The following is a 115011-nucleotide window of genomic DNA, read 5'->3' as shown; positions in this document are numbered from 1 at the left end:
GTGGATCCGGCCCACCGCGAAGCAGGTGATGATCACCTGGGTGCGGTCGCCCTCGCCGCGCAGCCGGATGGAGGCGAAGCTGCCCTCCTTCGGGCAGTGCAGTTCGAAGCGCTCGTACCAGCGCACCACGAGGGGCTGCACCTCGACGGTGCGGATGCCCGCGGCGAGGGAGCCGATCCGGAAGCGCACCAGCGGGCGGCCGTCGACCGGTGCGAGCGGCTCGCAGGCCCCCACCCCCAACAGAATCCGCGGATAGTTCTGCGGATCTACCAACAGTTCAAAGAACGCGCGGCGCGAGACCGGAACATCCGCGACCACTTCCACAACATCGGTAATCAAGCTAGGTTCAACTTCTCTGACGACCGGCGCCCGCGGCGGGCCCGGTAGCCCGGCTACAACGGATAAGACTGCGCTTGCGCGGTTTTCGGTTCTGGTCGCCTTTCGCTCTCGCTTCTCTGCCGCGAGGATAACCCTCAGCAAACCCCGATCGGGGCGGTTTCGCGGACTAGAGGACAGTTCACAACGTCCTGACAAACACCCTGTGACCGGAGTCAAAAACCGGTCGGCGCTCCCGGCGCGCTGTTAGCGTCTGGAGGTGGTCAAGTCCGAGGAGTTCGACTACGACGTCGTCGTCGTGGGGTCCGGGTTCGGTGGCAGCGTGACGGCGCTGCGGCTGTCCGAGAAGGGGTATCGGGTAGGGGTTTTCGAGGCGGGCCGGCACTTCGCCGACGCCGATTTCGCGAAGACGAACTGGGATCTGCGCCGCTACCTGTGGGCGCCGCGACTGGGCTGCTACGGCATCCAGCGCATCCACCGGCTGCGCGACTGCTTCATCCTGGCCGGAGCGGGCGTCGGCGGCGGCTCACTGAACTACGCGAACACGCTGTACAAGCCGGGCGCGGCGTTCTTCGGTGACCCGCAATGGGCGAACATCACCGACTGGGACGCCGAGCTCAGCCCGTACTACGAGCAGGCCCGCACGATGCTGGGCGTGGTGCGCAACCCGCACACAACGCCCGCCGACGTGGTCATCGCGGCGGTCGCCGACGAGATGGGCGTCGGCGACACCTTCGTGCCCACCCCGGTCGGGGTGTATTTCGGGACGCCGGGCCAGACCGTGCCGGACCCGTACTTCGGCGGCGTCGGACCGGAACGGACCGGGTGCGTCGAGTGCGGCGAATGCATGACCGGGTGCCGGCACGGCGCGAAGAACACCCTGGTGAAAAACTATCTCGGCCTCGCGCAGGCGGCGGGCGCGCAGGTGCGCGCGCTGACCACGGTGACCGCGATCCGCCCGCACCCCGACGGCACCTGGACCGTCGAGACCAAACGCACCGACGGCCGGATCCGGCGGCGGCGCACCAGCTTCCGGGCCCGCCAGGTGGTATTGGCGGCGGGGACCTGGGGCACCCAGCACCTGCTGTTCGACATGCGCGACCGAGGCGTCCTGCCCGCGCTCTCACCCCACCTCGGCGTGCTGACCCGCACCAACTCCGAAGCCATTCTCGGGGTCGGCCGCACCACCGTGGATCCGGCGATGGACATCACCAAGGGCGTGGCCATCACCTCGTCGTTCCATCCCACGCCGGACACCCATGTGGAGCCGGTCCGCTACGGCAAGGGCTCCAACGCGATGGGCCTGCTGAACACCTACCTGGTCGACGGAGGGCAGCGAATTCCGCAGTGGCTGCGCGTTTTTCCGATCGCGCTCGCGCATCCGATCCGCACCGTCCGGCTGCTGCGCACCAAGCGGTGGAGCGAGCGCACGCTGATCCTGCTGGTCATGCAGAGCCTGGACAACTCCATCACCACCTACACCCGCCGCGGCCTGTTCGGCCGCCGTTTCACCAGCAAGCAGGGCTACGGGCAGCCGAACCCGACCTGGATTCCGACCGGCCACGAGGCCACCCGCCGGGTCGCGGACAAACTCGGCGCCACCCCGGGCAGCACCTGGCCCGACGTGTTCAACGTGCCGATGACCGCGCACTTCATCGGCGGCTGTGTGATCTCCGACGACCCGGCCCGGGGCGTGATCGACCCGTACCACCGGGTGCACGGCTATCCGACGCTGAGCGTCGTCGACGGCGCGGCGATCTCGGCGAACCTGGGCGTGAACCCGTCGCTGACGATCACCGCGCAGGCCGAACGCGCCGCGGCGCTGTGGCCGAACAAGGATGCCGCGGATCCCCGGCCCGCGATGGGCAGCCCCTATCGGGCGGTCGCGCCGGTGCGGCCGGAGCATCCGGTGATTCCGGCGAACGCGCCCGTGGCACTCGGACTGCCGGCGATGCTGCGGGACAACGGAAACGCCGCCGCCGACGTGGTCTGACGGCGGCGGCCCGGGGCGATCAGGACAGCGTGGTCACCGTCAGCTCGCCGTCGGCGTGCTGCGCGCGCAGCCGCTTCTTGTCGTATTTGCCCACGCTGGTCTTGGGCACCTCGCCGACGAAGGTCCAGTACTCGGGCAGCTGCCACTTCGCGAACTTGCCGGTCAGGAACTCGCGGAGCTCCTCGGCCTCGGCCTTCTGTCCCTCGGCCAGCACCACCGCGACCAGCGGGCGTTCGTCCCACTTCGGATCCGGGATGCCGATGACCGCGGCCTCGGCGACCGCCGGATGCCCGATCACGGCGTTCTCCAGATCCACCGAGGAGATCCACTCGCCGCCGGACTTGATGACGTCCTTGGAGCGGTCCACCAGGGTGAGGAACCCGTTCGGGCTGATCTTGCCGACATCGCCGGTGCGCAGCCAGCCGTCGTCGAACTTGTCGGGTTCGATCTCGGCGCCGTCGGGGGAGTAGTACGCGCCGGTGATCCAGGCGCCGCGCACCTGCACCTCACCCAGCGCCTGCCCGTCGTTGGGCAGCACCGCGCCGGAGTCGTCGACCAGCCGGGCCCGCACGCCCGCCGGGAACCGGCCCTGGGTGTAGCGGTAGGCCCACTGCTCTTCGCCCTCGACGCCCACCGGCGCATGCGCGACCGAGCCGAGCGGCGAGGTCTCGGTCATCCCCCAGGCGTGCAGCAGCTTGACACCGAATTTCTCCTCGAACACGTGCATCATCGCGGGCGGCAGCGCCGAGCCGCCGACCAGGCAGGTGCGCAGGTGCGAGATGTCCTGTGGCGCGGCTTGCAGACCGGCCAGCACGCCGCCCCAGATGGTGGGCACGGCCGCGGCGAAGGTGGGCCGCACGGCGGCCATCATCTCCAGCAGCGGGCCCGGCTGCAGGAAACGGTCCGGCATCAGCACGTTCGCGCCCGACATCAGCGCCGCGTAGGGCAGACCCCAGGCGTTGGCGTGGAACAGCGGGACGATGGCGAGCACCGTGTCCGCGGCGGAGAAGCCCATGCCGTTCGGCGCGCAGACCTGGCTGGCGTGCAGCCAGTTGGAACGGTGCGAATACACCACGCCCTTCGGGTCTCCGGTGGTGCCCGAGGTGTAGCACATGCCGGCGGCCGAGCGCTCGTCGACGATCGGGAATTCGTAGCTGTCCGATTGCGCGGCAAGCAGTTCGGTGTAGGCGTGCACCTGCACGCCCTCCGGCGCCTGCAACGCGGCCGCGTCACCGTTGGCGACGATGACGTGGCGCACCGTCTTCAGGCTGGGCAAGTATTGGGCGAACATCGGCAACAGCGTGCCGTCGACGATGACCACCTGGTCCTCGGCGTGGTTGGCCACATAGACCAGCTGCTCGGGGAAGAACCGGATGTTGAGCGCGTGCAGCACCGCGCCCATGGCGGGCACCGCGGCGTAGGCGACCATGTGCTCGTTGTTGTTCCACATGAAGGTGCCGACCCGGTCGCCCTCGCCGATGCCGAGCCCGCGCAGGGCATTGGCCAGACGCCGTGCCTGCGCGCCCATTTCGCGGTAGGTCATGGTGCGCAGACCGTCACCGGTCCAGGTCGACACCGTGCTGTCGCCCTGGAAGGTGGACGCGTAGTTCAGCAGCGTCGCCAGCGACAACTGCTCGTCCTGCATGGTGCTCAACATCGGAACTGTTCCTCTCGAACTCTCTGAAACATCAGCCGTGCCGGAGCACGGTCAGGGTGGCGAGCAGCTTGTCGACCTTGGCGGTCCGGGCGAACGAGGTCAGCGTCAGCAGCGCCGGAAGGCGTCGGCGCGCAACCGATTTCGCGTAGGTGAATTCCTTGAGGCCGTCCGGGCCGTGGATCCGGCCGAAGCCGGAGTCGCCGACGCCGCCGAAGGGCAGCTCGGGCAGGGCGGCGAACAGGTAGACCAGGTTGACCCCGGTCATGCCGGAGCGGATGCGGCGGGCGAGTTCCTCGCCGCGCCGCTTGGAGAACACCGCCGAGCCGAGGCCGTAGCGGGAATTGTTCGCCAGCCGCACGGCCTCGTCCATCGAGCGCACCTTGTTGACCGCCAGGGTCGGCCCGAACGTCTCCTCGGTCATGGCGAGCGAGTCCTCGGGGACGTCGACGAGCACCGTCGGCTGTACCAGTCGCTCGCCCACGGCCTCCGGCCCGCCGACCACGGCCCGCGCGCCCTTGGCCAGCGCGTCGGCGATGTGGCTCGCCACCACGCCGGGCTGCGAGGGCATCGTCATCGGACCCAGCTTCGCGTCGGGATCATCGCCCGCCCGCAGCGTTTTCGTCAGCGCGGTCAGCTTGGCGAGGAACGTGTCGTAGACCTGCTCGTGCACGTAGACGCGCTCGGTGCCGATGCACGCCTGCCCGGCGTTGGACAGCCCGCCCCACGCCGCCGCCTCGGCCGCGGCGTCCAGGTCGGCGTCGGCGTCGACCAGCAGCACGTCCTTGCCGCCCGCCTCGATCAGCACCGGCGTCAGGGTGTCCGCGCAGGCGCGCATCACCTTCTTGCCGGTCTCGGTCGATCCGGTGAAGGCCAGCTTGTCCACGCCCGAACGGCACAGGGCCGCACCGGTTTCACCGAGCCCGGTGATCAGTTGCAGCACCGGCTGCTCGGGCACCACCTGTGCGAAGGCGTCCACCAGCCACTTGCCGACGCCCGGGGTGAATTCGCTCGGCTTGAACACCACCGCGTTGCCGGCGGCCAGGGCGTAGGCGATCGATCCCATCGGGGTGAACACCGGGAAGTTCCACGGCCCGATCACCCCGATCACGCCCAGCGGCAGGTACTCCACCGAGGCGCCGAGATCGGCGGCCATCAGGCTTGGCGTGATGCTCTTGCGGCCCAGCACCTTTCGCGCGTTCCCGGCCGCCCAGGCGAGATGGTCCAGCATCATGGCGATCTCGAGCTGGGCATCGGCGGCGGGCTTGCCGGTCTCGGCATGCGACAACTCGGCCAGTTGCGCCATCCGGCGCGCGATGACGCCGCCCCACTTGCGCAGGCGCTCGGCGCGCTCGTCGAAGCTCAGCTCCGCCCACCAGCGCGCGGCTTCCCTTGCGCGCTCGACGGTTTCGTTCACCTCGGCCGCGCCGAAGATCGGATGGGTGCCGACGACGTCGCCGGTGGCCGGGTCGAGCGAATCGAAAGTCGCCACGGCGGTGGTGGTTGCGGTCATGTCCTGGATCCCCTCGGTGTCGGTCGACGTCATGCCCGGGCCTCGCGAATCAGATCGGCGGCCTTCTCGCCCACCATGATCGAGGGGGCGTTGGTGTTGCCGCGGGGCACCATCGGCATCACCGAGGCGTCGGCCACGCGCAGGTTCTCGATGCCGTGCACCCGCAGGCGCGGATCCACCACGGCGGTCTCGCCGGTGCCCATCGAGCAGGTGGCCACCGGGTGGTACAGCGTCTGGGTCCAGGCCCGGATGTGCTCGCCCAGATCCTCGTCGGTCAGCCCGGTCATCGCCGCGGGCAGGAACGGGCGATCCAGGTAGCGGGCGATCGGCTTCTCCCGCGCGATCTCGAGCACCCGGCGCGCGCCCGCGACCGAGGCCGCGAGATCGACGGGGTCGCTGAAGTATCCGGGATCGAGTTCCGGCTTCCACGCCGGATCCGCCGAGCGCAACCGGAGCCGGCCGCGGCTGGCGACATTGACCAGCGTCACGCCGGCGGTGATCATCTGGGCGAGCGGTTCCCGTAATCCGTTGTCGTAGAAGCCGGTCGGCGCGGTGATGATCTGGATGTCGGGCGCGGCCAAGCCGTCGCGCGAGGCGAAGAACGCGCCGCCCTCCCCCACATTCGACGACAGCGGCCCGCGCCCGGACAGCTTCCACTGCATGAGCCGGGCCGGATTGGAGAAGTCGGTGAGATCGGAGGTGTCGCGGCTGTGCCAGAGCAGCGGCGTGACCGGATGGTCGTGCAGGTTCTCGCCCACGCCCGGCAGGTCGAGCACCGGCTCGATGCCGTGCTCGCGCAGGTGCGCGGCCGGGCCGATGCCCGAGAGCATGAGCAGCTGCGGCGAGTTGATCGCGCCGCCGGACAGCACCACCTCGCCGTCGGCGTAGACGAGCTGTTCGACGCCCTCGGCGCGGTACGCGACGCCCACGGCCCGTGTGCCCTCGAGCAGCACCCGGGTGACGAAGGCGTGGGTGCGGATCGTCAGATTCGGCCGCTGCGCGGCCGGGCGCAGGTAGCCGTCCGCGGTGGACCAGCGCCGGCCGTCCTTGCAGGTGACCTGATAGCGGCCCGCACCCTCCTGCTCGGCGCCGTTGAAGTCGTCGTTGCGCTTCAGGCCGTGCGCGACCGCCGCCTCGATCCAGGCGTCGGTGGTCTCGTGGGTGAAGCGCCGGTCCTGCACGTGCTGCGGGCCCGTGCTGCCGTGGAACTCGTCGGCGAAGCGCGAATTCGATTCCGCGCGTATGAAATACGGCAGCACATCGGTGTAGCCCCAGCCCTCGGCGCCGAAATCGTCACGCCAGCTGTCGTAGTCGGCCCGATTGCCCCGGATGTAGATCATGGCGTTCATCGAGGAACAGCCGCCGAGCCCCTTCATCCGCGGCCAGAAGGCCCGCCGGCCCGCCATGTGCTTCTGTTCGGCGGTCTCGTAGTTCCAGTCCCACTTGGTCTTGAACAGGTTCGGGAAGGCCGCCGGAATGTGGATCTCGTCGGCGTCGTCGGCGCCGCCGGCCTCGAGCAGCAGCACCGAGACGGCCGGGTTCTCCGACAGCCGGGCCGCCACTACCGCGCCCGCGCTGCCGGCCCCGACGATCACATAATCGAAGCGGTTCTTCGCACCCAAAGCTGTCCTCGCATCCTCGCCGTCCATGGTCGTGACCGGGGTCACGTCTTCGCCTACCGGAAGGCTAGGGCGGCCAACTGGGGATTCCTACGTCCGCCAGGGCCGCATTTTTGATATTTTTGGCCAGTGGTGTCCACAGGAGACGCGGAGGCGAAGGGGCGCAGGAACGCGCTGATCGGGATGCGCGCGCCGACCAGCGCGCTGCTGGTCACGCGCCTGGCCGCCGAACACGGGCTGACCGAAGCCGACTGCCTGCGCGGCACCGGCCTGCGCGGCAGCGATCTGCGCACGCCGGGCACGCTGGTGACCGGAAGCCAGGAGATCGCGATCATCACCAACGTGCTGCGCGCGCTCCCCGACAGTCCGGGGCTCGGGCTGGCCGCGGGCCTGCGCTACCACGCCACCGTGCACGGCATGTGGGGCTACGCGCTCATCGCCAGCCAGTCGATCCGCGACGCCATCGAGGTCGGGCTGCGGTTCCTGGATCTGTCCTACTCCTTCTGCGACATCACCGCCGTGGAGAACGGCACCGAGATCGCGCTGGTCATCGAACCCGCGGTGGCCGACCCGCGGGTCGCCCGGTTCGTCGCCGAACGCGACATCAATGTCATCGCCACCCTGCTCCGCGATATCGCCGGACCGGCCCAGCGCCTGAGCGCGGTCCGGCTGCCCTACCCGGAACCACCGCCCGAGGCCGCGCGCCGCATCGACGCCGCGCTGTCGTTCACCCCCGAATACGAGTGCGCGCACTACGCCACCGTCTTCGACAAGCGCGTCGTCGACGATCCGCTCCCCCAGGCCGACCCGTACACCGCCGACCTGGCCACCCAGCAGTGCCGCGAGCTGGCCGCCCAGCGCCGCGCCCTCACCGGCACCGCCGGCCGGGTCCGCGATCTGCTCTTCGGCCGCACCCGCGGCCCGCTGAGCGAGGCCGAAGTAGCCGCGGCACTGCATCTTTCGGGGCGCACCCTGCGCCGCCAGCTGGCCGCCGAGGGGCACTCCTACCGATCGCTGCTCGACGAGGTGCGCCGCACGCTGGCCTGCGAACTGCTCACCGGCACCGACCTGTCCACCGCGGCCGTCGCCGACCGCCTCGGCTACACCGAAGCCGCCAGCTTCACCCGCGCCTTCCAGCGCTGGACCGGCACCACGCCGCTGCGCTGGCGCCGGACACAGTAGGCGCTCAGCCGGGCGCGAGCAGCGGCAGCGAGATCTCGAACCGCGCGCCGCCGCCGGTGTTGCGCGCCGAGATGTCACCGGCGTGCATGGCGACCAGCCCCGAGGCGATGGCCAAGCCCATTCCGCTGCCGCTGGTCGCACCGGCCGAGGGGGAACGGGCCGCGCTGCCGCGGTACCCCACCTCGAAGACCCGCGGCAGGTCGGCGGGCGCGATTCCCGGCCCGGTGTCGGTGACGCCGAGCAGCGCGCGGCCGTCGGTGACGCCGACGCCCACCTCGACCACGCCGCCGGGCGGGGTGTGCGCGAGTGCGTTGCCGACCAGGTTGGTCAGCACCCGGGCCAGCGATCGGTCGCTGCCGACCACCAGGACCGGCGTATTCGGTTGCCGTGCGCGCAGATCCACACCGGCCCGGCTCGCGGTGGGCTGCTGGGCGGCCAGTACATCGTCGACGATCTCACGCAGGTCCAGCGGTTCCAGCGTGAGCCGCAGGGTGCCGGAACTGATCTTGGACATGTCGAACAGGTCGTCGACCATGGCGGCGAGCCGGTTGGTCTCCCGGACGATCTGCAGCGCATAGCGTTCGATGTCGGCGGGCTCGGCGACGACGCCGTCGGCCAGCGACTCGGCCATGGCGCGGATCCCGGCCAGCGGGGTGCGCAGATCGTGGCTGACCCACGCCACCAGTTCCCGCCGGGATTCCTCGGCCGCGCGCTCCTGCTCGCGAATCTGGCGCTCCCACACCGTGGCTCGTGCCTGCGCGCGGCCCAGCACGATCGCGGCGGGCACCGCGACCGCGAGGACCACCGCGAGCACCACCACCAGCTGGGTGAAGACCTCGTCGAACATCAACCGCGTCACCGCGGTGAATCCGGCCAGCGCGGCCAGCACCGGAATCAGCACCAGGACAACGGTGCTCGTGGTGAGCGACCGCGAGCGGGTGGCCCGCAGCACGACGGCGCCCAGCGCGACCACGGGCACGGTGCCCAGCAGGGCGAGCCCGGCCAGGACGACCACCTCAGGCATGCTCGCCGGCCCCGTTGTCCGGCAGCCGATCCCAGGCGTAGCCGCGCCCCCACACCGTGTCAATCCGGTGCGCCGGGCCGAGTTTCGCGCGCAGGCGTTTGATGTGCACCGTCACCGTGGACTGATCGCCGAAGGTCCAGCCCCAGACCTGCGCCAGCAGCTCGGTCCGGCTGAACACCCGCCCCGGATTGGCGAGCAGAAAGGCGAGCAGATCGAATTCGCGGGCCGTGAGATCGACGGGGGTGCCCGACACGTAGACCAGCTGGGTATCGGGGCGCAGCACCAGCGGGCCGCTGTGCAGCGCCTGCTCGTCCGCGGCCGCGCCGCGCCGGGCGCGCCGCAGCACCGCGCCCACCCGCAGCGCGAGCTCGCGCGGGCTGAACGGTTTGGTGACGTAATCGTCGGCGCCGGCCCGCAATCCGACCACCCGATCGTCCTCCTCGCCCAGCGCGGTCAGCAGGATCACCGGCGTATCCGGCCGCGCGCCGGCCCGGATGCCGCGGCACAGCGCGATGCCGTCCGGCTCGGGCATCATGACATCCAGGATCGCCAGCTCGACACCGGTACCGGCCAGGGCCGCCGCGGCCGCGGCGCCGTCCGCCGATTCGACGACGCTGAACCCGTCACGCTCGAGGTAGCGCCGGACCACTTCGCGGACGACCGGGTCGTCATCGGCTATCAGAATGCTCACGTCGCCCACCAATCCGTCGATACCGCGGCCAACCCTAACGACCGGCCGCCGCCACCGGGCGATCCGCTCCGCTCGTCACACTTTCGTCACCGCCCGCAACCAGGTATTTCGGCCCGCCGGCCCTACGGTCGAGGGTATGACCATCGAGGCAGAACTTCCGGGCGTCACCGTCGTCCTTCCGTGCCGCAACGAGGCCGGCGCGCTGCCCGGCGTGCTCGCCGCGATGCCGTCGGACTACCGAGTCATCGTGGTGGACAACGGTTCCACCGACGGCACCGCCGATGTCGCGCACGCCGGCGGCGCGACGGTGATCGTGGAGTCCACGCCGGGTTACGGTTCCGCCGTGCAGGCCGGGGTCGACGCGTGCAAGACCGAGATCGTGGCGGTGCTGGACGGGGACGGGTCGATGGACCCGGCCGAGTTGCCCAGGCTGGTCGCCGAACTGACCGAGGGGGTGCACCTGGTCGCGGGCCGCCGGCGGCCGGCGCCGGGCGCGTGGCCGTGGCACGCGCGGCTGGGCAACTGGGTGCTGGCGCAGTGGCTGCGCCGCCGCTACGGCGTGCCGGTGTCGGACCTCGCGGCGATGCGGGTGCTGCGGCGGCAGGCTCTGGTCGCGCTGGGTCCGCTGCATCCGCGGTCCGGCTATCCGCTGGCACTGCTCGTCGGCGCCGCGCACGCCGGGTGGGGGATCCGCGAACTGGATGTCGTCTACCGGCCCCGCACACACGGAGTCTCCAAGGTCTCGGGCTCGGTGATCGGCACGGTGCGCGCCGCGCGCGACTTCTGGAGCGTCCGGTGAAGGGCTGAGCGGCACAATCCAGCGGGGGCCGGTCGTCACTCCTGGTCGGCCGGGCGAGCCAGAACGACCGCGTACTCTCCGCTCTCGCCCGGCCAGATCCGATCGAGCGCGAAGCCCGCGGCGACGAGTTCGCCCTCGATGCGCGCGAGGTCGAAGGTGGACAGCACCGCCGTGCGAATCTGCTCCCCCGCCGCCAGTTCGACGGCGGTGCCCAGCCCCGGCACCCGCACCCGCTGGCGCTCGCGCGCACGCAATCGCAGCTCGATCCGCGCCCGGCGCGGGTCCCGGTCGACGACGTGGTCGAACCGGCCGGGCCGGAAATCCGTGCCCAGTTCACGATTGGCCACCTGCAGGATGTTCCGGTTGAACTCGGCCGTCACCTCGGATTCCGCACGCGCCGCGGCGACCGGGCGCCGGGGCTCGCCGACCAGATCCAGGCCGAGCAGCAAACAGTCGTCCCACTCCATCGTGGTCCGCACCTGTGTCAGGAACGCCGCCCGCTCGGCCGGTGGCAGCGCGGCGAAATAGCCGCCGAGCAGGGTGATCAGCCGTCCGCCGCGGGCCGGCAGCCGGTGCAGCTGCCGGGTGAAATCGGCGACCACCGCGCGCACGGCCAGCCGGGGATGGCGGTGCGCGATGGCCGACGCGCCCGCCTGCACCGTCTGCGCGTTCGCCGCCACCAGCACATAACTCAGCAGTGTCGGCGCCAGTCCCTCGATCAGGGCCGAGGCGTGCTCGGGCCGGCCCGCACCGAGTTCCAGCAGGGTGCAGGCGCCGCTGGCGCCGGCGATGGCGCGGGCGTGCGCGGCCAGAATCTCGCCCTCCCCGCGCACCGGGCGGACCGCCCGCCCGGCATGCAGGAGGCGGCAGGGCAGCGCCTTGGGCGCGCCCGTCAGCCAGGACGCGAACTCCGCGCGCAACGCGCCGCTGTAGTCCCCGTCGGTCAGATATCGGTCGATCACAAGCATGCAGCCTCCCTGATCGACTTCAGCGCGAACATCGTGCGCAAGAACGGCATCGGGATATCACCCGCGCCGTGAACCAGGACATCGCGACCGGCGCGCGACCGGAGCGGACCGACTGTCACGGGGCCCGTCCGGCGAGTGGCCCATGCTACAACAGCAGGTCATCGCGGTCGGCACCCCGGGCGATGAGGCGTCAGCGACCGCCGACCGGCACGCCCGGCGGCACCGGGCCGAGGACGTCGCTGATCTCGGCGCAGGCCGCGATGATCCGCTCGACCTGCTCGTCGGTCAGCGCCGAATGCAGGGAAAACCGGATCAGGGTGCGATCGGGCGGTGTCGCGGGCGCGCAGAACATCGCGCCGAGCACACCGTGGCGTTCCAGGACGTCGCGGACCGCCAGGCCGTGCGTCGCCGGGCCCGTCTGCAGGGCGACGATCTGACCGTCGCCGCCGCCTAGGTCGAAGCCCTTGTCACACAGCGCTTTCCGTACGGTAGTGGCCACCTCCCGCAACCGGCGGCGGCGATCGTCGCAGGCCCGGACGACATCGAGGGTGGCGGCGAGACCGGCCAGGTCGGGCGAACGCAAGCCGGAGGAGAACACCGCCGGATAGGACTCACCGCGGAAGTAGTCGACGAACCCGGGGTGCGGCGCCGCGATGAATCCGGCCCGCCCGGCGAACGCCTTGGCCAGGCTCGCCGTCCGAAACGGCACGCGCGCAACGAGATCCGCGCCGACCACGGCCCCCGCGCCCCGTGGGCCGTCGATACCCAGCGTGTGCGATTCGTCCACCACCAGCAGGCTGCCGGTGTTATCGGCCACGTCGCAGAGCTCACGCAGCGGGCTCCGCTCACCGTCGGTGCTGGACACCGCGTCGACCGCGATGATGCCGGGACCGTGCGCGTGAATCCGCTCGGCCAGGTCGGTGGCGGAGTTGTGCCGGAACAGCTGGATCGGCGCACCGGCCAGCCGCGCGCCCTGCCGCAGCGACATGTGACCGTGCTCGTCCAGATACACCGGCGTCGCCGGGTCCGCGATCGCTTGCAGCAGACCGAGGTTGGCGTCCCACCCGGACTGGCAGACAATTCCGGCGCCGGCCCGCAGATACTCCGCCATGCGATAGGCCAGCGCGCCCTCGCACGCGTCCGGCAGCGCCGCCGCGGAATCGGGCGACAGGACGGCGGTGATCGGCTCGGCGATCCGGCGATCACCGGTCAGCGCGAGGTAGTCGTTGCCGGTGAGCACGATGTCACCGGGCTCGGCCGCCCGCCCGCGCAGGAAATCCCGCCCGCCCCACTCCCCGATCACCCGGTCGACATGGTGGCGGTCGATCCGGGCCTGTACGCGTCCGGCAATTGTCGCCATGTCTGGCCCTCCTGCTCGTGTGGCTGCGCAACGATCATGACCCGGAATCGAACATGCGGATGGTGCTCGACCGATGACGAAACCGTGACGTCGACGCGCCGACGGGGAGTATGACGAAAGTCTGACGGTCGGTGCGCCGCGCCGCACTCACGGCTCGAAAACACCCGTGCGCGGTGAGAATCGCGGGATGACGACACTGCCAACCGCGAAGGCCAGGTGACCCGTGCGCGTGCTCTTGACCGGCGCGGCCGGATTCATCGGTTCCCATATCCAGCAGGCGCTCGAGCGCGCGGGCCACGAGGTCGTCGCGATCGATCTGATGCTCGCCGCCGCCCACGGACCGGAGGCGCCCGCCCCACTGGGCACCCACCACCTCGACGTGCGTGACCCCGAAGCGCTGGATTCGGTCCTGCCGGGCATCGATGCCGTGTGCCATCAGGCCGCGGTCGTCGGGGCCGGCGTGAACGCCCAGGACGCACCCGCGTACGCCAGTCACAACGATCTCGGCACCGCCGTGCTGCTGGCCGCGATGGACCGCGCGGGCTGCCGCCGCCTGGTGCTGGCGTCCTCGATGGTGGTCTACGGCGAAGGCTGTTATCGCGCAGGCGGTTCCGTGGTCGCGCCGCCCGGACGGACCACCGCGGACCTGCGCGCCGGGCGTTTCGAGCACCGGGACCCGGCGACCGGTGGCGAACTGGAGTGGGCCACGGTCGAGGAGAACGCGCCCCTGCACCCGCGCAGCCTCTACGCCGCCAGCAAACTCGCCCAGGAGCACTACGCCGCGGCCTGGGCCACGGCGACCGACTCCACCGTCACCGCGCTGCGCTATCACAACGTCTACGGCGACGGAATGCCCAGGGACACACCATATTCCGGGGTCGCGGCGATCTTCCGTTCGGCGCTGGCCGCGGGCGCGGCGCCCCGGGTATTCGAAGACGGCAGGCAGATGCGCGATTTCGTGCACGTCCGCGATATCGCGGCCGCCAACCTCGCCGCCCTCGAACAGCCCCTGGATCGGTTCACCGCGCTGAACGTCGCTTCCGGGCACCCGGTGAGCATCGGCGCGGTGGCGGGCATCCTGAGCGCGGCGCACGGCGGGCCGGATCCGGTGGTCACCGGCGAGTTCCGGTCCGGGGACGTGCGCCACATCGTCGCCAGCCCGGCGCGGGCCCGGCAGTTGCTGGGCTTCGCCGCCGCCGTCACCCCCGAGCAGGGCCTGGCCGAATTCGCCACCGCCCCACTGCGCGAGCTCGTCGCCGTGGGCGCGCCGGCCTGGCGCTGACCGGTCGCGGGCTCACCAGTTCGTCATCAGGAGGTGGGCCAGTACCAGTGCGCCGCCCGCCTGCACCGCCAGCCAGCCGCGGGCCGAGCCGCGCGGCAGGAGGGCGGTGCCGGCCAGCACCCAGATCTCGAAGGGCAGCCAGATCCGTTCGGTCTCGGCCTTGCTCAAGCCGCTGAGGTCCGCGGCGAGCAGTGCGACCAGGCCGCCCACCGCCAGCACCGCCGCCGGATCCAGCCGGGTGCGCCACACTCGCAGGGCCGCGGTCGAATTCGCGAGCACAGCGGCCGCGCCACGCCCGTCGGCCAGCGCGCGCGGGTCGGGCAGCCGCAGACCACGGAACACCAGGGGCAGCGCCGCGACAGCGGCCAGGCCCACGGCGCAGACCGTGGCGGCGAGATTGCCCCAGACCCAGTAGGTCCAGGGGCGCGTGGTGGCGATGCCCTGGTAATAGCGTTCCACCACCAGGTGATAGCCGTCGACCCACCAGAAGCCGGCGACCGCGAACGCCGCGACCACCGTTACGACGGCGGCCAGCGCCGGCAACGCCGCGCGGACGCCGGGCAGGCCGCGGACCGCGAGCACGAACAGCGCCGGAATCGCCATGAGGACCAGGCCGTAGTTGAGGAAGAGGCCGAATCCGAACAGGAGACCGGACAGCGCAGCGAGCCCCGGGCGGGTCCGGCGCGGGTCGGTCGCGACGGCGAGCAGGGCTACGGCCCAGGCGGTCACACCGGCGAACAGCGCGTCGGCGGACACCGCGATCCAGATCGCCGCGGGCGCGAGCGCCAGATACGGTGCGGCGGCGCGCGCCCGCCCCGGTGCGCCGAGCGCGCGAATCGCGACCAGCACGGCCGCGGTGGCGGAGGTGCCCGCCAGCACACACACCAGCGCCGCCCACGCGCCGCCGCCCAGCCCGATCCGGTCCAGCCAGACGAACACCAGCAGCGCGCCGGGCGGATGCCCGGAGACGTGGGTGGTCCACGAATCCGGTTGGTAATCCAGGATGCGACCCGCGAAACCGCGCACCATGGCCGGAATGTCGTGCACACCCGGCACTTCGTACAGATACTCGTGCCCGGAGGTCAGCCGCCGGGTGAAGCCGCGTTTCCAGCCGTCCACCATGGCCAGCGCGAACGCCCACGCGAACGCCGTCCCCCAGGTCGCCAGCAGCAGCCGCGGCCAGGACAACCGCGCCGCCAGCGCCGGCCCGTACAGCACGACCGCCGCGGCGATCGCCAGCGCCGGGACCGTCCCCCACCCGACATGCGGGTACCAGTGCCCGAAAATGGGTGCGGCCGCGGCGTAGATCGAGTCCCGCCAGCGCTCGGTCGCCAACCGCGGCACCACGAACGCGGCCGAAACCAGCAGCACCGCCGCCGCGCACGCCACCCGACCGACCCGGCCGACGCCGCCGTCCGGCTCCGCGCCGCCGCCGTCCAGTTCCGCGCCACCATCGCGCGGCTCCGCGCCAACGCCGTCCAGTTCGGCGCGCCCGTCCGCCGAACCCGCCCCGGCGGCATCGTCCGCCCGCACCTGTCGATCAGTCGAATTACGCACCCGCTCACCGTAGGAGCCCCGGCCCGCGCGGACCGGCCGCAACCTGCCTCGTCACACTTTTGTCACCGGCGCCAACGGCAAATCCGGGGTGGCGGAACTTAGCGTCGATACCGTGACGCAACCCGAACTGCAGCCGACCCCAGCGATCCTCGAGGCGACCGTGCTGGTCGTCGCCAAGGCACCCGTCCCCGGGTTCGCCAAGACCCGGCTGACCCCGCCGCTACGGGCCGCCGACGCGGCCGCGCTGGCCGCCGCGGCACTGCTGGACACCCTGGCGGCGGTCCGGGCCAGCCGGGTGCGCCACCGGGTGGTCGCGTGGACCGGCGAGCTCGCGCTGGCCGCGAACGCGGCGGAAATCGCCGGTGCCCTCGATGATTTCGAGGTCATCCCGCAGCGCGGCGCGAACTTCGGCGACCGGCTGGCGAACGCGCACGCCGACGCCGCCCGGCCCGGCCTGCCGGTCCTGCAGATCGGCATGGACACCCCGCAGGCCGGTGCGGAACTGTTGACCGACTCGGCGGCCCGGCTCCTGGCCGACGGCGACGCGGCACTCGGCCTGGCCACCGACGGCGGCTGGTGGGCGCTGGGCCTCACCGATCCCGGAGCGGCCCGGTTGCTCACCGAGGTGCCGATGTCCACCGATCGCACCGGCGAACTGACCCGGGACACGCTGCTGCGCAACGGAAATCGTGTCACCGAGCTGGCGGTGCTGACCGATGTCGACCACTACTCCGATATCGGTCCGGTCGCCGCCGGGTGTACCGGGCGCTTCGCCGCGACCGCCGCCCGCCTGGCCGCCGATCTCGCCGAGGCGAACCCGTGACCACCGCACCACCCGAGCGTCCCGAGAACGAATTCCTGCTACCCCCGGCGATCAGCGCGCGGATCTCCCCCGACCGGTCACCGGCGGTGGCCGCCCGGATCGGAATCGCCCTGGGCATCGCGGTGACGATCTGCTTCGTCACCGGTCTGCTCAGCCACTGGATCCAGCAGCCGCCCGGCTGGTTCCGGTGGCCGGCGAACCCGCCGTGGCTCTACCGGGTCACGCAGGGCGGGCACGTGCTCTCCGGGGTGATGGCCATACCGCTGCTGCTGATCAAGCTGTGGTCGGTCTACCCGCGCCTGTTCGCCCGCCCCCTGCTCGGCAACCCGCTGCACCTGCTGGAACGCGGCTCCATCGCCCTGCTGGTCGGTTCGATGATCTTCGAGCTGGCCACGGGCCTGGCCAACATCGCCCAGTTTTACCCGTGGCGGTTCTTCTTCCCGGCCGCGCACTACGCGATGGCCTTCGTCGCCTTCGGCGCGCTCGCGGTGCACCTCGCGGTGAAGCTCCCGATCGTGCGGGACGCCCTGTCGCGGCCGGTCGGCGAACCCGCCGCGGACCAGCCGCCGACGACCGGTCTTTCCCGGCGTGGACTGCTCGGCGCCGCCGTCGCCGCGACGACGGTCGCGGGTCTGGCGGTCGCCGGGCAATCGGTGCCGTGGCTGCGCTGGATCGCGGTGCTCGCGCCGCGCAGCGGCGAAGGGCCGCAGGGACTTCCGGTCAACCGGACGGCCGGACAGGCCGGCGTCACGGACACCGCCCGCGCCGCCGACTACCGGCTCGTGGTCCGCGCCGGAACGAACGAACGCGCCTTCACCCGGGCCGAACTCGAAGCGCTCCCGCAGACCGCGGCCATCCTGCCGATCGCGTGCGTCGAAGGCTGGAGCGCGTCGGCGCACTGGTCCGGCGTCCGGCTGCGGGACCTGCTCGCCACCGTCGGCGCGACCGGCCGACACGACGTCACGGTGCGTTCGCTCGAACAGAGCGGGCTCTACCGGATCACACAGTTGCCGGCAACCCATGTCGTCGACGATCAGACCTTGATCGCGCTGCGGCTCAACGACGCGGAACTGTCGCTCGATCACGGCTATCCGTGCCGCCTGATCGCACCGAACCGACCCGGTGTGCTGCAGACCAAATGGCTGTCCGAGATCGAGGTGCGGGCATGATCGTGATCCGAATCCTGCTGGTGCTCGGCGGAATCTGGCTGGGCTGGTACGGCATCGACCTGCTGCTCGCGCAGAACAGCACCGATCTGCTGTCGACGGGCCGGTGGTTCCTGGGCGGCATCATCGTGCACGACGCGGTACTCGCTCCCCTGTGCGCTGTTGTCGCGGTGGCGGCCCGCCGCCTGCTGCCGCCCCGGTTCTGGCCGACGGTGGCGTGGGCCGCGATCTGCACGCTCACCCTGACCCTGGTCGCGCTTCCCGTACTGGGCCGTTCCGGAGCCGTCGCGATGAATCCCACCGTGCTCGACCGCGCCTACCCGCTCGGGTTTCTACTCGCGGTCGCGGTGGTCTGGCTGGTGGCCGGGCTCGATCTCGTGCGCCGGGCCCGACGGAAAAGCCGCGCCGAATAAGAGCATTCGGCGCGGCTTCCCTGGTTGATCGAGCGGATCAGCCGGCCAGGCCGGCCTCGATCGCCGCGATGATGCGCGGGCGCAGCTCCTCGGTGCTGATCACCGCGTCCACCGAACCGACCTCGACCGCACGCCGGATGTTGTGCACCCGATCGAACTCGGCCGCGACCTCGCCCAGCTTCTCGGCGCGGACCGAGGACCGGACCTCGCCGAGTTCCGCGGTGAGCGCCGCGCGATCGGTGCCGGTCGCGTTCGCGGCGCGGGCGCCCAGATCGCGCACCCGCGGGTCGGCGGCGGTGCGGGTGTCGACCTCACCGGAGAACACCACCGCGGCGGCGGGCGCGCCGCCGAGCACCGAGGCGAACGAGCCGTCCACCGCGAGCACCGTCATGTTCGGGTTCAGCTTGTTGGAGAACACCACGAACGCGCCGCCGTGATACCGCGAGATCACGCAGAACACGATCGGCCCTTCGAAATTCACGACCGCGCGGCCGATTTCGGCGCCGTACTCCAGCTGCAACTTGCGCAGCGACTCCGGCGAACCGTCGAAGCCGGACAGGTTCGCCAGCACCACCAGCGGCCGGTTCGCGCTGGCCGCGTTGATGGCCCGCGCCGCCTTCTTCGACGACTGCGGGAACAGCGTGCCCGCGGTGTAGGTGTCGGGACCGTCGGTGGAGGGGAAACCGCGCCGCGCGATGCCGCGCGACTCGATGCCCAGCAGGCACACCGGGATACCGCCCATGTGCGCGTCCTGCACCACGGCGGTGTCGGCGTCGGCCATGCCCGCCCAGCGCTCCAGCACCGGATGGTCCTGGTCGGACACCGCCCGCATGACCGTGCGGATATCGAAGGGCTTCTTGCGATCCGGATTGGCCGCGGCCGAGAAGATCTCGCCCACGGTGGTGAAATCGCTGCCCGCCACCACGTGCGGGAAGGGCGAGACGTCGCGATCGACCGGGTCGCTGGTGCGCGCCCGGCGCGGGCTCTTCTCGTCCGGAGCGATGTAGGTGTGGTCGTAGTGCGCCATCAGCACATCACGCGCGCCGAGCAGACTCGGCGCCCAGTACTGCGCCTGGCCGTTCGGACCCATCACCCGGTCGTAGCCGCCGATGCCGAAATTGTCCTCGGCCGAGACGCCGCCGGAGAAGTCCAGCGCCTGCTTGCCGGTGAGCACCATCGCCGAATCCGGGGTCATCACCAGGATGCCCTTGGTGTGCATGAGCATCGTCGCCTCGGCGTTCCAGTACGGCTGCGCGCCGACGTTGATGCCCGCGACGACGATATTGATCTCGCCGCCGTCCTGGGTGAACTCGACGATCCGCTTGAGCGCGGCCGCCACCCAGTCCATGTTCTCGGTACCCGACTCCATGGAGATGCGGGCGCCGGCCGACAGCGCGTACCACTCCAGCGGCACCCGCATCTGCTCGGCCAGATCCAAGGCGGCGATCACCCGGCGGCACTCCGGCTCCGACAGCGCGCCCAGCGATTTCGTCGGATCGCCGAGCAGGACCACGCGGGTGACGCCCTCGGGGTAGCGCTCGGTCGGGGTGGCGACCACGCCCGCGACGATCGCCGCGCTGTTGCGGCCGCGCGGCCGGTCGACCGGGACCAGCACGTGCTCGTCGGTCATGTCGTACTCGGTGAACTGCCCCAGCAGACCGGTCAGCTCGTACGGGTAGACGGTGTTGCGGCTGGCCGCGCGCAGCACCTTCTGCCGGTAGGCGTCGATCGGCTCGACCACGTCGTCGGTCGGCTCGCCGACGGTGATCTCGGAACCGCCGTGCGCGTCGAAGGAGATGCGCAGCGCGACCTTCGTCAGCTCGCCCGTCTCCTGATCGCGCTCGCGAGCGATCAGCAGGATCTCCTCCAGGCCCGCGCCCGCCGTCGTCGGCAGCACGTGCCCGCCGATGATCGACTGCAACTCCGCGCGGGTGACATCGACCGGCGGCCAGATGTACATCACGATGCGGTTGGTGTTGAACCGCTTGTTGGAGGGCCGCTGCGACTGGGCCCGGCGCAGCGAATCCAGGCAGGTGGCGATGGTGATCTCCGCGGTCGGCAGCGCGCGCAGCCGGCCGTCCTGGTCGCGCAGCGTGGCCAGGTCGCGGACCTGGGCGAAGGCGATCAGGCGATCGTCGCCCGGGTTCTCCTTGGCGACGCAGCGGTACAGGTACACCTCTTCGTCGTCGGAGGACGGCAGGCGGGTGAGGTCGAACTTGCGCAGCCGCTCCATCTGCATCCGCTGCGCGATGTAGGGATGCAGGCCGCGGATCAGGCGTTCCTCGGCCATGCCCGTGGCCGACTGCCGGAAGGTGAAGTGGTGGTGCATGACCGCACCGCCGCTGCCGGCGACCGTGGCGGTGATCCGGTGGATCTGGTTCGGCAGGGCGTGCGCGGCGATCGCCTCGCCCAGCGCCGCGGCGGCCGCGTCGAAATCGTCGGGCTGGTCTTCCCAGCTCAGGTAGATGTCGACGTCGACCGGGGCCGCGCCCGTGGCCAATTCGGTGAGACCGCGCAGGGTGGCGTCGAGCGCGTCGAAACGCACGGCGGCCGAGACCAGGCTAAGCCCGTCGCGCTCGGCGACCACGAAGGTGCAGCCGTCGAACTCGGCCGTGCGGACATCGGTGAGGCCCTTGTTGCCGTAGTAGCGGCGGGTCAGCACCTCGAGCATGACCGTGTTGTCGAGCTTGCCGCGCTCCAGGCGCTGGCCGAGCAGCCGCACCAGCGGCTCGGTGCTGCGCACCATCTCCGACACGCGCTCGGCGCGGTCGGCCGCACCCGGATTGGCGTCCAGGTGGGTGAGGTTGCGGCGGACGTTGGTGTAGACCCGCGCCCGGTTGCGCCGCAGCAGCGGCAGGCCGTACCAGGCGTAGACGACACCGCGGGCCAGGTCGGCGATGACCGGGAACCGCACCTGGGTCGCGGCCATCAGCCGCTCCAGCGCCAAGCCGACCGGCTCGCGCAGCACCTGGTCCGGCACCGGCTCCGGCAGCCACTCGCGCAGCAGCGTGGTGATCACCGGCGTGGTGTCGGCCAGGCGTTGCTGGGCCAGGAAGACCCGGAACACCGCGGCCTCCAGCTCGGGGGTGCGATCCAGTTCGGTGACGCCGTAGTGCGCGAGGGCCTTGGCGAGCTTGTCCTGGAACGACTCCGGCACGCCGGCCCGCTCCACGTCCAGGCTCTGCAGGTAGGTGTGGAAGTACTCGCGGGCGCTGTAGACGTGCCCGGAGCCGTCCTCTTCCAGCGAGCGGTTGTGGCTCAGCTCGGCGATGTCGGCGAAGACCTCGATGAGCTCGAGTTCCTCGGCCAGCGGACGGCGGCCGTCGCGGACGGCTGTCGCCCGCGCGGCGAGGTAATCGTCGAGCACGCGGCGCTCGTCGTGCGGGTCGACGTCGAAGCCGAGCAGCAGGCTGCGCAGATCCTCTTGGCCGCGGGCGGTGCGCTCGTCCGGCAGCACCTGGTCGGGCGCGGCGGGCAGGTCCAGTTCGACGGTGTCGCCGACCGTCTGCTCCTCGGCCTCGGCCTCGTCGACGATCGGCTCCAGGCGCAGCAGCGGCGCGCCCGTCTCGACCTGGGTGCCGACGGAGACGACGCACTCCTTGAGCCGGGCCTTGAACGGCGCGCGCAGCACCGTCTCCATCTTCATGCTCTCCAGCACCAGCACCGGCGCGCCGGCCTCGACCTCGTCGCCGACCTGCAGCGGCGTGGCCACCACCAGCGCGGGGGCGGGCGAGCGGACGACACCGCCCTCGTCGCGGCTGACCCGGTGCGTGACGCCCTCGACGTCGACCAGGTGGATGGTGCCGTGGGTGCCGGTGATCAGGCGGTAGCGCACGCCGTTGACCACGATCTGGCCGGTGTAGCGGTCGAACCGCTCCAGATCGACGTCAGCGGTGCTGATCTCGCCGCCGGCCTCGATGCCGATGCGGAAGCGCTGCGCGCCGATGCGGGCGACCCGCACGCGGTAGCCGACGCCGCGCAGCTTGAGGTCGAGCGGGCGACCGCTCTCGTGCTGCACCTGCGGCCGGCCGCCGGAGGCGGTGGACAGCAGCCGCTGCTGCTCGATCTGCTCTTCTTCCTCGTAGGCGTCGATGGCGGCGGCGGCCAGCGCGACGGCCGAGTGCCGATGCGAGATCAGCCGGCCCTCGCCGCGAACGCGGTCGATCCAGCCGGTGTCGGCGCTGCCGTCGATCACCTCGGGCTGGTTCAGCAGGTCGAGCACGAAGCTCTTGTTGGTGGCGCCGCCCTCGATGATCACGCGGGTCTCGGCCATGGCCCGGCGCAGGCGGCCCATGGCCTGCTCGCGATCCCGGCCGTAGGCGATGATCTTGGCGATCATCGAGTCGAAATCGGCGGGGATGGTGTCACCCTCGCTGACGCCGGTGTCGACCCGGATACCGGGACCGGCGGGCAGGTCCAGCCGGGCGATGCGGCCGGGGGCGGGCGCGAAATCACGATCCGGATCCTCGGCGTTGAGCCGGGCCTCGATGGCGTGGCCGCGCTCGAGCGGGCGCTCGCCCTCGAGCCGGCCGCCCGCGGCCACGTGCAGCTGCGCGCGCACCAGATCGAAATCGGTGGTCACCTCGGTGATCGGGTGCTCGACCTGCAAACGGGTATTGACCTCGAGGAAGGCGAACAGTTGTTCGCCCGGGTGGTACAGGAACTCGACGGTGGCCGCGCCGCGGTACTCGACGGCGATCGCCAGCCGCTCGGCCGAGGCCTTGAGCTCGGCGACCTGATCGGGGCCGAGCACCGGCGAGGCCGACTCCTCGATCACCTTCTGGTTGCGCCGCTGTACCGAGCAGTCCCGCACACCCAGGGCCCAGGCCGCGCCCTGGCCGTCGGCGATGACCTGCACCTCGACGTGCCGCGCGCCGGTGACCAGGCGTTCCAGGAACACCACGCCGCTGCCGAAGGCGCGTACCGCCTCCTGGCGGGTGCGCTCGTAGGCGTCGACCAGTTCGTCTTCGTTGGAGATCATGCGGATGCCGCGGCCACCGCCGCCGGCGGTCGCCTTCAGCATCAGCGGGTAGCCGATCTCGGCCGCGGCGGCGCTGGCGGCCTCCACGGTCTCGACCGCGCCGCGGCTCCAGGGTGCGACCGGAACGCCGACCTCCTCGGCGATCAGCTTCGCGCCGATCTTGTCACCGAGTTTGCGCATGGCATCCGGGCTGGGGCCGATGAAGGTGACCCCGATCTGTTCGCACAGTTCCGCGAACGCCGGATCTTCGGCGACGAAACCCCAGCCGACCCACGCCGCTTCGGCGCGGGTCGCGACCAGGGCCTTTTCCAGGGCCTTCAGGTCGAGGTACGGGCGCGCCGCTGCCGGGCCGAGGTCGTAGGCGACGTCGGCCTCGCGCACGAATGTCGCGTTGCGATCGACATCGGTGTACAGGGCAATCGTCTCGATCGACCGTCCAGTCTCTGCCGCGAGATCCCGCACGGCATGAATGAGGCGCATGGCGGCCTCGCCCCTGTTCACGATGGCGATGCGGTTGAACACTCGCCGGCTCCTTCCGTCCGTTGCTGTGGTTTGGCCCTTAGGTAAGCACGTTCACTATCGCTTCTGCGAGTTACTCGTCGGTCACCTGGAGCACCTCACGACCGATTTCCCCAGCCATGACTTCTGTCGAGTACGCCATGAGCTGACCCGCTTCGGCGTCACGCAGATGTCGTTGGATCGGAGACTGTTTCAAATAACCCGAGGCACCGCCGACGCGAACGCCCAATTGCGCGACCTCTACGGCAACTTTATTCGCCAGGTACTTCGCGCGCATCAGGGTGGGGAAAAAGCTCGGCAGCCGATTGTCGGCCTCGGACAGTCCACGATCGTAGAGCGCATGCGCTGCCGCCAAACGCGATTCGACATCGGCGACCTCGAACTGTACCCACTGCTGGTGCGCGAGCGGCTTCTCCAGGATGATCCGGCCGCGCGCGTGCGCCACCAGCGCCGCCAGCGCGGCGTCCGCGACACCCAGCGAAATCGCTGGTAGACCGGCCGGAATCACCTGGAAATCGGTAGGTCCGGGCGCCCGTCCACGGTATTCGGCGCGCAGCGGTGTCTCGTCGAAGGCCAGCAGCTGACTGCGAGTCGCGCGCAAACCCAGGGTGTCCCAGATCGGAATAATAGAAACCGACTGGTCTGGCATCGGCACGCCGAAGAACGCGGGCGCCCCGTCCACCCGGGCGTTGACGATCAGATAGTCGGCGATCTCGGCGCCGGAGACGAAACGTTTCGCACCGCTGAGCGTCCAGCCGCCCGGCGCGGCGATCGCGTCCTGCTGCGGATTGAGAAATCGGTTGCCGCTGGCCGGTTCGGACAGAGCGTTCGCGAAACGTTTACCTGCCAGTAGTTCTTCGGCGAAAAAGGACCCAGGGTCTCGCGCGTGAATTCCGCGAGCCCGACCGCGGCGCCCGCGTGCATCAGCCAGATCGTCGCGGTGGAGGCGTCGGCCGCGGCCAGCACGCGCAGCAGCCGTCCGAAGCCCCGGTAACTGAGACCGGTGCCGCCGACCCACTCGGGCAGCACCGCGCGGTCGGCGCCCGCCTCGTGCAGGGCCCGCAGGTTCGCGGCCGGGATCTCGGCCCGCTCGTCGTAGGCGGCCGCGGTGTCGGCGAATCCGGCGGCGAGTTCGGTGACCCGGTCCAGCAGCTTGACTTCGGCTTCGGGCAGCGGGGGATGGTCGATCATGATCACGAATTGCTTTCTGGTCGAAGGAAATCGACGAAACTCGCCCGGACGTTACCCGGCGCCGAGGCGATTCTCCGGCGTTCCGAGGGTGGTGTCGCCACCACCGCGGATCGGGGTGTTAGCAGGCTGATAACCAGCGCCTGCGCTCCGTAGTTTGGTGCCGGTGAAACCGAAACTAGCGATTCTGATCGCGGCGCTGATCGGCGCGGTCTCGTGCGGCGCGGACCAGGCCGAGCCCGGGCCGGAAGTCGGCCGCGAAGCGGTCGCCGCCGCACTGAACGACGCGGTGCGGCTGGGCTTTCCGGGCGGCCAGGCGGTCATCGACGATCGCGGCGAGGTCTGGAAGGTGAGCGCAGGCGCGGGCGATCTGGCCACCGGCGCACCGTTCGCCGACGACGCACGCTTCCGGATCGCCAGCAATACCAAGACTTTCGTGGCCACGGTTGCGCTGCAACTGGTCGGCGAGGGCAGGCTCGAACTGGACGTGCCGGTCGAGCGCTACCTGCCGGGCGTGGTGCACGGCCCGGGCATCGACGGCGGCCGGATCACCCTCCGAAACCTGTTGCAGCACACCAGCGGTCTACCCGAATTCGCGGCGGAGTTCGGCGCGACCCCGGCACCCCACCAGATCGACTATCTCTCCCCGCAGGTGCGCTGGCAGATCGCGGACGTACCCGCCATCCTGCGTTCCGCCCTGAACGCCCCCGCCGACTTCGAGCCGGGCTCGAAATGGGCCTACTCCAATACCAATTACGTCGTCGCGGGCATGGTGATCGAGCAGATCACCGGCACTTCCGTCGGCACGGAGATCACCCGCCGCATCCTCGAGCCGCTGGCATTGCGCGACACCTACTACCCCGAGCCCGGAGAAACAGCCCTGCGCGGCCCACATCCGATCGGCTACAGCGAAGTCCGCGGCGAGCGCGTCGACTACACCGATCAAAACGTGTCCGCGGCCGGCGCGGCGGGCGCGATGGTCTCCACCGGCGCGGACCTGGCCCGCTTCTTCGCCGCGCTGCTCGACGGAAAGCTGCTGCCCCCTGCGCAATTGGCCGACATGCAGCAGGTCCGGGCGATCGAGGGCAGCAGCACGATGACCTACGGACTCGGGTTGCTGCGGCTCACCCTGCCGTGCGGGCTGGAGTTCTGGGGGCACAACGGCGGCATCCCCGGGTCGCTGACCTACGGCGGCGTCGTGCCCGCGACCGGCCGCGCGGTGGCCGTCGCGATGAATCAGGACTTCGTCGACGCGGAGCGTTTCCCCGCGCCGGGCCGGGTTCTCACGGCCGCGCTCTGCGCCGGGCAACCGGCCCGATAACCCGTTCCGCCGCGCGGTCGCCTACGGTGGCTCCCGGAGAGGAGCCGCACCATGGGCGTTGCGCGCACTCCACGCCGGGCGTGGATCGAACAGGGACTGCACACCTTGGCCGCCAGCGGGGTCGACGCCGTCCGCGTCGAAGTGCTGGCCAAAACCCTCGGCGTGACCAAGGGCGGTTTCTACGGCTACTTCGCCGATCGCAACAGTCTGCTCGAGGCGATGCTCGACGAATGGGAACGCGAGTGCACCGTGGATGTGCTCGAACGTGTTGCGAGCGTTGATGATCCGCGCGACCGCGTGGTGCTGGCCGGACGACTCACCCTCTCCGGCGACCGCCTGCTCGGCATCGACCTCGCGATCCGCGACTGGGCCCGCCGCGATCCCGCCGTCACCGAGCGCCTGCGCCGGGTCGACGACGTCCGCATGGGCCTGCTGCGCGACATGATCGGCACCTTCTGCACCGACCCCGACGAAATCGAGGCCCGCAGCCTGCTCGCCTTCTGCCTGGCCATCGGCAACCACTTCCTCGCCGCCGGCCACCCCGGCCGCACCCGCGAAGAGGTCCGCGCCCGCGCCTCCGCGATCATCCTCGACCGTCCTGCCGCGTCCCCCGAATAGCCGCGGCTCGTGCCGGGAGCCGGTGTTCGTGGCACGGTGGAGGAATGCGCATACGGGGGAAATACTGGGTGAGCATCGTCGCCGCGCTGGTGATCGGGCTGGTCCTGGGTGCCGTGCTGGCCCGCCTGGCCGACGGGAACGACTTCGGCCCCCATGGCCGTACCATCTCCGTCCACGATGTCGGTCTTGCCGAGCTCGTCCTGTTCGTACCCACACGCGGGTTGCCGCCGGAGGGCGACGCGATCCTGCGCTCGGCGGCGGAGGTGACGCAGTACGCGGGCCGCTTCGCCAACTACTCCGGGGTGGAGCAGGAGCTGGTGCAGGAGAAGCTGTCCGGCCGCGATCTGGACCGCGAGACGTTGATCGCGTTCACCTGGGGCGGTACCTGCGCACCGGGCGACGGCGCGAAACTGACCACCGCCGATGGCGGCGCGAGCTACTCGACCCGCCTCACCGGCGCCTCCGACGGGCCCGAGGAGTGCTACGCCCGCTGGGAACATCTGGCGGTCTTCGCGATGCCGAAAGGCGAGGTCCGGCCCGACGCCCGCCTGGCCACCAACCTGCTCGGCGCACCCGGCCCCGCGAGCCTGCTCGCCTTCGAGCGGATCGATCGCACGGATCCGCGCGGCATGGAGATCAGCCAGCTCGATCAGCTCGAGACCTTCCTGCGCGGATTGCCCCCGGGCACAGCGGATTCGATCCGCGCCGAGGTGCTGGACCGCGGCCGCGACCTGCGCGCCTTCGGCTTCGTCCTGCTCGGCTGTCAGAACGACAGCGCCTACCTGGCCATTTCGAAACAGCAGCTGCACCCGGTGCCGACGGGCGGCGAGAACATCAGATGCGTGACCGCTGACCACTATCTCGCCGTCTTCACGGTCCCCGCCGAGTTCGTGCCCGCCTCGGCCCGAATCGGCTGACCGGCGGGCGCTAATTCGATTGAGCGGAGCGCAGAGCGAGTCCTAGGCTCGGCCGATGAATCAAGGACTACTCAATGTCGTCGACGTGGAGGCGACCTGCTGGGAGGGCAAACCGCCGCCGGGCGCGGTCAACGAGATCATCGAAATCGGGCTCACCGTAGTCGATCTGGACGCCGGTGCGCGAATCGCCAAGCACCGCATTCTGGTTCGGCCCACACGCTCCACGGTCAGCGAATTCTGCACCGAGCTCACCGGCTTGACCCAGGACGAGGTCGACACCGGCGTCTCCTTCGCCGCGGCCTGCCGGGTGCTCGCCGCCGAGCACTCCGCCGGTACCCGGCCGTGGGCCAGCTGGGGCGATTACGACCGCAAACAGTTCCTCGCCCAGTGCCGGGCAACCGGCACCCCGTACCCGTTCGGCGCGGTATACACCAACGCCAAAATGCTGTTCTCCGAGGCATACCGGCTCAACCGCCGCCAAGGCATGGCAGGCGCGCTCGGCATCGCCGGTCTCCCCTTGGAGGGGCGGCACCACAGCGGAGCCGACGACGCCTGGAACATCGGCGCACTCGTCCTGGAGATCATCGCTCGGGACGTCTGGCGCCCGACCGCGCCCTGAGCCGGGTGGCCGCGGGAGCCTCCGCGCGCGCCGCCATGCCCAGCAGCACCAGAGCGCCGGCACCGAGCACAGCCGCGACGATCGGAAGCTGTTCGGCCCCGGCCCAACTCAATGTGAGCCCCCCGACCGCGCCACCGAGCGCGACCCCGAGATAGGTTCCGGACGTGTTCAGGGCCAGCGCCTGCCCCGCGACCGGACCGGCGAGCAGGTAGAGCCGGGCCTGGATCGCCGGCGCGTTCCAGAACGCGATGCCGCCCTGGAGCGTCCCGATCCCCATGATGACGAAAAGCGGTACCGGACGGAGGAATCCGAGCCCCCACAGCACCACCATGGTGCCCACGAAGCTGCCGATCCCGACCCGCAGGCTGCGATCCGGCCCCCAGCGGTCGGTGGCCAGCCCACCCAGCCACACCCCCGCGAGCCCGGCCGTTCCGGACAGCGCGAACGCCAGTGCCCGCTGATCGACGCCGGCCCGGCTGACGGCGGCGAAAAACGATGCCTGGTAGGTCAGCATCATCATCGAGCCCGTCATCAGGACGCAGTTCGCCAGGAGCCCGAGCGACACCGGCGGACTTCCGAGCACCCGCAGTTGCTCGGCGAGTCCCGGCACCCCACCGGCGCGCTCAGCGTCCGGCAGCGTGCCCAGCAGGAAGACCAGCGCGGCCGCCCCGGCGATCGCCATCGCGAGAAAGGTCGCGTGCCAGCCGAATCGGCCGCCGATCCAGGTGCCGATCGGCACTCCGGCGGCGAGCGATCCGGTGACGCCGAGCGCCACGACCGCGACGTAGCGGCCGGTGCGTCCCTCCTGCGCACGCTCGGCCGCGTAGGCGAACAGCGCCGGGGTCGCGGCCGCCGCCGCGAGCGCCGCCAGCACCCGCAGGATCAGCAGCATCGTGAACGAATCCGCCACCGCGGCAGCCAGGTTCGCGCCGATGAAGATCAGCAGCGCGACCCCGAACAACAGCCGTCGGGAGACGCGCGCCAGCGCGATTCCGGCGACCGGCGCGGCCAGCGCGACGGTCACGGAGAACACGGTCACCAATTGACCGGCCCGCGCCTCGCCGACACCGAACTCCCGCGCGATCTCGGGCAGCACGCCCGCGATCACGTAGTCGTCGGTGTAGAGAACGAAAGCGCCGGCGAACAGGGCGAACAGCCACGCGGGCACGATGAGACTCCTTCGCGCAGAACGGTTTCCCCGGGGCCGCGCAGGCGCCGGGTCGGAAATTATGGGGTCAGGTCAGGCGGACAGCACCGAATCCAGGTGCGCCCGCAGGGTTGTGCGCATTCGCTCGACGGACAGCGATCCGTGCGGCGTCACCGCGTCGATCGCCAAGCCCCCGATCACCGCGGCCAGTTGTTCGGCCCGCTCGGCGGGCTCGGCAACCCCGAGGACGCGCAGCGCCTCGGTCAGCACCAGCCGCAGGTCGGCGGCCATCCGCTCGGTCACCGGCGCGAAGAGGGGGTTGACCCGCGCGGCCAGGATGAATTCCAGCAGCACGATCGACTCGGTTCGCCGAGCCTCGTCCACCGGCAGTAGTTCCTCGACCAGCGCCCGCAACGCGTCCGCGGCGGCCGCGCCCGTCAGTCCGCGCAGCGCCGCGGTGGGGTGCCGTTCGAGCCGAGCGCCCATGCGATCGCCGACCTCGGTGGCGGCGGCGACCAGCAGATCCCGGTGATCCTCGAAGTAGTGCCGCACCGAACCGATGTTCAGACCGGCCTCGACCGCCACCTTGCGCAGCGACAGGCCGGCGAAGCCCTCGGCTACCAGCAGCCGGAACGCCGCGTCGACCACATCCCTGCGTCGCTGTTCCGCGTCGATCCGTGCCGGCATGAACTCAATTTATCACAGCTGTGATAAATAGTTACTCCAGCACCCGCAGCCCCAGGCGACGAGCGATCAGTTTGGTCAGCACATCCGGCACGGCGGACAGCACGTCGGCGGTCTGCTCGGGCCCGGTGCCGTAGGTGTGCGCGGCAACCGTGAACCCCATGCCGTAGGACGCCGAGGCGACCTCGACGGTGTCGTAGTCCGACCAGCCCCACTTGGTGCCGATCACTCCCGGCAGCCAGGCCGTCCCCCAGTCCTGGACGGTGCCGTCGGCGGCCACGCTGCCGGGCTGCGACATCCAGTCCAGGATTGGCGACTCGGGGTCGCTGACCCGCTTCTTGTTCAGGAAGTCGGCGACGTCGGCGGTGCTGGTCGTGCTCATCTGCCAGCTCTCGTGCGGATGCGTTGCGCGCAAACCGTATTCGGCGGCCACCTCCGCGATGGCGTTCGGATATTTGGCGGCCAGCGTGTTGGCGGCGCCGTCGTCGGAGTAGCGGATCATGCGTTCGGCCAGGGCGCGGTCCTCGGGCGAGCGGTCGCCGTGGCGCAGCGCGTAGTCCACGATGTAGAGCTTCGCCAGCGACAGCGCGCCGCGCTCGTCGTGCTCGTTGGGCGTACCCCACTGCACGTTCGGCAACGAGGTGCGCACCGAGATCGAGGTCCGCGGCGGGACCTCGGGGTCGAGCGGGTCCGCCCAGGCGGCGGGCGCGCTCATCAGGCAGCCCAGTGCCACGGTCACCACGGCTAGTCGCACCGAACGGCCCATCGGGCCACCTCCCAATCCGCTGGTCAACTCGACCGAATCAGCTTGCCGACCGGAGGCGGCCGAAGGGTGGAGGCGGTATCCGACACGCGGGCGGCACGAAGGCACCCTGGCCAGTGTCGGCCCCGGCGGGCCCGGGCCGCACTGGCCCCTTCGCCACGGCTAAAGGTATTCTGCCGCAAGCGATCCGCTGTTCTGGGTAGGTGTTCGGGAGTCTAGGGGGACCAATGGTCACGGTCATCGGTGGCGGCATCGCCGGAACCGTCCTGGCGGGGGCGCTGGCCCGGCACGGGCACCCGGTCACGGTCTACGAACGGCAGAGCGGCGCCGGCGGCGGCGCGTTCCTGGTGCTCGACGGGCACGCGCACGAGGTGCTCGACCGGCTCGGCGTCCCGGGCGCGGACCTGCACGCGGCCTCGTATCCGGTGCGGGAACTGCGTTTTCACCATCTCCCCGAGGGCCGCCGCGTCGCGGACGGGCACGGCCAGCGGCTGTACCGGCGCACGGAGCTGATGCGGGTGCTGAGCGAATTCGCGGCCGCGGCCGATATTCGCTACGACACCCCGGTCACCCGCCTGGATCCCGAAACCGGCGCCCTGTTCAGCGGCGCGCGCGAGATCAGCGGCCCCGGCCTGGTGCTTGCCGCGGACGGCACCGACTCCCTCGCCCGCCGCCGGCTCGAACCCGAGCGCGCCGCGCGCTACGCCGGGCAGATCATCGTCTACGGCACGGCCACGCGGCCGGTGCAGCTCCCCACCGAGCCGGAGACCATGCATTTCGACGGCGTGCCCGGCCCCGGCCCGCTGCCGCTGGCCACCTTCGGCCAGCACTGGTCCGGCGCCACCGCGTCCTGGTTCGTACGACTGACCCGGGACCCGATCCCCCAGCAGGACAACGGCACGCACCCGACGGCGCGCTGGTCGGACGTGCTCCGCCAAGCCGCACCGCGCCTGTCCGACACGCTCGACGCGCTGCTGGCCGCCACCGATCAGGTGCACGTGTCGAACACCCGCATCGTTCCCTTCGCCGACGCCGCGCCCCCAGCCGCGCCGGTGATCCTGTGCGGGGACGCCGACCACGCCATCACCCCGGCCGCCGCCCGTGGCGCCCGCGAAGCCATCGACGACGCCGCGGCCCTGATCACCGCCCTCACCACCGGCGCGGACCCGGCGGCCGCGATGGCGCGCCGCCGGGTCGAGATCACCGCCGAGCGCGAGCAGTCCCAGCGGCGCTTCGCCCCGCCACGCCGGTAACGGGTCACCCGGCGTGCGCCGCGGCGAAATCCAGCAGCACGGCGGCCGTGCGCGCCGGATCCTCGACCATCGGTGAGTGCCCGACACCGTCCAGCAGTTCGACCCGCGCCCCCGGCACCACCCGGTAGTCGGCGGCCGACTCCGGCCGCCACCTGCGATCGGCCGCGCCGAAGAGCACCAGCAGCGGCTTGTCCGAAGTTTTCAGGCGTTCGGGGATGGGCCGCTGCGCGAGATAGTCGGTGGAGGCTTGCGACGTCGCGGTGAGCGCGTGATAGGTCAGCCCACGCAGATCCGCCACCAGCCGTGCCGGGATCTCCAGCTCGCGCGTGAAGGCGGAACTCATCGATCGCCGAAGCAGGGCATCGGTACGAAATCGCCACAGCAGTTGTCCTACAACAGGAACGGTCAATAGCCGCCCGGCCGGGCCCGCGGAGACGAACGCGTCCGGTCGCGGACCGGTGTCGACCAGCGCCAGCGCGCTCACCAGTGCCCCGCGCTGCTCGGCGAGCGAAGTGGCGACCGAACCGCCGGTCGAATGCCCGACCACCAGTGCCCGCCGCACGCCGAGCCGGTCCAGCACCGCGCCGACCCGGCGCGCCTGCTCCGGAATCGAATACCCGCCGCCCGACGGTTTGGCCGAACGCCCGTGCCCGAGCAGATCGATCCGGATCACGCGGTGTGCGCGCGACAGCTCCGGCAGCACCGCGTCCCACCAGTGCGCCGAGGCGGCCAGCCCGTGGATCAGCACCAGCGCAGGTCCTCCCGCCGGCCCGTCCTGGTAGACGGCGAGTTCCCCGCCGTCGAGCGCGATCAACCCGGCACCGGTGGCCCGAGCCTCCTCGCGGTTCACCGCCATCGTGTTCGACACCAGCAATCCGGCCAGCACCGAAACCGCCACCGCGAGGCCGAGCCGCCGACCGGTGCGGGATCTGTCAGTCGTAGTCATACGAATCAGCCTCGCCGGGTGGCTGATTCGAGTCTTGAACGAATGTTCCCCGGTCGCCCGGAAATTCGAGCGCGCGCCGGTTCACAGGAGGCGGCGCACCGCCTCGACGATGGCGCGGCGCCGGTCCTCGGCGGTCGCGTCATCGCTTTCGGCGACGGAGATTCCGGCGACGTTGCTCGGGCTCCACGCGAGCGCGATGCTCATGACCAGGGTCAGCAGCGCTGCGGGCGCGAAGCCGGTGCCGATGTCACTCGTCTCCTGCACGGCCGCCAGCGCTTCGACCCTGGCGTCGTGCGTCGTCGACGTGGCGGCCGCGCTCTGATCGCGCTCGAGCCGATGCCAGGTGGACAACCGGATGACCTCGGGATGAGCCTGGCAGTAGTCGAAAACCCGTCCGGCGTACTCGGGCAGGTCGTCCGCGGTGAAAGGGACCGAGTCGAGGCCCTCGGTGACACGGCTGTCGAAGACCGCGTCGAACAATTGGTCCTTGCTACAGAAATAGATGTAGATGAGATTCTTGTTGGCGGCCGCGCTCTTGGCGATCCGGTCTACCCGGGCCCCGGCGATTCCGTATGTCGCGAACTCTTCGGTGGCCGCCTGAAGAATGCGCGCCTTGGTAGCGTCGGCCCGAGACATAGGGTCGATCGTAGTCGCGGCGGACCGGTTGGTCCGCAGCCCGGGAACCGACCGGCCTCCTTACCCGATTCCGAACCAGGCGAGTGCCGCGTCCGAGGCGATCAGCAGCACCATGCACCAGAGCGTGACGCCGGTCATCACCCAGCGAATGAGCCGCCACCGGGGAATACCCAGCGCGGAACCGAGCAACGCGGAACCCCACGTCCCGAAAAGGGCGGGCCCCACTATTCCGAAACCCGCGACACCGAACCGGGCAACGACCCGGCGTGCCCGTCGCCCAGCGGCACCGGAAAGCCGGGCACTTGCCGCGGAATCCGGATCGGCGACGGTAACCGCCTGCACCGCAACGGTTTTCCCACGCACGCGCCAAGACCGCCAGAGCAGCCGCGCGCGCTCCATGGCGAAAACCGCGAAGACCACACAGCTCGCCGCACCCAGCAGCACCGCCGACAGCGCGGCCGGACCAGACAGCGAGAGCGAAAGACCGACAGGAATCGCGGGGGTACCCACGGCGAACCCCGCGAGCACAGTCCAGACGAATCGTCCCACGCCGATCCCTTCCGCCACCCGAAACTAACTAACTGGTTAGTATCTAACCATGAGACATGGTGACACAGCGCTCGACCATCTGTCGACCGGAAAGTATCTGCTGCTCACAACCTTTCGCCGCGACGGCACCCCCGTCCCCACCCCGGTCTGGGTGATGCGCGACGGCGCGACGCTGGCGGTCTGGAGCGCGGCAGACGCCGGAAAGGTGAAGCGAATCCGCAACAGCGACCGCATCACCGTCACCCGCTGCGACCGGCGCGGAAACCCACTCGGCACCCCCGCACCCGGCACCGCCGAACTACTGAGCCCCGACCAGAGCGCGCACTTCGTCACCCTGATGAAGCGCAAATACGGTCTGGTGGCCCGAATCGGACTGGCGGGCAACGCACTGCGCGGCGGCTCCGACCGCATGATAGGCATCCGGATTCGACTGGACGGATGAGCTGATCGTTCGAGGCTCTGCTCATAGACGGCCCGTGGCCGAGCGGCCGCTCGAGCCCTCCACCCGGCGCGGCTACCGGGCCGGTAACGTTGCCCGTCATGACCGTCTCCAACCGTGTGCCCGACCTCGACGGCAGTGGTCAGGGCGCGCGTTCGGTGACGGTCCGCCGGACCGACGACACCCTGATGGACGGGGCGGTGACGGTCTTCGCCGAGCACGGCTTCGACCGGGCGACGATGGAGGAACTCGCCGCGGCGGCCGGCGCTTCGAAACCGACCCTGTACTCACGGTTCGGTGACAAGGAACGGTTGTTCCAGTCGTGTGTGCGCCGTGAATCCGAACGGTTGCGGGATTGGATGCTCGAAAGCTACCGGCAGGCAAGGGATTCGGGGCTCCGAGAACATGCCGACGCCACTACTCGAGCTTTGTTCGACTATGCGGCCCGGCACGGCCGGGGATTCCTACTCCTGTACGGCGCGGCTAATCGCCCGTACGCACGGGAACTGCGCGACGAGGCGATGTCCGCGGTGCGGGCGGAGATCGCGGCGCTGATCCGGGCCGAGCAGGCCCCGCGCGACACCGGGGGCGCGAGCGCCGAATTCTGTGCCTCCGTTGTCGCGGATATCGCTGTGCGCGGCGTCATCCAGGCCGTCGAGCAAGATCTCGATTTCACCGCGGCCACCGAGCTGACGGTCTCGATGATCGTCGGCGCGCTCCGGCACCTGGACCCGATAGCGGCCGGAAAGCTCGATTCTCTCGCCCCGTCCGCGGCATCGGCGCGAGTCCCGGCCGACCCGTATCCGCCACTCACCGTTGCCCACTCGACTCCAGGGCCGCGCCCGAGCGGACGGCCGCCCGCAGCCACCGCCGAGCAGGTCCTGGACACGACGATCCGCTACTTCCGAAGCGAGGACCGCTTCGAGGCAGGTGCGGTCGCGACACACCTCGGCATCGGCCGCACCACGCTCTATCGCTGGTTCGGTTCACGAGAGGGGCTGTTGGGCGCCGCTTTCGCGCACCGATTCCAGCTGCTGGTCACCAGAGCCGACCATCGGTGCGGCAGCCGTGGCGCTCACCGCATCGCCGAGGTCCTCGACGCCGCGGCAGGGGCGATCGCCACGGACCCGGCCCTGCGGCGTTTCCTGGACAACGAGCCGGGTTCGGCACTGCGCCTGATCACCCGCGCCGACGGTCCCGTACACCCGGCCACGGTCGCGGTGATCGCGGCCCTGCTCGACCGCGCCCGCGACCACGATGGATACCGCCCGCCGATCGAAACCACCGCGCTGGCTTACGCCCTGGCCCGGGTGGGTGAAGCGTTCCTCTACGAGGGCACGGCGGGCGATATCGACGATGATCTCCGTGATCTGCGACAGATCACGCGAACCCTGCTCGGGATCGGGTGAGCGCGCCGGGTCAGCTCGGGTCGGTGAACACGCTCCGATCGACGGCGCGCTTGAGCACCTTGCCGGTGGGCCCCAGCGGTAACGCGTCCACGAACGCGAACCGGTGCGGCACCTTGTAGGCCGAAAGTCGTTGCTTGGCCCAGTCTCTGATCTCCTCGGCCGTCAGGCTGTGGCCCGGTCGCGGAACGACGACCGCGGCAACCTCTTCGCCGTATCGAACGTCCGGAACTCCGATGACTGCCAGCTCGGCGATCCCGGGGTGCCCGTAGAGAACTTCCTCGACCTCGGTGGGATAGACGTTGTATCCACCGCGAATGATCAGATCCTTGAGCCGGTCGACGACGAACAGGCAGCCGTCGGAGTCGAGGTGGCCCAGATCACCGGTCGCGAGCCAACCTCCGGACAGCTCGGCGGCGGTCTCCTCCGGACGCCGCCAATACCCCTTCATGATGCTCGGCCCCCGCAGGTAGATCGCGCCGACGGCCCCGACCGGCAGCACCGAGCCGCCATTGTCACGAATCTCGATCTCGGTCCCCGGCAACGCCTGCCCCACCGAGCCCGGCGGATACTGCCGATCCGGCGCCATATACGTTGCCGCACCCGTGGATTCGGTCAAGCCATAACCTTGCGACAAGCGGCACCCGTACCGCTGCCCGAACGCCTCGACGAGATCCGGCCGCAGTGCCGCCCCACCGGACGCGGCAAGGCGCAGACTGCGCAGATCGTCCGGGCCGTGGTCAGCCCCGGCCTGGAGCATCGCACTCCACATGGTCGGCACACCGGCGACGATGGTCAAGCGGTGGTCGCGCACCAGGTCCAGCATTCCGGCCGGGGTGAAACCGTCCAGCAGCGAGCACGGGCAGCCCAGACTCAGCGCGGTCAACAGCGCGACCGCCTGCCCGAAGACGTGGAAAAGAGGCAGCCCGGTGCCGACTCGATCGTCGGGCACCAACCCGAGCTGGTCGATGTAGACACCGGCGGTGTGGGTGAGGTTGGCGACGGTCAGCTCGACGCCTTTGGGTTTGCCCGTGGTCCCGGAGGTGTACAGCAGCACCGCCGTGTCGTCGGGGCGGCGCGACATCGGTTCCGGCAGCATACTTTCCGCGACGACACCGACACCGGGAGCCAGCATCTCGTAGCGGACGCCGTGCTTCGCGGCCGCGACCGCACCGGCACCCGTGCCCGAATGCCAATCGACGACCAGCGATGCCCCGGAATCGGCCAGCACCCAATCGATTTCGTGATCGGTGGCCATCGTGTTCATCGTCACCGCGACCACTCCGGCGATCTGCGCGCCGAGATAGGCGATGACGAACTCCGGCCGAGTGGGTGCGATCAACACCATCCGATCACCCGGTTCGAGGCCGCTTCGCCGCAGTCGCCCGCCGAAACAGGCTGCTCGCCTGATCAATTCGCCGTAGGTCAGCTCCTCCGACGGTGTGCGCAGGGCGATCCGATGCGGGTCGGTGACGGCATGCTGCCAGATCCGATCGACGACGTTGGCCATGGCGTGCGGTGCTCCTCGGGTGTGTGCGGCCGGGCCGCGAAGGTGTTCGGGGTGTTCACGGCAGGACGACGACGCGGCCGACAGTGGCGCCGGCGGCCAGGCGAGTCAGCGCCTCGGGCAGGTCGGCCAGGGCACACAGGCTGTCGATGACCGGAGCGATCTGCCCCCGCTCGGCGAGATCGGTCAGGGCGGCGTGCGCCTCGGCGACCGCGGGATGCCGCCGCTCCGAGTACAGCCCCCAGTGCAGGCCGATGATCGAATAGTTCTTCACCAGAGCGTGATTGAGCATCGGCGCCTGTACTTCGCCGGCCGAGAATCCGACCACGACGACCCTGCCGTCCGAGGCGACGCACTTGGTCGAGCGCAGGTAGGTCTGACCACCGACCGGGTCGTAGACCACATCGGCGCCCGCACCGCCGGTCGCCGCCTTGACCACGGCGACGAAATCCTCGGTGGTTCGGTCCACCACGACGTCGGCGCCCTGCGCCCGGGCGAGCGCGGCCTTGTCGGCTCCGCCGGCGACCGCGATGACACGGGCGCCCGCCGCCTTGCCCAATTGCACTGCCGCACTGCCCACTCCGCCCGCGGCCGCGTGCACGAGCAGCGTCTCGCCCGATCGCAGCCCGGCTCGATGGTGCAGGCCGAACCATCCCGTCTGATACGCGATGTGGAACGCCGCGGCCTGCGCGTCCGCCAGACCGGTCGGCGCCGGAAACGCCTGATGCGCGTTGACCACGGCGAACTCGGCGAACGCGCCGTGCGGCATGACCGTCACACCGACGATCCGGCTGCCCGGCTCGATCCCGGAGACGTCCGCGCCGACGGCGACCACTTCGCCGCAGACTTCGACTCCGGGCGTGAACGGCAGCTCCGGGCGGACCTGGTACTCGCCGCGGCACATCAGCACGTCGGGGAAGTTCGCCGCCGACGCGAGGACCCGGACCACCAACTGGCCCGGGCCGGGCGCCGGGTCCTCGATTTCGGTCCACCGCAGGGCCGCCTCCGGCGCTCCGAGCCGTGTTACCTGCCAAGCCTTCACAAGAATCTCCGATCCCGAGCCGTCGACTCGAACGCGCCGGCGGATCGCCGAGCGAATGGAACATGCAGTTGCATATGTTCCATTTGATGGAGGGCGCTGTCAATATCAACTCAGCGAATCAGGCTCCACAGGGCCATGATTGAGCACAGCCGGAAGGCACTGCCTTACTGGTCAGTAAAACATCGACAGATATCGTCGCGGCCGAAGTCCGCACCTGATCGTCGACGCGGGAGCCGGGTCGACGATCCGGGCAACCCCGGCGGACATAAGGTACGGATGTGTACGCCACCCCCGAGGAAATCGTCCGGTACGCAGCCGACCTCATCCGGAGCGGCACCCGGCTCGACACCCAGGCGATCGCGGCCCAGTTCGGCATGTCGCGAACAACCCTGTTCCGCAAGGTCGGAAATCGCGAGCAACTGCTGGGCGAAGCGCTGTGGTGGCTCGCCGAGGCGGCCTTGTCCCGCGCGAACGATCGGTGGCAGCGGGAATACGGGACCGCGCTGCGCGACGACCGAGGCCGGCTGCGATCGCTGCGAATCCTGGAGTACTACGGGGCGACCGTGGTCGGCGACCCGGGATTCGCGTGGCTACTGGAAAACGATCCGACCGCGCTGCGGGTGCTCACCAACCCGCAGGGCGAGGTGCAGCCGCGCCTGATCGCCGCGCACGCAACACTTTTCGACCGCGACATCCTCGAGGGCGGCTTGGCGCCGGTGGTCGACGTGCAGACGCTGAGCTTCGCCGTCGTCCGGCTCGAGGACGCGATTCTGTATTCCGACGTCCTGGCCGGCCACGCGGCCAACTTCCCCGCCGCGGTAACCCTGGTGCAGCACTTGGTCGAGAGCGTTCTGCAGGCTTCCGCTCCAGCGTGAGACCTTGTGCAACACATCACCAATGTGTTTCAGTGTAGTAGGTCACACTCCGCCGGGCCCGCGGCGTGACCTACACCGAGGCCGATCACCGTCGATACCGGAACCGGCCGCCACGTCACTGGGAAGTAATTCATGAAACACGGCCGATTCCACCGATTCACCGTCGCCGCGGCGGCAGCGGCTGCTCTGCTGGCGGGGACAGCAACGGTCCCCGCCCACGCCTCGGCACCCACCCCGCTGCGCACCGGTCTGTCGCCCTTCGGCGCGAACGACTGGAACTGCAAGCCTTCCGCCGAGCACCCCGCCCCCGTCGTCCTGGTCCACGCCACCGGCACCACGGCCGCCCTCAACTGGATCAACCTCTCCCCCATGCTCGCCGACGCCGGCTACTGCGTCTTCGCCTTCGACTACGGCGCGACCCTGCTCTCCCTCGGCCTGTACGGCGGCATCGGCGACATCCCGGCCTCGGCGCGGACCATGGCGGATTTCGTCGACCGGGTACTCCGAACCACGGGCGCGGAAAAGGTTGATGTCGTAGGCCATTCGCAAGGCGGAATGATGCCGAACTACTATCTGAAAAGACTCGGCGGCGCCGACAAGGTACGGACACTGATCGGGCTGTCGCCGAGCAACCACGGCACCACCAGCAACGGGCTCGGCACGCTCGCCGAAAACCTCCGCCTCACCGGCTGGGTCACCGGCTATTTCGACCTGATCCAGGCCCCCGCCTTCGGCCAGCAGAGTTCCGAATCACCCTTCATGAAAAGCCTTTTCGCCGATGGCGACACGGTGCCCGGCATCCGCTACGTCGTGATCCAGACCGCACACGACAAGGTCATCACGCCCTATACCAACGCGTTCCTCCAGGGCGAGAACGTCACCAACATCCTGATCCAGGACCAGTGCCCCGGCAATCCCGTCGGACATATCGGCATGTTCGCCGACGGCCCGACAATGCAGAACGTCCTCAACGCCTTGGGCCCGAATGTCCCGAACTTCCAACCGGCGTGTACCGGATACGGCCCGCCGCTCTAGATCCCGCGGCCGAGCGGCTATTTAGAATGCAGGCATGGAGAGTTCAGCTCGGCGGCAGGTACTCGGCGCGTATCGGCTCGTCTGCCTGCTCGGCAGCGCCGCCGCCCTCACCTACTTCGCACTAGCCGACGGACCGATAACCGCGTTGTTGGCGGTATTCCCCTGCTTCGCAGCAGTTTTGCTGACCTATCCTTGGTTGCCGCCCGCGCAGTCCGATGCGCGGGCGCGCCGCCACATCCTCTGGCTCATTGCGGGCGCGGCGATTTCGAGTGCGGTATGGACTCCAGCCTGGTGGGGGCTGGGTTTCGTCCTGGCACCCGCGGCCGTATTGGCACTGCTGGGCTATGCGTTCGCCGTGCGCGCCGCGGTGCGCCAGGCCGCGCAGCCCTGGGATCTCACCAGCCAGCCCTGACGCTCCCACCCAGATTCACGATGCTGTAGTATCGCTGGATCGAAACTGTCGTGCACCGGGGGGTTCCATGTCGTCTCGCATCGTCCAGCTCTTGTGCGCCCTCACGCTCGGCGTGAGTCTGACCGCAGCCTGTGCGGAGACCGGCGGCACACCGGCGCCACCACCCTCGCTCACTCCGGGAGTTATCCCTGCTCTCGCCGCTGTCGCCTACCCTGACGCGCCCAGGGAACTGACCGACACCGAAAAACTGATGATGTACGAACCCGGCCGATACGCGGGCGACAAGTTCGATGAACAGGCCGTGCTGCAAGCGCTCGAGATCATGGCCCCGCGCACCACCGAGGAATGGCAACGGGGAATCTTGTCCCAGATCCATGGCGACTATGCCACAGCAGTGCGGCAGACGATCGAATTCGATCCGCGAATCGGAAAGACCGCACCCAGTCCCGAGGGCGAACCGGCCCTCGCCGCGGTCGGCACCAATCATTTCGCGCTGGTCCTCGACGCCAGCGGGTCGATGGCCGAACCTTCCGGCGCAGGCAGCCGCCTGGACGAGGCGAAATCGGCGCTGACGCGGTTCGTCACCGCTCTGCCCGACAACGCGACAGTCAGTTTGCGCGTCTACGGCCACCGAGGCGGCAACGATGAGGCCGGGAGATCCGAATCCTGCGCCGCGACCGAAATCGTCTACAGCGATAAGGCCGACCCTGCCCGTCTTGCCGCCGCTTTGACCGGGATCAAGCCGACCGGGTGGACGCCGCTGGCCTCCTCGATCGCCGCCGTAGCCGCCGATATTCCGGCGAACGCCACCGACAGCATCGCCTACATCGTGACCGACGGCCTGGAAACCTGCGGCGGCGATCCGGTGCGCGCGGCCAAAGAACTCGCGGGCAGCGGCATCAAGCCGATCGTGAACGTGGTCGGCTTCCACGCGGGCGACGCCGACCGGGCCGCCCTCGAAGCGATCGCCGCTGCTGGCAACGGAACCTACACAGCCGCCTCGGACACCCGCGCCCTCGACACTTACCTCGACGCCGAATATCAGAGGCTGATGGCGGCTTGGAACCAGTGGAAACAAACCGAACTCGCGCGAATCACCACCGAGGGCACCCGCAAGATGACCGAGGCCGACGCCATCGGCAAACGCATCATGGAGGCCGCGAACACCGAGCAGGCACACGCCAACACGGTGATCGAGGCGCTGGTACGAGCCGGAAAACTCAACTATGACACCAAATCCGCGGTGTGGAGCCACTTCTACGATCGCAAAGCCCGGTTGTGGGGCTATGGCTACAGCACGAAATCCAGCAACTGGAGCGCCGCCTACACCGAGAAGAGCACCAACTGGAGCACGGTCTACGCCACAGCCACGAGTCGATGGTCGGAGTACTACACCAAGTCACACAACTGAACCCGGGTCGTGCTGATGGGGATCGCAACTACCTCCGTCGCGGTCGGCTACCTATCTGAAAGTCCAGGCACTGCCCGAGCGACGACTTACGTGTGCGCGGCTCCATCGATCCGGATCTCGGTGCCGCTGATGAAGCGGCCGTCGTCGGAGACGAGCATGGCGATGACGCCCGCGACGTTCTCCGGACCGGCCATCTCGGCCGGATTGTCCTGCGGGACAATGGCCATCAGGCGGCTGAACAGGGACCAATCGGCGTCCTGGGGCAGGTAGCCGGGTGTCGCGTCGGTGATCCCGGACTTGATGCCGCCCGGCGCGACGCTGACCGCGCGCAGGCCGCGCTTGCCGTATTCCAGAGCCAATACATGGGTCAAGGTCTGGATGCCGCCCTTGCTGGCGGAGTAGGCCGCCATGTAGGGGTGGGCGAAGTTGGCCGAGGTGGAGCTGAAGTTCACGACGGTGCTGCTCGGGTTGTCGAGCAGCGCGGGCAGCGCCTCGCGGGTGACGAGGAAGGTGCCGGTGAGGTTGACGGTGATGATCTGGTTCCACAGCTCCAGCGAGGTCTCGTGGGTGTGGGCCGCACGCAGAATGCCCGCGGCGTTGACCAGGGCGTCCAGTCCCCCGAGCGTGTCGATGGCGCTGCGGACACCCGCGATGACGTCGGCCTCGTCGGCGATGTTCATCTCGAGGGTGGTGAGACGCTCGTCCGCGCCGGCCTGCTTGCGCGTCAGCGCCAGACCTTCGGCGTTGACGTCGGCGCCGACAACGATCGCGCCTTCGGCCAGCAGGCGAAGGGCGGTGGCCTGACCGATGCCGGACCCGGCGCCCGTCACCAGGATGCGGCGATTATCGAGGCGATTCATGGTTCTCTCCGATCTCTACGAGCATTTACTGACATACTATGCCAAATATGACACAGTGTGCCATCAAACCTGCCCACTCGGTAGAGTGCCCCTCGTGACCAAGGAGAAAGGCCGCACCGCGCGCGGGCCGGGACGACCAGCGCTCAGCGAGACCCGCCGCGCCGCGACCCGCCGGGAAGTGGCACTGGTGGCGGCCCGTCTCTTCGCCGAAAACGGCTATGGCACAACAACAGTCGACGACATCGCGGCCGAGGTCGGCATGGGCCTGCGCACTTTCTATCGCTATTTCGCCACCAAAGAGGACGTGGTCGCCCCACTGCTGGCCCTCGGCACCCAGGCATGGGCGGACGAACTGGCCGCCTGCCCGCCCGACCAGCCGCTGCGGGCGGCCCTCGCCCAGTCCTACCGCACCGCGACCGCCGCCTCCCTGGCCGAACAGGGCATCACCGAAACCCTGCTGCGCCCCCTGCTGCTCGCCGCGACCGAACTCCCGGCCCTCAGCTCGACCTGGTTGCGCGTCCAGCGCGACTGCGAAACCACACTCATCCCCATCATCGCCGCCCGCACCGGCCGCCCCACCGACGACCTCGACGTGGCCCTGGCCGCGGCCGTCGCCAACACCGCCGTCCGTCTCGCGACCGAATTGTGGGCCTCAGGCGCGACCACCGGCTCCGCGGCCGATGCTGTCGAGACCTGCCTCGGCCGGCTCAGCACCCACAGTCTGCTGTAGCTGCACACGGCACCGCGGCCATGTGCCGCGCTCTCGTGGCCCTACCCACCGGTGGACACAACACCCGGAGGGCGGCACGCGCCCGGGGCTGATGGGCTCGCGCGCGCCCCGATTCCGGCGGCGGACCGCGCGCCTAGGTTCGGTGGGTTCGATCAGCCACGAGTATCCACACGATCGAAGGGGTCACACATGATCATGCGTCGAGCCATGGCCACCACACTGGCCGCGCTCACCGTCCCGGTGGCACTCGCCCTGGGTGCCGCTCCGGCCGCGGCGGTCCCGGCCGTCCACGCGCCGGGCGTCGAGGTCGGCGGCGAAGCCGCACAGCTCCCGATTCCCATCCCCATCCCGGTGCCCGTGCCGTTGTCGTCTGCGGAGGGGAAACCGCAGACCTGTGAGCAGAGCGCGGCCGCCGGCGAACAGAGTTCCGCGCGCAGCCGAGCGGACGAGGACTTCGGCGTCGACGACGAGGAAGGGCTGCCGCTGGCGAAGCCCGACGCGAACAGCACCGGGACCGGTGAGCAGTCCGCGCCGCCGCCGGTGCTGCGCGCGGAAGAGGACCGGCCCGCGCGGTCCGAACGCGCCCAGTACGGCACCAGCGAATCGGACTCCACGTGCCCCGGCGTCGAGGAGGGCGCGTCGCCGAGCGCTGATACACCATCGGTGGGTACGGCCGATACCAAGCGGCCCCCGGCGGCCGAAGAGGAAAGTAGCCAATCGGCGCGGTCCGACGAGACCGGGGCTCAAAAGCCGCTGCCTCTGCTCACCGGAACGGACTCCGAGCAGCGGTCTGCCGAAAACTGACTCCAGCTCGATGAACACCGGTTGTCGCCCACGAGTGAGAACCGGTGTTCGTCGATCGGGTCCACGAGGCCGGCGCGGAGTAGTACCGGAAACGCCGGGAACGGCGCCGCCGGGGCGTGCGGGCTGGACGACCTCGCCGATGCGCGGCGGGGCCGATCCCCTAACGGCCACGGTGACGCCCGGAATCCATTCACATATATCGCTGCCACGGTGGATGATTGGATCGTGATCGATGCACGACGCTATGTAGTGATCGCGACCTGCTTCCTGATTGCCATCTTGGCGGTGATTTTCTTTGTCCTGCAACGGGATCAAGCCGGCAAGATCGCCCCGTCCGTAGCGGCGCTGGCCGGCGTCGCTGCAGTCGGAGTGGGAATCTGGACCGCCTTGCGACAGCCACCGAAATCCGGTTCGACCCAGGTTCGGAACTCGGGCCCCGCCACGTCCGGCCTGGACGGCAGGGCAATCTCGGGAGCAAGCACTCGGAATTCGCCATCGGGTGACATCACTGTCGATGGCAGCGGACCCGCTGATGCCGCCGCCGGCGGCACCGCCGTCAGCGGAGTCGAGCGCATCGATGATCCCCGGCCCGGATCTCCGGCTTGAGCGTCGGAGGCAATTGCTTGTGGCTGAAAACTATTCGGTTCGCAACTCGGGACCCGCGATCGCGGCGCCGGGCGGAGTCGCGGTCAGCGGAATCCTGCACGGCGACATCTATCAAGCATCGGTACCCCTGCCGCAGTCGGAGTACCTACGCCAAGTCCGGCAGTTGGCACCCGAGAAGCTGGAAGGACGAGACGCCGAACTCGCGGAGCTGGCAGCCTTTGCCGCGTCCGAGGGTTCGCCGTCTTGGCAGTGGTGGCAGGCTCCCGCGTGGTGGGGCAAGTCGGCGCTGATGTCGTGGTTCGTCACGCATCCGCCGCCTGCCGTCACCGTCGTCTCGTTCTTTGTCACCTCGCGATGGGCCGGGCAGAGCGACTACATAGCCTTCACCGATATTGTCATCGAGCAACTGGCCGAGATTGCCGGGCGCCCGATCCCCGCGTTCCTCACCGACGCCACGCGTAACTCCCACTTGCTGGCCATGCTCGACGCCGCGGCGTCGGTCTGCCGGGATAGCGGCCGCACCCTGGTGCTGCTCATCGATGGAATCGATGAGGATCACGGCATGGTGCCGGGCCCGGCGGGCCACAGCATCGCCGCTCTGCTTCCCGCACTGCCGCCCGATGGGGTACGCATCCTGTTATCGGGACGACCGGTCGCAGTGCCTTCGGATGTGGAGGGGAACCACCCCCTGCACGACACGTCCATCGTCCGGGCCCTCAGTCAATCGTCGCAAGCCACCGTGATCAGGACGGCAGCCGAACGGGAACTGCAGCGGTTGCTCTATGGCACGTCCTCCGAGCAGGATCTGCTGGGGCTGGTCGTCGCCTCGGGTGGTGGCTTGACCGCCGCGGATCTCGCCGATCTGCTCGGGATCTCACCGGGACACGTCGCCGATCAGCTGGGATCTGTCACCGGCAGGTCCTTTTCGGCCCGGCCGAGCCTGCTCGATCCGGCGGCCAGACCTCACAACTACATCCTTGCTCACGAGGAACTGCAACAGATAGCGACCAGCAGGATCGGTGCAACGCGGCTCGGCGAGTACAGGGACGAAATCCACGCCTGGGCCGACCGATATCGTGCACACCAGTGGCCCGAGAGTACGCCGGAATACCTGCTCCGCGGCTACTTCTCACTGCTGACCACCCTCGGCGACAGCACACGCATGTCGATGTGCGCGATCGACTGGGCCCGCCACGACCGCATGCGCGTCAGCTCGGGCGGCGACTCGAGTGCGCTCGTGGAAGTCGCGGCCGCACAGGAAGCGCTGTGTCATGACCTGGAACCCGATCTCGGCACCGCGCTTCGCCTGGCGATCAGCCGCGAGCGGCTGCTCGAGCGCAACGCCTACATCCCTGAAGATCTGCCCGCCGCCATGGTCGCCATCGGCCGCCCCGCCTACGCCGAGGCGCTGGCACTGTCGATCCGCCGGGACTCCGACCGGGTCGCCGCGTTGGGCGCCGCGGCGACAGCCCTCGCGGCCGCCGGTGACATCGACGGGGCGCGACGTCTGACCGTCCTCGGTGGTGAACTTCTCGGCAACGATTACATCTACGACACCAGCCGTGCGAAATTGATCCGTGCGGCCGTGGTCACCGGAATGGTCGACACCGCGGTCGCGGTCTCCGATTCCGATGACACTGCGCAGCGTGCGATCGTCGAGGCGCTGCTGTCCGTCGGCGATCGTTCAGCCGCCGAAACTCGCGCGGCGACGATGCGGGATCCAGCCGAGCGCGCACGGGCGTTCGCGGAAGTCAGCCGCGCCTATGCGGTCTCGGCCGAATCTGCGCGGGCCAAGGACACGCTCGCCCGGGCCGAACGCGCGATGCGGCGGATACGCGACAAAGACGAGCTGATCGATGTCCTGTCCAGCCTCGCCCGAGCGCAGCTAGCTGTCGGGAATACCCGCGACGCCCGCCGCACGGCCGAACGTGCCAGAAAGATCGTGCGACACCAAGACTCCAGCGACGAAGAGAAGATCGCCGCCGCGGCGGCCTTGCTGGCCGTGGGCGAACATCACCGCGCCACCGCGCTGGCCGACGAAGTGTGCGCCGATGTGCGGTGGGTCGACAGCGACGACTTGACAGAGCTCATCGCTCGGATGGCGGAACATGGGCTCGACGACTGGTGCGAGCGCACCATCGCCGCCTTCGCGAGCCCTGCGCACCAAATCCATTGCCTGGCCGCGTGGATCGCGAACGCTCAGACCATCCGGCCGGACAACCTGCGGCGCATGATCGCCATGGCGGATGCGGCGGTGCATCGATCAGAACACCAGAACTCGCTCGCCCACGAGCTGACCGCACTCGGGCTGGCACTCGCGGCGACCGGGCAGCAGCAACTCGCCACCCGATGGGTGGAGCGCGCCGAGGTCGCCGCGCGCTCGAGCCGGCCCGAGCACCGGTGGCGTGGGCCGCTAGCCCTCGTCGCGGCTGTTGCCGTGACCGGGGATCTCTCACTTTCGCTTTCCCTCATGCGCCGAGCGGCCACCCGGTGGGCGGCAGAGTTCGAGGACGACGAGTGGGAGGCAGACTTCCGGGACCGGATGATCGGCTGGCTCGCCGAGCGGGTCGTCCGCACCGGCAGCGCGGAGGACGCCCTCGACCTCGTCGCTCTCACCGAATTGATCGAGAACACCGAGTATCGTCACACCCTGCTGGCCGGATTGGCGGGCACCTTCGCGGCGGCCGGAGACTTCGCTACGGTCCGGAGTTTGGCAGAGCACCTCGAAGACCATGCCCAATGCCGTTCGATGACACTCAGTCGCGCCACCGCGGCGGCTGCCAGGGCCGGACATCCCGAGATCGCCGACAGTTTCCTAGCAGAAGCCGGCGCACTCGCCGACACCGTCGAAGGCCCCCACACCGCCGCACATGTGCTGTGCCATCTCGCCGATGCCTACACGGCCATCGGCGATCCGAAGCGCGCGGCCGAACTGCTCGATCGCGCCACGTCGGTCGCCCGCACATTGACCTGCTCGACAGCACGACAGTGCACCTTCAACCAAATCATCGAGCTTTCCGTCGCGGCGCAGCGCACCGAGTTCGCCGAGGACCTCGCGCGCTCCATAGATGAGCGATTCTGGCGTGCCTATGCTCTGTGTGACCTGATGCGAGCTCTCGTCGACAACAATCTGCTCGAGGACATCGGAAAGCTCTCCGAGGAGGTCCACAGGCTCGCCGACGCCGCCGAAACCACACAGCAGCGAGTACATCTCCTGTGTGAGCTCTGCAGAATTCACGCCTCCGTACCAGGTCGGGCAGCATTACCCCGATACGCCGATGTCACAGCCGAACTCATCGCCGGCACCTACCGTGGAGTGGCCTGGCAAGCCACACTGAATCGACGACTACTCCAGATCCCCGAGGACGAAGGCGATCATCACAACCTTCCGACCGAGTTCGCCCGCGACCTACTGGACATCATGATCGAAGCCGGCGAACTGGATTGGGCGGCCGAGCACCTCGAGCTGGTGAACGAAACCAATATGCGAGCCGACATTCGAGCCGCTCTCACCGAAGCCGTCGCCGCCGCCGGTGATATCGACCGGGCACAGGAACTCGCCCTCGGCCAGCGTGACAGCGCCGACATCGCTCGCGCGCTGAGCGCGATCGCACCACACGCACAACCGGATCGAGCACGCCAACTCCTGACACTCGCCCTCACCCTCGGCGACTGCGACTGGGCGGTCACGGCACAGGCGATCGCCGCCATCGACCCGGAGGCGATAGTGGAAGCGGCCCAGCATGACGCACCTGCCCCGGCGTCCAGCCGGGCGCCCACGCGTCTGTAGCTCTCGGCGTAGGTCGAACGAGTGGGAGAGCGGAAACGACGCGCCGCGGGCTACCGCGCGGCTTCCGAAGCCGCAGCCGCCAAGAAAGCCTTGGCCAACTCGATCGCCCCTCTCCTGGCATCCTCCTTGCTGATCGCGACCATCATCGGCGCGAGAATGGAGAACGAAAAGCTCAGGTTCTTGTCTCGCACAACCACTCCCGGCCTCTCGGTATCGCCCACCTCGATGACAGCCTCATCCCACGGCCCTTCGAGTCGTTCCGACCTCTTGTCGCCGAACAACACACCCAATGCGTGCTGGTACGGACCTGCGGCCTCGGCAGCCGTGTTCGAAATAGTGAAATACAGCCCCAGGAACGATCGACTGATCGCTTGCCCTTCACCAGCATTTTGGCAGATCCCCTCGGTCGGCCTGGTTTTCAGGCGATCCTCGAGTTGTGCGATCCGCAATTCTGCGGGAATTCGCGAAGTGTCGACACTTCTGCAAATATTCTCCGACTTGCGGTAATTGCGATCGGCCGACCCCGTGGAAGCGACAGGAGTAGCGGTGCCAGCGCCACCGGAATCGGATCTCGTCGAGACGACGATCGCAAGGGCAACGGCGACAACAACCACCACAGCGCCCAGGCCACCGATCAGCCACCGCGTATCGGTCCCGAGCGGGCGGCGGGGAGAGTGGCGTTGCGGCATCGGGTTCCGCTGCGCGTCCGTCGGCGGCCGAGTTGGTTCTGTCATCGTTCACGTCCCTTGGCGCGGGCCCAGGCAGACCGTGAAGGCGATAGCGGGGAAGACTTCACTCTTCCAGCTGGTTGAGGTCTCATAGCCGCGGCAATAGGTTTTCCCGACATCGTATTCCTCGATACGTTGGCTCACTTGGAGAGCGCTGGTGTGGTTGCAATCAGATTTCTGAACAGATGTGTTCTCACCGGATCCGGTAACGGCCAGGCAGCTACCGACCTCTGTGTGGCCTATCACGTCGTATATCCCGAAGTATTGCAGTCGCAAGCACAACAGGACATCCGAGCCGGGTATCAGATGCGCCCAGTCGAGTTCCACTTCCGGCGAAGTGCAGTCATCGATATCGGATCCGCCGATCACGCGTTCCAGCACAGTGAACGTGGAGAGGGTACATTTCGCGAGGGTCCATTCCACATCGTGCGGCCCGGAGCCGTAAATACAGTCGCCTACGCCGGCTTTGAGGATCTCCGGTGGTGGCTTTGTGATCGAAGTGGTTGCCAGAGGCGGGTCATAGGCGCTACGACCTCCGCTCGGCAGCAAGGCCGCGACCGCGACGATCGTGACGATGCCCAGCACCGCCGCGACGATCAACGTCGTGACGACTCCCGCCGACGGCCGTCCCGACACAGCGGCAGGTGAACGATCCGGCTGGGGAACGCCGTCCTCGGCGAAGTCGGTCGCCCCCGCATAGCGGTTCGAGACGAGGGGACGCGACAACGCCTGCGCTGCGGCATCGACGAAGTCGACACAGCTCGGATATCGATCGTCGGGATCTTTGGCCAGGACCTTCGCGAAGACCGCTGTCAGGGCGGGCGGCAACGCGGGCCGCGCCGCCCGGGGATCGGGGACCGGCTGGATGCGGTGGGCGAGCGCGATGGCCATCGAATCCTCGCCCGAGAACGGATATTGGCCGGTCAGCAGGTGATACAGCGTGCAACCCAGGGAGTACTGGTCGGCGCGCGGCCCGGTTGCCTGCGTGGAGTCGAAACGCTCGGGTGCCGCATACGGCGGCGAGGCGGCTACCGCGTGATTGGTGAGCGTGCCGTCCAGCGCCCGGGCAATCCCGAAATCGGTCAGCAGGACATGTTCACCGTGAACGGAGTCGTAGGAGAGGAGGAGGTTCGCGGGTTTCACATCTCGATGCAGAACCTTGCGCTCGTGCGCGAAGTCGAGTGCGTGAGCGGCGCCGCCGATCAAGCGGACAGCACGATCCGGATCCAAGCCACCAGCCTCGGAGTGGAGCAGTGCGGCTATGTCACCGCCCTCGATTAAGCGGCTCGCCATCCACAACACCGGATCTCCGGGATCGCTGCGGTCGTAGACGGCGACAATGTGCGGATGATCCAGCCCTGCGGCGAGTTCGGCTTCGGTGTCGAATGCTCTCCGCGCAGCAGCACTGTCGGCGAGAGAATCGTGGAGCACTTTCACTGCGACACGACGCGGAAGCCTGGGATGGCGTGCTCGATAGACCACTCCCATGCCGCCGGATCCGAGTCGCCCTTCGATGGTGTAGCCGGCGAACACCTCGCCGTCTCGCAGCAACAACCCCTCACTCCTCATCGACTGGGTACGGCCCCACACCCGCGACAGGGCACGGTGCGCCCTGTCGCCCAAACTAATGCAGATGTGCGAACGAGGACAGTCGAGACGAGTCACCGACTGCCGTGTCGCCACCGATGCGCGCGGCAGGGTACGGCCGTTCGTAGCGCTGGCACGAATCATGTTGTGCCCGAATCGGTCACAATGCCTCGACATAATCCTCGGCTGCGGTATCGCCGAGCATCTGCAGGTGCGCGGGCACCAGTGTCGCCGAGCCCAGAAGGGCCTGAATGAGATGGTGGTTCAGGGTGTTGCCGACCGGTTCGCCGATTCCGTCTTCGACCCGCAGACCGGGAATCGGGTCGGGCCCCGCGGACAGCCGTGCACGGACGGTGGCGACGATGTGGGCGGCGGTCTTGGGTGTCCACATCCGTTCGTCCGGCGAATTGTTCAGCTCGTCGGCGACCTGTTTCCAGGAGAGAGGCTGGGGGTAGGGCTCCTGACGCAGATATCGTTGCGCGAGCGCGGTGAGTACCAGCTGCTCGTCCAAACTCAGCCGATACACCTCAGGAGGTGTGGTGAGGCTGTTGTAGGGAGCGGCATGATCGCTTGTCCGCGCGGCGACCAAATGCACTTCCAGCAGATGAGATTGGTGTTTCCGGGAGCCTATGAACAATGGCGTGTAACCGTACTCGACGATGATGTCCTGGCCGGTCAACAGAAGTTTATCCCCCGGTAGCCGGATTGGCAGGCGACCATGATTCCGTATGCGCCACTGTGCGCCGTCGCCTTCGAGCACTCCATGTTTGCGACTGATCCGGGAATCGTTCACTCCGACCGGCACGTGGACATCATCGCGAGACCGGCCGAAGTGGACCGTGAAATTACCGGGGGGAAAGGCGTATCCGTGTTCGGATCCCAGTGCGAAGATGGTGCCGGGCGGAGCGGGCGGTACCCCGCGGGCTAGGCTCCGGATCGACCTGGGCAACATCTGTGGTACGAAACCGGTGATGGCCACCGTGTTTCCTTTCTGTCGAGTGAGACCATCGCACGGTACCGACCTGCGTTCGGGACCAGTGCCGAATGCGGGTTCCCCTGATCGCCGGGCGAAACCCTGTCGCGAACTGCCCTCCGTCGCCGCGCGAACCCGTTTCCAGACATTCCAGTGCAACAGTAGGCTGATCTGCCGCAAGGGCGGAGGCCGAGGCCGCTCCGGTCCAGGCGGCCAGCGGGGCAGGGTGAGTCCCTCTCGCCACCGCGCCGTGGCGTTCGATGTCACGGCCCGGCGAACTTACCGGAGCGCTCGCGGCAGAGATGAACGGTCAGCACATATGATCTCGACCTCGAGATGCGACCCGAACCTGCAGCAGTCCCGATCGATGCGCAGGCACCGCGAGCGGCGCGGACAGCGCCCCAATCACTGACTGCCCCAACAAGATTGCCGAGCACCACCGCGCTCGGCATGGATAGCATCGTGCCATGCGACCGCAATGGCTCCTCGATCTGGACGAGGAATTCCCCGGCTCCGCTCTCGTCGCGGCCGAGCTCGACGATGCCCTGATCGTTCGACCACGGGACGCGATGACGGGACGCTGGCCCGTAATCCAAGACGGCCGCCCGATGGTCGGCTACGGCACGATGCCCACGATGAGAAGCCTCCGTCGCGTGCCGCGGCTCGGAGAAGCGGTCTTCGACGACTACACGATGCTGCGCTGCTCGTTCTACTACCGGCACATCTACGACCTACTGGGACGCACCGCCATTTTCGTCCCGTTCTCGGCAGTCCCCGGTCTACCGCTGCGACGCATGTTCGCCAGCGACCAGGTCTTCCTCCGCAGTGATACGAACTACAAGCTGTTTCCCGCAGGCGTGCATGCGATTACAGAGCTGAAGCACTGGCTCGATATCTACGACCAGTACCGAGACGAGCTCGTCGTCGTGTCGGAGGTCGTGTCCTTCGAAACCGAGTACCGCTGCTTCTGCCGCGACGGCCGCTTCGTGTGCGGAAGTTCGTATCCGGCCGAGCCATACCTTCCCGTCCCCGACCACGTTCGCGGTTTCGCCGAAACCGCGGCGCGGCGGCTACTCGCTCACGGCTGCACCATGGTCACCATCGATGTCGGCGTCGATACCACCGGCGCGCTTCGCCTCGTCGAACTCGGCGGCGTGAACAGCTGGGGCATCTATGGATCCGACGTCACCGCGTTCATCACGGCGATGGAAGCCGAAGCCCTCGCTCGTGCGGACATGTTACGACCAGGCCAGTGAGGATGCTCATCGAAACAATTCCCATGTGGACCTAGGGCTGCCCAACACAGCCGAATCCGACGGAACGTGCTTCGGATGAGGATCCCCACGAGACGGTTCACGACACCCGGTAGATCCAGGTGCCGTTACAACCCCGACCGTCGTACATGTCTCGATCGAAACGCCATTGGCCCTGCGGGGCCACGATCCGCCAGCCGCCGTCCGAGTTGACGATCTTGCGACCACCAATGGACAGAACCGAATCGGTGTAGCGGTCTATAACCCAGGACTTGCCTGTGTATGGCTTGTTCTTCACGGTGACCTCCACGGCGGTAGCCCTGTTGTTCTCCACCACCAGGCATGATCCTCTCGAGTAGTCGGCCTGGGCGATCGGAGCGGTCAGCACTGCGGCCACCCCGGCACCGGCCATGCCCATGCTGATTCGAGCGACGATCGACGTCATCTTTCCCCCCATTTTCGGCACTCTGCCCGCACGCAGCGGAGCGACCTCCCGACGCCGGACCACTGCCCGGCTTATCGCTATATGTCTTATCGAGGTGAACCTGCGAAAGGCTGAAAGAACCCTTGCAGGGCGGATCCGTACCTGCCGTGAGCCGAACTGGACTTCCGCAATTCGAAATCCAACACCTCGGTGACCGTGACCTCGGCTTCGGCGATGAATTCCCGGAGTGAGGATCGTCTGTTCTAACAAGACGACGACCGGAGGCGAGACGATGAAAGCGAAGAATCTGGACGACTCCAACGGGATGCGGGTCCAAGAGTGGGAGACAGTGACCGGGGTGCTCGACAGCGGTATTACGCAGGCGCCGGATACCGGCGGGCCCAACCGCTACACCACCTGGCTGACGACGATCAACGGGGACGGAACCCCGCACGTCACGCCGGTGGGTGCGGCCTGGGTGGATGGGGTGTTCTGGTTCCAGACCGGTGACATCACGCAGAAGGCGAAGAACATCGCGCGCGACCCGCGCAGTGTGGTGAGCGTGTCCGCGCACGATTTCGATCTCGTCGTGGAGGGCGTGGCCGAGAAGGTGGAGGACGCGGAGGTTGTGGCGCGGGTAGCGGCGGTGTGGGCCGAAGGTGGCTGGCCGTGCGCCGTCGACGAGTCCGGTATCGGACTGACCGCGCCGTTCAACGCGCCCGCGGTGGGCCCGGCGCCGTGGCGGGTCTACCGGATCACGCCGCGCTCGGCGGTGTCGGTCTCCACCGTGGAGCCGGGTGGCACGACCCGATGGACGTTCACCGAGGCTTGACGCGAGCGCGCCCGTGCGCGTTAGCATTTCGAGCATGGGCTGCGCCGGCGGCGAGACGGCGGTGTGGGAGGTTCGGCGGCCGCCGCGGCCGCGCCTCCCCGGCGTCCGCATGGCCGGGTTCCGCGACCGCGGCGCCACGCCCGAGGGCCATCGCGCGATCCCGCATCCGGCGGTCACCCTGCTACTCGAATTCGGTTCCAGCACACCGCTCGTCGACACCACCACCGGTGCTCGCCGGGCCGGCAGCCTGGTCGCGGCGGCCGGGCCGGCCGCGCTGTGGGTGCACGGCGATCAGGTCGAATGCATCCAGATCCGTTTGTCTCCCGTGGTCGCCCGCGCGATTCTGGGCGTCTCCCCCGCCGAACTCGAGGGCGCGGTGGTTCCCCTGGACGAGCTGTGGGGCCGGGAGGCGCGGCGGATCTGCGAGCAACTGAGCGAAACCGGCAGCTGGGCCGGACGTTTCGCACTGACCGAAGCATTGCTGGCCCGCCGGCGCAGCACCGCCACGGTGGACCCCGAGATCGCTTGGTGCTGGCGGCAACTCACCCGCAGCCGCGGCCGGATCCGGGTAGGCACGCTGGCCGCCGACGTCGGCTGGAGCCGCAAGCGCCTGTGGTCCCGCTTCGACGCCCAGCTCGGCATGCCGCCCAAGCGCGCCGCCGGTCTGATCCGCTTCGATCACGCCGCGCACCTGCTGGCCGCCGGGATGGGTGCGGCCCGCGCCGCGGCCGAGAGCGGCTACGCCGATCAACCGCATCTGCATCGCGATGTGGCCGCGTTCACCGGGCTCACCCCGAGCGCCCTGGCCCGGGAACCCTGGCTGGCGGTCGACGATCTCGCCTGGCTCTAGGCGAGGATGGCGGGATCGAGGAACCTCGGGTCGACGGCGGCGTCGCTCTCCTGCTCCGCCTCCTCGGCTTCGGCGAGCAACTCGACGAGTTCGAAGAAACGCTCCTCGACCGGACGCAGCGCGTCGACCACGCCGACCAGGTCGAGATCGGAGCTGAACCGCGCCCGGGCCGGTCCGACCGCGAGCGTCGCCAGCCAGCCGTCCCAATCGGCCGTGCCGAGCACACCGCTGGTCTCGGCCCAGAACAGAACGGTCGCGGGCGCGGCGGCGACCTGCCCGGCGGCCGCGAACAGCAGCAGCGCCGTATAGATGTCGGGCTCGCGGAACCCGAAGTACATCAGATACGCCTCCAGCGCGCTGTCCCGATGCACCAGCACACAGGTGGAATACGGGTCACCGGCGCTCTCCGCGAAATACTCACGGGCCGTGACGCCCACCTCGGCCTGCTGCCACCGCGCCGGTTGACCATCCCAGAACCGGCCCTCGAACATCGCCTCCGGGTTCTCCACGACCGCGACCTCCGGCGCGGCCGTATCGAGCCACTGCTCGAATTCCTTGCGGCTCATCGGGATTCGGGTGGCCAGCAGAAAGCTGTCCGACACGGCGTTCTCCTCATCGCGATCGGTGTGGCGGCACTGCCCGAAATCCTAGGGCGCGCCGCCGCGATCGGGCACGTTTGTCGGTGGTCTTGGCTAGCGTCTACGGGCATGGCACTGAGTTGGAAACTGGTAGTCGACAGCGTGAACGCACCCGTCCTCGCCGACTTCTGGGCGGCGGCGCTGGAGTACGAGGTGGAGGATCCGACCGCTCTGATCGAGCAGCTGCTCGCGGGCGGGCAGCTGCCGCAGGCGGCGGTCGTGGAGCACAACGGCCGCAAGAACTTCCGCGGGCTCGCCGCCGTACGCCACCCGGAGGATCCCTTCGACGCGACCAGCGGCATCGGGCAGGGCCGGCGCATCCTGTTCCAGGATGTTCCCGAGCCCAAGACAGTCAAGAACCGCCTACACATCGATGTCCACGGCGCGCCCGGCGGCTTGGAGCAACTGGCGTCGCGCCTGGAGGAACTCGGCGCGACGCGCGTCCGCGAGGTCGATCAGGGCCCGGCCGGGCACTGGTGGGTCATGCGGGATCCGGAAGGCAACGAGTTCTGCGCCACCTAGCCCAGCAGCTCAGGATCATGCAAAGTAGTCGCGCGAACCCGCCGGAACGCCGAGGGATTCGCTAGGTTGCCAAGCATGGCATCCCGTTGGGTTCTCGCGCTCGCCGTGTCCGTCGCCGCGCTGGCCGGGTCGGTCGCCGGATCGACACCCGCCGGGGCGGCGCCACCGGTGGTGGGCTGCGAGTTCACGCCGACCCCGGACAATCCGGCGGCGCGGCCGGTGGTTCCGCCGCCCGCGTTCGCCCCGACGCTCGGCACGCTGGATGTGACATTCCACTTCACCTCCGGCCCGGTGACCATCCGGCTCGATCGGGCCGGCGCCGCACCGTGCGCGGTGCAGAACATGACCAGCCTTGTGCTGCAGCGCTTCTACGACCAGAGCCGGTGCTGGCGGCTGACCGACAGCGCCCGCCTGGGCGTCCTGCAGTGCGGTGACATCTACGAGGTGGAGAAAGGCGGACCGGGCTACCGGTTCCCGGACGAGGTCGACGGTTCGGAGACCTACCCGCGCGACGGCGCGCCCGCCCGGCCGGTGACGATCACCACCGCGACGTTGTGACCTCAGGCCGCGATCGCGGCGATCACGGTTTCGATGTAGGACCGGAACAGGCCGGGCATATCGACGTTGTCCGGGTCCAGCAGCCACTGCAGTTGCAGGCCGTCCATCATCGCGAAGACCTGGCGGGCCAGCCCCCGGGTGTCGGTGCCGGGCCGGATGGCGCCGTCGGCGACGCCGTGCGAAAGCGCTTGGGCGAGATCGGCTTCCAGCCTGTGGTACCGGGTGGTCGCCCACTGGTGCGCGGGATGGTCCGCGGTGACCGATTCACCGGTGACGACGGTGAAGAGCTGGACCAGGCCGGGCACGTGGGCATTGTGGTCGACGAGCCGGGCCAGGCGGCGTAGCGCGTCGAGGCCGCGTGGCGCGTCGCTCCACTCCAGCCGCTGGGCATCGATCCGGTCGCGATATTCCAGGACGGCGGCGAGCAGCGCGGCCTTGGAGGGGAAATGGTGCAGCAGGCCGGGCTGGGACAACCCGCACAGCGCGGCGATGTCGGCGATCGAGGATCCGTGGAATCCGTTCTCGGCGAAGGATTTCAGGGCCACGTCGAGGATCATCTCGCGCCGTGCCGCGCCGCGCGGCCGGCTTCGGCGTTCCGCCATTCCAGCTCCTTTCCGATCGCTCGAGACTAGTGGCCGGGCCAGGACGCTCCGGCCACGAGACCCACATATCTCGAATAGATAACATTACCGAGTGATCGCTCGGTTTGCACGGAATACGCTGGCAGACTCGGCCCCGGACACGCAGTACCGGAAGGACCCGCATGAGCGCGCACAGCACCGACATCGTTCCGAGCACCGTCGACGGCGGCTACGGAACCCTCGCCGTCTGGGAAGCCGTGCCGCCGCCCGGCGTGCCACTGCGCGGCACCGCGCTGCTCGTCCCCGGATTCACCGGCTCGAAGGAGGACTTCGAGGCCCTGCTTCCGCTGCTGGCCGCCGCCGGGTACCGGGCCGTCGCCTACGACCAGCGCGGGCAATGGCAGTCCGACGGCCCCGAGGACGTCGCGGGCTACACCATGGACGACTTCTCCGGCGACCTGCTGAAGGTCCTCGACCAGGTGGCCGGCGACGAGCCCGTGCACCTGGTCGGCCACTCTTTCGGCGGGTATGTCGGCCGCGTCGCGGTGGTCGCCCGGCCCGAGCGCTTTCGCAGCTTCACGCTGCTGGCCTCGGGTCCGTCCTCGGTGCAGGAGATCAACTTTCCGCCGCCGAGCCTGGTCGCCCAGGCGGTCGAGGCGGGCGGCCAAGAGCTGATCTGGCAGCAGATGAGCACGGCCATGTTCGCCTCCGGCCTGACCCCCGCGCCGGAACGGCTGGAGTTCCTGCACCAGCGCATCCTGGCCACCAAGAAGGCCAACATTCTCGGGATCCTGCGCACGATGGAGGTGCCGCCGCTGTCCGACCCGGCGCAGCTGCGCGCGGCCGGGGTCCCGCTGCTCGTCGCCTACGGCGACACCGGCGATCTGTGGGCGCCCGACGTGCACGAGCGGTTCGCCGAGCAGCTGGGCGCGCGCCGCGCGGTGTACCCCGGCGTCGGCCACCTGCCCAACGAGGACGTGCCCCAGCAGGTGTGCGCGGACCTCGTCGACTTCTGGGCCGCGTCAGTAGCCTGAAATTCGCCATCCGACTTTCTGAGAGGACAGCAGCATGGACGACCGCATCGAAGAACTGCTCGCGAAGCTCGACCTACCGGGGAAGCTCCGGCTGATCTCGGGGTCGGGCATGTTCCGGATGGCGGGGGACCCAGCCCTCGGCCTGGCCGAGATGCCGGTCTCGGACGGCCCCTCGGGTGTGCGCGGCGAGCACTGGGACGAGCGTGACCCGTCGGTGAGCCTGCCCTCGGGCACCGCCGTGGCGGCGAGCTGGGATCCGGAACTGCTGGCCGAGATCGGTGCGCTCATCGCGCACGAGGCCCGGCGCAAGGGTGTTTACGCGGTGCTGGGGCCGACCATCAATCTGCACCGATCCCCGCTGGGCGGCAGGCATTTCGAATGCTTCTCCGAGGATCCGGTGCTCACGGCCGAGATGTCGGCCGCCTACGTCACCTCGGTGCAGGCGCACGGCGTGAGCGCCTGCCCGAAACACTACGTGGCCAACGATTCCGAGACCGACCGCTTCACCGTCGACATCCAGGCCGACGACCGCACGCTGCGCGAGTTGTACCTGTATCCGTTCGAGCGCAGCGTGCAGGCCGGGGCGTGGATGGTCATGGACGCCTACAACTCGGTGCACGGCGTCACCATGACCGAGAACCGGCTGCTCGACGAACCGCTCAAGGGCAGCTGGGGTTTCGACGGCGTCGTGGTCTCGGACTGGACCGCCGTGCGCTCCACCGCGGGCGCCGCCAAGGGCACCGACCTCGCGATGCCCGGGCCGCCGATGCTGTGGGGCGCGCCGCTGGAGGAAGCCGTTCGTCAGGGCGAGGTGCCGGAATCCGCCATCGACGAAAAGGTCCGCCGAATCCTGCGTTTCGCGATCAGGGTCGGTGCGCTGGACGGCGAGCCCACGCCCGCACCGGAATTCAGTGACGCCCAGGCGCAGGAACTCGTGCGCCGGGCGGCCGCCGCGGGCATGGTGCTGGTGCGCAACGACGGCGTGCTGCCGCTCGCACCGCGGACCGAGATCGCGCTGCTGGGCCCGCATGCCGCGCTGCCGCGGTTCATGGGTGGCGGCAGCGCCACCGTCATCCCGGCGCACACCACCACCCCGCTCGAGGGGCTGGAAGCCGTTCTCTCCGTGACGCATACACCCGGGGTCCGGCTGGCCGAGAAGCTGGTCCCGGTGCCGCTGGAGCTGGTGACCGACCCGGAGACCGGCACACCCGGCCTGTCGCTGCGGTACCTGGACGGCGACACCGTCCTGGACACCCAGCACCGCACCGCGGGCAACCTCATGCTCTTCGGCGACAAGAAGGCCGCCGAGGCCGGCGCCATCGAGATCCGCGCCCGCCTGCGCGCGGACGTCGCGGGCGACTGGCAGATCGGGGTCGGGACGCTGGGCGAGGCCCGGCTCGAACTCGACGGCGAGACCGCCATTTCCGAGACCATCACCTTCGAGGGCACCGACCCGGTCGGCGCGATCCTCTATCCGCCGCAACGTTCGGTCACCCGCGCCCTGGCGGACGGTCAGGAGGTCGAGGTGCGCATCACGGTGGCGACGCCGCCGGCGATTCCGGGGCTCGGCGTCGTTCTCGGGCTCACCTTCGGCGTCACCCGGCCGCAGCGCTCCGAGGAGGAGGAATTCGCCGCCGCGGTCGACGCGGCCCGTAAGGCCGATGCCGCGGTGATCGTGGTCGGTACCACCGAGCAGATCGAATCCGAGGGCTTCGACCGCACGGACCTGCGGCTGCCGGGCCGTCAGGACGAACTGGTCGCCGCCGTCGCGGCCGTCAATCCACGCACCATCGTCGTGGTGAATTCCGGTGCGCCCGTCGAGCTTCCGTGGCGCGACGACGTGGCGGCGGTGCTGCTGTCCTGGTTCCCCGGGCAGGAGTTCGGCGCCGCGCTCGCCGACGTGCTGACCGGCGCCGCCGAACCCGGCGGCCGCCTGCCCACCACCTGGCCCGCGCGCATCGACGACGTGCCGGTGCTGAACACCACCCCGGACGCCGCGGGCGCACTGCGCTATTCCGAGGGCATCCACGTCGGCTACCGGGCCTGGCTGAAAAACGAAGTGGCACCGGCCTATCCGTTCGGGCACGGTCTCGGCTACACCACCTGGGAGCTGAGCGATCTGAGCATCACCGGGCGCACCGCCACCGTCACGGTCACCAATACCGGCGACCGCGCGGGGCGGCAGGTGCTCCAGGCCTACCTTTCGCGGGAAGACAGCGAGGTCGAACGCCCGGTGCGCTGGCTGGCCGGATTCCGTGGCGTCACCGTCGAACCCGGGGCCTCCGAGACGGTGACGCTGGAACTGCCGGCTCGCGCGTTCGAGCACTGGACCGAAACGGGCTGGGCCGTCGAACCCGGCGCGTTCACCCTGCACGTCGGCACCTCGGTGACCGAACTCCCGCTCACGGCCGGCATCGCCTGAGCTCGAACGACACTCAGAGCGTGACCCGCTGGTCCGGCGGCAGCCACATCGCGTCGCTGTCCCGGACCTCGAAGGTCTCGTAGAACTCGGCGAGATTGCGCACGGTCTGGTTGCACCGGAATTCGGCGGGCGAGTGCGGATCGGTGGCGATCTGTGCCCGCAGCGACTCCGGTGTGGTCTTGGTGCGCCAGGTCCGGCCCCAGGATTCGAAGACCGTGCGCAGCGCGGGCGTGACGCCGTCGCGCTCGGCGGCCAATCGGACCGCGGCCAAGGCGATCTGCAGACCGTGCAGATCGGCGAGGTTCTCCCCCACCGTCAGCGCGCCGTTCACGTGCGCGCCGGCGGGCAGGCCCTCGGGTACCAGCGCGCTGTACTGCTGGATCAGCTGGTCGGTCTTGGCGTCGAACGCCGCGCGGTCCTCGGGGGTCCACCAGTCCTTCAGGTTGCCGTCACCGTCGTAGCGGGAGCCCTCGTCGTCGAATCCGTGCCCGATCTCGTGGCCGATCACCGCGCCGCCGGCGCCGTAGTTCACCGCCGGTTCGGCGTCGGTGTCGAAGAACGGCGGCTGCAGAATGGCGGCGGGGAAGACGATTTCGTTCGCGTTCGGGTTGTAGTAGGCGTTCACCGTCTGCGGGGGCATCACCCATTCGGACTTGTCGACCGGCTTGCCGAGCCGGTCCAGCATGCGCCGGTCGCGGAAAGCGAGTGCGGCGCGCAAGGATTCGACCAGTTCACCACGGGTGACGCGCAGCCCCGAGTAGTCCGGCCAGGTGTCGGGATAGCCGAGTTTGGGGGTGATCTTGTTCAGCTTCACGAGGGCGGCGGCCCGGGTGGCCGGTGACATCCATTCCGACCGCTCGAAGTCGAGCCGGTAGGCGGCGAGCAGATCGGCCACCATGTCCTGCACCCGCTGCTTGGACTCGGCCGGGAAATACCGTGCGACATAGATCTTTCCGAGCTGGTCGCCGAGATAGTCGTTGACGGTGGCGAGCGCGGTCTTCCAGCGCTCCGGCTGCTGCTGGGCTCCTTCGAGCACCTTGCCGAAGAAGTCGAAGTAGGCCGTGGCGAGATCGGCGGGCAGATACTGCGCGAAGACGCGCACCAGGCCGAGCTTCAGATACTCACGCCAGAGGGCGAGGTCGACGTCCTGCCACAGCTGCGCGGCGCCGGTCACGAACGACGGCTCGCGCAGCACCACCTGACCGAACAGCTCCCGGGGCCGGTCGGTGCGACCCGCCAGCCAGCGGTCCCAGTCGAATCCCGGTGCGGTGCCGACGAGTTCGGCCCAGCTGCGCGGGTTGTAGGTGGCGTTCGGATCGCGCTCGCGCACGTTGTCCCAGAACAGCGCCGCGATCCGGGTTTCCAGGTCCAGGACCCGGTGCGCCAGCGGCACCGGGTCGGCGAAACCGGCCGCCGTGGCGGCACGTTCGAGGAAGGCGCGATACGCCGCGAGTTGTTCGGCGGCCTCGGGCTTGCGGTAGTACTCCTCCCCCAGGCCGATACCCGACTGAGAGATCGTCGCGATGTTCGCGGCGGAGTTCTTCGGGTCGGGGCCGACGTCGAGCCCGATCAGCCCCGCCAGCGGCAGCCCGCCCATCACCTGGGCGAGATCGGCTTTCGAGGCGGCGGCATCGATGCCGGCGAACAGGTCCGCCAGCGGCGTCATCCCCTTCGCCTCGAGGGCGCGCGTGTCCAGCACCGCGTCATAGAGGTCGCGCACCTGCTGCGCCTCGCTGCCCGCCGCCGGATGGCGAATCGCCTCGACCAGGTCGCGCAACTGCGCCTCGGTGCGATCGGACACCTCGGCGAAGGTCCCGTAGGACGCCTTGTCCGGCGGCAACCGATACTCCCCGAGCCACTTGCCGTTGACGTAGCGGTACAGATCGGTGCGCGGCGCGATGCCCGGATCCGAGCCCGCCAGATCCACCCCGGTCAGCCGTTTGGGCGCCTCGGTCCGCTCACAGGCCGCCAGCGCGGGCAGCAGGCCCAGACCGACCAGGAAACTACGACGGTCGAGATTCACCGAACGCGCGGACGTGCTCACGGAACTCCTTCTGCAGACGACGTGTACAGCGGGAACTGCCTCGAACGCCGGCCGACGTTACCCGCCGCCCCCGCCGCGCGCCGAAGCGGGTGCGTTTTCATCTTCATACCTCGAAAGCTCGAAATAGAAGGAAACACAGGAGTCGTTCATGTGTAAAGAAAAATGCACTCTCGCCGTGTGTGGATTTCGGAACGACTCGCATCAAAACCATTGCGCGAGAGGGACTATCGACCGCAGCAAGGTCATGCTAGGCTGGCCTGACCAGTTCGAATAGCACCTCTGCATCACCATTCGCCGCGCACCGAGAGCCGCTTGCCGTGCTGCCCGGCGTTTTGCTCGACCATTCCTGCTTGCACCGAATTACCGCCTGCGCCCAGGAGAAGACCGTGGCCGATGATTTATCGAAAACAAGCGAGAATGCCGCCACGAAACCGGGTCCCACAATTCGATTCGATATCGGCCCGCCCAAGTATTCCCATATTCACCGATTTCGAAACATTCCCATTCCCATGAGCGACGGCACCGTGCTCTACGCCGACATCGCGCACCCCGGAGACCAGGCCGGACCGACCGCCGCCCCGCGCCCCGCCGTGATCACCTTCACGGTCTACAACAAATGGCTCGTGGAACTGGCGGAGTCGCGCGTGGTCCGCGCGTTGGGCCGAGCGGCGGGCCGGCTCGGCGCCGGCGAGTCCGCCGGCCTCGGCCGCCTGCTGCGCACCCTCGCCGGCGGCACACCGGACGCCGCGGCGGCCAACCACACACTGGTCAGCCGCGGGTATGTCTACGTCCTGGTCGACGTGCGCGGCACCGGCGCCTCCACGGGCGAGTGGAAGTTCCTCGGAATCGACGAGCAGCGCGACTACCTCGAAGTGATCGACTGGGTGCGCGACCAGCACTGGTGTCGCGGCGATTTCGCGCTGGCCGGCATCTCCTATCACGCGATGGCCGCGCTCACCGCCGCCGGCCTGCGCCCCGCCGGCTTGAAGGCGGTGTTCGCGATCGAGGGGGCCGAGAACGCCGACCGCGAAATCGCCTATGCCGGTGGCGTTCCGTCGCCGTTCACCCTCGCGTGGACCTCGGTCATCACCGCCGCCAAGTTCCTTCCGCCGCTTCCGGTGCTGCTGCGGGATTCCACGCTGACCGGTTTCCTGCGCGATCGCCTGTCCGCGCCGCTGGCCTGGCTGGATCGCGTCCTGCCCGGGTATCTGCGCGACGACGACCCGGATCTGTACCGCAACGAGAAGTGGGCCGAGCGGTGGCCCGACCTGGAGGCGATCGAGGTGCCCACCTTCCTGGTCGGCGGCTGGCACGACATCTTCAACCACTCGCCACTGCGTCTCTACACCCGCCTCGACCTGCCGCCCGGTCGCAAACAGGTCCTCGTCGAGGACAGCTACCATTTCACCCCCGGCTCCGCGCTCGGCGCACCGGGCAACCCGCCCGGCCTCGACGAGTTGCAGTGCGCCTGGTTCAACCGCTGGGTCGAGAACGAAAGCAACGGCATCGAGCACTACGGGCCGATCGTCCTGGGGCAGCTCAACGGCGAGTGGATCGCGCAGGCGGAGTTCCCGCCGCCGCAGGCCCAGCCGGCCCGGTTCTACCTGACCGGCGACATCGGCGGCAGCGCAGCGCATTCCGGATACGACGGAGCGCTCAGCACCGCGGCGCCGATGGTCGGTAGACCGATCACACTGCGCGACAACGGTTTCCACCTGACCTCGGACAATGCCGCGATCGCCACCGGCGGCCTGATCACCGCGTTCGGCCGCGCTACCGTCGACCAGCGCGGCGAGGAGAAATCAGCGGCCACTTTCACCACGGTGCCCTTCGCCGCCCGGACGATCATCTCCGGCCCGATGAGCCTGCACCTGGTCGTCGACACCACCGGCCACGAGGCGCTGTGGGTGGCGACCGTATCCCGGGTGGACAGCGCCGGCGCCTCCTCCGGGCTCGCCCACGGCGCGTTGCGCTCCTCCCTACGCGCCCTCGACACCGACGACAGCCGCTACGCCGACGGCGAGCTCATCGAGCCGCGCCATCCGCTCACCGCCGAGTCCGTGCAGGAGGTACGTCCCGGCGAACCGCACGAACTCGACATCGCACTCAACGCGGTGGAGGCGGTCCTCGACGCCGGGGATCGCCTCCGGGTCGCGGTCCGGCGGGCGAGCTTTCCGCGGCACGTCGTCCCGCCGGGCCTGCGCCGGATCCGGGGAACCCAGCGGATTCTCCTGGATCCGGCCCGGCCCAGCCATCTCACGCTCTGTCTGTACCGCCCGCAATCGTGAAACGCCGAGCCGAGAGACCGCACCGATGGAACTGATCGCACCGCTCGATTCCCTATTCCTCCTCGCCGAAGCTCGCACGAAACCGATGCACTTCGCGACCTTGCAGCTGTTCGAGCCTCCAATCGGCGGCGGACCGGATTTCGTCGCCGACCTGCACCGGCGACTTCTCGCCGACACGGAGGTGCACCGCACCTTCCGCAAGCATCCGGCGCGGGCGTTCCTCGCGGACAAGGTCCGATGGGAGACCGCCCCCGAGATCGAGCTGGCCTACCACGTGCGCCGCCGGACCCTGCCCGGTGCGGGCGATCACCGGGAACTGCTGGAGCTGATCTCGGATCTGCAGAGCGCGCTGCTGGATCGTTCCCGTCCGCTGTGGCGGGTGTACGTCATCGACGGGCTCCGCGACGGCCGGTTCGCGGTCTACATCAAGTGGCACCATGCCGCATTCGACGGAATATCCGCGCAGCGCAACATTATTCGCAATCTCAACGCGGATCCGGCCTGCCCCGACGTGCGCGGGTGGTGGCATTCGCGAAGCCAGCGCGCGAAGCACGACACGGATGGGATCGGCTTGCGGCGCGGACTCGCCACGGCGCTACGATTCACGCCCGGGCTGACCGGTCAGATCTCGAAAGCGTTGTGGCAGAGCAGGGTTTCGACGCCATTCGACACACCGTCCTCGATGTTCAACGTTCCCGTGCACACCGCCCGGCACTGCGCCGCCCGCTCGTGGCCGCTGGACCGCATGACATCGATCCGCAAGGCCACCGGAAGCACCGTGAACGACGTTCTGATCGCCATGATCAGCGGCGCGCTCCGCCGCTATCTCCTCGGGCGCGACGCCCTGCCCGACCGCCCGCTGATCGCGATGGTGCCCGTTTCGCTGCGTGCCGGCGACGGCGGCGACACCGGCGGTAACCGGGTGGCGGCCGCGCTGTGCGACATCGCCACCGATGTCGCCGATCCCGCCGTGCGCATGGACCGCGTCATCACCTCGATGCGGAACGCCAAAGCCGTGCACTCGGCATTGTCCCCGGTGCAGTCCATGGCTTTCTCGGCACTGATGCTCAGCCCCATCGCCCTGACGCTGCTGCCCCTCTCGGCCCCGGCGGTGGCCACCGCGCCGGTGAACATCGTGATCTCCAATGTTCCGGGCCCGTCGAAACCGTTGTACTGGAACGGGGCTCGGCTCGCGGCGAACTATCCGATGTCGATCGTGCTCGATGGGCTGGCGCTGAACTTCACCATCTCCAGCACCATGGACACGATCGACTTCGGCATCGTCGGATGCCGCGACGCCGTGCCCGAGCTCGACGGCTTGCTCGACCACCTGGAGATCTCCCTGATCGAATTGGAGAGCGCCACAGCAGGTTAGGGGCTCAGCCCTCGGGATAGAAGAGGAACAGGGTGCAGCCGGTCCGGCTCGCGGGCAGGTGCCAGGTGCCGGCCGGGGCGTGCAGGAAGGTGCCCGGCGGGTAGTCGCGGGCGCCGTCGTGGAAGGTGCCCGCGACGACGTAGACCTCCTCCGGGCCCGGCTCGTGGACATCCCGGCGCGGCCAGGTGCTGCCCGGATCCATCTCGAGCACGTTGGCGTGCGCGCCGGAGGGGCCGCGCCACAGGGGGCGCAGCCGGATTCCGGGAAAGAGTTCGCGGACCGGGGATTCGGCGACGGACGCGGAGGTGTAGCCCGGCTGGGCCAGGATTTCGGGATGCATGGTTGCCACGCTGCCGCACGCCGCGCACGCCGGACAGTGTCGGGAAAGACACCATAGGGTACTTTTCTGCCATGCATCGAGTGGTGGCGCTGGTCCGGCCCGTGCAGCCGACCTTCGAACTCGGCTGTGCCGTCGAGGTTTTCGGGACGCTTCGGGACGGGATCCCGCAGCACTACGAGTTCGAGGTGTGCACCGAGACGCCCGGCCCGGTCCCGACCACGGCCGGGTACGCGATGTCCGTGCCGCGCGGGCTGTCGGCACTCGCGGCCGCGGACACCGTGCTCATTCCGGGCTGGTCGCCGGTGGAGGCGCCGCTGCCGCCGCGGGTGCGGCGCGCGTTGCTGCGCGCCCACGCCCGGGGCGCGCGGCTGGTCACGATCTGCTCCGGTGTGTTCGCGCTGGCCCGCACGGGCCTGCTCGACGGCCGCTCGGCGACTACGCACTGGGCGCGCGCCGAGCAGCTGGCGCGCGAATTCCCCGGCATCCGAGTCGAACCGGACGTGCTCTATATCGATCACGGCGATGTCGCCACCAGTGCCGGGGCGGGCGCGGGCATCGACCTGTGCCTGCACCTGGTGCGCCGCGATCACGGCGCCGCGCACGCCGCCCTGCTCGCCCGGCACATGGTGCTGCCGCCGCACCGCGAAGGCGGCCAGGCGCAGTACGCCCCCGCCCCACCGCCCGGGGACGCGCTCGACGGCCTGCTCGAGTGGATCACCGCGCGCCTGGATACTCCCGTGTCGGTCGGCGACATGGCCGCCCACCTCAATGTCTCCTCGCGTACCCTGGCCCGGCGCTTCGCCGAGCAACTCGGCACAAGCCCCGGTGCGTGGCTGCTGGCCCGCCGCGTCGCCGAGGCGCGCCGGCTGCTGGAACAGACCGACCTCTCCGTCGACGCGATCGCCGGCCGCGTGGGGCTCGCGTCAGCGGTCAATCTCCGCCGCCGCTTCCGCGACCAGGTCGGCACCACGCCGGGCGCCTATCGCCGTGCGTTCCGAATTCCCGGGTGAATTAGGACCGCAACTGTCCTATCTGCCGGACATACTCGAATCATGAGCGAAACGACCCCGGCACAGGCCGACATCACCGACTACAACGATCCCGACGCGCCGTGGAACCAGGCGTGGGACCAGGAGGGCGGCATCGCCAACTGGAACGACGACGTGATCGAGGAGTTCCGGGCGAACTCGGGCAAGGTGGGCGGCGCCTACGCGGGCGGGGATCTCATCCTGCTCACCACCACCGGAGCCAAGAGCGGAAAGCGGCACACGACGCCGCTGGGTCCGCTCTACCGGGGTGACACCCTGTACGTGAGCTCGTTCATCGAGGACAAGTACCCCGCCTGGTGGTACAACATCAAGGCGAATCCGCAGGTCACCGTCGAACTCCGGGACAAGACCTACCAGGCGTCCGGCCGGGTGCTCGAAGGTGCGGAGTACGACGAATTCGCGGGCTGGGTAATGGCCAACAACCCGCTGCTGGCGGACTTCCAATCCAAGGTCGACCGTGCGGTTCCGCTCGTCGTGCTGACCCTCGGGAGTTGAGCGCTCAGCTCGCGGCCGCCAGCACCCGCCACACCTTGCGGGAGCGGGCCCGAACCTGCGGAGCCGCGTATTCGATCCGCCGCCGCGCTTCGTGCGCGCTGATCCGCAGCAGATCGGTCAGCAACTCCACGGTGTCCCGATAGCCGGTGTCCGCGGCGAGCCCGCGGCGCTCGGCTTCGGCGACGGCCGCGCGCATGGCGGCATCCAGCCGCCTGCGGCGGCGTTCGGTCTCGACGAGAATGCGCAGCAAGTCGACATCGGCCAGGTCCGGCCATCCTGCGGCCCGCTCATCCGGCGCGAGCGCGGTCGAATGTGTGTTCACGCGACGCAGCCTACCGCACGATAGAACGTATGTTCGATCAATCGCCGCACTCGTTTCGGGCGAGTCTGCGTCACTGTCGCGCGCGGAGCCCGCCGAAGACCGGGTAGGCCGTCAGCATGCGGCCCGGGTCGACGGATGATCGTTCATCGCTCGACTGTCCGAGGGAAACGGGACGGATTTCGGAATGCGTCCGGTGGCGCGGCAGCGACGGCCAGCAGACAGTCACGCAGCGGAGCCGGGGTGATGTCGTCGAACGGTGCGGCGCGTGCGGGATCGACTATGTAGTCGAATCGGTTGCCGCTGAGCAGATATCGGCAGAATTCGTAGGATTGACCGGTGAGCGTCGCTATGAGCCGGGCGTCGACTCGCGCGCTGTCGAAGGGGGTTCGGACGATCATTCGCCGGCGATGCAGGCCCAGGACGTCGATCAGCCCTCGGACGAGTTCCTCGTGCGTCGGCTGGGCCGAGGCGGGCGCGTCCACCGATCGGCCCGCGAATTCGTCCCGAGTTCCCACGCGGTAGAGACATTCGGTCGCCGTCGGCGCATCGAGCACAGCGACGCGGTTCGTGCGCCACGGCCCCAGCGGGAGCACCGGCGCGCGTTGGACCAGCCGCAGATACGGTAGCGGCGCGCGCGAACCGGGGCCCAGAACCATGCCCGCCCGCAGCGCCGACATACCCGGCAGACCTGCCCGGAGAATTCGTTCGACCGCGAGCCGATTGCGTTGATAGCGAGGGACTTCCGCACCGGGCGGGGGCGCGAGCATCGTGCAGAAGACCGCGCGCGCCAGCCCGGACGCCGTCGCCGCGCGCACGAACCGATGCGCCGCCCGGACATCCCGTTCGTCGGTTTCCTCGGCACTGTCGAGCGCGTGCACGAAGTAGAACGCGACATCGATTCCGTCCAGAGCACGATCCAATCCGGATCCTGTGACGACATCTCCCGTGACGACGTCGTCGAGACCGGGGACGGCCCGGGTTCGGTCACGAACGAGCCCGCGAACCATGTGGCCGCCCAACGCCAATCGGCGCGCGAGGTTCGACCCGTTGTAGCCGCTGGCTCCGACGATCAGCGTTCTGGCGATCATCGCCGTGCCGCCGCGACCTCGATCGCCGCGTAGGAACCGGTGAGCGCGACCATGATCAGTGCCGCCCGGATCGGGACATCGCGCCGGGCCAGGTGGGTGAGACCCGCGACGGTGTCGGAGATGTCCACTGCCAGAGCGAATCTCTTCCATCGCGCGCGCTCCTGCGCGCCGCTGGTCAGGTAGGCCGCGCCCATGGCCAGCGCTCGCGCGCCGTAGATGCGGGTCAGGTAGGTCGTTTCGGGTGTGGGCCGCACGCCGACGAGCCTGCCGAACCGCCGCGGGGCGGTGAGCGAGACGATCGCGAGGGCCAGCCGTCCCAACGCCAGCAGGTTCAACGCGTTGCCCGGCGGCGCGGCCTCGGCCTCCTGGCGCGAGCGACGAAAACGCGGAAGCAGCAGTCGTGTGGCGAGGAGCGGGTGCGCGAGCAGCCGCGGGAGCAGCGGCATCGGGTCGAAATAGGTGTCGTTGCTGACGAAGTTGCCCGCGCGCAACACGATTCGGTCCACGATGTCGACCGCGATCGGCTGACCCGCCAGGGTGCCGGCGAGGGTGAACTCGATGAGCACCCCGTCCTCGGTCGGACCCCAGCGATGCACGACGCCGTGCAGATCGGGCACGACCGCGAACACGCCGGTGAACATGCGCTGGAACCCGGCCTGACCTCTTCCGCTGCGCGACAGCGGCTGACGCTGCTCACTCGCCGCCGTGATACGCGGGAGGAAGTGCGCGATGAACGCGTCCCGCTCCCCCTTGGCCATGCCCTCCCGGAAGAACTCGACGAACTCGGCCCGGTCGCCGCAGTCGACTACCTCTGACGACGAATCATTCTGTGCCATAACGGTTTCCTCACCCCTCCGACCCTGAACTGCCTTGCCGCCACCGTAACATAACTTTTTGAAGTGCACTCATTATTTTGAAGTGCGATGCTGAAACATCTTCTCTCACTGTTAGGCTGACGCCATGACGCGACGTTCCTATGACCAGTTCTGCGGTTTGGCGCACGCGCTGGACATAGTCGGGGAACGCTGGACGCTGCTGATCGTGCGCGAGCTGATGTCGGGGCCCAAGCGGTACTCCGACCTCGCCGCCGCCCTGCCCGGCATCGGCACCAGCCTGCTGGCGACCCGGGTCAAACAACTCGAGGCCGAAGGGGTGGCGCAGCGGCGGCTCCTCGATCCGCCCGTCGCCTCCGTCGTGTACGAACTGACCTCGCGCGGCCACGAACTCGCCCGCGCCATGGTGCCGCTCGCACTGTGGGGCACCCGGCATTTCATGGGCTCGCCCCGCTCCCCCGAGGAGAGCTTCCGCGCCGAGTGGGCGCTGGTCTTCCTGGCCGATCGTCTGGACGGCACGCCGCTGCCGAACCCCGACGCCGAGTACGAGTTCCGCATCGATGACAGCGTCGCCCGCCTGCGCGTCCAGCAGGGAAGAGTCGACGTGGTCGCGGGCACGAGCGACACCGCCGCCGACGCGATCCTGCGCGCCGACTCGGCCACCGCCGCCGCGCTCGCCGGCGGCCGGACGACGATCGTCGACGCGCTCGCCGCCGGCCACCTCCGCGCCGAGGGCGCGCCGGAGGCGCTCGCGGAACTCCTGGAACTGCTCAGCTCCCAACTGCTTTCACTCGCCGCCGAACGCTGGCCCGTCTACACCGCTGCGTGGCGGTAAGTTGGTGGCGACGGTCCGAGAAACCGAGGGGATGCTGTGACGGTGCGAGAAATTTCCAGCGGGCAGACGCTGGCTTACGGGGAGCCCTACCAGACACCCGAGGGTGCCACGATCATCACGGTATCGGCCTTCGGCGACAACGAGGCCCGCCCGGTCGGGATATTCGTCGTGCACGGCACCGAGGTGACATGGAAGGCCACCGAGGATCGAATCGGGTTGCTGAAGGCCCGCTGCTCGCTGATCGCGGCCACCGTCGGCACGGTCACCGGCCTGGTGGCCGCGGCCTTCGTGACCGGCGCGCTGTTGCGCCGTCCGCCGTGGCCGGACGTCAGGATGACCACGCGCTGCTGAGCGCCCACGCCGGAATCTAGGCGCGATCCGCGCGCGACTCGCGACTCAGCACGCCGAACAACTCCCGCCCGTCGTGGTCGGCAGCGGAAAGCTCGTCCAGGGCAGCCGTGATCCGGCGTTCTTCCCACTGGAAGTGATTCGAGGATGGCCGACAAACCCTGGATCTCGTTGCGCACCGCGGCCAGGTTCGCCGCGGTGACCTCGGTCAGCAGGTCGGTCATCCTCGTCAGGATGTCGGCCACCAGCAGGTGATCGGCGGCGCGCTCACCGAGCACCGGGGCCAGCTCCGGAAACCGCTGGGCGAGAACGGGAAACGCCGCCTCGTCCTCGTTCGTGTGATGGTTGGTGAGGGCACGGCAGAAAGCCAGGCAATGACCGCGCAATTCGCGCGGTGTCCCGCCCGCTCCAGTTCCTCCGTGCTCGTCCAGCTCGCGAGCGATCCGCTCGAGTTCGCCACGCAACCAGTCGTGGGTTTCGATGAGCTCACGGCCGAGCGCGCGAACCCGGTTGTCATCGGTGGACATCAGGCTGCCTCCGGAATGCGTTGCCTCCATGCGAACGCCGTCCACCGGGCGCCGACACGCGACCCTACCGTTTCAGGCGGGACCGCTCCATGTCGATCCCGATCCCACCGAAGACGCTGGAGCACAGTCGGTTATGAGTTCACGCGCGCTTCCGCACTTCCTCCTCGCCCGCGCGCTGAGCATCTTCGGTGACCGCGTCACCGATCTCGTGCTCCCACTCGCGGTGCTCGCGACCTCCGGTTCCGCGACGACAGCGGGCACCGTCGGCGCCGCCCTCCAGCTCCCGCAAATACTGGGTGCCCTCCAGGTCGGCGTTCTGGTGGATCGACGAGAGCGCAAGCACCTCATGGTGCTCGCGGACCTGGCACGGGCAGCCGTCTTCCTCGGGATCGGCATGGAACTGGTACTCGGCGGGGCCAGGTTGGTGCCGCTGGTGTTGCTCGCGCTGGTAGCCGGCGCCGGCGACGCGGTGTTTCACACGGCGGCGAGCAGCTACCTTCCGAGCCTGGTCACGGATCGAGAACTGGTGCGTACCAACGGGTTGGTCGAGGGGACCGATGCCGCGGCGACCCTGACCGGTCCAGCGGTCGGCGGCTGGCTACTGCAATCGCTGGGGCCGTTGGCGGCGTTGCTGACGAACGCCGCCAGCTTCGTCGCTTCGGCCGCTCTGCTGGCCCGGCTGCCGGTCGGCATCCCCACCCCCGAGGGGCCGGATGGCGACAGGTCCGTGCTCGCCGGGCTGCGGCTGGTGCGCGCGAATCGCGCGCAGACGGTGCTGCTCGCCTGCGCCTGCTACCAGCATCTACTCGCGGCGGTGACCTTTCTGCCGCTGCTCGTCCGCGCGGAGCGGGAGTTGCACCTCACCCCACTCGCGACCGGACTCATCGTGTCCGCGGCGGGCCTCGGCGGCCTCCTCAGCAGCTTCGTGCTCGCGCGTTTCTGCGACACCCCACGGTGGCCCGTCCTGCTGGCGGCGGTGATGTCGGTGAACGGTGGCGCGGTCGCGGCGCTCGCGCTGTTCGACAGACCCCTGTGGCTTGCGGCGACGGTGCTGGTGGTCGATGGATCCTCGGCACTGGGGTTCGTCGTGGTGGCATCGATCCGTCAGCGCATCACACCGGATGCCCTGCGCGGCAAAGTGTTCAGTGCCGGCACCGCCGTGACCGCAACCGTCCGAATGCTGGCTCTCGTTTCCGTCGGCACGCTGATCGACCGCGCGGGGCCGGGGCCGGTACTGCTCGCCCTGGCGGCCCTCGCCCTACCGTTCGTTGTGTTTCTCTGCTCTTTCAAACGAGATGCGTAGATCCGCCGATGGGCAACTTACGCCTCGCCGCTACCCGGCAGCAACGGACGCATGAAGGTCCGCTCGTAGCGGAGCACGCAGCCGCTCTCGTCCCGGATGCGATCCGCGGCGATGAAGTCGGGGTCTGAACCGAAGAGCGTGCGGTATTGCTCGTAGGCGGCGAGGCTGTCGAAGCTGAACAGGGCGAGGGCCTTGTCGCTCGCGCCTTCGGCGGGGAGAAAATAGCCGTGATGCGTGCCGCCGTGACGATCGACGAGTTCCATCCAGCGTTGAGCGAAACGCTCGAACGCATCGATCTGGCGGGCATCGATCACGTACTCCACGACACAGGTGATCACGCCTCAACATAGCAACGATCGCGACCATGCCGGTCGACGGATCGGCACCCTCGACGTCGCCTTCACTCTCCAGCGGCCACAGCACCGGCCAGCGCGTTGAAGAGCCAATCGTGGGCCTGCCCGACCGTGACGCGAGTACCGAGGAAGTGGCGGGTCAGCGCCCAGTATCGGTAGATCCGAGGATCGGCATCCGTTGCCCCGGCGAGTAATTGCGCACGGAAATGTGGTGAGTCGCGGGTTCGGCGGGCGATGGCGTGGGCGTCGACGAAGCGATCGAGTTCGGGGCCGGCGTACGGTTGGACACCGTCCGCCACGAGCGGCACCACAGCCACCGCCGCGTCACCCACCTCAGCGTAAAGCGTCCGTGGATCGCGGATCAGCTCCGGACACGTTCGCCAATACTGATGGCGCACCAGAGTTCCGGTTCCGGGCGCGGCGGCCAAGGCGGCCAGTTCCGCGTAGGCGACGACGTCGGCGGCGGAGGGGGTGGCGGGCGGTTCGGGGACGTTCCAGCCCACCCACCGATCGATGTCGTCTCGCGGGATCGGGGCGAGGACCCTTCGCCAGAACCGAATCAGGCCGTCGTGCATGGCCCCACCGTCCTGCGCGGCGGCAAGCAATGCCAGGCGGTCTGCGCGTTGCCTCGAGCTCGCGGACCCGAGTGCGCGCACGGATGCGCGTCGCCAGGCAAGGGTCCTGAATTCATCGTCGAGGCGGGCGCTTTCGGCGTCGAGGACTTCGGCCATCGATCGTTCTCCGCGTAGCACCGCGGCGATGGACTCCAATCCGAGACCGAGCGCGCGCAAACGGCGCACGAGAAGTAATCGCGCGGTGGCGCTTTCGGCCTCGAACAGCCGGTGGCCGCCCACGCTGCGATGCGAATCCAGAATGCCTTCGTCGCAATAGAACCGGATCGTGCGCACCGCCACGCCGGTGCTGCGCGCCAATTCGCCGATGCTCACCGACGCACCGGACTGTGTGTTGTCTGTCACAAGCTGTTGAACCTCCACCCCGGTGGAGGTCCTAGCGTACTGGCACCGCGGTCCGCACTCACTTCCGTGTGCGGGCGAGCGGCCCACTGGGACAGAGATTTACACCGAGAAGGGTAATTCGTGGCTATCACGCAGGAAGCAATCGTCGCCGGTATCGCGGAGATCGTCGAGGAGGTGACGGGCATCGAGGCCGCCGAGGTGACGAGCGAGAAGCTCTTTGTCGACGACCTGGAGATCGACTCGCTGTCGCTGGTCGAGATCGCTGTGCAGCTCGAGGACAAGTACGGGGCGAAGATCCCGGACGAGGACCTGGCGAGCCTGCGCAGTGTCGGCGACGCGGTCGCCTATGTGCAGCGGATGGCGGCCGAGACACCGGGATTGGCCTCGAAGGTCGCGGAGTGAGCGGGGTCAGGGTTTGCGGCCTACTGCGGACCAGCAGGAGATTTTGGCGTCGTAGGACGGGGGGAAGGTGGAGATTTCGGTGCTGCGCCAGCGGTGTGGGGGGACGACGCCCGGCTCGACGAGGTCGAGTTCGGCGAACCAGCCGGCGACTTCGGCGCGAGAGCGGGCCTGGGCCGGGAGCTTTCGGACCCGGTAGACCTCTTGGGCGGCGATGACCTGTTCGGGGGCGAAATCGGCGGTGATGGTGCAGATCGCCAGGTAGGAGCCGGGGGCGAGGGCGTCGAGGAAATCCGAGAGGATCTCGTCGACGCCGTGCTCGACGAAATGCAGGAGGGCCAGCATGCTTAAACCGACCGGTTCGTTCAAATCGAGGACGCCGAGGCGATTCAGAGAGGCGAGAATGGCGGCCGGGTCGGTGACATCGCCCTCGATATAGGCGATTTCCCCTTTCCCCGCACCGGTCATCAACGCGCGCGCGTGGGCCAGGACCAGCGGATCGTTGTCGACGTAGACCACCCGGCAGTCCGCGGCGGTCTGCTGCGCGATCTGATGCAGATTGGGTTCGGTGGGGATCCCGGTGCCGATATCGAGAAATTGCCGGACCCCGGCTTCGGCGAGAAATCGCGTGCTGCGGTGCATGAATCGTCGATTGACCCGGGCAGCGGTGCGAATATGCGGCCACACCTGGAGAATTTCCGCCGCCGCCCGCCGGTCTACCTCGTAGTTGTCTTTGCCGCCGAGAAAATAATCGTAGACACGCGAGGTATGCGGCTGGCTCAGTTGAGTATCGCTGTACATCCCATCACCGCCGCAATCGCCGCCCGCAAACCTTGTGCATACGCTAGCCCGTCCGGACGCCCGGCCACCCGGGTTTCGTGCGATGTGGACTCACCCGCGCGCGAACGGCGCGGGTCTGCACTGATTCTAGATCCCCTTCACCAATGCGAGCGGCGAATTCGACACTCCCGCGGATCAGGCGGGCAGGAACGGGAAACGGTTATTGCCGATAGGTGGCCAGGAACCGGCCGATGCGCTCGATGATGGCCTCGAGTTCGTCGGCGTGCGGGAGGGTGACGATCCGGAAGTGGTCGGGGCGCGGCCAATTGAAGCCGGTGCCCTGCACGATGTGCAGCTTCTCCTGCAGCAGCAGATCCAGCACGAAGCGCTCGTCGTCGTGGATCGGGTACATGTCGAGGTCGATTCGCGGGAAGGCGTACAGGGCGCCCCGGGGTTTGACGCAGGTGATGCCCGGGATCGCCGCGAGCGCCTCGTGGGCGCGGTCCCGCTGCTCGCGCAGCCGTCCGCCGGGCATCCGCAGCTCCTCGATGCTCTGGTAGCCACCGAGCGCGGCCTGAATCGCTTGTTGCGCGGGCACATTCGCGCACAGCCGCAGACCGGCGAGCATAGTCAGGCCCTCGAGATAGTTCTGCGCGTGCTGGATCGGCCCCGACACCACCAGCCAGCCGGACCGGAAACCGGCGCAGCGGTAGGACTTCGACAAACCGGAGAAGGTCAAGCACAGCAGATCGGGGGCCAGCGAGGCCGTGGCGGTGTGGGTGAGATCGTCGTAGAGGATCTTGTCGTAGATCTCGTCGGAGAACACGATCAGATCGTGGCGGCGCGCCACCTCGAGCACCTCGCGCAGCACCTCCGGCGAATAGACCGCGCCCGTGGGGTTGTTCGGATTGATCAGCACGATGGCGCGGGTGCGGTCGGTGATCTTGGACTCGATGTCGGCGACGTCCGGGAACCAGTCGGCCGCCTCGTCGCAGAGGTAGTGCACGGGCCGGCCGCCGTTGAGCGTGGTCGCCGCCGTCCACAGCGGGAAATCCGGTGCGGGCACGAGAACTTCGTCACCGTTCTCCAGCAGCGCGGTCATCGCCATCATGATCAGCTCGGAGACGCCGTTGCCGAGGAAGACGTCCTCGACATCCACGCCGTCGACGCCCAGGGTCTGGTAGTACTGCACGACCGCGCGCCGCGCCGAGAGCAGGCCCTTCGAAGACGAATAGCCGCTGGACAGCGGCAGGTTGCGGACCATGTCCTGCAGGATCTCCGGCGGCGCCTCGAACCCGAAGGGCTGCGGGTTGCCGGTGTTCAGTTTCACCACGTGGTGCCCTTCGGCCTCCAGCCGGGCCGCGTGCTCCGCGACCGGACCGCGGATCTCGTAGGACACACCCGCCAACTTGCTCGACTGCCTGATCTGCATGAACGTCCCTTCTCGCGATGACCTCCGCACACTGTACTTGGAATTTCCAAGTAGTCACTTGGAAATTCCAAGCAGATGACTACAGTGAGGGAGTGCCGCGCCGAAGCTACGACCACTACTGTGCCGCCAGCCGGGCCCTCGAGGTCATCGGCGATCGCTGGAGTCTGCTGATCGTCCGCGAACTCCTGTCCGGCCCGAGACGCTACAGCGACCTGTTCGCCGACCTGCCCGGCATCAGCACCGATGTGCTGGCGGCCCGGCTCAAGGATCTCGAACGCGACGGCATCCTGAGCCGGCACCGGATCGGGCCGCGCGCGACGTCCGCCTACGAGCTGACCGCCGAGGGCTCGACACTGCGCCCCGTGCTCGAAGCGCTCTCGCGCTGGGGCACACCGCTACTCGGCGACCGCCGCCCCACCGACGCGGTGCGCGCGCACTGGCTGGCACTGCCGCTGGGGCGCGCGCTCGCGGACCGCGTCGGCACCGGAACCGTCACGGTGCGGATCGGCGAGACCACCTTTCACGTGGTCATCGATGCCGCCGGGATCAGCCACCACGACGGCCCCGCGCCCGGCCCCGCCGAGGAACTCACCCTCGATCTGGCCACCGCCAACGCCGTCGCCAACGGGACACTTCCCTTGGCCGAGGCCGCGCCCGATCTCGCTCGGCAGACCGCCGAAAACGCCTGAACGCGCGGCAGCCAGACGCGTCAACGCCCCTGCGCGGCGGCGAGCAGCAATGCGAGCGCGTGATCGACGGTGTGCTCGAGCACCTGCTCGGGCGGGCCGTCGAACTGCCGGTGCGTGGCGACGGTGCCGTCCACCGTCGCCACCGCGAACCAGACCGAACCCGGCGGCTCGCGGTCCTGCGGGTCCGGACCACCCGCGCCGGTGACGGCCACCGCGAGGTCGGCCTCGAGCAGACTGCGGACGCCGTCGGCCATCGCCCGCGCGGCGGCCTCGCAGACGACGGGCCCAGGCGGAACCTTCAGCAGATCGTGTTTGACCGCGCGGGAGTAGGCGACGATGCCGCCGCGGAACCAGTCACCGGCCCCGGGAGCCGCGCCCAGGGCGGCGGCCAAATTGCCGGCGGTCAGCGATTCCGCGACGGCGATGCTCAGCCCGCTCTCCGCGGCCACCGTGGCGAGCCGCTTGGTCACGTTGTCCAACGACACTCCCCCGTCTACTTGCCGAGGGCGTCGGCGAGTTCTCCCTTGGTCATCGAGGAACGGCCCTTGATATTGCGCTGCTTGGCTTCGTTGTAGAGCTGGTCCCGGGTCGGCCCCTTCGGGCGCTTGGTGCCCGAGCGCAGGCCGCCGCGCCGCTGCGGGGACATGTCCCGCGTCGAGGTGCGGCTCGCGGTTCTGGACTCGCCGGATTGCGCGCGATTCTTGTTCACCGTGCGCGCGGCGATCTCCTCGGCGCGTTCGGTGCTCGCGCCCTGCTTCTTCTCCGAGTCCTTGATGTGCTGGTACTGACGTTCGCGCTTGTCACTCCATGCCTTGGGCATGTCACACCTCCTTTACGCCGGGCGAGTACCCCGGCATCGGTGGAGCTAACGTCCTAGAGCAATCCCCGCAGGTGCAGATCGGAGGCGTATTTGGCGATCAGCGCCGGTTCCAGGTGCGGAATGTCGGAGCCGGTGGCCCGCACGGCCGCGTGGAAGCGCTCGGCCGGGAGCGCGGCGCCGGCCAGCGGCCGGGCCGGTCGGGCGAACGCGTGCAACAGCGGCAACAACGATTGCCTGCGCTGTTCCTCCGGCAGCGCACGCAGGGCGTTCTCGAAACGGGACAGCCAATCCGCGTAGTCGTCGACGCGCTGGATGTCGTGCCCGGCCTCGACGAGCCAGTCGACGAAGGTGTCCAGGGAGATGTCGTCGTCGTGTGGATTGAGCACGTCGTAGGTCTGATAGCCGGTGCGGCGCCCGCCCAGCGCGGTGATCGCGGCGGCGGTGAAATCGGCGGGCAAGCCGTCGTAGTGGGCGCGGCGGCGACCGCCGCCGGGGTCGCTCGCGTAGAACGAGCGCGGAGCGATGCCGGTGGCCAGGATGCTGAGCAACAGGCGGGTGAACATGTCGGGCAGGTTGAGCTGACCGGCGTAGCGGCTGTGCGCCAGGATCATGTCCGAGCGGAACACCGCCACGGGCAGCCCGCAGTGCGCGTGCGCTTCGCGCAGCAGCACCTCGCCGGCCCACTTGCTGGTGCCGTAGCCGCCGGCGTAGGCGTCGTCGAGGCGGCGCAGCGGGCTGATCCGGCGGATGTCGGCGTCCTCGTCGAAGACGGCGGGATCGATCTGCGCGGCCACCGCGACCGAGGACAGGAAATCGACCGGCTTGAGCCGCGCGCTGAGCGCCAGCCGGATCACCTCGGCGGTCCCGGCGACATTCGGCCCGAACAACTGCCGATACGGCAGCACGTGATTGACCAGTGCGGCCGAATGCACGACGCGGTCGACGGTTTCGGCCAGCCGGGTCCAACCCGGTTCGTCCAGGCCGAAATTCGGCTCGCCGACATCGCCCGCGACGACCTCGAGGTGATCGGCGGCGAGGTCGTCGAATTCGCGGCGCAGGGCGGGGTCGCCGGAGTCGAAAGCCGCGGCCAGGCGCTGCCGGGCCGCCGTCGTGTCCGCGCCGCGGACCAGGCAGATCAGTGTGCCGCCGGTGGTTTTCAGTCGTTGCAGCCATTCCAGGCACAAGAAGCGGCCCAGGTAACCGTTGGCGCCGGTCAGCAGGACCGTGCGGGTTCCGATGACGCGCGGCAGCCGCGCGGCGCCGTCCAGGGTGGCCGCGTCGAGGAAGCGATCCAGCGTCAGGTCGGCGGCCCGCACCTGGGTGCCGGTGCCGTGCACGGCCTCGAAGGTCGGCCGCCGGCCCGAATCACGTTCGGCCACGAGGTAATCGGCGATCTGCCGCAGATCGGCCGCCGGGCCGGTGAGCACCCCGACGGGCACCTCGACCGCGAAGATGTCGTGCAGCAGATTCGACAGCGACAGCGCCGAGAGCGAATCGCCGCCGAGATCGGTGAAGTGCGCGTCCGGCCGCAGATCGGTGTCGGCGCAGCCGAGCAGCGCCCGCACGGCGCGCCCCACGGTCTCCAGCACCGGACGGTCGGCGCTCGACTGCCGCAGCGCGATCAACTCGCCGGTCTGCGCGGCCGCGAGATCGGTGTACAGCTGGTCCAGGAGGGGGCCGTAGTGCTCTTTCAGCCTGGGCCGCAACAGCTTTCCGATGCCGGACAGGAAACCGTTGGCGGCGCTGAAGGGTTCGGTCTCGAGCAGCAGGTCGCGCGGGATCTCGTAGGAGTGCAGCTCGCCGTCCCTGGCCAGGCGTTGCAGCGAATCCAGCACCGCCGCTTTCGGATCCGGCTGCTGTAGCGCCTCCTCGGTCGGCACGACGACGGCCAGTAGATAGGCGCGCTCGCTACTGCCGTAGACGAAGATCTGCCGGACCAGCGGGCTGCTGGCGAACACCGCCTCCAGCTTCGCGACGGTGACGAATTCGCCCTGGGACAGCTTCAGGACGTTGTTGCGCCGGTCCACGCACACCAGTTCGTCGGGACCGAGTTCGGCGACGATGTCGCCGGTCCGGTAGAAGCCGTCCGGGTCGAAGACCTCGGCGGTGATGTCGGGGCGCTTGAAATATCCGGGGATCATCGCGGTGGTCTTCAACAGCAGCTCACCGCGCGGGTGCGGGCGATCGGTGCGGAAGTATCCGAGTTCGGGCACGTCGACGAGCTTGTAGTCCAGCACCGGTGGGCGGCGCACCCGGTTGTCGATCACCAGTCCGCCGCCGGCCTCGGTGGAGCCGTAGCCGTCGTGCAGTTCCAGGTCGATCACCGACTCGACGAAGGTGCGCATCTCCGCCGCGAGCGGGGCGCTGCCGCAGATCGCGGTCAGCACCCGACCGCCCAGGAACTGTTCCCGCAGTTCGGTTTTCACCGCCGCTTCGATGGCGGCGCGGTCGCTGCCCGGCGTCCAGCGGCGGTCCACCTCGCTGAGGAAACGCTGAAAGACCATGTCGCACACGCGCGGAACGAAGAACATCTCGGTCGGGCGCACCAGGGCGATGTCCTCGAACAGGGTCGACATATCGCTGCGCGCCGCGAAATAGGCGGTTCCGCCCCGGGCGAGCAAGCCGTGCAGGGTCATTCGTCCCGCGACATGACTCATCGGCATGAAATTGAGGTTGATCGCGGCGACCGGCGGCTGGGCCAGCCAGATCTTGCGCACCAGAGGCTCGGTGTACATGGCGCCCTTGGGCGTTCCGGTGCTGCCGGAGGTATAGATGAGCAGGGTGAGGGTGTCGTCGTCGGCCGCGCACACGGGTGCGGCGGGCAGCCCTCGGCCGCGATCGATGAGCGCGTCGAGCGTGTCGAGACGCGAGTGACCGGCCAGGCTGATGCTCAGCTTCTCGTCCTCCGACGAAAAGTCGAAGAGCAGGAACAGCTCGGGCGACCCCGCGGCGTTCATACACTCCGCCGCGTACTCCACCAGGTCCGCGCTCGCGGCCAGCACCCGCGGCTCGGTCTCGGCGAGGATCGCAGCCGATTGCGCGACCGGCGCGCTCGCCTGCAACGGCACCGCGACCGCGCCGAGCCGCACGCACGCCAGGTCCAGAATCGTATAGTCGATGCTGGTGAACCCGACGATCGCGACGAAATCCCCAGCCCGAACACCGGATTCGTACCAGGCCGCCGTCACCGCGTCGACCCGCGCGCCCAGTTCGCCGTAGGTGATGGTCTGGAATTCCGGCAGCCACCGCCGGACGCGCTGCCCGGTCGCGTCCTCGGCCCATTCCGCGCGCCGCTGCCCGAGGGCGGGCCGCTCGGCGTAGTCCTCGGTCAGGCGCTCGATGATCTGCGGCAGCCGCAACTCCCGCAGTGCCGCGCTGGTCGCCTTGTCCGGCCGGGCCGCCCCGATCTCCGGAAACTGGGCATACACCTGCTCGACCCGGCGCGCCCGCCGCTCCTGCGCCGTCTCGACCGCCATCGTCCACCTCCTCGGGTGACACCGGCGTCACCCGCCCCCATTCTGATGGCATCCGCCGCCAGATTGCCAGTTAGGTGTAACCGCTCGTGTCTCCCACCGCAAAAAACCGGGCGGCAGCGTGAATCGCTGCCGCCCGGTTTCGGCGGAAAACTACTTCTTGCGGTCGCGCTTCTCGCGGATGCGGACCGAGATCCGGACCGGGGAACCGTCGAAGTTGAACTCCTCGCGCAGCCGGCGCTCCAGGAAGCGGCGGTAGCCCGCCTCCAGGAAGCCGGTGGTGAAGAGCACGAAGGTCGGCGGGCGCGTGGTCGCCTGGGTGGCGAACATGACGCGCGGCAGCCGCCCGCCGCGCATCGGCGGCGGCGTGGCCGCGACGACTTCCTTGAGCCAGTTGTTCAACCGGCCCGTCGGAACGCGCTTGTCCCAGGACTCCAGCGCCGTCTCCATCGCCGGCACCAGCTTCTGCACCGCCCGGCCGGTGTGCGCGGAGATATTGACCCGCTGCGCCCACGGCACGCGGACCAGCTCGCGGTCGATCTCCTTCTCCAGCTGCAGGCGGCGGTCCTCGTCGACCAGATCCCACTTGTTGAACGCCAGCACCAGCGCCCGGCCGGACTCGGCGACCATGCTGATCACCCGCAGATCCTGCTCGGTCATCGGCTGGGACGCGTCGATCAGCATGATCGCGACCTCGGAGGCCTCCAGCGCCGACTTGGTGCGCAGCGAGGCATAGAACTCCATGCCGCTCGCGTGCGACACCTTGCGGCGCAGACCGGCGGTGTCGACGAACTTCCAGATCTTGCCGCCCAATTCGACCAGCGAGTCGACCGGATCGACCGTCGTGCCCGCGACATCGTGCACCACCGAGCGCTCCGCGCCGGACAGCTTGTTGAGCAGACTGGACTTGCCGACATTCGGCTTGCCGACCAGCGCGACACGACGCGGGCCCTGGCCGCCGGTGCCCTCGCGGGGCGTCTCCGGCAGCACCGCGAGCACGTCGTCGAGCAGGTCGCCGGTGCCGCGGCCGTGCGAGGCCGACACCATGCGCGGCTCACCCAGACCCAGTGACCACAGCGACGCGGCCTCGGCCTCGAGCTTCGCCGAGTCGACCTTGTTGGCGACCAGGATCACCGGAATCTTGGAGCGCCGCAGCTTCTTCACCGCCGCCTCGTCGGTGGCGGTGGCCCCGACGGTGGCGTCGACGACGAGCAGGATCGCGTCCGCGGTCTCCATGGCCAGTTCGGCCTGCCGCGCGACCGACTGCTGCAGCCCCTTGGCGTCGGGCTCCCAGCCGCCGGTGTCCTGCACGAAGAAGCGCCGGCCGGACCAGCTGGCCTCATAGGAGATGCGGTCCCGGGTGACGCCGGGAATGTCCTCGACCACCGCTTCGCGTCGGCCCAGGATGCGGTTCACCAGTGTGGATTTGCCGACGTTCGGCCGGCCGACCACGGCCAGGGTCGGCATGGCGACATACTCTTCGCCCTCCCCCTCGCCGTCGAGTCCGAGCAGCTCCCAGTCGGATTCGTCGCTCCAGACGCCGTCACCGGCCAGTACATCCTCTGTCACCGGGACTCTCCTGTCGTCGAAAGCTGCTGGGCGACAACCTGATACAACTCGTCGATGACCTGGTCCTTGCTCAGCTCACTGGTGTCGACCAGCACCGCGTCCGCGGCGGGCCGCAGCGGCGAGATCTTGCGGGTCGAATCCAGGTTGTCGCGGCGCTGCACGTCGGCCAGCACGGCGGCGTAGTCGTCGCCGCGACCCTCGGAAATGTTCTGCTGGTTGCGCCGCTGCGCCCGCGCCTCGGCGGAGGCGGTCAGGTAGATCTTGGCGTCGGCGTCGGTCAGCACGACGGTGCCGATGTCGCGACCCTCCACCACGATCCGGCCGGCCTCGGCGGTGATCTCGCGCTGCAGGGCGACGAGCAACTCGCGCACCTCCGGCACGGCGGACACGGCCGAGACCGCCTTGGTCACCGCGTCACCGCGGATCTCGGAGGACACGTCGTCACCGTCGAGCTCGATCACCTCGCGGCTCGGGTCGGTGCCGATGTGCAGCGGCAGTTCCTTGACCGCGATCGCGATCGCCGCGGCGTCCTCCAGGTCGACGCCCGCGCGCAGCACACGCAGCGTCGCGACCCGGTACATGGCGCCGGTGTCGAGATACCGCGCGTGCAGCCGGGTGGCCAGCAGCCGCGACACGCTGGACTTGCCGGTCCCCGAAGGGCCGTCCATGGCCACGACCAGTGGACCGCTGCCGATCAGCTTCTCCGTAATCTCCACGGAAATCTCCACACTGCTCACAACGACACCGCCTCGTACAATTTGCCGACTTCGCCACGCCCGAGCACCTTCAGGGTGCCGGGCCGCTGGTCGCCCAGGGCGACCGGTCCGATATTGGTGCGCACCAGGCGGATCACCGGGTGACCCACCGCGGCGAGCAGGCGGCGCACGATGTGCTTGCGCCCCTCGTGCAGCTCCAGCTTCACCAGCGAGCGCCCCTCGCCGAGCTCGAGCACCTGGAACTTGTCCACCTTGGCCGGGCCGTCGTCGAGCTCGAGACCGTCGCGCAGCCGCTTGCCGATGCCCTTGTGCACCTCACCGTTGACGGTGGCCAGGTAGGTCTTGGAGACCTCGAAGGACGGGTGCATCAGCCGGTGCGCGAGATCGCCGTCGTTGGTGAGCAGCAGCAGGCCCTCGGTGTCGGCGTCCAGGCGCCCGACGTGGAACAGCCGCTGCCCGGCCGCGATGCGCTCGGCGACGATGTCGCCGACGCAGGGGCGGCCCAGATCGTCGGACATCGTCGACTGCCAGCCCTTGGGCTTGTTCAGCGCGATGTGCACCAGTTCCTCGCGGACCATCACCCGGATGCCGTCGACGCGGATGACCGCCTTCTGCGGATCGATGCGCAGACCCTGCTCCTGCACGATGGCGCCGTCGACCTCGATGCGGCCCTGCTCGATCATCTCCTCGGCGGCGCGGCGCGAGGCCACACCCGCCTTGGCGAGCACCTTCTGCAAGCGCTCACCCTCGCCGGCGGGCAGCTTGACGTGCGCGTCGCCGGTGTAGACCTCGGTCTCGGATTCGACGTGCTGATGCCGGGCCGGTTTGGCGTTGCTCAGCAGCGGGGCGGACGCGCTCGGGCGCTGCACCTTGGGGGTCTTCTTCGGCGCGGTCGCGGGCTTGCGAGCGCCACCCTGGCCGGTGGCGCCACGGCTCGGTGCGCCGGACCGCGCGGCGGGGGCCGCACCGCGTGCGCCGCGCTCGCCCTGCCCGGTACCACCGCGGCCGGGGCCGCCGGACCGCGAGGCGGGAGCCGCGCCGCGAGCGCCACGCTCTCCTTGGCCGCTCCACGACGACCCGCGCTGGGGGGAGCCGCTGGGCGTGGTGTATTCGCCGCGGGAGGAGGCGCGCGACCCGGTGCCACGCTGGGAGGCGCCACCCTGGCCGCCGCGACGGTCCTCACTCCAACCGCCACGTTCGGCGGAGCCGCCACGGCGAGCGCCGCGATCTTCACCCCAGCCGCCGCGCTCGGCGGCGGCGCCACGCTGGGCCGCGCGGGCCCCGCGCGATCCGGTGCTGCGGGGCGAGCCGCCACGGGCGGGCGGCTGGTCACTTCTGTTTCTACGATCCGGTGTGCCATCTCGGCGAGCGGGCGTATTCAATGTTTTTCCTAGTCGTCGGTGCCGAGATCCAAGTCGGTCTCAGCGTTCTTTTTCAGCCTGGTGTACCGGGGATCGGTATCCAGACTGTCGTTGATCTCATCGATCAGGTCGACGCCCGGAAGCAAGGGCGCCAGGGGCGGCAGGTCCGACAGTGACGCGAGCCCGATCCGCTCCAGGAACAACTCGGTCGTGCGGTACTGCGTGCCGTTCGTCTCCGGATCCGCACCGGCCTCGGCGATCAAGCCGCGAGCCAGCAGTGTGCGCATCACTCCGTCGACGTTCACGCCGCGGACCGCACTCACCCTGGTCCGGGTGACCGGCTGGCGGTAGGCGACCACCGCCAATGTTTCCAACGCCGCGCGGGTCAATTTTGTTCGCGCGCCGTCGAGCAGCACCTGCTCCACATAGGGTGCGTACTCGCTGCGAGTATAGAAGCGCCAGCCGTCCCCGACGAAACGCAGATCGATGCCGCTGCGCCGGGCGGTGAGCTCGGCGGACATCGCACGCAGGACGTCTTCGACCCGTTCGGTGTCGGCGTCCATGGCCGCGGCCAGCTGTTCTGCGGGGGCGGGCGCGTCCACGACCAGCAGCATGGCCTCGAGGGCGGAGCGGAATTCGTCGTCGTCGAGGGTCGCGGGCGTGACGGACGCCTCGTCTTCGGGCTGGTAGGCGAGGGAGGAATCGGCCGGTGCCGGCTCGGTGTCGAGCGCGATGATCTCGACGCCGTCCTGGGCCAGCAGTTCGGCGTCGCGCTGGATCAGCTCGGCGGTGCTCGGGACCGCGGGCTCGGTCGCCCGCGCGTTGAGCGCCGCCAACCGGGCCACCTCCGCCAACCGGGCCACCTCCGCCAACCGCGCGGCCTCCATCATCCGCGCGGCCGCCGTCTGACCGGCGGCCTCGGCAGGCTCGCCCGCACCATTCGTCTCGGCCGCACCGCCCGGCTCGATCTCACCGCTGGGCTCACTCACCCGTAATCCTCCTCGATGGTCACGATCGGTTCCGGCGCGTCCGGGTCCACCTCGCCGATCCAGCTGACGGCCAGCGGGCCCAGCGGATCGGGCTGGTCGAACTCGATCGACTTCCCCCGGTACAGCTCGAGCAGCGCCAGGAAGCGGGCCACGATCTGCACCGGCGTCTCGCAGTCGGCGACGAGTTCGGCGAAGGTCGTCCACCCGCCCGCGCCGCGTTCCCGCAGGCGTTCCAGCACCCAGGCCGCTTCGTCGGCGACCGAGATGGCGTGCGAGTGCAGATGGTCGAGCCCGACCCTGGGCGCCGGGCGTGGCCGGAAGGCGACGGCGGCGATCTGGGCGAACCCGGCCGCGTCCACTCCCAGCGTAACCTCGGGCAGCAGGCCGGCGAAGCGCTCCTCCAGGCTCACCGAGCGCGGGTAACGCCGCAGCGCCACCGCCTCCAGTTCGCCGAACAACTCGGCCACCTGTTTGAACGCGCGATATTGCAGCAGCCGCGCGAACAGTAGATCGCGCGCCTCCAGCAGTTCCAGGTCCTCGGCGTCGGTCATCTCGCCCGAGGGCAGCAGCCGGGCCGCCTTCAGGTCGAGCAGGGTGGCCGCGACCACCAGGAACTCGGTGGTCTGATCCAGGATCTTGTCCGCGCGCAGCCCCGTCTCCTCGGCCATCCCGGCCGGCCCACCCGTCGCCCGACCGCCACCCCTCACCGAATCGCTGCGCGATGCCGCGCTTAATGCCTTGGTGTAGGCGATGAACTCGTCGGTGACCTTGTGCAACGCCACCTCGGTGACGTCGAGCTTGCGCGAGCTGATCAGCGTGAGCAGCAGATCGAAGGGACCCTCGAAGTTGCTGAGCGTCAGGTGGAATCCGGACTTCTCGGGCGCTTCGGGCAGGACGGCGGCACCCGCGGCGTCCTGGTCCGAGATCGAAGCTGGAGCGGGTTCTAAGGTGCCGTTCACCGGCCGGACCGGTGGATGACTTCCCTCGCCATCGCCCGATACGCTTCGGCGCCACCGGATTTCGGCGCCCACGTGGTAATCGGTTCACCGGCCACGCTGGCGTCCGGGAACCGGACGGTGCGCGAGATCGCGGTGTCGTAGACCAGGTCGCCGAACACCTCGACGACGCGAGCCATGACCTGCCGGGAATGGAGTAGTCGCGCGTCGAACATCGTCACCACGATGCCGTACAGGCTCAACCTCGGGTTCAGGCGATCGCGCACCTTCTCCACGGTGTCGTTGAGCAGGGCGAGTCCTCTCAGCGAGAAGTACTCGCATTCCATCGGAATGATGACGCCGTCGGAGCAGGCGAGCGCGTTGACGGTGAGCAGGCCCAGCGAGGGCTGGCAGTCGATGAGGATGTAGTCGTAGCGGTCGCGCACGGGCTCCAGCGCCCGGCCCAGGGTCTGCTCGCGGCCGACCTCGTTGACCAGCTGGATCTCCGCGGCGGACAGATCGATGTTGCTGGGCAACAGATCCAGGTTCTCGATGCGGGTCTCCATCAGCACGTCGTCGATGGAGGTGCTGGTGCCGATCAGCAGGTTGTGTACGGTCTGATCCAGATCGTGATGGGCGACACCGAGTCCCGCCGACAGGGCGCCCTGCGGATCCAGGTCGACCAGCAGGACGCGGCGACCGTATTCGGCCAGCGACGCGCCCAGATTGATGGTCGAGGTGGTCTTGCCGACGCCGCCCTTCTGGTTGCACATGGCGACGATCAGCGCGTCACCGTGCTCGGCGAGCGGCTGCGGATCCGGCACCAGGCGTAACGGCCTGCCCGTCGGTCCGAGTTCGGCGGCGCTCTCCGGCACGGGTTCGACCCCATTGGCCCACAGCGTTTCCGCCGCGGCGTTGGAAACCGGTCCCGCCGCTCCTGCTGTAGTCACGATCCCGCTGCTCCTTATGCGTTTGCCCAGTGCCGTAGCGACTGCTTGCAGGTCGCTCGAAATGGTCGGCCCGCCGAGCGTAGCGAGACCGATCAGGCCCGACCTCGCTTTCGTACGGTCCAGCTCTGTTTTAGACGCTACCGCTTGACAGCGCGAGACTTGCGTTCGGACACGCGAGCTGCCGTACGTACTCGCACCAGACGATACCGCGTGATCGTTGCGCGGAAGGGCGCGTACCGGAACGCGATCAGCGCGCACGCGGGTGCGCGGTGGCCCAGACTTCGCGCAATGTGCTGACGGTCACCAAGGTGTAGATCTGGGTGGTGGTCACCGAGGCGTGACCCAGAAGTTCCTGTACGACACGCACATCCGCGCCGCCGTCGAGCAGATGGGTGGCGAAGGAGTGCCGCAGCGTGTGCGGCGACACCGCCGCCCCGATGCCCGCCCGCTCGGCCGCGGTTTGCAGCACCTGCCAGGCGCTTTGCCGCGACAGCCGGCCGCCGCGGGCATTGAGGAACAGCGCGCCCGCGTTGGCTTTTCCGGCGGCGGCCAGCCCGGGGCGGCCGCGCACGAGGTACGCGTCGACCGCCGCGAGCGCGGGCCGGCCGATCGGCACCATGCGCTGTTTACCACCCTTGCCGCGCAACAGGACCGCGCGCTCGCCCGGATCGAGGTCGTCCACGTCCAGGCCGACGACCTCGGAAATCCGTGCGCCCGTGGAGTACAGCAGTTCCAGCAGCGCCCGGTCGCGCAGCCCGCGCGGCCCCCCGTCGTTGCCGGGCTGACCGCCCGCCGCCTCGAGCAGGCGCAGGACTTTGTCGTAGGGCAGGGCTTTGGGCAGGCGCCGTCCGGGCGCGGGCGGCTTCACCGCGTGCGCCACATCGGTGGTGGTCAGGCCCTCGGCGGCGGCGAATCGGTGCAGTCCGCGCACCGCGATCAGCGCCCGGGCCACCGAACTCGCCGCCAGCGGCGGATGATCCGGCCCACCCGCGCGCAGCGCCATGGTGAACTCGGCGACATCGGCTTCCGCGACCTCGTCGAGTCCGGCGCGACCGCGTTCGCTCAGGTAGTCGCGGTAGCGGTCCAGATCGCGGCGGTACGCGCCGAGCGTGTTGCGCGCCGCGCCGCGTTCGACCGCGAGATGGTCGAGGTAGGCGTCGATCTCGCGTGCGAGCACCCGGTGATCCTACGACCGCGCGCGAGCCGATGCCGACTCGCGCACGGGCGCGTCAGCGTGCCTTGCGCTCCAGGAACCTGGTCGGCTGCCCCGGCCAGGGCGCGTCGGCGGGGCGCAGTTCGAGATTGCCCGCGCGCGCCGCCGCCAGGGCCAGCACACCGGCCACCGCCGTGGCGTTGACGATCTCGCCCGCCAGCGCGGCTCGCACCGCCTGATCGACCTTCAGCACGGTGACGCCGAGATCGGCTTCCTCGTTCTCCGGCTCGGGACGGTCGACCGCGTAGAGACCGCGCGCCAGGTAGACCCGCAGCGCCTCGTCGGTGAACCCCGGCGAGAGCGCCACGTCGACCAGCACCGACCACTCGCGTGCGCCCAGCGCCGTCTCCTCGGCGAGTTCCCGCTTGGCCGCGGCCAGCGGATCCTCACCGGGCACGTCGAGCAGCCCGGCCGGCAGCTCCAGCAGCCGCCGGCCGATCGGATGCCGGTACTGGTTGATCAGCACCACGTTGTCGTCGTCGTCCAGGGCGGCGACGGCGACGGCGGCGTGATGCTCGATCACCTCGCGTTCGGCGACCCGGCCGCCGGGCATACGGACCTGATCCAACCGCAGCGCGAGGATGGCCCCGCTGTAGACGGTTTCACTGGAGACCGTCTCGAAATCGTGACTGCCCGGCACCGCGCCCCCTCTGTCGCTCATGGCCTACTTCTCCGCACCCGCGAGTTCGTCGGCCTCGGTCAGGTCCACCGGAAGCTGTTCGGCCGCCTTGTACTTCAGCGCCGCCGCGATCAGCGCCGCGAACAGCGGATGCGGGCGGGTCGGCCGGCTCTTCAGCTCCGGGTGCGCCTGGGTGGCGACGAAGAACGGATGTACCTCCGCAGGATATTCCACGAACTCGACCAGGTGCCCGTCGGGCGAGGTGCCGCTGAACTTCAGGCCGCTCTTGGCGATCTTGTCGCGGTAGGCGTTGTTCACCTCGAACCGGTGCCGGTGCCGCTCGGAGACCTCTTCGGCCCCGTAGGCCTGCGCCACCACCGAACCCTTGGTCAGCGCCGCGGGGTAGGCGCCCAGGCGCATGGTGCCGCCGAGATCGGCGGCCCCGGCCACGGCGTCCTTCTGGTCGGCCATGGTGGAGATGACGGGATGCTTTGTGTCCGGCTCGAACTCGGCGGAGTTGGCCTCGGTCAGGCCGACCGAGCGCGCCGCCTCGATCACCACGCACTGCAGGCCCAGGCACAGGCCCAGCAGCGGAATGCCGCGAGTGCGGGCGTAACGGATCGCGCCGACCTTGCCCTCGATGCCGCGAATGCCGAACCCGCCGGGGATCAGCACCGCGTCCACCTCGCGCAGCGCGGCGGCCGCACCGGCCTCGGTCTCGCACTCGTCGGAGGGCACCCAGCGGATCTTGACCTTGGCGCGGTGCGCGAAACCGCCCGCGCGCAGCGCCTCGGTGACCGAGAGGTAGGCGTCGGGCAGGTCGACGTACTTGCCGACCAGCGCGATCTCCACCGACTCGCGGGAGTGGTGCACCCGCTCCAGCAGATCGCCCCACACCGTCCAGTCCACGTCGCGGAACGGCAGGCCGAGGCGGCGCACCACGTAGGCGTCCAGGCCCTCGCGGTGCAGCACCTTCGGGATGTCGTAGATCGACGGCGCGTCCGGGGTGGAGATGCAGGCGTCGACGTCGACGTCGCACATCAGCGCGATCTTGGACTTCAGCGCCTGCGGGACGTCGCGGTCGCAGCGCAGGATCAGCGCGTCGGGCTGGATGCCGATGCTGCGCAGCATCGCGACCGAGTGCTGGGTCGGCTTGGTCTTGAGCTCGCCGGAGGGGGCGAGGTAGGGCACCAGCGAGACGTGCAGGAAGAAGACGTTGTCGCGGCCCACGTCGTGGCGGATCTGGCGGGCCGCCTCGAGGAACGGCTGGGATTCGATATCGCCGACGGTGCCGCCGATTTCGGTGATCACTACGTCGGGGGTGTGGCCCTGCAGATCGGGGCCCTGCATCGCCAGGATGCGCGCCTTGATGGCGTCGGTGATGTGCGGGATGACCTGCACCGTGTCACCGAGGTATTCGCCGCGGCGCTCCTTGGCGATGACCGACGAATAGATCTGGCCCGTGGTGACATTGGCGTCGCGGGACAGGTCGCGGTCCAGGAACCGCTCGTAGTGGCCGACGTCGAGATCGGTCTCGGCGCCGTCCTCGGTCACGAACACCTCTCCGTGCTGGAACGGATTCATGGTGCCCGGATCGACGTTCAGGTAGGGGTCGAGCTTCTGCATGGTGACGCGCAGTCCGCGCGCAGTCAGCAGCTGACCGAGGCTGGATGCGGTAAGGCCTTTGCCCAATGAGGAGGCGACACCACCGCTGACGAAGATGTGTTTCGTGGCAGTTCGCGCCTGAATCCGTGTTTGACCCACGGGTCTTCACGGTAACACTGTTTGGTCCCGCCGATCCAACGCCACGCACGTTTGCCCACAAGTCGCCCACCCGTCATCCCCGGCTTGACCTCCGGACGCCCCGGTCTGCTCCTCCCCCCGATGAGCCGAACGTCACGTTCACCCGCGTGCCTGGTAGCCCTCAGATCGGCGCCTCGCTCCACCATCGGTCGTACAGATCGCCCCCGGACGACATCCCGAACGCCTGCAATGCGCAGAAATTGCGGTTCGATTCGCCGAACCGCACATCGAGCTTTCCGACCTGACCGCGGTACTGGTCGGGGTCGGTACGCCAGACAGCGGTTCCGGACCCTGACGGGCGGGTCCAGGCGGACTCGCCTTCGCCCGGCGTGGTGATCGGCGGATAGGGCGCGCGATCGGTGCGGCATTTGACCATCAGCCACCAGACGGTCGGGTTGTCGCCGGTGCACACGATCCCCGGCACAGCGGCGTCGTCGACGGCTTTGCAGCTGAGATCCAGGTGGCCGCGGGCGGCGGGCGTGGCGGGCAGGAGATCGGGGAAGGCGGCGACGAGGAAATCCGCGCTGCCCCACGGCGCGGCCACCGACGCCGCAGTGGTCGGGGGCGGGTCCACCGGCGGGTCGGCTCGGAGGCCGAGGGCCGCGGCGGTCGCGGCCACCGTGATCGCCGCGAGGCCTGCCGCGAGCGCGACACGGACCCGGCGAACACGCCGGAAGGTCTTGCCGCCCAGGGCAGCCCGGGCGGCCTCGGCCAGTTCGCCGCAACCGTCGTAGCGCTGCGCCGGGTCCTTGGCCATGGCGCGCGCGATCACGTCGTCCAGGGCGACCGGCAGGCCGGGCGCGACCCGGCTGGGGCGCGGCGGCGGCGCGGACAGCTGCGCGTGCAGCATCGCGGCGGCCGTCTCACGCCGGAACGGCAACTGACCGGTGAGCAGGTGGTACAGCGTCGCGCCCAGACCGTAGACATCGGCGCGGCGATCCAACTCGCCGCCGCGGATCTGCTCGGGCGCGGCGTAGGCAAGCGTCGCGGGCATGGTTCCGGTCGCGGTACCGCCGGTTTCCTCTTTCGCGATGCCGAAGTCGGTCACCAGGACGCGGTCACCGTCCCGGGAAACCAGGATGTTGGCCGGTTTGACGTCACGGTGCAGCAATCCGGCGGCGTGGACGGCGTCCAGCCCGCGGGCCGCTTCGGCCACGATGGCGACGGCCCGGGCGGCGGGCAGTCCGCCGGCCCGCACGAGCGCGGCGGCGTCCTGGCCGTCGACGAATTGCATGGCGATCCAGAGCAGTTCGCCATCCGCGCCGCTGCCGTAGACGGACACCAGGTTCGGATGGTCGAGCCGGGAGGCCAGCTCGGCCTCGCGCCGGAAGCGTTCCCGGAACCCGGGATCGGCGCTGCGGCCGGGCGCCAGCACCTTCAGCGCGTCGTGCCTGGGCAGGCGCGGGTGGCGGGCGAGGTGCACCGCGCCCATGCCGCCCGCACCGAGCCGGCGTTCGATCACATACCCGGCCACCTCGGCTCCGGGCCGCAGGCCGCCGGTCACCGGGTGTTGGCGAGCAGCGCGTACTGGGCGGCGGCCCGGCGGCGGACGAAGGTCTCGTCCGGGCCGATCACCGTCGCCAGGTACCGGCCGTCCAGCAGGTAACAGCGGTGGTAGGGATCGGTGCCGTTGAACTCGATGCGATAGCAGAACACGTCCGGCACGCCCACCGGTCCGGCGATCAGGGCCCGTTCGGCGTCGGTGGACTCCGCGACCGACTTCGCGATGTTGTCCACCAGCGCGCGGTAGTACCAGCGGGCGCGGCCGGCGTCCTGGAAGCGGTAGAGGCTCTCCAGTCCGGTACCGGCGATCCGGTCGATGCCGAACTCGCCCGGTTGAGTGCGATCGGTCTGCTCGACCCGGATCTGGTGGTCGACGCCGCCGGGTCCGAATACGACGCCGCCGTTCATCCGCACCCCGATCGCCACCGACACCTCACGGAAGTAGTTCTCGCGGCGGCTCAGCGACGGGAAGGTCCACTGTCCGGGCTGCATCGGCACCATGCGGGCCAGCATCCCGTCCGGGTCCAGCGGCAGTTCGGCCAGCCGGCCGTCCCGGGTCGGGGTGAAGGTGTCCAGCCTGGGTAGTTGCGCGTCGAGCACGGCGGCGGCGACCCCGGCCAGCGCGGCGCGATCCGGTTCGGGCAGGCGCAGATACAGGGCGACCAGGAACGATCCGTGCGCGGCGTAGACGCCGAGGGTCGGCACCGTGGGACGCCAATGACTGTGCACGCCTGCGTATCCCGGGATATCGACGAGCTCGTTGCCCACACCGGCGGCGAAATCGGCCGCCGCGATCTGCTGGGCGGCCGCGGCCGCGGCCGCGTCGTCCCGCAGGCTCAGCACCGTGATCCGGATCAGCCTGGACTTGCCGTTCATCGTGGACCGTTCGCCGCCGGTGTCGTTCGCGGTGATCGAATAGCCCGCCACCATGCCGTGTTCGGTGAGCGGCGGGCGAGCGACGTCGGCGAGGATGCCGACCGAGGCCAGCGGCGTCGGCAGCAACGCCGAGACCGGATAGACCAGCGTGTCGTCGACATCGATCGGATTGATCACCGCCTCGGCCAGGCGCGCGGACTCCAGGATGCGGCCGTAGCCGGGCTTTCCGTTGGCCGGGACCGGCAGCGGAGTGGTATTCCATTCTCCGACATCGAGAATGGACAGATCCGGGCTCGCGGGCCGGGGCGTGCCGGGCACCATGCCGACGCAGCCGGCGAGCAGACCGGCGATCAGCAGCAGAACAGGCAGGCGGTCACAGCGGCGCATCGGCCCACCACTTCTCGAACAGGTCCGCCCCGGCCACCTCGTTGCGGCCGAAGGAGTAGAGGTAGCAGGAGTTCCGGTCGGCGCTGTCGAAGGTGACCATGAGGCCGTAGGTGTAGCCCTGCGCGGTCTCGCCGTCACCCCATACCGCCGTGCCGGTTTCGGCGCCCTTCGTCCAGCGCTGCTCGCCGCGCTGGGTACCGAAGACGAAGTGGGGTTTCGGCCGCGCCGAGCGGTCCGTCGTGCAGGTGATGGCCACCATCTCCAGCGGATCGCCGTCGCCGTCGCAGCGCAGGGTGGCCAGACCTGCCGGTGCGGCGGTGAGCGGGACGCTGGTGCTCGCGTCCTTGGAATCGACTGCCCGGCAATACATTCCCTTGTAGCCGAGGGCGAGCGGAAACGAGGGCAGCAGATTCGGGAACCGCGCGGCGATGCCGCCGTAGACACCCCACGGCCCGTCGTCGGGGCTCGTCGGCGGGGCCGGTTTCGGAGTGCCGGCGATGCCCGCCGCGGCCGGTGCGGGCGCGGGTCGCAAGCTCAGGCCGAGGACCGTGGCCGAGGTGATCACCAGGCCGATCACCGCGGCCGCCAGCAGGATTCGCCCGCGCCGGCGCGGATTCGGTAGCGCGGGTTCGGCTTCTCCGGCCGCGACGGCCTGCGCGGCGGCGGCCAGCGCGCCACAGCTCGGATACCGATCGCGCGGGTCCTTCGCCATGGCGCGGGCGATCACGGCGTCGAAGCCGCTGGGCAGCAGCGGATTCAGCGTCGTCGGCCGCGGCGGCGGTTCGCTCAGGTGAGCGTGCAGGATGGTCAGCGGATCGGTACGCGGGAACGGGACCGAGCCGGTCAGCAGGTGATAGAGGGTCGCGCCGAGGGCGTACACATCGGCACGGCGATCGATCGTCCTGCCCTCCAGCTGCTCCGGCGCCGCGTAGGCGAGGGTGGCCAGCACGGTGCCCTCGGCGGTGAGCGCCGTCGACTGCTCGACCGCCCGCGCGATCCCGAAATCGGTGACCAGCACCCGGTCCGGCACACCGTCCGCCTGCGCGACCAGGATGTTCGCGGGCTTCACGTCCCGATGCAGCAGCCCGGCGTCGTGCGCGGCGTCCAATCCTTTGGCCGCCTCGGCGACGATGTGCACCGCCCGCGGCGCGGACAGCCCGCCCCGCACCAGTTCCGCGGCGTCGCTGCCCGCCACGAACTGCATCGCGATCCACAGCCGGTCGTCGGCGCACCCCCGGTCGAGCACCGCGACGACATTCGGATGCTGCAGCCGCGCCGCCAATTTCGCTTCCCGCAGAAACCGCGCCCGGCTGTCGGCGGCACCGTCATCGGTGAGCACCTTCAGCGCCACCGGCCGGCTCAACTCGGGATGCCGGGCCAGATACACCGCGCCCATTCCACCCGAACCCAGTTGGCGCACAATGCGATACCCGGCAAAGATCTCACCCGAAACCAGCACCGCACCCATTCCTGCCCGAGGAATCCGCGCAGCCCACGTTCCGCAACGCCCTGTCCCCCACTAGCTCTCCGACCATCGCGCGCCCGCCCACGCGGGCACACGCGATCCGCAGATTAACACGGCCTCCGAGCACCGGCACCGGGCATCCGGAACGGCTTCGGGACCGCCGCGGCGTGGGCTACCGGGGTGGGGCGGCGAAGGTGAGGGAGGTGGCCTGGGCGCCGGTGCCGTAGCGGCCCGAGCCGCCGTTGAGCTGTTCGGACAGGCCCAGCACGGTGGTGAGGCGGCCGATGGCGCGGTCGAGGTGGTCGACGGTGGTGACGGTGGTGGCCAGGACCGAGTCGGCGCGCAGTTTCGCGATCGGGCCGGGGCCCTCGGCGGCGCCGGTGCGGCCCGCGAGGACGGTGCCCGAACTGCGGGCGCGCAGGGCGCCGGCGAAGCGGGCGATGTTGTCGCCCTGGTTGTTCTCCCCCGCCCGCGCGCCGTTGCCGGTGATGACGAGGGCGAGCTGGGCGGGCCGGGCCGGGGTGTCGCCGTAGGCGAGGAAGCCGCCGCCGCGCAAGGTCTCCAGCACCAGCGCCAGTTCCTCCGGCGTGCTGCGGGGCTGCGGATTGGCCGGGTCGAGCAGCAGCACCAGCCCGAGCAGGTCACCGGCGAGACTGGCCTGATCGACCGAACCGGTCCGCAGTTGCGCGCCGGCCGGGATCACATTGGTGAGCGAGGTGCGCATCCGATCGCCCTCGCTCGCGTCGAGGAACGCCTCGGTCAGCGCGATCCGCCCGGTGATCGCCGCACCCGCGGTGTCCAGGTCGCGGGTCAGCGCCTCCACGTCGGCGGGATCGGCGTCCGGGGTGGTGAACACGGTGACGGTCCGGTCGGCGAGCGCACCTTTCAGGATCTGGCCCGCCGATCCGGCGACGAACCGGTCGGCGGCCTCGAGTTCCTCGGCTTGACGACGGTTCCGCTCGGAAAGCTGATCGACCTGCTGGCGCAGTTCGGTCTTGTCCGAACGCAGCCCGGTGAGCATGTCCGCGGCCAGGGTCTGCGAACCCAGCACCACGCCGATGGCGAGCGCGAGGAAAATGCCGACGATCGAGATCAGGTGCTGCCGAACCGAAATCATGATCCTCCGTTGCTGGGGGTTCGAGCCGGTTGTCTCAGAGCAGGCCGTCGACGGTGTCGCGCGCCCAGAACAGGCCGCGGTCCCAGGTGGCGCCCACCCAGTCGACCAGTTCCCCGGTCGAATTCGAGGCGAGCAGCACCACGATGATCGCGATCAGCGCGGCCAGGACCACCATCGAGATCGCCACCCCGGACATCCGGCTGCGATACAGCGTCGCGACCGCTTTCGCGTCCATGAGCTTGGTGCCCAGCTTGAGCCGGGTCAGGAAGGTGGCCGGGCAGCTCTCGCGGCGACCGGCGTCGAAGAAGTCGTCGAGCGAGGCGGGCGCGCCGGCGGTGACGATCAGCGCGGCGTCGTGATGCCCGGCCAGCAGCAGCGCCAGGTCGGCGGGTGCGCCCGAGGAGGGGAAGGTGGTGGCCCCGATGCCGAGATCCTGGATGCGCTCCAGACCGCGGGCGTGGCCGTCGGTGTCGGCGGGCAGGATCACCTCGGCGCCGGATTTCAAGGTGGCGGTGCTGATCTCCTCGGGATCCCCGACGATCAGATCCGGCTGATACCCCTGCTTGACCAGGGTGTCCGCGCCCGCGCCGACCCCGACCATGACCGGGGCGTACTCCTTGACGAAGGGCTTGAGCGCTCTGAGATCGGCCGCGTGCCCGGGCCCGTCGGCCACCACCACCACGTGCCGGTCCTTCATCGACAACTGCAACTGCGGAATGCCCACGCCGTCGATCAGCAGCGGGCTCTCGGTGCGGATGAACTCGATCGCGTTGCCCGCGAACGCCTCCAGATGATCGGCCAGCCCGGTTCTCGCCTCGACCATGCGCTCGATGATCAGCGCGTCGGTGAGCTGAACGCCCTCGAACAGGACCTCCGGGTCCTTCTTGGTCAGCTTGTCGGCGTAGACGACGCCGCCGTCGATGCGGATCTTGGTGCCGTCCTTGATCCGGCCGAAGACGTCCGGGCAGGCGGTGTCCAGCAGCAGGATCCCGTTGGCCACCAGCGTTTCCGGGCCGAGATTGGGGTAGCGGCCGGAGATCGAGGGCGCGGTGTTGATCACCGCGCACACTCCGGCCGCGACGAGCCGATCGGCGGTCAGCCGGTCCAGATCGAGTTCGTCGAGCACGACGACATCGCCCGGACCGACCCGCCGCAGCAGACGCCGGGTGTTGCGATCCACCCGGGCCACACCGGTCAGACCGGGTAGCGTTTCGGTGTTCCTCGACAACAGCGCCAACATCTTCATAGGCCGATGATGTTCACTATCGCGGAGCTGTGGGGGGAGGCGCGCCGACCATTGGCCCAGGTCGCGCCTTAATTACCCAGGTGAATCGGAAACGCCGCCAAGTCGTTCTGGGTCATCACCGGCAGGTTCGACAGGTCACCGTCGGGTACCGCGAGCCGCAGCTCCGGGAAGCGGGCGAACAGTGCCGGCAGCGCGATCGCGGCCTCCAGCCGGGCCAGCGCTGCCCCCGGGCAGATGTGCGGGCCGTAGCCGAAGGACATGTTGCGCGGCGCGGTCGGCCGGGTGAGATCGAACTCGTCGGCGTCGGCACCGTGCAGGTCGGTGTCGCGGCCGATGGCCCGGTAGGACATCACCACGCCGTCGCCCTTCTCGATCACCAGGTCGCCGATGGTGATGTCCTCGGTGGCGAAACGCATCAGCAGGTGGCTCACCGGGCCGTCGAAGCGCAGCGTCTCCTCGATCGCCGCGGCCCACTCGCGGTCGCCGCTGTGCAGGGCGGCCAGCTGCTCGGGATGGGCGAGCAACGCGCGCACCGCGTTGACCAGCAGGCTGACGGTGGTTTCGTGGCCCGCTGCCACCAGCGCCTTCAGGTTGCCGATCACTTCGGCCTCGGTCAGCGGTTCGCCGCCGTCGGTCGCCTGGATCAGCGCGGAGGTGAGGTCGTCGCCCGGGGTCGCGGTCTTCGCCCGCACCATCTCGGTGAAGTAGACGTCGAGTTCGCCGATGACGCGCAAGCGCTCGTCCTGCGGGGTCATCACCGAGAAGAACTTCTTGTACCAGCCCAGCAGCAGATTCTCGTCGGCCGGGTTCACCCCCATGAGCTTGCCGATGACCCGCATGGGCAGCGGGTAGGCGAACACCGTCTTCAGATCGACGACGCCGGCCTCGCCGGCCTTCTCCAGATCGTCCAGCAACTCGGCGGTGATGGACTCGATGGTCGGGCGCAGGTCCTCGAGCCGCTTGCGGCTCAGCGCCTGGGTGGTCTTCAGGCGTAGTCGCCGGTGCTCCGGGCCGTCCACGCTGAACATCGAGCGGTCGACCAGGATCATGCCGATCAGCGGCCACTGGGTGGTGACCACGCCGTTGGTCCACAGCGACCAGCCGTTGATGTCCTTGATCAACCGGGTGTCGGTGAGCAGCTGGCGGGCCAGCGCGTGCTCGGTCACCGTCCAGACCGGGACGCCGAGCAGGTCGATCTTGGCCAGGCGACCGGCCGCGCGCAGGCGCGTGGTCTCCCCTGTGAGGTCACCGACCATCGGGTCGATGGCAATCGTCTCCAGATGTGGGCATTCCCGCATTACAGCGTCCCTCCAACAGCACGTACCGGGGTGAAAAGAACTGGTAGCGAAGTCATTCCGCGCAGGAACGCGGAGGGACGGCGCACCAGGGTCTGAACGGGGACGGCGAGATCGATGTCGGGCAGCCGGTCCAGCAGCACTTCGATTCCGGTCCGGGCGATGATCTCGGCGATCTGCTGCGCCGGGAACGGGCAGCGATATTCGCCGTAACTGAAGGAGAAATGCGCGCTGTTGCCGGCGTGCGCCGGTTCGGTGTTCACCGAGACATGCTGGCGCACATGCGGATCGGCGTTGGCCGCGCCCAGGCCCAGCAGCAGCAGATCACCGGCGCGAATGATCTTGTCGGCGAGGCGGGTGTCGCGCGCGGCCCAGCGCCCGGCCAGGATCTGGGTGGGGGTGTCCTCCCACAGCACCTCGTTCATCGCCTGCCCGACACTGCGCCGGCCGCCGCCCAGCGCGGCGGCGAAGCGGTCGTCGGTGAGCATGAGCCGCACCGAGTTCCCGATCCAGTCCGCGGTGGGCAGATAACCGGCGGCGGTGACCGCCATGATGTCCATGACGTATTCCTGATCCGAGAACGGCTCCGGATGCGCCAGCATGCGCGAGGTCAGGTCGTTGCCCGGCACGGCCTTCTTGGTGGCCATCAGCTTTCCGCACAGCTCGGCGAAACGCAGGTGCGCCTGCCGGGCGTCGGCGCCGCCGTCGGTGAAGGTCTTCATCACCCAGGCCAGCTCCGGGCCCTCGGCCTCCGGGAAACCCATGATCTGCGCCAGCACCAGCACCGGCAGCGGCTCGGCGTAGTCGCCGACGATCTCGGCCGACCCGCGACCGCAGAAACCATCGATCAGCCGGTCGGCGATGTCCTCGCAGACGCGGCGCAGTTCGAACGGATCCACCGACTCCAGCGCCGGTTCCACCATCGACACATGGCGGCGGTGCTCGGCCCCGGCGGTGAAATAGATCGAGGGCATGGGCTGACCGACCATCGGCAGCAGCGGCCAGTCCTCGGGAATGTTCGGCCACTGGTTCCACAGGCCGACATCGCGCGGGAACAGATCCGGATCGCTGGTCACCTGATGCAACTCGCGATAGCCGACGACCAGCCAGGCCGGGATGCCGCCGGGCAACTCGACCGAGACGACCGGCCCGTGCTCGCGGCGCATCTCCCGGTAGAGCTGATGCGGATCGGTGTGAAAACGCGGGCCGCTCAACGGAACCGCGCCGGAATCGTGCTGCACCGGGCAGCCCGAGGGCGCCGGATCGCCGGTGAACGCGATGTCTCCGGAATGGCTCGACGTCATCGGACGAATTCCTCCCTAGCTGCGTAGAGATGCTCGACCAGGGTGATCAGCACCCCTTTGCCGGACTCGCGGGACCGGGCGTCGCACTCGACCAGCGGCACCCGCGGGTCCAGATCCAGCGCGTCGCGGACGTCCTCGAGGCGGTGCCCACCGCCGAAGTTGTTGCACGCCACGATGAACGGCGTCCCCATCGATTCCAGCCGATCGATGGCGTACCAGGAATCGGCGATGCGGCGCTGGTCCACCAGCACGATGGCGCCCAGCGCGCCGGCGAAGAGCCGGTCCCACAGGAACCAGAACCGCTCCTGGCCCGGCGCGCCGAACAGATACAGCACGTGCTCGTCGTCGATGGAGATCCGGCCGAAGTCGAAAGCGACCGTGGTGGTGGACTTTCCGCGCACCGCGCTCAGATCGTCGATGCCGACGCTGCTCTGGGTCATCGTCGCCTCGGTGTCGAGCGGGCGGATCTCGCTGACCGCGCGCACCAGCGTGGTCTTGCCCACCCCGAAGCCGCCGACGATGACGATCTTCAACCCCTGACTGGTGGAAGCGGCCAGGGGCGCGTCGGCCCGGGCGGGCCGCAGATCAGAGCTTGCGAAGTCCAACGAGCACCTTCTCGAGTGTGGAGGCGTCCGGCAGCGAAGTCCACGGCGCGCCAGGCGAACTCGGCGCCGCATGTGGATGCCGCACGGTGATCTTGCCCATGTCCAGCAGATCGGAGAGCAGGATGGTCGCGATGCCGACCGGCAGGCGCAGCTCCGCCGCGATCTCGACGACCGCGGTCGGCGCGGCGCACATCCGCAGGATCGACACGTGCTCGGACTGCATGCCCGGCGTCGGATCCGATTCGGTGACCACCAGGGTGACCAGGTCGAAGCTGTCGGAGTCGGGCTTGCTGCGGCCACCGGTCAGGGTGTAGAGCCGGTCCGGGTCGTCGTCACGTCCCGGACGGCCGGGCCGGGTCATCAGCGCGCCGATCCGACCCGCGGCTGCGCGGCGAGATAGTGGCCGAGCTGCTCGACCAGCTCCCGCATGTTGTGCCCGATCAGCCCGGCGTCGGCGTCCTCGCTCGCGACGACCGCGATGTGCGCGCCCATCCCGGCCTCGACGACGAACAGGATGCCGCCGTAGAACTCGGTCATGGACTGGCGCACGCCGCCGCGGCCGTTACCGAACTCGACGGAGGCGCCGTGCGCGAGGCTCTGGATGCCGGCCGCGATGGCGGCCAGCTGATCGGCGCTGTCGGTGCCCAGTTCCGGTGTGTGGCAGATCTTCAGGCCGTCACCGGAGAGCAGCAGCGCGTGACGGGTTCCATGGGTACGGGTCAGCAGTTGTTCCAGCAGCCAGCCCAGCTGTGACGGCACGGTTGTTGTCAATGTTCGTTCTCCAGCGCGACAGAAGGGGCAGAGGGTCGAGCGTCAGCGCCGTTGCTGTTCGAGGAAAGATCCGGATTCGGTTCGCGCGGCGCCACAGCGCGCTGGAACGCGCCGAAGGCCGACGGCCGCGACACCGGCGGCGGAGGCGTCGGCTCCAGCCGGGTATCGGGCAGGCCCTCGGGATGCACCGCGGCCAGCGTGGAGCCGCGGCGGCGCTTCGGCAGCCCGGAATCGACCACGCCGGAGGTGGTTTCGGTGCCCACCGGCAACGGCTCCGGCGCGGCGGGCGCGGGTTCGGGCGTCTCGACGATGCGGTTGCGGCCGGTGGTCGGCGGCGTCAGCGCCGTCATCGGCGCGGTGGTGCGTTCCAGGCGGGTGGTGAGATCGCGCGGCACCACCACGACCACGGCGGTGCCGCCGATGGCCGAGGGGCGATAGGACACGGTCAGCCCGTGCTTGCGGGCCAGGTGCCCGACCACGGCCAGACCCAGCCGGGTGCCGGTGAGCGAGGACAGGTCCGCGCCGCGCTGATCCGCGCCCTGCCCGGACACCGCCTGCTCGGCGCGGCGCAGCGCCGATTCACTCATCACCAGGCCGGAGTCCTCGATGGTGAGCACCACGCCCGCCGGGACCTCGGCGGCGTAGACGTGCACCTCGGTGGTGGGCGGGGAGAAGTTGCAGGCGTTGTCGAGCAGTTCGGCCAGGGTGTGCATCAGGCCCTCGGCGGCGTGACCGGCGACCGCGATCTCGGCGACCGCGCGCAGGCGCACCCGCTGGTAGCCCGCGACCCGGCCCATCGCGCCGCGCAGAATCGATTCCATCGCAATCGGTTTGGCCCACCGGCGGCCGGTGCGAGCGCCGCTGAGCACGGCGATGCTGTCGGCCAGGCGCCCCGCCTGGGCCGTGCGGTGATCCAGTTCGAGCAGGTCGGCGAGCACTTTCGGGTCGGCGTGCCGGTGCTCCATCTCGCGCAGCTCGGCCAGCATCGAGGTGGTCATCGCCTGCATCCGGCCCGCGGCGCCGGCGAACGCGGCCATCGCGGCGGCGCGGCGGTTCTCGCTGTTCTTGATGTCCCAGGCCTGCTTGGTGGTGGCCTCGTTGGCGGCCGCGATGATCGCGGCGGCGTCGGCGTTGGCGGTCGCGGCGGCCCGGCGGATGCGCTGGGTCTCCTCGCGGAAGTACACCGCCGCGGTCAGGCTCGCGCAGACCAGCAGCGCCACGAGCACGGTGCCGACCAGCAGCGGGACGCGGAAATCGGCGGGCGCCGCGAGCACCGCCACGGCGATCACCAGGGCGCTGACACCGGCGCTGATCAGCAGCGTTCGATAGGGCAATCGCGGGCCCGGCGCGGCGGGGCGGTATAGCTCGCCGTCGGGATTGGATGACTGTGACAAATTCCGATCTTCCGCCAAAAATGCAGGACGCCAGGCAGTTTCAAAATCGGGCATGAGCATAACCGGAGGGGCGGGTGCGCGAAAGTCGAGAAGGCCGGGGGTGCCCGAGGTCACGGCGCCCGTGATCGGTACCTATATGCTTCCGTCACAGACAGTTCGAACAGGAGATTGCGCCATGGTTACCAGCACGGTCGAGACCGTCATCGCGGCCCCCCGCGACGTCGTCTACAAGTTCTTCGCCGAACGCGACGGCATCACCCCCTACCTGCCGGTCGTGAACTTCACGCTGAAGAAGCCGGGTGCGGGCGCCGCCGCCGGCGTCGGCGCGCAGTACCTGATCGGCGTCGGCGGCCTCGGCATCACCGAGGAGACCACACAGCTGGTGCCGAACGAGCGGATGGAATACAAGATCGTCGCCGGGGCCCCGGTGAAGCGCCACGTCGGCACCATCACCTTCGCCGACGCCGACAACAACAGCACCGTCGTGAATTACACGATGGAATCCGAGCCGAGCCTGCCGGTGCCGGCCAAGGTGCTCGAACTCGGACTGCGCACGCTGATCAACCAATTCCTGGGCGGCGCCAAGAAAGCGCTGCGTTAAACGCGACAAGAATTGCGTTCGGGGCAATACCGCACGGTATTGCCCCGCGCTTTCGCTAGACGCTCGCCCGCTCGGCGCGCGCCGTATCCAGCAGCTCCTCCGCGTGCGCGCGCCCGGTCTCGGTGTCGTCCAGACCGGCCAGCATACGGGCCAGTTCGATGACGCGCTCGTCCTTGGTCAGCGCCCGCACCCCGCTGTTCACCTTGCCCTTGCCGTCATCGGACTTGTCGACCACCAGGTGCGTGTCCGCGAAGGCCGCGACCTGGGGCAGATGCGTCACCACGATGACCTGGTGCGTGCGCGCCAGCCGAGCCAGGCGCTTGCCGATCTCCACCGCCGCGCGACCGCCGACACCCGCGTCCACCTCGTCGAACACCATGGTGGCGCCGTGATCCGAACTCGCCAGCACCACCTCCAGCGCCAGCATCACCCGCGAGAGCTCACCACCGGACGCGCTCTTGCTCAACGGCAGCGACTGCGCCCCGGAATGCGCGGACAACCGGAACTCCACCTCGTCCACACCCGCCGGACCGGCGTGCAACTCCTTGCCGCCGACGGTCAGCGGCGCGGAATCCTGCGGGCCCGCGAGCACCGGACGGACCTCGACCTCCAGCCGCGCCTTGCCCATCGCCAGCCCGCCCAGCTCCGCGCTGACCGCGGAGGCGAGTTTGCCCGCCGATTTGCTGCGCGCGGTGGTCAGCTTCTTGGCCGCCTCCCGGACCCGCTCGGCGGCGATGTCGACCTCGGCGGCCAGCTTCGCCAGCGCCTCCTCCGAGACGTCCAGCGAGCCGAGCCGGGTGCGGGCGTCCTCGGCCCAGGCGATGACCCCGTCGACATCGGAGGCGTACTTGCGGGTCAGGCCCTTCAGCTCGGCCTGACGATTGAGCAGCGAATCCAGCGCGCCCGGATCCGAGGGCAGGTCGGAGAGGTAGCTGCTCAGCTCGGTGGTCACGTCCACGACCACCGCGATGGCGTCCTCCAGGCGCGGCGTGAGCGCGGTCAGCTTCGGATCGTCGGAGGTCTCGATGCGGGCGCGGGCCAAGCCGAGCGCGGCCAGCGCACCCGAATTGTCCTCCGGTGCGTCGGCGGGACCGGCGAGCGCGTCGTGCGCGGTAGCGGCGGCCTCGCGCAGCGAATCCAGATCACTGAGCCGGCGCACCTCGTCCAGGATGCGCTTGTCCTCGCCCGGCTCCGGGGCGACGGCGTCGATCTCGTTGAGCGCGTACTGCAGCCGATCGGCTTCCAGCGCCAGCTCACGGCTGCGCGCGGTGCGCTCCAGCAGTTCCGAACGGGCGTCCAGCCACGACCGCCGGGCCACACCGTATTTGCGCAGCAGCGGCCCGACGGTGTCGCCGGCGAACTGGTCGAGCGCGGCGAGCTGCTGCTCGGGCCGCTGCAACCGGAGCTGATCGTTCTGGCCGTGCACGGTGAGCAGCGGCGCGCTGAAATCGGCGAGCACCGAGGCGGGCACGCTGCGCCCACCCAGGTGCGCGCGGGAACGCCCGTCGCTGCCGACGGTTCTTATCGCGATGACGCTGCCGTCGTCGTCGGCACGGGCCGCGGCCGCCTCCAGCACCTCGCCGACCTCGGCGCGGGCCGCGTCGTTGACGTCCTCGACCGTGAACCGGCCCTCCACCACCGCCCGCGCGGCGCCCAGCCGCACCCGGCCCGCGTCGGCCCTGGCGCCGCTGAGCAGGTGCAGGCTGGTGACGACCATGGTCTTACCCGCGCCCGTCTCACCCGTGAGCACCGTCAGGCCCTCGTGGAATTGTGCTGTGGCAGTAGATATGACGCCTAAGCCGTCAATCCTGATCTCGGTCAGCATTCGTGCTCTCCGTTCGCCGTCGGCCACGCCAGCCGGTTACGGGCAATTGGAACTTGCGCACCATCCGGTCCGCGAACGGGGCGGAATCCAACCGCACCCAACGCACCGGCTCGGCGCCGCGGACCGCTTCCACCCGGCCCCCGCGCGGCAGGGCCATCGTGCGCCTGCCGTCCAGGAAAACTATCGCATCGTGCCCCGTCGCCACCGCCTCGACCGCGATCCGCGAATCCGGGCTGGTCACCAGCGGGCGCGCGAACAGGGCATGGGCGTTGCTCGGAATCACCAGCAGCGCTTCCAGTTCCGGCCACACCACCGGACCGCCCGCGGAGAAGGCGTAGGCCGTCGACCCCGTCGGGGTGGAGACCAGGATGCCGTCGCAACCGAACGAGGACACCGGGCGGCCGTCGACCTCGAGCACCACCTCCAGCACGCCCATGCGCGCGGCGTTCTCGATGCTGGCTTCGTTGAGCGCCCAACCGGTTTCGACGATCTCGTCGTCCACCCGGACGGTGAGATCGATGGTCATGCGCTGCTCGATGCGGTAATCACCGCGCACCACCTGGGCCAGCGCCTCGTCCAGGTGCTCGGCCTCGGCCTCGGTGAGAAAACCGATGCGGCCCAGGTTGATTCCCAGCACCGGCACCGCCGCCGGGCGCGCCAGCTCCGCGGCGCGCAGGAAGGTGCCGTCGCCGCCGAGCACCAGCACCATCTCGCAGCCCACCGCCGCGTCCGGGCAGTGGTCGACGACCTTGGCCGGATACCCGCCCGGCTCGGCCAGAGCCAGCACATCCCGGGTGGGATCCTCGCACTCGAAGCGGGTGCTGTCGGCCTCGTCGGCCAGCACCCGCAACCCGATCCCGGCATCGGCGAAGATCTTCGCGACCCGATGCGCTGTCTCGATGATCTCGGCCCGGCCGGGATGCGAGATCAGCAGAATTTCCCGGCCCGCCGGCTCCGCGCTCACTGTGGACCCTCCTCGACCGCACGCTCGACCAAGGCAGCCACCTCGTCGGCGTCATAACTGAACTGCCCATCCTTGCGCAGCCACAAGAAATACTCGACATTGCCCGAGGGGCCGGGCAGCGGACTCGCCACGGCTCCGAGCGTACGCAACCCGAGCGCCGCGGCCGCCGCCGCGACCTCGCGCACCGTTTCCGCGCGCAACGCCGGATCACGCACCACACCGCCGGCGCCGAGCCGCTCCTTACCGACCTCGAACTGCGGTTTCACCATCGGCAGCAGGTCGGCGCCCGGCGCGGCGCAGGCCGCCAGCGCGGGCAGCACCAGCGCCAGGGAGATGAACGACAGATCGCCCACCACCAATTCGACTGTGCCGCCGATGGATTCCGGCGTGATGCCGCGCACATTGGTGCGGTCGAAGACCCGCACCCGGTCGTCGTTCTGCAGCCGCCAGATCAGCTGGCCGTAGCCGACGTCGACCGCGACCACCTCTTTCGCCTCGCGGGCCAGCAGCACATCGGTGAAACCACCGGTGGACGCGCCCGCGTCCAGACAGCGCTTACCCGCCACCGTGAGACCGGCGGGTTCGAACGCCGCCAGCGCGCCCAGCAGCTTGTGCGCGCCGCGCGACGCCCACGACACCTCGTCGGCCTCCGCCCGCACCAGCAGCGGCGCCGCCGGATCGACCTGGGTCGCCGGTTTCGTCGCCACCGCACCGTTGATCAGGACGCGGCCCGCGCCGATCAGCTCGACCGCGTGCTCTCGCGATCGCGCCAACCCGCGGCGAACCAGTTCGGCGTCCACCCGCGCGCGCTTGGCCACCTCAGATCTTGTCCACCGTGGCGAGCGCCTGCACCAGCACCTCGTGCGCCTGCTCCAGGATGCGCGCGCGACGGGTGATGTCGACACCCGACTCGGCGCTGGTCGCGGCCGAATCGTAGACATCGGCCCGCACCTCCAGCTCGGCGAGCAGCGCGTCGATCTCGGCGCGAATCCGCGCGGGATCGGCAGCCTCGGGACGCCCCGGCGCGAGATGCTGCCCCGGCAGCGGAACGCCGGGACGGGGGCCGTTCGGGGCCGTCATTCCTGGTCCAATCGAGTAGTCATCGTGGGGACAACGCTATCGGATTTCAGAACCGCTTGGGGGACGGCTCTCGGCCCCGCCGACCGGGTGCGTACGCCCGGCGCGCACCGGAACCGCGCGGCCCGGATTGCGCCGCACGCGCTCGGCCAGATCGCCCCCGGGCTCGAAATCGACCGGCGGGTGATTCAGGGCATCCAGCGAATCGGCGACGAAAGTCGGGATCAGCTCCTCCGGCGCATCGGACAATTCCGCCAGCGTGCTGACGCCCGTCAGCACCAGCAGCGAATCCAGGCCGACGGTGTTCGCGCCCTCGATATCGGTGTCCATGCGGTCGCCGACCACCAGGGCGCTGCGGGTACCGGCGCGGGCCAGCGCGTCCTCCATGAGCGGCGCGAACGGCTTGCCCGCCACGATCGGGTCGCGGCCGGACGCGGTGCGCAAGGCGGCCACCATCGAACCGTTGCCCGGCGCCAGGCCGCGTTCGTTCGGCAAGGTCTTGTCGGTGTTGGCGGCGATCCAGAGCGCGTCGGCGCTCAGCGCGTAGGCGGCCTCCGCCAGATCCGGCCAGCCGGTTTGTGGTGAATGTCCCTGTACCACAGCGGCGGGGGCGCTGCCGTTGAACCGGCGGATCGGCCGCAGACCGACCGCGTCCACCTCGGCGGCCAGATCGTCGGAACCCACCACCAGCACCGACGCACCGGGGGCCAAACGCTCGGCGAGCAGCCGGGCGGCGGCCTGCGCGCTGGTCACCACATCGTCGGTGGTGGCCGGGTACCCCAGCTCGGCCAGGTGCTCGGCTACCGTCCCCGGGGCGCGGCTGGCGTTATTGGTCACGTAAACCAACCGCTGCTCGCCCCGGGCCGCGGCCAGTGCGGCCGGCGCGCCATCGATCACCACCGGGCCCCGGTACAGCGTGCCGTCCAGGTCCAGAAGCAGGGCTTCATAGCCGTCTCGTAGTCGCGCCACGGCACAAAACCCTACGCCAGTGCGCCGACAGGAAACGGGCCGGATTGCCTTTCAGTCCTTGTACTTCGGGGCCGGCGGGCCCGGCGAGGCACCGAGCAGACTCAGATGCTTCTGATACAGCGCCTGCCAGGTGCCGTCGGCCCGCATCCGATCCAGGCTGGCGTTGACGAAGCGGACCAGATCGGTCTTGCCGTCCGGGATGCCGATCGCGTAGGAGTCGAACGCCATCGGAGTGCCCACCACCTCCAGGTTGTTGTCCTGCAAGGCGAGGCCGTGCAGGATCGGCGCGTCGGTGCTGATCGCGTCGGCGGCGCCCTGCTGCAAGGCGACCAGGCAGTCGGTCCAGGTCTGCATGCCGATCACCGTCGGCGGTTTCGGCAGGGCGAACAGCGGCTCCAGCGAGGTGGTGCCGGTGACGCTGCACGCGCGCTTACCGGCCAGATCTGCGGCCGAGCGGATGCCCGAACTGTTCACCACGAGGATCTTCTGCTCGGAAACGTAGTAGACGGCGGAGAAATCGATCTCCTTGTTGCGCTCGCAGGTCGTGGAGAAGGTGTTCACCACCAGATCCACCCGGCCGCCGCGCAAGGCCGGGATCCGCTCCGCCGAACTCAACGGCACGAGATCCACCTTCGAGGGATCACCCAGCAGATCGCGCGCGATCTCCCGGGCGATATCGATGTCGAACCCCTCCAGCACCCCCGTGCGCGGGTTCCGGAACCCGAACAGGTAGCCGTCCTGCGCCACCCCGACCCGCACTCGCCCGTTCGCGGCGATCTGCGCCATCGAACTCCCCGCCGGCATCGCACCGCGCGGCGGCAAGGCACCGGGCCGCAAACTCGCTGTCGCATCGCAGGATTGATCACCGCGCTGATTCGGCGCGCTGGTGATCTCGGTGGCCTGCGGCGGCATCGGCCGCACCGGCTCCAGCGTGACCCCCGAGGGCGCCGGTGCGCCCGCCCCACACGCCACCACCAGCACGGACAAAGCGGCAACCAGCATCAACCGCATTCGCTTGATCATGAGACCACCCCTCGCCTGCGATTCTACGACCGATTCACCCCACCTTGGCTACGAATTCACCGGCGCGCAACCCCATTTCGAAGCCGCTGCCCGAAACTTACACGGGCCCAGCACCATTCTCCCGCCAGGCCGCCGCACCCCCTACTCCGACCTGGACTTCCTGCTGGAACGCCGCCTTCACGATGAGCGGCGAGAACTCGCACGGCACAGCCGAGCTGCGCGATTGCCGTAGCCGGGGCGTTGCGCGGGCCGTCCGCGCAGGCACCGCATCCATTTCGTGTGTGGGCGCATCATGAGCCTCCTTCGGAGCACGATCGAGGACGTGTCACGGTCAACGAGAAGGGCGACCTGTTCACCGCCGTGGTGGGCGCCTGTCCGGGCTGTCGGCACCTGAAACGCGACAAGCCCCCTGCGCCGAGGGGCGCAGGGGGCTTGTCGAGTGGGGTCAGAGGTCGCCGGTGAGTTCTTGGGCGCGCTCTTCGGCGTCGGTTTCGCCCTCGACGTCGGCGGAGGCGGCGTTGAGGAACCAGGTGAGGCCCTCGTCGGTGCGACCGGCCGCTACCAGGGCGTCGGCGTAGGCGTAGAAGAGACGGGCGTAGGAGGAGCCCGACTTGGCCGGATCCAGGTCCGGGGTTTGCAGGGTGACGACGGCCTGGTCGAATTCGCCGAGGTCCATGCGCGCGCCGGCTACGACGATGCGCAGTTCGATGGCTTCGTCACCGGTCAGCTCGCGGGCCTCGTCGCTACGGCCGAGCTCGATGGCCCGCTCGGGCCGGCCCAAACCACGTTCGCAGTCGGCCATGACGGCCAGCAGGCCCGAACCACCGGACATCCGGCGGGCCGTGCGGAGCTCGGAAAGCGCCTCGGCCCATTCACCCGCGTGGTAAGCGGTGACACCGGCGGTCTCCCGGACCACCGCGATACGTCCGGCCCGCTGCCGGGCGGCCCGAGCGTGCGCCAGCGCCAGCGCCGGGTCGTCGTCGATCAACCGCGCCGCCATCACGAGATGGCGCGCCACGGTTTCGGCATTGCCCTTGTCCAGCGTCAGCAGATCGCGCCGAACCGCGTTGTCCAGATCGGAAGCCTGCACGTCGTCCGGCAGATCCGGCTCTTCCGGCCGAGGCGGCCGACGATCCAGGTTCCGCCCGCCGACCTCCGCACGGCTGCCCTCCCCGCCCCGACGACGATCCTGGAGGTCACCGGAATCGCGGTCGTCACGCCGGGAGCCGCCGCGCTCGTCGGAGCCACCGCGCTTGAATCCACCGCGCTCACCGGAATCCTTGCCCCGCTTGAACCCACCGCCGTCGCGAGAGTCATCGTCGCGACCGAAGCCGCCGCGCTCATCGCCACCGCGGTTGTAACCGCGATCCCCGGAATCGCCGTCACGCTTGAAACCACCACGGTCATCGCCACCACGGTTGAAACCGCGATCGCCCGAGCCGCTGTCGCGCTTGAAACCACCACGCTCGCCGCCGCCACGGTTGAAGCCGCGATCCCCGGAATCGCTGTTGCGCTTGAAACCGCCACGATCGGACGAACCACCGTCACGCTTGAAACCACCGCGATCATCACCACCACGGTTGAAACCGCGATCGCCGGAATCACTGTCGCGCTTGAAACCACCACGGTCATCACTACCACGGTTGTAACCACGGTCGCCCGAATCACTGTTGCGCTTGAAACCACCGCGATCGGACGAACCACCGTCACGCTTGAAACCGCCGCGATCATCACCACCACGGTTGAAGCCGCCACGATCCGAGGAACCGCTGCGGTTGTAACCGCCCCGATCGCTCGAACCGCCATCGCGCTTGAAACCACCGCGATCATCGCCGCCACGGTTGTAGCCGCGATCGCCGGAATCACTATTGCGCTTGAAACCACCGCGATCGTCACCGCCACGGTTGTAACCACGATCGCCCGAATCGCTGTCGCGCTTGAAGCCACCGCGATCGTCATTGCCACGGTTACCGGAATCGTTGTTGCGCCGGAAGCCGCCCCGATCCGACGAGCCGCCGTCACGCTTGAAACCACCGCGATCATCACCGCCACGGTTGAAACCGCCGCGATCGGAGGATTCACTCCGGTTGTAGCCGCCTCGATCGGACGAGCCACCGCGGTTGTAGCCGCCGCCGGAATCGCTGTTGCGCTTGAAACCGCCCCGGTCGTCGCCGCCCCGGTTGTAGCCACCGCGATCCGAGGAACCGCCGTCGCGCTTGAAGCCGCCGCGATCGGACGAGCCGCCGCTGCGGTTGAACCCGCCACCGGAGTCGCGTTTGGAGCCGCTGCGATCGTCATTGCGGTCGGAGCCGCCGCGGTTGTAGCCGCCGCGCGAGCCGGAGCCGCTGTCACGCTGGAAACCACCGCGGTCATTACCGCGCCGGTCGTCGGAGCCGGAGTTGCGTCTGAACCCGCCGCGGCCGCCCTCGGCGCCGCCGGCGGAGTCGCCGCTGCCGGAGTCGTTGCGGCGGAAGCCGCGCTTCTCGCCGGAACCGCCGCTCGAGCCACCGTGGGAGGGGCGATCGGCGCCCTCGCCGCGTCGGAAGGACTTCCGACCGTCGTTCTGCTCGGACACGGTGATCCCTTTCTACGTTCCGGGAAAGCTGCTCTTCAGGCCCCCTGCATTCAAGCACGTGCCGCCTCGGGGGCCGAGATCCGGCGACGTAATGGGACCAAAAGGTGCCCAAACGACGATAGGGGACCCAGAATCTGGGTCCCCTATCGTGAAGGATGTTCCGGCGGTGTCCTACTCTCCCACACCCTGTCGAGTGCAGTACCATCGGCGCAGGTGGCCTTAGCTTCCGGGTTCGGAATGGGACCGGGC

The 115011-nt window shown here is 69.3% G+C and carries 104 protein-coding genes, 1 rRNA gene and 1 pseudogene (1 of these 106 only partly in view); 38 read left to right on the top strand and 68 right to left on the bottom strand.

What is annotated here, in order from left to right:
* Positions 1-234, bottom strand: the start of a protein-coding gene (locus AB0I43_RS16460; protein ID WP_356979477.1) for an AMP-binding protein. The gene continues 1722 nt to the left of window position 1, outside the view; only the first 234 of its 1956 coding nucleotides appear in the window; the start codon lies at positions 232-234; the stop codon falls past the left edge of the window.
* A gap of 361 nt (positions 235-595) precedes the next feature.
* On the opposite strand from AB0I43_RS16460, the gene AB0I43_RS16455 reads away from it, so the two are divergent.
* Entirely contained in the window at positions 596-2329 is a 1734-nt protein-coding gene (locus tag AB0I43_RS16455) for a GMC family oxidoreductase (RefSeq protein ID WP_357432407.1), read from the top strand.
* Positions 2330-2348: 19 nt separating this feature from the next.
* Here AB0I43_RS16455 and AB0I43_RS16450 read toward each other — a convergent pair whose 3' ends face one another.
* From AB0I43_RS16450 to AB0I43_RS16440, 3 genes are read right to left on the bottom strand one after another with little or no spacing between them, the layout of a single operon-like run.
* Entirely contained in the window at positions 2349-3986 is a 1638-nt protein-coding gene (locus AB0I43_RS16450) for a long-chain fatty acid--CoA ligase (protein WP_356979481.1), read from the bottom strand.
* Between the two features lie 31 nt (positions 3987-4017).
* Positions 4018-5496, bottom strand: a complete 1479-nt coding sequence (locus tag AB0I43_RS16445) for an aldehyde dehydrogenase family protein (protein ID WP_357432476.1) — start codon at positions 5494-5496, stop codon at positions 4018-4020.
* 29 nt (positions 5497-5525) lie between these two features.
* Positions 5526-7163 carry a GMC family oxidoreductase N-terminal domain-containing protein gene (locus AB0I43_RS16440; RefSeq protein WP_357432406.1) on the bottom strand — a complete coding sequence of 546 codons (1638 nt, stop codon included), beginning with the start codon at positions 7161-7163 and terminating at the stop codon, positions 5526-5528.
* An 81-nt stretch (positions 7164-7244) separates the two neighbouring features.
* Between AB0I43_RS16440 and AB0I43_RS16435 the strand changes: the two genes are divergently transcribed.
* Complete coding sequence (locus tag AB0I43_RS16435; RefSeq protein ID WP_357432405.1) at positions 7245-8297, top strand: AraC family transcriptional regulator ligand-binding domain-containing protein; 1053 nt, start codon at positions 7245-7247, stop codon at positions 8295-8297.
* 4 nt (positions 8298-8301) lie between these two features.
* Here the strand turns inward: AB0I43_RS16435 and AB0I43_RS16430 are convergent, their stop codons facing one another.
* Both AB0I43_RS16430 and AB0I43_RS16425 read right to left on the bottom strand, forming a co-directional pair.
* The gene (locus AB0I43_RS16430; RefSeq protein ID WP_357432404.1) at positions 8302-9321 is read right to left on the bottom strand and encodes a HAMP domain-containing sensor histidine kinase; all 1020 of its coding nucleotides are present in this window, start codon (positions 9319-9321) and stop codon (positions 8302-8304) included.
* On the bottom strand, positions 9314-10012 hold the full coding sequence (locus tag AB0I43_RS16425) for a response regulator transcription factor (protein ID WP_356979489.1): 699 nt from the start codon (positions 10010-10012) through the stop codon (positions 9314-9316). The genes AB0I43_RS16430 and AB0I43_RS16425 overlap by 8 nt, the downstream gene beginning before the upstream one ends.
* A 136-nt stretch (positions 10013-10148) precedes the next feature.
* Here AB0I43_RS16425 and AB0I43_RS16420 point away from each other — a divergent pair, with 136 nt between their 5' ends.
* Complete coding sequence (locus AB0I43_RS16420) at positions 10149-10811, top strand: glycosyltransferase family 2 protein (RefSeq protein ID WP_357432403.1); 663 nt, start codon at positions 10149-10151, stop codon at positions 10809-10811.
* Between the two features lie 35 nt (positions 10812-10846).
* Here AB0I43_RS16420 and AB0I43_RS16415 read toward each other — a convergent pair whose 3' ends face one another.
* Together AB0I43_RS16415 and AB0I43_RS16410 are read right to left on the bottom strand one after the other, a co-directional pair.
* The gene (locus AB0I43_RS16415; protein WP_357432402.1) at positions 10847-11779 is read right to left on the bottom strand and encodes an L-histidine N(alpha)-methyltransferase; all 933 of its coding nucleotides are present in this window, start codon (positions 11777-11779) and stop codon (positions 10847-10849) included.
* Between the two features lie 190 nt (positions 11780-11969).
* The gene (locus AB0I43_RS16410) at positions 11970-13139 is read right to left on the bottom strand and encodes an aminotransferase class I/II-fold pyridoxal phosphate-dependent enzyme (RefSeq protein ID WP_357432400.1); all 1170 of its coding nucleotides are present in this window, start codon (positions 13137-13139) and stop codon (positions 11970-11972) included.
* A gap of 223 nt (positions 13140-13362) precedes the next feature.
* Here AB0I43_RS16410 and AB0I43_RS16405 point away from each other — a divergent pair, with 223 nt between their 5' ends.
* Positions 13363-14421 (top strand): NAD-dependent epimerase/dehydratase family protein, encoded by a 1059-nt coding sequence (locus AB0I43_RS16405; RefSeq protein WP_357432398.1) that lies wholly within the window; start codon positions 13363-13365, stop codon positions 14419-14421.
* A 12-nt stretch (positions 14422-14433) separates the two neighbouring features.
* Here AB0I43_RS16405 and AB0I43_RS16400 read toward each other — a convergent pair whose 3' ends face one another.
* Positions 14434-15810: a hypothetical protein gene (locus AB0I43_RS16400; RefSeq protein ID WP_357432475.1), complete on the bottom strand. Its 1377-nt coding sequence runs from the start codon at positions 15808-15810 to the stop codon at positions 14434-14436.
* 280 nt (positions 15811-16090) lie between these two features.
* Between AB0I43_RS16400 and AB0I43_RS16395 the strand changes: the two genes are divergently transcribed.
* Genes AB0I43_RS16395 through AB0I43_RS16385 form a run of 3 tightly spaced genes read left to right on the top strand, consistent with a single transcriptional unit; the run spans position 16091 to position 18380 of the window.
* Complete coding sequence (locus AB0I43_RS16395; RefSeq protein WP_357432396.1) at positions 16091-16801, top strand: DUF2064 domain-containing protein; 711 nt, start codon at positions 16091-16093, stop codon at positions 16799-16801.
* Between the two features lie 50 nt (positions 16802-16851).
* A complete protein-coding gene (locus AB0I43_RS16390) occupies positions 16852-17970 on the top strand; it encodes a molybdopterin-dependent oxidoreductase (RefSeq protein ID WP_357432474.1) in 1119 nt (372 codons plus the stop codon).
* On the top strand, positions 17967-18380 hold the full coding sequence (locus AB0I43_RS16385) for a hypothetical protein (protein WP_357432394.1): 414 nt from the start codon (positions 17967-17969) through the stop codon (positions 18378-18380). Before AB0I43_RS16390 ends, AB0I43_RS16385 begins: the two co-directional genes overlap by 4 nt.
* Positions 18381-18417: 37 nt before the next feature.
* On the opposite strand, the gene AB0I43_RS16380 is transcribed toward AB0I43_RS16385, so the two are convergent.
* The 3 genes from AB0I43_RS16380 to AB0I43_RS16370 all read right to left on the bottom strand — a co-directional run bounded on the left by AB0I43_RS16380 (position 18418) and on the right by AB0I43_RS16370 (position 25071).
* Positions 18418-23883 (bottom strand): carboxyl transferase domain-containing protein, encoded by a 5466-nt coding sequence (locus AB0I43_RS16380; RefSeq protein ID WP_357432392.1) that lies wholly within the window; start codon positions 23881-23883, stop codon positions 18418-18420.
* 70 nt (positions 23884-23953) lie between these two features.
* The gene (locus AB0I43_RS16375) at positions 23954-24652 is read right to left on the bottom strand and encodes an acyl-CoA dehydrogenase (RefSeq protein ID WP_357432473.1); all 699 of its coding nucleotides are present in this window, start codon (positions 24650-24652) and stop codon (positions 23954-23956) included.
* Positions 24577-25071, bottom strand: coding sequence for an acyl-CoA dehydrogenase family protein (locus AB0I43_RS16370; RefSeq protein ID WP_357432472.1), 495 nt, complete (start codon positions 25069-25071; stop codon positions 24577-24579). The genes AB0I43_RS16375 and AB0I43_RS16370 overlap by 76 nt, the downstream gene beginning before the upstream one ends.
* Positions 25072-25234: 163 nt before the next feature.
* Between AB0I43_RS16370 and AB0I43_RS16365 the strand changes: the two genes are divergently transcribed.
* From AB0I43_RS16365 to AB0I43_RS16350, 4 genes are read left to right on the top strand one after another with little or no spacing between them, the layout of a single operon-like run.
* On the top strand, positions 25235-26389 hold the full coding sequence (locus tag AB0I43_RS16365; protein ID WP_357432390.1) for a serine hydrolase domain-containing protein: 1155 nt from the start codon (positions 25235-25237) through the stop codon (positions 26387-26389).
* Positions 26390-26440: 51 nt separating this feature from the next.
* The gene (locus AB0I43_RS16360; RefSeq protein ID WP_357432388.1) at positions 26441-27007 is read left to right on the top strand and encodes a TetR/AcrR family transcriptional regulator; all 567 of its coding nucleotides are present in this window, start codon (positions 26441-26443) and stop codon (positions 27005-27007) included.
* A 44-nt stretch (positions 27008-27051) separates the two neighbouring features.
* On the top strand, positions 27052-27924 hold the full coding sequence (locus AB0I43_RS16355) for a hypothetical protein (protein ID WP_357432387.1): 873 nt from the start codon (positions 27052-27054) through the stop codon (positions 27922-27924).
* Between the two features lie 55 nt (positions 27925-27979).
* Positions 27980-28543: a 3'-5' exonuclease gene (locus tag AB0I43_RS16350; RefSeq protein ID WP_357432385.1), complete on the top strand. Its 564-nt coding sequence runs from the start codon at positions 27980-27982 to the stop codon at positions 28541-28543.
* On the opposite strand, the gene AB0I43_RS16345 is transcribed toward AB0I43_RS16350, so the two are convergent.
* From AB0I43_RS16345 to AB0I43_RS16335, 3 genes are all read right to left on the bottom strand, one after another.
* Positions 28506-29711: an MFS transporter gene (locus AB0I43_RS16345; protein WP_357432383.1), complete on the bottom strand. Its 1206-nt coding sequence runs from the start codon at positions 29709-29711 to the stop codon at positions 28506-28508. The two genes, AB0I43_RS16350 and AB0I43_RS16345, sit on opposite strands and share 38 nt — an antisense overlap.
* 72 nt (positions 29712-29783) lie before the next feature.
* The gene (locus AB0I43_RS16340; RefSeq protein ID WP_356979517.1) at positions 29784-30377 is read right to left on the bottom strand and encodes a TetR family transcriptional regulator C-terminal domain-containing protein; all 594 of its coding nucleotides are present in this window, start codon (positions 30375-30377) and stop codon (positions 29784-29786) included.
* Positions 30378-30408: 31 nt separating this feature from the next.
* The gene (locus tag AB0I43_RS16335) at positions 30409-31140 is read right to left on the bottom strand and encodes a hypothetical protein (protein ID WP_357432381.1); all 732 of its coding nucleotides are present in this window, start codon (positions 31138-31140) and stop codon (positions 30409-30411) included.
* Between the two features lie 224 nt (positions 31141-31364).
* Here AB0I43_RS16335 and AB0I43_RS16330 point away from each other — a divergent pair, with 224 nt between their 5' ends.
* Positions 31365-32390, top strand: coding sequence for an NAD(P)/FAD-dependent oxidoreductase (locus tag AB0I43_RS16330; protein WP_356979520.1), 1026 nt, complete (start codon positions 31365-31367; stop codon positions 32388-32390).
* A gap of 4 nt (positions 32391-32394) precedes the next feature.
* Here the strand turns inward: AB0I43_RS16330 and AB0I43_RS16325 are convergent, their stop codons facing one another.
* The 3 genes from AB0I43_RS16325 to AB0I43_RS16315 form a co-directional block, all read right to left on the bottom strand.
* On the bottom strand, positions 32395-33336 hold the full coding sequence (locus tag AB0I43_RS16325) for an alpha/beta fold hydrolase (RefSeq protein WP_356979521.1): 942 nt from the start codon (positions 33334-33336) through the stop codon (positions 32395-32397).
* 81 nt (positions 33337-33417) lie between these two features.
* On the bottom strand, positions 33418-33972 hold the full coding sequence (locus AB0I43_RS16320; protein ID WP_356979523.1) for a TetR family transcriptional regulator: 555 nt from the start codon (positions 33970-33972) through the stop codon (positions 33418-33420).
* A 60-nt stretch (positions 33973-34032) separates the two neighbouring features.
* Positions 34033-34521, bottom strand: coding sequence for a hypothetical protein (locus tag AB0I43_RS16315; protein WP_356979524.1), 489 nt, complete (start codon positions 34519-34521; stop codon positions 34033-34035).
* Positions 34522-34570: 49 nt separating this feature from the next.
* On the opposite strand from AB0I43_RS16315, the gene AB0I43_RS16310 reads away from it, so the two are divergent.
* Positions 34571-34963 carry a PPOX class F420-dependent oxidoreductase gene (locus AB0I43_RS16310; protein WP_356979525.1) on the top strand — a complete coding sequence of 131 codons (393 nt, stop codon included), beginning with the start codon at positions 34571-34573 and terminating at the stop codon, positions 34961-34963.
* 98 nt (positions 34964-35061) lie between these two features.
* Positions 35062-36369: a QsdR family transcriptional regulator gene (locus tag AB0I43_RS16305; RefSeq protein ID WP_356979526.1), complete on the top strand. Its 1308-nt coding sequence runs from the start codon at positions 35062-35064 to the stop codon at positions 36367-36369.
* A 10-nt stretch (positions 36370-36379) separates the two neighbouring features.
* Here AB0I43_RS16305 and AB0I43_RS16300 read toward each other — a convergent pair whose 3' ends face one another.
* Together AB0I43_RS16300 and AB0I43_RS16295 are read right to left on the bottom strand one after the other, a co-directional pair.
* Entirely contained in the window at positions 36380-37876 is a 1497-nt protein-coding gene (locus AB0I43_RS16300) for an AMP-binding protein (RefSeq protein WP_356979528.1), read from the bottom strand.
* A gap of 55 nt (positions 37877-37931) precedes the next feature.
* Positions 37932-38915, bottom strand: coding sequence for an NADPH:quinone oxidoreductase family protein (locus tag AB0I43_RS16295; protein WP_356979530.1), 984 nt, complete (start codon positions 38913-38915; stop codon positions 37932-37934).
* A gap of 278 nt (positions 38916-39193) precedes the next feature.
* Between AB0I43_RS16295 and AB0I43_RS16290 the strand changes: the two genes are divergently transcribed.
* The 4 genes from AB0I43_RS16290 (at position 39194) to AB0I43_RS16275 (ending at position 42648) form a co-directional block, all read left to right on the top strand.
* Positions 39194-39790 (top strand): QsdR family transcriptional regulator, encoded by a 597-nt coding sequence (locus tag AB0I43_RS16290; RefSeq protein ID WP_357432379.1) that lies wholly within the window; start codon positions 39194-39196, stop codon positions 39788-39790.
* Between the two features lie 132 nt (positions 39791-39922).
* Positions 39923-40825, top strand: coding sequence for an alpha/beta fold hydrolase (locus AB0I43_RS16285; RefSeq protein ID WP_357432377.1), 903 nt, complete (start codon positions 39923-39925; stop codon positions 40823-40825).
* A 34-nt stretch (positions 40826-40859) separates the two neighbouring features.
* Positions 40860-41237, top strand: a complete 378-nt coding sequence (locus tag AB0I43_RS16280; RefSeq protein WP_357432375.1) for a hypothetical protein — start codon at positions 40860-40862, stop codon at positions 41235-41237.
* A gap of 250 nt (positions 41238-41487) precedes the next feature.
* Positions 41488-42648, top strand: coding sequence for a VWA domain-containing protein (locus AB0I43_RS16275; protein WP_357432373.1), 1161 nt, complete (start codon positions 41488-41490; stop codon positions 42646-42648).
* Positions 42649-42734: 86 nt separating this feature from the next.
* On the opposite strand, the gene AB0I43_RS16270 is transcribed toward AB0I43_RS16275, so the two are convergent.
* Positions 42735-43508, bottom strand: coding sequence for an SDR family oxidoreductase (locus AB0I43_RS16270; RefSeq protein WP_357432372.1), 774 nt, complete (start codon positions 43506-43508; stop codon positions 42735-42737).
* Between the two features lie 94 nt (positions 43509-43602).
* On the opposite strand from AB0I43_RS16270, the gene AB0I43_RS16265 reads away from it, so the two are divergent.
* From AB0I43_RS16265 to AB0I43_RS16250, 4 genes are all read left to right on the top strand, one after another.
* Positions 43603-44238, top strand: coding sequence for a TetR family transcriptional regulator (locus AB0I43_RS16265; RefSeq protein ID WP_357432370.1), 636 nt, complete (start codon positions 43603-43605; stop codon positions 44236-44238).
* A gap of 189 nt (positions 44239-44427) precedes the next feature.
* Positions 44428-45042, top strand: a complete 615-nt coding sequence (locus tag AB0I43_RS16260) for a hypothetical protein (protein WP_357432368.1) — start codon at positions 44428-44430, stop codon at positions 45040-45042.
* A gap of 210 nt (positions 45043-45252) precedes the next feature.
* Positions 45253-45648, top strand: coding sequence for a hypothetical protein (locus AB0I43_RS16255; RefSeq protein ID WP_357432367.1), 396 nt, complete (start codon positions 45253-45255; stop codon positions 45646-45648).
* 19 nt (positions 45649-45667) lie between these two features.
* The gene (locus tag AB0I43_RS16250; protein ID WP_357432365.1) at positions 45668-49438 is read left to right on the top strand and encodes a hypothetical protein; all 3771 of its coding nucleotides are present in this window, start codon (positions 45668-45670) and stop codon (positions 49436-49438) included.
* Positions 49439-49488: 50 nt separating this feature from the next.
* On the opposite strand, the gene AB0I43_RS16245 is transcribed toward AB0I43_RS16250, so the two are convergent.
* From AB0I43_RS16245 to AB0I43_RS16235, 3 genes are all read right to left on the bottom strand, one after another.
* Positions 49489-50172 carry a hypothetical protein gene (locus AB0I43_RS16245; RefSeq protein ID WP_357432363.1) on the bottom strand — a complete coding sequence of 228 codons (684 nt, stop codon included), beginning with the start codon at positions 50170-50172 and terminating at the stop codon, positions 49489-49491.
* A gap of 3 nt (positions 50173-50175) precedes the next feature.
* On the bottom strand, positions 50176-51720 hold the full coding sequence (locus AB0I43_RS16240) for a serine/threonine-protein kinase (RefSeq protein ID WP_357432361.1): 1545 nt from the start codon (positions 51718-51720) through the stop codon (positions 50176-50178).
* A gap of 193 nt (positions 51721-51913) precedes the next feature.
* The gene (locus tag AB0I43_RS16235) at positions 51914-52732 is read right to left on the bottom strand and encodes a hypothetical protein (protein WP_357432359.1); all 819 of its coding nucleotides are present in this window, start codon (positions 52730-52732) and stop codon (positions 51914-51916) included.
* 461 nt (positions 52733-53193) lie between these two features.
* Between AB0I43_RS16235 and AB0I43_RS16230 the strand changes: the two genes are divergently transcribed.
* Positions 53194-53982, top strand: a complete 789-nt coding sequence (locus AB0I43_RS16230) for an ATP-grasp domain-containing protein (protein WP_357432357.1) — start codon at positions 53194-53196, stop codon at positions 53980-53982.
* A 97-nt stretch (positions 53983-54079) separates the two neighbouring features.
* Here AB0I43_RS16230 and AB0I43_RS16225 read toward each other — a convergent pair whose 3' ends face one another.
* Positions 54080-54424, bottom strand: a complete 345-nt coding sequence (locus tag AB0I43_RS16225; protein WP_357432355.1) for a hypothetical protein — start codon at positions 54422-54424, stop codon at positions 54080-54082.
* A gap of 271 nt (positions 54425-54695) precedes the next feature.
* On the opposite strand from AB0I43_RS16225, the gene AB0I43_RS16220 reads away from it, so the two are divergent.
* The gene (locus tag AB0I43_RS16220) at positions 54696-55235 is read left to right on the top strand and encodes a pyridoxamine 5'-phosphate oxidase family protein (protein WP_357432353.1); all 540 of its coding nucleotides are present in this window, start codon (positions 54696-54698) and stop codon (positions 55233-55235) included.
* A 34-nt stretch (positions 55236-55269) separates the two neighbouring features.
* Positions 55270-56085 carry a helix-turn-helix domain-containing protein gene (locus AB0I43_RS16215; RefSeq protein ID WP_357432351.1) on the top strand — a complete coding sequence of 272 codons (816 nt, stop codon included), beginning with the start codon at positions 55270-55272 and terminating at the stop codon, positions 56083-56085.
* Here AB0I43_RS16215 and AB0I43_RS16210 read toward each other — a convergent pair.
* Positions 56082-56687, bottom strand: coding sequence for a hypothetical protein (locus tag AB0I43_RS16210; protein WP_357432350.1), 606 nt, complete (start codon positions 56685-56687; stop codon positions 56082-56084). The genes AB0I43_RS16215 and AB0I43_RS16210 overlap by 4 nt on opposite strands.
* 105 nt (positions 56688-56792) lie before the next feature.
* Here AB0I43_RS16210 and AB0I43_RS16205 point away from each other — a divergent pair, with 105 nt between their 5' ends.
* Positions 56793-57245 (top strand): VOC family protein, encoded by a 453-nt coding sequence (locus AB0I43_RS16205; RefSeq protein ID WP_357432349.1) that lies wholly within the window; start codon positions 56793-56795, stop codon positions 57243-57245.
* Positions 57246-57320: 75 nt separating this feature from the next.
* Positions 57321-57803 (top strand): hypothetical protein, encoded by a 483-nt coding sequence (locus AB0I43_RS16200; protein ID WP_357432347.1) that lies wholly within the window; start codon positions 57321-57323, stop codon positions 57801-57803.
* A gap of 2 nt (positions 57804-57805) precedes the next feature.
* On the opposite strand, the gene AB0I43_RS16195 is transcribed toward AB0I43_RS16200, so the two are convergent.
* A complete protein-coding gene (locus tag AB0I43_RS16195; RefSeq protein ID WP_357432345.1) occupies positions 57806-58405 on the bottom strand; it encodes a TetR/AcrR family transcriptional regulator in 600 nt (199 codons plus the stop codon).
* 161 nt (positions 58406-58566) lie between these two features.
* Here AB0I43_RS16195 and AB0I43_RS16190 point away from each other — a divergent pair, with 161 nt between their 5' ends.
* Together AB0I43_RS16190 and AB0I43_RS16185 are read left to right on the top strand one after the other, a co-directional pair.
* A complete protein-coding gene (locus AB0I43_RS16190; protein ID WP_357432344.1) occupies positions 58567-59418 on the top strand; it encodes an alpha/beta hydrolase in 852 nt (283 codons plus the stop codon).
* A 34-nt stretch (positions 59419-59452) separates the two neighbouring features.
* Entirely contained in the window at positions 59453-61840 is a 2388-nt protein-coding gene (locus tag AB0I43_RS16185; protein WP_357432342.1) for a glycoside hydrolase family 3 C-terminal domain-containing protein, read from the top strand.
* 13 nt (positions 61841-61853) lie between these two features.
* Here the strand turns inward: AB0I43_RS16185 and AB0I43_RS16180 are convergent, their stop codons facing one another.
* Positions 61854-63884 (bottom strand): M13 family metallopeptidase, encoded by a 2031-nt coding sequence (locus tag AB0I43_RS16180; protein ID WP_357432340.1) that lies wholly within the window; start codon positions 63882-63884, stop codon positions 61854-61856.
* 509 nt (positions 63885-64393) lie between these two features.
* Between AB0I43_RS16180 and AB0I43_RS16175 the strand changes: the two genes are divergently transcribed.
* Together AB0I43_RS16175 and AB0I43_RS16170 are read left to right on the top strand one after the other, a co-directional pair.
* Positions 64394-66172 (top strand): CocE/NonD family hydrolase, encoded by a 1779-nt coding sequence (locus tag AB0I43_RS16175; RefSeq protein ID WP_357432338.1) that lies wholly within the window; start codon positions 64394-64396, stop codon positions 66170-66172.
* 25 nt (positions 66173-66197) lie between these two features.
* Positions 66198-67547 carry a wax ester/triacylglycerol synthase family O-acyltransferase gene (locus AB0I43_RS16170; RefSeq protein ID WP_357432336.1) on the top strand — a complete coding sequence of 450 codons (1350 nt, stop codon included), beginning with the start codon at positions 66198-66200 and terminating at the stop codon, positions 67545-67547.
* Between the two features lie 4 nt (positions 67548-67551).
* Here the strand turns inward: AB0I43_RS16170 and AB0I43_RS16165 are convergent, their stop codons facing one another.
* Positions 67552-67887, bottom strand: coding sequence for a cupin domain-containing protein (locus tag AB0I43_RS16165; protein WP_357432334.1), 336 nt, complete (start codon positions 67885-67887; stop codon positions 67552-67554).
* A 71-nt stretch (positions 67888-67958) separates the two neighbouring features.
* Between AB0I43_RS16165 and AB0I43_RS16160 the strand changes: the two genes are divergently transcribed.
* Both AB0I43_RS16160 and AB0I43_RS16155 read left to right on the top strand, forming a co-directional pair.
* Entirely contained in the window at positions 67959-68897 is a 939-nt protein-coding gene (locus tag AB0I43_RS16160) for a helix-turn-helix domain-containing protein (protein ID WP_357432332.1), read from the top strand.
* Between the two features lie 42 nt (positions 68898-68939).
* Positions 68940-69431: a nitroreductase/quinone reductase family protein gene (locus AB0I43_RS16155; protein WP_357432330.1), complete on the top strand. Its 492-nt coding sequence runs from the start codon at positions 68940-68942 to the stop codon at positions 69429-69431.
* 4 nt (positions 69432-69435) lie between these two features.
* Here AB0I43_RS16155 and AB0I43_RS16150 read toward each other — a convergent pair whose 3' ends face one another.
* The 3 genes from AB0I43_RS16150 to AB0I43_RS16140 form a co-directional block, all read right to left on the bottom strand.
* Positions 69436-69753 (bottom strand): DUF222 domain-containing protein, encoded by a 318-nt coding sequence (locus AB0I43_RS16150; protein WP_356979576.1) that lies wholly within the window; start codon positions 69751-69753, stop codon positions 69436-69438.
* 143 nt (positions 69754-69896) lie between these two features.
* A complete protein-coding gene (locus AB0I43_RS16145; protein ID WP_357432328.1) occupies positions 69897-70841 on the bottom strand; it encodes an NAD(P)H-binding protein in 945 nt (314 codons plus the stop codon).
* Positions 70838-71677, bottom strand: coding sequence for a nuclear transport factor 2 family protein (locus tag AB0I43_RS16140; RefSeq protein ID WP_357432326.1), 840 nt, complete (start codon positions 71675-71677; stop codon positions 70838-70840). Before AB0I43_RS16140 ends, AB0I43_RS16145 begins: the two co-directional genes overlap by 4 nt.
* A 124-nt stretch (positions 71678-71801) precedes the next feature.
* On the opposite strand from AB0I43_RS16140, the gene AB0I43_RS16135 reads away from it, so the two are divergent.
* Positions 71802-72509: a helix-turn-helix domain-containing protein gene (locus AB0I43_RS16135; protein WP_356979581.1), complete on the top strand. Its 708-nt coding sequence runs from the start codon at positions 71802-71804 to the stop codon at positions 72507-72509.
* An 86-nt stretch (positions 72510-72595) separates the two neighbouring features.
* On the opposite strand, the gene AB0I43_RS16130 is transcribed toward AB0I43_RS16135, so the two are convergent.
* On the bottom strand, positions 72596-73384 hold the full coding sequence (locus AB0I43_RS16130; RefSeq protein WP_356979583.1) for a hemerythrin domain-containing protein: 789 nt from the start codon (positions 73382-73384) through the stop codon (positions 72596-72598).
* On the opposite strand from AB0I43_RS16130, the gene AB0I43_RS16125 reads away from it, so the two are divergent.
* A complete protein-coding gene (locus AB0I43_RS16125; protein ID WP_356979584.1) occupies positions 73377-74687 on the top strand; it encodes an MFS transporter in 1311 nt (436 codons plus the stop codon). The two genes, AB0I43_RS16130 and AB0I43_RS16125, sit on opposite strands and share 8 nt — an antisense overlap.
* A 17-nt stretch (positions 74688-74704) precedes the next feature.
* Here AB0I43_RS16125 and AB0I43_RS16120 read toward each other — a convergent pair whose 3' ends face one another.
* The gene (locus AB0I43_RS16120; protein ID WP_356979585.1) at positions 74705-75010 is read right to left on the bottom strand and encodes an NIPSNAP family protein; all 306 of its coding nucleotides are present in this window, start codon (positions 75008-75010) and stop codon (positions 74705-74707) included.
* 77 nt (positions 75011-75087) lie between these two features.
* Positions 75088-75987, bottom strand: coding sequence for a MerR family transcriptional regulator (locus AB0I43_RS16115; protein WP_356979586.1), 900 nt, complete (start codon positions 75985-75987; stop codon positions 75088-75090).
* 150 nt (positions 75988-76137) lie between these two features.
* On the opposite strand from AB0I43_RS16115, the gene acpM reads away from it, so the two are divergent.
* Entirely contained in the window at positions 76138-76419 is a 282-nt protein-coding gene (gene acpM, locus AB0I43_RS16110; protein WP_356979587.1) for a meromycolate extension acyl carrier protein AcpM, read from the top strand.
* A 6-nt stretch (positions 76420-76425) separates the two neighbouring features.
* Here acpM and AB0I43_RS16105 read toward each other — a convergent pair whose 3' ends face one another.
* Together AB0I43_RS16105 and AB0I43_RS16100 are read right to left on the bottom strand one after the other, a co-directional pair.
* Positions 76426-77217: an SAM-dependent methyltransferase gene (locus AB0I43_RS16105; protein ID WP_356979588.1), complete on the bottom strand. Its 792-nt coding sequence runs from the start codon at positions 77215-77217 to the stop codon at positions 76426-76428.
* Positions 77218-77416: 199 nt separating this feature from the next.
* Complete coding sequence (locus tag AB0I43_RS16100; protein WP_356979589.1) at positions 77417-78628, bottom strand: pyridoxal phosphate-dependent aminotransferase; 1212 nt, start codon at positions 78626-78628, stop codon at positions 77417-77419.
* A gap of 92 nt (positions 78629-78720) precedes the next feature.
* Here AB0I43_RS16100 and AB0I43_RS16095 point away from each other — a divergent pair, with 92 nt between their 5' ends.
* Positions 78721-79317 carry a helix-turn-helix domain-containing protein gene (locus AB0I43_RS16095; protein WP_356979591.1) on the top strand — a complete coding sequence of 199 codons (597 nt, stop codon included), beginning with the start codon at positions 78721-78723 and terminating at the stop codon, positions 79315-79317.
* Positions 79318-79337: 20 nt separating this feature from the next.
* Here AB0I43_RS16095 and AB0I43_RS16090 read toward each other — a convergent pair whose 3' ends face one another.
* The 23 genes from AB0I43_RS16090 to AB0I43_RS15980 all read right to left on the bottom strand — a co-directional run bounded on the left by AB0I43_RS16090 (position 79338) and on the right by AB0I43_RS15980 (position 105728).
* Positions 79338-79796, bottom strand: a complete 459-nt coding sequence (locus AB0I43_RS16090; RefSeq protein WP_356979592.1) for a CinA family protein — start codon at positions 79794-79796, stop codon at positions 79338-79340.
* A gap of 14 nt (positions 79797-79810) precedes the next feature.
* A complete protein-coding gene (locus AB0I43_RS16085; RefSeq protein WP_356979593.1) occupies positions 79811-80137 on the bottom strand; it encodes a plasmid stabilization protein in 327 nt (108 codons plus the stop codon).
* Positions 80138-80190: 53 nt separating this feature from the next.
* Positions 80191-83613: a carboxylic acid reductase gene (car, locus tag AB0I43_RS16080; protein ID WP_357432324.1), complete on the bottom strand. Its 3423-nt coding sequence runs from the start codon at positions 83611-83613 to the stop codon at positions 80191-80193.
* Positions 83614-83763: 150 nt separating this feature from the next.
* Positions 83764-85179, bottom strand: coding sequence for a ribosome biogenesis GTPase Der (gene der, locus AB0I43_RS16075; protein ID WP_356979595.1), 1416 nt, complete (start codon positions 85177-85179; stop codon positions 83764-83766).
* Positions 85176-85874, bottom strand: a complete 699-nt coding sequence (gene cmk / locus AB0I43_RS16070) for a (d)CMP kinase (RefSeq protein ID WP_357432471.1) — start codon at positions 85872-85874, stop codon at positions 85176-85178. Before cmk ends, der begins: the two co-directional genes overlap by 4 nt.
* A 38-nt stretch (positions 85875-85912) precedes the next feature.
* Positions 85913-87277 (bottom strand): pseudouridine synthase, encoded by a 1365-nt coding sequence (locus tag AB0I43_RS16065; protein WP_357432322.1) that lies wholly within the window; start codon positions 87275-87277, stop codon positions 85913-85915.
* Positions 87278-87285: 8 nt separating this feature from the next.
* Positions 87286-87990: an SMC-Scp complex subunit ScpB gene (scpB, locus tag AB0I43_RS16060; protein WP_357432470.1), complete on the bottom strand. Its 705-nt coding sequence runs from the start codon at positions 87988-87990 to the stop codon at positions 87286-87288.
* A gap of 251 nt (positions 87991-88241) precedes the next feature.
* On the bottom strand, positions 88242-89171 hold the full coding sequence (locus AB0I43_RS16055; protein ID WP_356979633.1) for a segregation/condensation protein A: 930 nt from the start codon (positions 89169-89171) through the stop codon (positions 88242-88244).
* 29 nt (positions 89172-89200) lie between these two features.
* Complete coding sequence (locus AB0I43_RS16050; RefSeq protein WP_356979635.1) at positions 89201-90079, bottom strand: ParA family protein; 879 nt, start codon at positions 90077-90079, stop codon at positions 89201-89203.
* A 298-nt stretch (positions 90080-90377) separates the two neighbouring features.
* A complete protein-coding gene (gene xerD, locus AB0I43_RS16045; protein WP_356979597.1) occupies positions 90378-91307 on the bottom strand; it encodes a site-specific tyrosine recombinase XerD in 930 nt (309 codons plus the stop codon).
* Positions 91308-91359: 52 nt separating this feature from the next.
* A complete protein-coding gene (locus tag AB0I43_RS16040) occupies positions 91360-92004 on the bottom strand; it encodes an NUDIX hydrolase (protein WP_356979598.1) in 645 nt (214 codons plus the stop codon).
* A 3-nt stretch (positions 92005-92007) separates the two neighbouring features.
* Positions 92008-93726 (bottom strand): CTP synthase, encoded by a 1719-nt coding sequence (locus tag AB0I43_RS16035; protein WP_356979599.1) that lies wholly within the window; start codon positions 93724-93726, stop codon positions 92008-92010.
* 160 nt (positions 93727-93886) lie between these two features.
* Positions 93887-95269: a serine/threonine-protein kinase gene (locus AB0I43_RS16030; protein WP_357432320.1), complete on the bottom strand. Its 1383-nt coding sequence runs from the start codon at positions 95267-95269 to the stop codon at positions 93887-93889.
* Entirely contained in the window at positions 95266-96531 is a 1266-nt protein-coding gene (locus tag AB0I43_RS16025) for a hypothetical protein (RefSeq protein WP_357432318.1), read from the bottom strand. Before AB0I43_RS16025 ends, AB0I43_RS16030 begins: the two co-directional genes overlap by 4 nt.
* A complete protein-coding gene (locus tag AB0I43_RS16020) occupies positions 96518-97990 on the bottom strand; it encodes a serine/threonine-protein kinase (protein ID WP_357432316.1) in 1473 nt (490 codons plus the stop codon). Before AB0I43_RS16020 ends, AB0I43_RS16025 begins: the two co-directional genes overlap by 14 nt.
* Before the next feature lie 178 nt (positions 97991-98168).
* A complete protein-coding gene (locus AB0I43_RS16015) occupies positions 98169-99113 on the bottom strand; it encodes a copper transporter (RefSeq protein ID WP_357432314.1) in 945 nt (314 codons plus the stop codon).
* A 34-nt stretch (positions 99114-99147) separates the two neighbouring features.
* Positions 99148-100359 (bottom strand): putative cytokinetic ring protein SteA, encoded by a 1212-nt coding sequence (gene steA / locus AB0I43_RS16010; protein WP_356979607.1) that lies wholly within the window; start codon positions 100357-100359, stop codon positions 99148-99150.
* Between the two features lie 68 nt (positions 100360-100427).
* On the bottom strand, positions 100428-101657 hold the full coding sequence (locus AB0I43_RS16005) for a cytochrome P450 (protein WP_357432312.1): 1230 nt from the start codon (positions 101655-101657) through the stop codon (positions 100428-100430).
* Positions 101657-102958, bottom strand: coding sequence for a cytochrome P450 (locus AB0I43_RS16000; RefSeq protein ID WP_357432310.1), 1302 nt, complete (start codon positions 102956-102958; stop codon positions 101657-101659). Before AB0I43_RS16000 ends, AB0I43_RS16005 begins: the two co-directional genes overlap by 1 nt.
* Entirely contained in the window at positions 102955-103515 is a 561-nt protein-coding gene (locus AB0I43_RS15995; protein ID WP_356979637.1) for an ATP/GTP-binding protein, read from the bottom strand. The genes AB0I43_RS16000 and AB0I43_RS15995 overlap by 4 nt, the downstream gene beginning before the upstream one ends.
* 28 nt (positions 103516-103543) lie before the next feature.
* Positions 103544-103924 carry a DUF742 domain-containing protein gene (locus AB0I43_RS15990; RefSeq protein ID WP_356979612.1) on the bottom strand — a complete coding sequence of 127 codons (381 nt, stop codon included), beginning with the start codon at positions 103922-103924 and terminating at the stop codon, positions 103544-103546.
* Positions 103924-104334, bottom strand: a complete 411-nt coding sequence (locus tag AB0I43_RS15985) for a roadblock/LC7 domain-containing protein (RefSeq protein ID WP_356979613.1) — start codon at positions 104332-104334, stop codon at positions 103924-103926. Before AB0I43_RS15985 ends, AB0I43_RS15990 begins: the two co-directional genes overlap by 1 nt.
* The gene (locus tag AB0I43_RS15980) at positions 104331-105728 is read right to left on the bottom strand and encodes an ATP-binding protein (RefSeq protein WP_357432309.1); all 1398 of its coding nucleotides are present in this window, start codon (positions 105726-105728) and stop codon (positions 104331-104333) included. Before AB0I43_RS15980 ends, AB0I43_RS15985 begins: the two co-directional genes overlap by 4 nt.
* Positions 105729-105903: 175 nt before the next feature.
* Here AB0I43_RS15980 and AB0I43_RS15975 point away from each other — a divergent pair, with 175 nt between their 5' ends.
* Positions 105904-106329: an SRPBCC family protein gene (locus AB0I43_RS15975; RefSeq protein ID WP_356979615.1), complete on the top strand. Its 426-nt coding sequence runs from the start codon at positions 105904-105906 to the stop codon at positions 106327-106329.
* Between the two features lie 55 nt (positions 106330-106384).
* On the opposite strand, the gene recN is transcribed toward AB0I43_RS15975, so the two are convergent.
* The 8 genes and pseudogenes from recN to rrf all read right to left on the bottom strand — a co-directional run.
* The gene (recN, locus tag AB0I43_RS15970) at positions 106385-108154 is read right to left on the bottom strand and encodes a DNA repair protein RecN (protein ID WP_357432307.1); all 1770 of its coding nucleotides are present in this window, start codon (positions 108152-108154) and stop codon (positions 106385-106387) included.
* Positions 108132-109118 carry an NAD kinase gene (locus AB0I43_RS15965; protein WP_356979617.1) on the bottom strand — a complete coding sequence of 329 codons (987 nt, stop codon included), beginning with the start codon at positions 109116-109118 and terminating at the stop codon, positions 108132-108134. Before AB0I43_RS15965 ends, recN begins: the two co-directional genes overlap by 23 nt.
* Positions 109115-109936 carry a TlyA family RNA methyltransferase gene (locus AB0I43_RS15960; RefSeq protein ID WP_357432305.1) on the bottom strand — a complete coding sequence of 274 codons (822 nt, stop codon included), beginning with the start codon at positions 109934-109936 and terminating at the stop codon, positions 109115-109117. Before AB0I43_RS15960 ends, AB0I43_RS15965 begins: the two co-directional genes overlap by 4 nt.
* A gap of 1 nt (position 109937) precedes the next feature.
* Positions 109938-110198, bottom strand: a complete 261-nt coding sequence (locus tag AB0I43_RS15955) for a hypothetical protein (protein WP_357432303.1) — start codon at positions 110196-110198, stop codon at positions 109938-109940.
* A 36-nt stretch (positions 110199-110234) separates the two neighbouring features.
* Positions 110235-111164 (bottom strand): HAD-IIA family hydrolase, encoded by a 930-nt coding sequence (locus AB0I43_RS15950; protein ID WP_357432301.1) that lies wholly within the window; start codon positions 111162-111164, stop codon positions 110235-110237.
* A 51-nt stretch (positions 111165-111215) separates the two neighbouring features.
* Positions 111216-112187, bottom strand: a complete 972-nt coding sequence (locus tag AB0I43_RS15945; protein WP_357432299.1) for a glutamate ABC transporter substrate-binding protein — start codon at positions 112185-112187, stop codon at positions 111216-111218.
* Positions 112188-112632: 445 nt separating this feature from the next.
* Positions 112633-113451 (bottom strand): annotated as a pseudogene (locus tag AB0I43_RS15940) (hypothetical protein); the annotation flags it as partial.
* A 1469-nt stretch (positions 113452-114920) separates the two neighbouring features.
* Positions 114921-115011: ribosomal RNA gene (rrf, locus tag AB0I43_RS15935) — 5S ribosomal RNA — on the bottom strand; the annotation flags it as partial.

Origin of the sequence: Nocardia sp. NPDC050435 (assembly GCF_040655395.1) — a bacterium.
In the GTDB taxonomy this organism is placed as follows: domain Bacteria; phylum Actinomycetota; class Actinomycetes; order Mycobacteriales; family Mycobacteriaceae; genus Nocardia.
The sequence above is the reverse complement of the archived record's forward strand: the minus strand, read 5'-3'. Positions and strand labels throughout refer to the sequence as shown.

What these genes read in the sequence shown, in the direction of transcription:
- AB0I43_RS16135 (WP_356979581.1), top strand. Translation starts at nt 71,802, where the DNA reads ATGACGCGACGTTCCTATGACCAGTTCTGCGGTTTGGCGCACGCGCTG.
- AB0I43_RS15975 (WP_356979615.1), top strand. Translation starts at nt 105,904, where the DNA reads ATGGTTACCAGCACGGTCGAGACCGTCATCGCGGCCCCCCGCGACGTC.
- AB0I43_RS16430 (WP_357432404.1), bottom strand. Translation starts at nt 9,321, where the DNA reads ATGCCTGAGGTGGTCGTCCTGGCCGGGCTCGCCCTGCTGGGCACCGTG.
- AB0I43_RS16085 (WP_356979593.1), bottom strand. Translation starts at nt 80,137, where the DNA reads ATGCCCAAGGCATGGAGTGACAAGCGCGAACGTCAGTACCAGCACATC.
- AB0I43_RS16195 (WP_357432345.1), bottom strand. Translation starts at nt 58,405, where the DNA reads ATGGCGGAACGCCGAAGCCGGCCGCGCGGCGCGGCACGGCGCGAGATG.
- AB0I43_RS16130 (WP_356979583.1), bottom strand. Translation starts at nt 73,384, where the DNA reads ATGTCCACCGATGACAACCGGGTTCGCGCGCTCGGCCGTGAGCTCATC.
- steA (WP_356979607.1), bottom strand. Translation starts at nt 100,359, where the DNA reads ATGAAGATGTTGGCGCTGTTGTCGAGGAACACCGAAACGCTACCCGGT.
- AB0I43_RS16300 (WP_356979528.1), bottom strand. Translation starts at nt 37,876, where the DNA reads ATGGCCAACGTCGTCGATCGGATCTGGCAGCATGCCGTCACCGACCCG.
- AB0I43_RS16000 (WP_357432310.1), bottom strand. Translation starts at nt 102,958, where the DNA reads ATGACGTCGAGCCATTCCGGAGACATCGCGTTCACCGGCGATCCGGCG.
- AB0I43_RS16280 (WP_357432375.1), top strand. Translation starts at nt 40,860, where the DNA reads ATGGAGAGTTCAGCTCGGCGGCAGGTACTCGGCGCGTATCGGCTCGTC.
- AB0I43_RS16330 (WP_356979520.1), top strand. Translation starts at nt 31,365, where the DNA reads ATGGTCACGGTCATCGGTGGCGGCATCGCCGGAACCGTCCTGGCGGGG.
- AB0I43_RS16360 (WP_357432388.1), top strand. Translation starts at nt 26,441, where the DNA reads ATGGGCGTTGCGCGCACTCCACGCCGGGCGTGGATCGAACAGGGACTG.
- AB0I43_RS16205 (WP_357432349.1), top strand. Translation starts at nt 56,793, where the DNA reads ATGGCACTGAGTTGGAAACTGGTAGTCGACAGCGTGAACGCACCCGTC.
- AB0I43_RS16165 (WP_357432334.1), bottom strand. Translation starts at nt 67,887, where the DNA reads ATGCATCCCGAAATCCTGGCCCAGCCGGGCTACACCTCCGCGTCCGTC.
- AB0I43_RS16415 (WP_357432402.1), bottom strand. Translation starts at nt 11,779, where the DNA reads ATGCTTGTGATCGACCGATATCTGACCGACGGGGACTACAGCGGCGCG.
- AB0I43_RS16155 (WP_357432330.1), top strand. Translation starts at nt 68,940, where the DNA reads ATGAGCGAAACGACCCCGGCACAGGCCGACATCACCGACTACAACGAT.
- AB0I43_RS16305 (WP_356979526.1), top strand. Translation starts at nt 35,062, where the DNA reads ATGACCGTCTCCAACCGTGTGCCCGACCTCGACGGCAGTGGTCAGGGC.
- AB0I43_RS16310 (WP_356979525.1), top strand. Translation starts at nt 34,571, where the DNA reads ATGAGACATGGTGACACAGCGCTCGACCATCTGTCGACCGGAAAGTAT.
- AB0I43_RS16270 (WP_357432372.1), bottom strand. Translation starts at nt 43,508, where the DNA reads ATGAATCGCCTCGATAATCGCCGCATCCTGGTGACGGGCGCCGGGTCC.
- AB0I43_RS16370 (WP_357432472.1), bottom strand. Translation starts at nt 25,071, where the DNA reads ATGATCGACCATCCCCCGCTGCCCGAAGCCGAAGTCAAGCTGCTGGAC.
- AB0I43_RS16200 (WP_357432347.1), top strand. Translation starts at nt 57,321, where the DNA reads ATGGCATCCCGTTGGGTTCTCGCGCTCGCCGTGTCCGTCGCCGCGCTG.
- AB0I43_RS16005 (WP_357432312.1), bottom strand. Translation starts at nt 101,657, where the DNA reads ATGCGGGAATGCCCACATCTGGAGACGATTGCCATCGACCCGATGGTC.
- AB0I43_RS15945 (WP_357432299.1), bottom strand. Translation starts at nt 112,187, where the DNA reads ATGATCAAGCGAATGCGGTTGATGCTGGTTGCCGCTTTGTCCGTGCTG.
- AB0I43_RS16320 (WP_356979523.1), bottom strand. Translation starts at nt 33,972, where the DNA reads ATGTCTCGGGCCGACGCTACCAAGGCGCGCATTCTTCAGGCGGCCACC.
- AB0I43_RS16260 (WP_357432368.1), top strand. Translation starts at nt 44,428, where the DNA reads ATGATCATGCGTCGAGCCATGGCCACCACACTGGCCGCGCTCACCGTC.
- AB0I43_RS16185 (WP_357432342.1), top strand. Translation starts at nt 59,453, where the DNA reads ATGGACGACCGCATCGAAGAACTGCTCGCGAAGCTCGACCTACCGGGG.
- AB0I43_RS16285 (WP_357432377.1), top strand. Translation starts at nt 39,923, where the DNA reads ATGAAACACGGCCGATTCCACCGATTCACCGTCGCCGCGGCGGCAGCG.
- AB0I43_RS16275 (WP_357432373.1), top strand. Translation starts at nt 41,488, where the DNA reads ATGATGTACGAACCCGGCCGATACGCGGGCGACAAGTTCGATGAACAG.
- AB0I43_RS16410 (WP_357432400.1), bottom strand. Translation starts at nt 13,139, where the DNA reads ATGGCGACAATTGCCGGACGCGTACAGGCCCGGATCGACCGCCACCAT.
- recN (WP_357432307.1), bottom strand. Translation starts at nt 108,154, where the DNA reads ATGCTGACCGAGATCAGGATTGACGGCTTAGGCGTCATATCTACTGCC.
- AB0I43_RS16100 (WP_356979589.1), bottom strand. Translation starts at nt 78,628, where the DNA reads ATGCAGATCAGGCAGTCGAGCAAGTTGGCGGGTGTGTCCTACGAGATC.
- AB0I43_RS16335 (WP_357432381.1), bottom strand. Translation starts at nt 31,140, where the DNA reads ATGGGCCGTTCGGTGCGACTAGCCGTGGTGACCGTGGCACTGGGCTGC.
- AB0I43_RS16105 (WP_356979588.1), bottom strand. Translation starts at nt 77,217, where the DNA reads ATGTACAGCGATACTCAACTGAGCCAGCCGCATACCTCGCGTGTCTAC.
- AB0I43_RS16450 (WP_356979481.1), bottom strand. Translation starts at nt 3,986, where the DNA reads ATGTTGAGCACCATGCAGGACGAGCAGTTGTCGCTGGCGACGCTGCTG.
- AB0I43_RS15990 (WP_356979612.1), bottom strand. Translation starts at nt 103,924, where the DNA reads ATGACCCGGCCCGGCCGTCCGGGACGTGACGACGACCCGGACCGGCTC.
- AB0I43_RS16025 (WP_357432318.1), bottom strand. Translation starts at nt 96,531, where the DNA reads ATGCGCCGCTGTGACCGCCTGCCTGTTCTGCTGCTGATCGCCGGTCTG.
- AB0I43_RS16160 (WP_357432332.1), top strand. Translation starts at nt 67,959, where the DNA reads ATGCATCGAGTGGTGGCGCTGGTCCGGCCCGTGCAGCCGACCTTCGAA.
- AB0I43_RS16015 (WP_357432314.1), bottom strand. Translation starts at nt 99,113, where the DNA reads ATGATTTCGGTTCGGCAGCACCTGATCTCGATCGTCGGCATTTTCCTC.
- AB0I43_RS16190 (WP_357432344.1), top strand. Translation starts at nt 58,567, where the DNA reads ATGAGCGCGCACAGCACCGACATCGTTCCGAGCACCGTCGACGGCGGC.
- AB0I43_RS16445 (WP_357432476.1), bottom strand. Translation starts at nt 5,496, where the DNA reads ATGACCGCAACCACCACCGCCGTGGCGACTTTCGATTCGCTCGACCCG.
- AB0I43_RS16230 (WP_357432357.1), top strand. Translation starts at nt 53,194, where the DNA reads ATGCGACCGCAATGGCTCCTCGATCTGGACGAGGAATTCCCCGGCTCC.
- AB0I43_RS16385 (WP_357432394.1), top strand. Translation starts at nt 17,967, where the DNA reads ATGATCGTGATCCGAATCCTGCTGGTGCTCGGCGGAATCTGGCTGGGC.
- AB0I43_RS16340 (WP_356979517.1), bottom strand. Translation starts at nt 30,377, where the DNA reads ATGCCGGCACGGATCGACGCGGAACAGCGACGCAGGGATGTGGTCGAC.
- AB0I43_RS16225 (WP_357432355.1), bottom strand. Translation starts at nt 54,424, where the DNA reads ATGACGTCGATCGTCGCTCGAATCAGCATGGGCATGGCCGGTGCCGGG.
- AB0I43_RS16325 (WP_356979521.1), bottom strand. Translation starts at nt 33,336, where the DNA reads ATGACTACGACTGACAGATCCCGCACCGGTCGGCGGCTCGGCCTCGCG.
- AB0I43_RS16040 (WP_356979598.1), bottom strand. Translation starts at nt 92,004, where the DNA reads ATGAGCGACAGAGGGGGCGCGGTGCCGGGCAGTCACGATTTCGAGACG.
- AB0I43_RS16170 (WP_357432336.1), top strand. Translation starts at nt 66,198, where the DNA reads ATGGAACTGATCGCACCGCTCGATTCCCTATTCCTCCTCGCCGAAGCT.
- AB0I43_RS15955 (WP_357432303.1), bottom strand. Translation starts at nt 110,198, where the DNA reads ATGACGGCCCCGAACGGCCCCCGTCCCGGCGTTCCGCTGCCGGGGCAG.
- AB0I43_RS16355 (WP_357432387.1), top strand. Translation starts at nt 27,052, where the DNA reads ATGCGCATACGGGGGAAATACTGGGTGAGCATCGTCGCCGCGCTGGTG.
- AB0I43_RS16350 (WP_357432385.1), top strand. Translation starts at nt 27,980, where the DNA reads ATGAATCAAGGACTACTCAATGTCGTCGACGTGGAGGCGACCTGCTGG.
- AB0I43_RS16145 (WP_357432328.1), bottom strand. Translation starts at nt 70,841, where the DNA reads ATGATCGCCAGAACGCTGATCGTCGGAGCCAGCGGCTACAACGGGTCG.
- AB0I43_RS16420 (WP_357432403.1), top strand. Translation starts at nt 10,149, where the DNA reads ATGACCATCGAGGCAGAACTTCCGGGCGTCACCGTCGTCCTTCCGTGC.
- car (WP_357432324.1), bottom strand. Translation starts at nt 83,613, where the DNA reads ATGGCGGTCGAGACGGCGCAGGAGCGGCGGGCGCGCCGGGTCGAGCAG.
- AB0I43_RS16245 (WP_357432363.1), bottom strand. Translation starts at nt 50,172, where the DNA reads ATGACAGAACCAACTCGGCCGCCGACGGACGCGCAGCGGAACCCGATG.
- AB0I43_RS16220 (WP_357432353.1), top strand. Translation starts at nt 54,696, where the DNA reads ATGAAAGCGAAGAATCTGGACGACTCCAACGGGATGCGGGTCCAAGAG.
- AB0I43_RS16215 (WP_357432351.1), top strand. Translation starts at nt 55,270, where the DNA reads ATGGGCTGCGCCGGCGGCGAGACGGCGGTGTGGGAGGTTCGGCGGCCG.
- AB0I43_RS16140 (WP_357432326.1), bottom strand. Translation starts at nt 71,677, where the DNA reads ATGGCACAGAATGATTCGTCGTCAGAGGTAGTCGACTGCGGCGACCGG.
- AB0I43_RS16175 (WP_357432338.1), top strand. Translation starts at nt 64,394, where the DNA reads ATGAGCGACGGCACCGTGCTCTACGCCGACATCGCGCACCCCGGAGAC.